Source organism: Streptomyces malachitofuscus, from assembly GCF_055571035.1.
Genome location: NZ_JBVIGA010000009.1, coordinates 55,019 through 165,280, shown reverse-complemented (window position 1 = coordinate 165,280; position 110,262 = coordinate 55,019). Strand labels below are relative to the sequence as shown.

Genomic DNA, 110,262 nt, shown 5'->3' with positions numbered 1-110,262 from the left:
GGACGGGCCTACGGCGATTCTCCCCCTGCTCCCGTCCGCCAAATCCCCGCCGCCGCCCGCCCGCGCACCCCACGGATCACGCCGGCCGGCGAGGACTCCGGTCCCACCGGCCGACAGGCTCGCGAAGTCGGCCCCGGCGGCGGTGCCGTGGGTGTGGCGGCCTGGACTTCTCCGCGAGGGCAAGGTGCTGGGCGCTGCGCGGATCGCGTGCGCCGCGCGGGCCTCGGTGTAGGGCTTCGGCGGGAGCGGGTTTCCCGGGTCGGGTCCTCCTGCCGGCCGACGGGATCTGGGTGCGTGGCTCCGGCGGCGGGGCTGGCGTGGAGCTCTCTCGGCGCGGGCAGGGTGCTGGGCGCTGCGCGGATCGCGTGCGCGGCGCGGGCGTTCGGGGGAGCGGGCTTTGCGCGCGGGGTCCTGCGGCGGTCCGCGGGCTTGTGGGAGCGTCGGCGGGGCCTCGGCCGGGGCACCTGCCGAGGCCCCGTGGACCGCGCGCCGCGCGGCCGGCGTGCGAGAGCCGGCCCGGGCCCCGCCGCCGTCAGGGTGTCTCGCGGGTCAGGAACACCTCCGTGTCCCAGGTCCCCTCGAGACGGGGCGCCAGCCAGTGCGGTGCCGACGTCCGGAACCGGGCGGGGGCGAGGGCGCCCGCACCGGCCGGCACGGCACCCAGCAGCGGGGCACCGGCCACGTCCGGCAGGTCCAGCAGATTGCAGCGCGCCGCCAGATCGGGCTCGTCGGGCCAGCTGCCGATCACCACGCCCGTCAGGTCGAGCCCGCGCCCGCGCAGCTCCCGTGCCGTCAGCTCGGTCGCGTTCAGGGTGCCGAGCCCCGCCGGCGCCACCACCAGCACCGGTGCCGACAGCAGCGCCGCCGCGTCCGCCAGCGTCCCGCCCGCCGCGTCGAACCGTACGAGCAGTCCGCCCGCGCCCTCCACCAGCACCAGATCGTGCTCGGTGGCCAGCTTGGCGGCCCGTTCCGCCACCTCGTGCGGATGCACGGGGGTCCGGCCGGCCCGGCGGGCGGCCGTGGCCGGGGCCAACGGATCCGGGAATCGCGCGAGTTCCGCCGTGGTCACCGCACCGGCGAGCCGTGCGACCTCCTCGGCGTCCCCCGGCTCGTCCGGCCGCACACCCGTCTGCGCCGCCTTCAGCACGGCCACCGACCGGCCGGCCGCCAGCGCCGTCGCGGCGACCGCCGCCGTCACCACCGTCTTGCCGACCTCGGTGCCCGTGCCCGTGATCACCATCACCGGCATGTCATCCCTCCTTCGCCGCCGCGCACACCGCGCGGGCGATGCGCGCCACGTCCGCGTCGCCCGTGACATAAGGCGGCATGGTGTAGATCAGGTCGCGGAACGGCCGCAGCCACACCCCTTCACGCACCGCCGCCCGGGTGGCCGCCTCCATGTCGACGGCGTGATCGAGCTGGACGACCCCGATGGCTCCGAGCACCCGTACGTCCCGCACCCCGGGCAGCCCGGCCGCCGGGGCCAGCCCTTCCCGCAGGCCCGTCTCGATCCGCTTGACCTCCGCGAGCCAGTCCTGCCCGAGCAGCAGCCCGATGGAGGCGCAGGCCACGGCGGAGGCCAGCGGATTGGCCATGAAGGTCGGGCCGTGCGCCAGCACGGGCACCTCCCCGCGCGAGATGCCCTCGGCCACCCGCGCGGTGCACAGGGTTGCCGCCATGGTCAGATAGCCGCCGGTCAGCGCCTTGCCCACGCACATCACATCCGGCGCGACCGCCGCGTGCTCCGCCGCGAACAGCGCCCCCGTGCGTCCGAACCCGGTCGCGATCTCGTCGAACACCAGAAGCACGTCGTGCGCGTCGCACGCCTCGCGCAGCACCCGCAGGTACGCGGGGGAGTGGAACCGCATTCCGCCCGCGCCCTGCACCACCGGCTCCACGATCACCGCGGCGAGTTCCCCCGCGTGCCGTTCGACCATCGCGCGCAGATGGTCGGCGTAGGACTCCTCGTACCCGTCCGGCGGGGCGTCGGCGAAGAGCTGGCGCGGCAGCACGCCGGACCACAGCTCGTGCATCCCGCCGTCGGGATCGCACACCGACATCGGCTGCCAGGTGTCACCGTGGTAGCCGCCCCGCCAGGTCAGCAGCCGCCGCTTCTCCGGCCGGCCCAGCGAGCGCCAGTACTGCAGGCACATCTTCACCGCGACCTCGACCGACACCGATCCGGAGTCGGCGAGGAAGACATGCTCCAGACCGTCCGGCGACATGTCGACAAGGAGCTTCGCCAGCCGCACGGCGGGCTCGTGCGTGAGCCCGCCGAACATCACATGGCTCATCCGCTCCAGCTGACCGTGCGCGGCCTCGTTGAGCACCGGGTGGTTGTAGCCGTGGATCGCCGACCACCAGGACGACATGCCGTCGACCAGTTCGCCCGAGCCGTCGGCGAGTCTCAGCCGGACCCCGCTCGCCGACTCCACGACGAGCGGTTCCCGGCGGCCCGGCATGGGCCCGTACGGATGCCAGACGTGCCGCCGGTCGAGCTCCAGCAGTTCGGCGACGGACGCGACGGACGGCTCAGGCATTGGGGGCGAGATCCGTTCCGGCACCCCGGCGGCGCACGGCGACCAGATCGGGACGCGGCTCCTCGGCCGCGCCCCCGCGCGCATCAGCGCCCGCGCCGGACGCACCACACGCCCCGCCGCCTTCGTGGGACCCGCAGCCGCGGCTCTCGTGCGACCCGCAGCCGCCGCCCGCCCGGTGCTCGGGCAGCGTCACCCGGTCGGTGCCCTCCACCTCGAACCCTGCGTCCGCGATCATCTCCAGGTCCGCCTTGCCGGCCTGGCCCTCGCTGGTGAGGTAGTCGCCGAGGAAGATCGAGTTGGCAAGGTGCAGCGCGAGCGGCTGCATCGTGCGCAGATGGACCTCGCGGCCGCCGGCGATCCGCACCTCGACGTCCGGGCAGACGAACCGCACCATCGCCAGGATCCTGAGGCACCGCTGCGGCGTCAGGTTCCACTCCTTGGCGAGCGGCGTGCCCTCGAACGGGATCAGGAAGTTGACCGGCACCGAGTCCGGGTCCAGCTCGCGCAGCGCGAAGACCACGTCGACCAGGTCCTCGTCGGACTCGCCCATGCCGGCGATCAGTCCGGAGCAGGCGGAGAGCCCGGCCGCGTGCGCCTTGTGGACCGTGTCCACCCGGTCGGCGTACGTGTGCGTGGTCGTGATGTCCCCGTACGTCGACTCCGACGTGTTGAGGTTGTGGTTGTAGGCGTCGGCGCCCGCCTCGCGCAGCCGCTCGGCCTGGCCGTCGGAGAGCAGCCCCAGGCAGGCGCACACCTCCACGCCCTCGTTCTGCTCCTTGATCGCCTTGATGGTGTCGGAGACCCGGTCCACGTCACGGTCGGTCGGACCCCGGCCGCTGGCCACCAGGCACACCCGCTTGGCACCGCCCGCGAGGCCGGCGGCGGCCGCCTCGGACGCCTGGTCCGGTTTGAGCCAGGTGTACTTCAGGATTTCGGCCTTGGAGCCGAGCCGCTGGGAACAGTACGAGCAGTCCTCCGGACACAAGCCGGACTTGAGGTTGACGAGATAGTTCAGTTTTACGCGCCGGCCGAACCAGTGCCGGCGCACCTTCCCGGCCGCGGCCACCACATCGAGCAGGTCGTCGTCGGACGTCGCGAGGACGGCCAGTGCTTCCGCGCGGGTCGGCGTCTCGCGCCGAAGCCCCTTGTCCACCAGCGTGTTCAGCAGGTCCATGAGAGCCGATCCTGTCCTACCCGACCCGCTCGGGCCAAGGAGAGTTCGTACAACAGAGGTGCTTGACGGTGTGGGTATTGCCACACAGTGGCCCGTCCGGCCTCCCGCTAGTGTCTGTTCACTGCCTACAAAATCCCCGGAGGAGCCATGGCGTTCGGCTGGATCGACGAGCAGGCGGAACTGCGCCGCCGGGCAGGACTCGTCCGCACCCTGCGTCCCCGTGCCGCCGACACGCCGCTGCTCGACCTGGCGAGCAACGACTACCTCGGACTGGCCCGGCACCCAGAGGTCACCGAGGGCGCAGCGCGCGCCGCGCGGACCTGGGGCGGCGGATCCACCGGCTCCCGGCTCGTCACCGGCACCACGGAACTCCACGCGGAACTGGAGGCGGAGCTGGCCGGTTTCTGCGGCTTCGAGGCCGCTCTCGTGTTCTCCTCCGGCTACGCGGCCAATCTCGCGGCCGTCACGGCGCTCGCCCCCCACGGCTCCCTCATCGTCTCCGACGCGGGCAACCACGCCTCCCTGATCGACGGCTGCCGGCTGGCCCGCGGTACGACACAGGTCGCGGGGCACTCCGACCCCGACGCCGTGCGCAAGGCGCTGGACGGGCACGACGGGCCCGCCGTGGCGGTGTCCGACACGGTCTTCTCGGTGGACGGCGACGCGGCCCCGCTGGCGGGACTGGCGGCGGCGTGCCGGGAGTACGGCGCGGGCCTGGTGCTGGACGACGCCCACGGCCTCGGCGTTCTCGGCGACGGCGGACGCGGTGCCCCGCACGCGGCGGGCCTCGCGGGAGCAGACGACGTCGTGGTGACGGTGACGCTCTCCAAGTCGCTCGGCAGCCAGGGCGGAGCGGTGCTCGGTCCGGCCCGGGTGATCGGGCATCTGGTCAACGCGGCACGGACGTTCATCTTCGACACGGGTCTCGCCCCGGCGGCGGCGGGTGCGGCCCTGGCGGCGCTCCGACTGCTGCGCCGCGAACCCGCTCGGGCCGCGCGGGCGGGCGCGGTCGCGCGCGAACTGCACGACCGGCTGACGGCCGCCGGACTGGAAGCGGTGCGTCCGGACGCCGCGGTCGTCTCCGTGCGCGCCCCTTCCCCGGAGCAGGCCGTGCGATGGGCGGCCGACTGCCGGGCGGCCGGCCTGTCCGTGGGCTGCTTCCGTCCTCCTTCCGTGCCCGACGGCATCTCACGGCTCAGACTGACCGCCCGCGCGGACCTGTCCGGGGCAGAGATCGAACGCGCTGTACGGGTGATCGGCGAAACGCGGCCATGAGTCGGCGTGGCACGGCCGTGCGTCGCGCGATGACGGTTGACGTATCGGATCGGTGGAAGTGAGCCCCGGTCAGCGGACCGCGGTCACGAACGCCGCCCAGCTCTCGGGGGAGAAGAGCAGCGCGGGCCCGTCCGGGGCCTTGGAGTCGCGCACGGCGAGCAGTCCGGCCAGGGGGTCGGGGGCCGGCCGGGCGGTCTCGACGCAGTTGTTGGCACCCGTGCTGTAGCTGCTGCGCAGCCACCGCACATCCTGCAGGGCGAGGCAGGACGGGATGGTCCGAGGCGGTGCGGGCATCGTGCCTCCTTACGCGCCGGCTGCTGCGCCGGCGATGAAATCCAACGAGTCCTCGGGTGAAAGGGCGTGGATCGAAAGGGCGTTGAAGGCCTCCACGTAGACCCGGAGGTCTTCTTTCCGCTCCAGATAGAGGCTACTCGTCAAGTGGTCGAGAACAACCACATCGAGATCAGAAGTGCGCGAAAACGAAAAGATGACGAAAGGGCCGGTGACGCCGATGTGCGCCCCGGCCGTGAACGGCAGGACCTGCAACCGCACTTGGGGCAGCCGGGCAGCCTCGACCAGCCGGTTCAGCTGCCGGCTCATCACTCCGGGGCCGCCGACCTCCCGGCGCAGCACCGCCTCGTCCAGCACCGCGCTCAGCTCCAGGGGCGGCTCCGCGCGGAGAACGTCCTGGCGGGCCAGCCGCACCTCCACCAGGGCGTCCAGCCGCTCCTCCGACGCCCCCTCCAGGGCGGCCTTCGTCACCGCCCGCGCGTACTCCGGGGTCTGCAACAGCCCCGGGATCACCGTGGTCTCGAGGGTGCGCATCGCGCTCGCCTGCGACTCCAGGCTGATGAAGTCCCGGTAGGTGGGCGGCAGTACGCCGCGGTAGGCGTGCCACCAGTGGTGCCGGCCGCCGCCGTCGCCACTGCCCGACAGCACCAGCAGCAACTCCCGCAACTGCGGATCGGCCACGCCGTAGACGTCGAGGAGTAACCGCACATCGGCCGGTTTCACTCCGCTCGTGCCGGTCTCGATCCGGCTCACCTTCGACTGGTGCCACCCCGCCAGCCGCGCCGCCTCGCCGCTGGTGAGTCCCGCCGAGGTGCGCAGCGCGCGCAATTCGGCGCCGAGTTTGCGGCGGCGCACCGCGGGACCGTGCTGCATGGGCTTCTCCTTACTCCTTCCGAGCCGCCCGGATACGGTCTCCCGTCGTAGAGTTCACCGCTTCGAGCGACAGATATATGCATATCTTGGTGGATCGCCGCCCTGTGCCGTGCGGTGATGGCACTCTGGCGACGAAGCACCAGTGCGGGACCGTACTCGAACCAACCGCTCCGTGTCGGACTGCGGTCCCGTGGGAAAGGGACGACGTCGCCATGGCAGACCATCTGGAAGCATCCGTCACTCTGCCGAGCGATCCCGCCTCGGTCTCCGCCGCCCGGGCCCATGTGCTGGGCACACTGGTGGAATGGGGCATGCCGGCGGACACGGAACTGTCCGACACCGTCCGGCTGATCGTCTCCGAACTCGCCACCAACGCGGTGCAGCACACGTTCGGGCAGTCACCCACGTTCACGGTGGACGTCGTTCTGGTCCGCGATGAACGGGTGCACATCGGCGTGACGGACAGTCACCCCCGATTCCCCAAACGGCTGCCCGCAGCGGTGCAGCAGGACAACGGGCGCGGGCTCGTCATCATCCGCTGGCTGACCGCGGAGTGCGGGGGGAGACTCAGAATCCGCCCCACGCGTGAGGGCGGCAAGACCGTCTCGGTCGAACTCCCCTGGACCTGGACCGTCCAGGCCGCCGAAGCGGTCACGGCGGCGGGACAGCAGGAGCCGTAGGACCGCACGGGCCCGGCCCGCGGGGGCGGCGGCACACCTCGGGCGCCGCCACCCCCGCGGGGTCAGCTCACCCGGCCGTACGACACGCTCCGGGTCCAGATCTTCTGCAGACGCACCACGTCCCCGGTCTTCGGGGCGTGCCAGATCTTGCCCTTGCCCGCGTAGATGCCGACGTGGTACACGTAACCGCCCGAGTGGAAGAAGACCAGGTCACCGGCCTTGCGGCTGCCGGCCGAGATGTGACGGGTCGTGTTGTACTGCTGGGCGGCGGTGCGGGGCAGCTTCTTGCCCGCCTTCTTGAACGAGTACAGCGTCAGTCCCGAGCAGTCGAACCGGTGGGGTCCCGCGGCGCCCCACTGGTACGGCGCGCCCTTCTTGGAAGCGGCGACACGCAGCGCCTTGGTGGCGGTGCTCGCGGCAGCCGCCTCCGAGGCGGCTCCGGGAACCACGAGGGACCCGCCCACGGCGGCCAGGGTGAGTGCCGAGGCCGTGCCGGCCCGGGCCATGAGAGACGGGACACGATTGAGCGCAGTCATGCGCAACCCTTCGTCAGCCGCCTGTGAAGGATGACCTGTCGGATTCGGGCTGGCGAAGTGGCCCGGCCGCACGAGTGCGGCTTCACCCCAAGGGCTGCTCGGAACGGACGCTCCGGCGACCCGTCGTGCTTGGGTCCTCCACTCCTGCCGATCCACTCCTGTCGACCGGTCATCCGGGCGGCGGCAGGACTCGGCGTCCGCCCGGATCGCCCCGCCGCGGCGGCGGGGTCTTGTCGTCAGTCAGGGATCTTGGCTCATGGCAGGATCGAAAACACAACGGAACGGGGGGTTTGTGTTGTTACTCACCACTCACCCGTTCGGGTGGACACTGTCGTGTTCGAGCTGCCGTCCAGGGCGCGGGGGAGCCCCGGACCAGCGGTGGAATGTCCCATTCCGGGCTCGGGCCGCTCCCGTTGCGCAACTTGAACCGCCCGAAAACAGGAGGTTCGTCTACGCCGGACGGGGGTACGCCATTTGGTCCGTTTCAACTCCTGGCCGAGCACGCCGCCCCGCGGAGCGCCGTCCGGGAGTCGTGGGCGTCAACTCCCGGACTGCGGCGGCAGCGTGACCCGGGCCGTGCGCCGCTCGCCGTCCAGCACCCGCAGCGCGCGGGCCAGGGTCTCGGAGTGCATCTCGCTCTCGCCGCGCCGGTGCATCAGGGTCAGCGCGTCGCGCAGCGCGACGGCCTTGCCGACCAGCGCCTGGGCGGCGCGCAGTCCGCCGTAGGTGTCACCTCCCAGGGCGGGGTTGACCCGGCCGAGCAGATCGACGACCTCCAGGTAACGGTCGATCAACTCGGCCTCCGCGCGGGTCAGCGCGGGCAGGGGAGGCAGTTCCGGAGGCAGCATCCGCGGCTCACCTCGCGCCGGTGGCCGGGTGGACGCCCCTGCGGTGGGGCACGATCCGGTCCGCCAGGCCGTGGTCGACGGCGCCCTGCGCGTCGAGGACCTTGTCCCGCTCGATGTCGGCCCGGACCTGTTCCTCGGTGCGGCCCGTGTGCCGCACGAGCATCTCTTCCATGCGCGCCCGGATCCGGGTCAACTCCTCGGCCTGGATCGCCAGATCGCTGGTCTGTCCCTCGACCGGCTCCACCAGGGCGGGCTGACGGAGCACCAGACGTGAGCCGGGCAGCACGAACCGTTTGCCCGGGGTGCCGGCCGCGAGCAGCAGCGCGGCGGCTCCCTCGGCCCGGCCCAGGCAGATCGTCTCCACGTCACAGGTGATGTAGCGCAGCGTGTCGTGGATCGCCGACATGGCGTGGAAGGAGCCGCCCGGGGAGTTGATGTACAGCGAGACGTCCCGGTCGGGGGCGTGGTGCTCCAGGTACATGAGCTGGGCCATCACGTCGTTCGCGGAGGTCTCGTCGATCTGTGTCCCGAGGAGGACGATCCGCTCCTCGAGCAGCTTCGCGTAGGGATCCGTCGTCCGTTGCCCGGATGCCGTGCGTTCGGTGAATTCGGGCAGGACGTAGCGGGCGGACGGTCGGGTCATGAGGGCCCCTCCTGTCTGGCGGTCTCTGTAAAAAATGTACAGGACGTACATGACGTTATGATGGACGCATGGCCTACGAGATTCCGGTGACCCAAGCCAGGGCTGAGCTGGCCGACCTGATCAACCGCGTGGTGTACGGCGGTGAACGTGTCGTCGTGACCCGGCACGGCAAGCCCCTGGTCGCCCTCGTATCCGCCGATGACCTGCGACGACTCGAAGAGCTCGAGGAGCACCGGGAGGCCGCGGAGGAGCGTGTGATCAGTACGGTGGCAGGCGTGCGCCAGGTGGCGTCCGCTTCCGGCGAACGGCAGCGGTTCGGCATCGCGGCCGAGCACCGGGGAACCGCCACCTCGTAGCTCTCGCGGGCCCGACGACAGGACCGCGCACCCCCGTCCGCCACAGCGGGGGTGCGCGGTCGCTTCGGTGACGGCCGGGGAGCGGCCGTCGTGGGGCGCGGTCTCAGCCGACGGGGGCCGGCGCCCGCTCGGCGGCGGGCTTCGCGCGCTCCTTCAGCCCGGCGTCGAGGAGTACGGCGCCCAGACCCAGCGCCGCCCACCAGACCAGCGTCAGTGCCGGGCCGGCGGCGGCCGCGCCCTCGAAGAAGGACACCGAGCGCAGCAGCGACACGCCCGCACCCGGCGGCAGCCACTGGCCGAGGGCCCCGGCCGGTTCAGGCAGCATCTCCGGCGCCGAGGCGGCGCCGGAGAACGGGTTGCCGAGCAGCATGATCACCACGGCACCGAGGGTGATGCCGGGCCGCCCGAGCAGCGCGGCCAGTGCGGCCACCGCCGCGCTCATCGCCAGCGCGGCGAGCGCGAACGTCCCGGCCACCGCCCACCAGTTCCCCGGCACGGCCTCCAGCCAGCTCTGGGACAGGCCCGCCGCCACCGCGCCGACCAGGACGGCCGAACCGGTCAGCGCGGCCGCCGCGCGGGGACCGCGCAGCCCCAGCAGCGTGACCGCGGCGCCCGCGCCGATCCCGGCCAGGGCCAGCGGCAGCACGCTGGTGTTGAGCACCGCGCCCCGCGGATCCGCTTCGGCGGCCGGCACCACGTCCTCGGTCGTGACCCGGGCGCCGGAGCCGTCAGCCCGGTGGGCCACGGCCTGCTCCAGCAGCTGGGCAACGGCGGGGCTCGCCGCGGACGCGGTCAGCAGCTTCGGGCCCTGCTCGGTCACGACGACCGCCCCGTACACCTCGCGCTCCTCGACGGCGGCGCGGGCGGCCGTCTCGTCGGTGTAGCGCCGGACGTCGAAGGCGCCCTCGCGCTGTTCCAGCTGCCGCTCCACCGGCGCGGCCGCGGCGGTGGGGCCGGCGACGCCGAGCGGGAGGTCGCGCGGTGCCGTGCGGGCCGCGGGCCAGGCGAAGGCCCAGAGCGCCAGGGCCACCAAGGCGGGGATCAGCAGCACCACGGCGGTGAGGCGGCGGTGCGGCGGCAGTGATGAGGGGGACATGAGGGCTCCCGCTAAAAAGAAGGATCGTTCGTTTTAGGTTCGCCACCACCGTCCCGCCGTCCCCTCTCCTTGTCAAGAAGGAATGTTCGTTTTAGATTGCGTCCATGGCCCGCGTATCCCAGGAACACCTCGACGCCCGCCGCCGGCAGATCCTCGACGGCGCCGCTTCCTGCTTCGCCCGCAACGGCTTCCACGCCACCTCGATGCAGGACGTGCTCAAGGAGGTGGACCTCTCGGCCGGTGCCGTCTACCGGTACTTCGGCGGGAAGGAGGAACTGATCGCCGCGATCGTGACCGAGGTGCTCGACACGGTGCGCGGCATCCTCGAGGAGGCCGCCCGGGAGAGCCCGCCGCCCACCCCCGACGTGCTCATCCCGCGCGCCCTGGCCCGGATGAGGGAGCAGCGGCCGGCGACCCTGGACGGCGGGGAGTGGATGTTCCCGCGACTGATGCTCCAGGTGTGGACGGAGACCACGCGCAACGCCGAGCTGGCGGCCGTGCTGGGCGACGGATACGGGAAGGTCCGCGCCGCCCTGGGGAAGGTGACCGAGAGCTACCAGGACGCCGGCCTGTTGCCCGCCGACGCGGACACCGACGCCGTGGCGCGCACCATGATCGCGGTCGTGCAGGGCTTCGCGGCCCAGATCGCCCTGTTCGGCGGGCTCCCTGAACGGACCATGGGTGACGGGCTGCGGGCCATGATGGCCATAAACTCTCCCGGCCCGCACTCCTGACGCCGGCTCACCGCACGGTTAACGTCCCCGAAACGCCGTCCGGCTAGCCTCCCGGACCACGCCACCGGGAGAGGAGCCCCCGGCGGCCGCGGTCACCGGGCCCCGCACGGCCCGGAACGAGGACTGAGGTGGGCGCCGTGCAACTGACCCCGCACGAGCAGGAGAGGCTGCTGATCCACGTCGCGGCCGATGTGGCGGACAAGCGGCGTGCCCGGGGGCTGCGGCTGAACCACCCCGAGGCGGTCGCCCTCATCACCTCGCACGTCCTGGAGGGTGCCCGGGACGGCCGCACGGTCGCCGAACTCATGGCCTCCGGGCGGCGACTGCTCACCCGGGACGACGTCATGGAGGGCATTCCGGAGATGATCCACGACGTCCAGGTGGAGGCCACCTTCCCGGACGGCACCAAGCTCGTCACCGTCCACGACCCGATCGTCTGAGCGGGGAGCGGCCGCCGTGATTCCCGGAGAGATCCTGTACGCCGAGGACCCGATCGTCTACAACGAGGGCCGGGAGGTCACCCGGCTGACCGTCCTCAACGCCGCCGACCGGCCCGTACAGGTCGGCTCCCACTACCACTTCGCCGAGACCAATCCCGGCCTGGAGTTCGACCGCCCGGCCGCTCACGGCAAGCGGCTGAACATCGCCGCCGGCACGGCGGTACGGTTCGAACCCGGCATCCCCGCCGAGGTGGAGCTGGTGCCGCTCGCCGGAGCCCGCGTCGTGCCCGGCCTGCGGGGACGGACCGGGGGCGCCCTCGATGCCTGAGCTCTCCCGCGCCGCCTACGCCGACCTGTACGGTCCCACCACCGGTGACCGTGTCCGGCTGGCCGACACCGACCTGCTGATCGAGATCGAGGAGGACCGCTCCGGCGGCCCCGGACTCGCCGGGAACGAGGCCGTGTTCGGCGGCGGGAAGGTCATCCGCGAGTCCATGGGGCAGGCCACCGCCACGCGTGCGGACGGCGCCCCGGACACGGTCGTCACCGGTGCCGTCGTCGTCGACCACTGGGGCGTGGTCAAGGCCGACATCGGCATCCGCGACGGCCGTATCACCGGCATCGGCAAGGCGGGCAACCCCGACACCATGGACGGCGTCCATCCGGCCCTGGTCATCGGTCCGGAGACCGAGATCATCGCCGGCAACGGGCGGATCCTGACCGCCGGCGCCGTCGACGCGCACGTCCACTTCATCTGCCCGCAGATCGCCGACGAGGCGCTGGCCTCCGGCGTCACCACCCTGGTCGGCGGCGGCACCGGACCGGCCGAGGGTTCCAAGGCGACCACCGTCACGCCCGGCCCCTGGCACCTGGCGCGGATGCTCGAGGCGATGGAGGCGTACCCGCTCAACATCGGACTGCTCGGCAAGGGCAACACCGTCTCCCGGGAGGCGATGCTCTCCCAGATCAGCGGCGGCGCCGTCGGACTCAAACTGCACGAGGACTGGGGGTCCACCCCGGCCGCCATCGACGCCGCGCTCACCGTCGCCGGGCAGACCGGCGTGCAGGTCGCCATCCACACGGACACCCTCAACGAAGCGGGATTCGTGGGCGACACACTCGCCGCGATCGCCGGGCGAGGCATCCACGCCTACCACACCGAGGGCGCCGGCGGCGGGCACGCCCCGGACATCATGACCGTGGTCTGCGAACCGCACGTCCTGCCCAGCTCCACCAACCCCACCCGGCCGTTCACCGTCAACACCGTCGAGGAGCACCTCGACATGCTGATGGTGTGCCACCACCTCAACCCGGCCGTGCCGGAGGACCTCGCGTTCGCCGAGTCCCGCATCCGGCCGTCGACCATCGGCGCCGAGGACGTGCTGCACGACCTGGGCGCCATCTCGATCATCTCCTCCGACTCCCAGGCGATGGGACGGGTCGGTGAGGTCGTCATGAGGACCTGGCAGACGGCCCACGTGATGAAGCGGCGGCGTGGCGCACTGCCGGGCGACGGCCGCGCCGACAACCACCGTGTGCGTCGCTATGTCGCCAAGTACACGATCAATCCGGCACTCGCCCAGGGCCTGGCCGGGGAGATCGGCTCCGTGGAGAGCGGCAAACTGGCCGACCTCGTGCTCTGGGAACCGGCGTTCTTCGGGGTGAAGCCGCACCTCGTCATCAAGGGCGGACAGATCGCCTACGCGCAGATGGGCGACGCCAACGCCTCCATCCCGACCCCGCAGCCGGTCCTGCCGCGCCCGATGTACGGGGCGGTCGGGCGCGCGCCCGCCGCCAACTCGGTCAACTTCGTGGCGGAGGCGGCAGTCGAGGCAGGCCTGCCCGGACGGCTGGGGCTGGGAAAACGCTTCGTGGCCATCGATTCCACCCGCAGGGTGACCAAGGCGCACATGAGGGAGAACGACGCCATGCCGCACGTGCGCATCGACCCGGACAGCTTCGCCGTGCACATCGACGGGGAGCTGGTCGAGGCGGCCCCGGCGGCCGAGCTGCCCATGGCTCAGCGTTACTTCCTCTTCTGATGTCCCGGGCAGCACTGCTCGTCCTGGCCGACGGCCGGTTCCCCGCCGGAGGACATGCGCACTCCGGCGGAGCGGAGGCGGCGGTCCACGCGGGACGGGTCACGGGGGCCGCGAGCCTGGAGGACTTCTGCCGGGGGCGGCTGCACACCACGGGGCTCGTGGCGGCGGCGGTCGCGGCGGCCGCGGCACTGGGCGCCGACCCGGGAGAACTGGACGCGGCGGCCGACGCCCGCACCCCCTCGCCCGCGCTGCGGAGAGCCGCGCGCAGGCTGGGACGGCAACTGCTGAGGGCGGCGCGGGTGGCCTGGCCGTCCGCCGAACTCGACGCGCTCGCCGGGCGGTTCCCCAAGGGCGCGCACCAACCGGTGGTCCTGGGGGTCGCCGCGCGGGCCGCGGGGCTGGGACCCGCGGACGCGGCGTACTGCGCGGCGTACGAGAGCGTCAGCGGGCCGGTTTCGGCGACGGTGCGGCTGCTGGGGCTCGATCCCTTCGAGGCGACGGCGGTGTCGGCGCGGCTGGCGCCGGAGGTGGACGCGGTGGTGCCGCGCGCGGTCGGGGCGGCGCGGAGGGTGGCCGGCGAGGGGCCCGACGCGTTGCCCGCGGCGTCCGCACCCCTGCTGGAGACCGGAGCGGAGGCACACGCGGGGTGGGCCGTGCGGTTGTTCGCCACGTGAATGCCGGGGGCGCCCCGCCGCCCGTCCCGACCGCCCCCTCTCGGGGGATTCGCATCAGGCCCGCCTCGTCCGCACGCGCCGGACGGGCCGACCACTGGAGGCTTCCATGCATCTCGGTCATTCCCTCTCCCACGGCGGGCCGGACGTCGTCGGTGCCGACGCCCGCCGGCCCGACGGGGTGCGGCGGGGCCTGCGCATCGGACTCGGTGGGCCCGTGGGGTCCGGGAAGACCGCCACCGTGGCCGCCCTCTGCCGGCTCCTGCGCGACGAGGTGTCCCTGGCCGTCGTCACCAACGACATCTACACCCGGGAGGACGCCGAGTTCCTGCTCCGCGAAGCGGTGCTGCCTCCCGAGCGGATCACCGCGGTGGAGACCGGGGCCTGCCCGCACACCGCGATCCGGGACGACATCTCCGCGAACCTGGAAGCGGTGGAGGACCTCGAGGACGAGGTCGGCCCGCTGGATGTGATCCTCGTCGAGTCCGGCGGTGACAATCTCACCGCCACCTTCTCCAAAGGGCTCGTCGACGCCCAGATCTTCGTGATCGACGTGGCCGGCGGGGACGACATCCCGCGCAAGGGCGGGCCCGGCGTGACCACCGCCGACCTCCTGGTCGTCAACAAGACCGACCTCGCTGTGCACGTCGGCTCCGACCTCGCCCGCATGGCCGCCGACGCCCGGGCCCAACGGGACGGCCTCCCCGTGGTGTTCCAGTCGCTGCGCAGCGAGGAGGGGGCGCGGGACGTCGCCGCCTGGGTGCGGGAGCGGCTCGCCGCGTGGACGGCATGAACACCGCCGGCGTACGGGCCGTCGCCCGCGTCCGGGCCTGCGCCGACGGCCGGGGCGGGACCTGCCTGCCGGAGCTCGAGGGCGACGGGCCGCTGGCCCTGCGGCGGACGCGGGGGACCGGCGGCGAGGCACACGTCCTGCTCGTCGGTGCCATGAGCGGCCCCCTCGGCGGTGACCGGCTCACGGTGCGGGCCGACGTCCGGCCGGGAGCCCGCCTCCGGGTCGGGTCGGCCGCGGCGACCCTGGCCCTGCCCGGCCAGCACGGGACCGAGGCGCGCTACGACGTACGACTGACCGTCGCCCGCGGAGGCGAACTCCGTTGGCTTCCGGAGCAGTTGATCTCCGTCAGGGGAAGCGGGCTGCTGGCCACCACGCACGCCGATCTCGACGACGGGGCCCGGCTCGTGCTGCGTGAGGAGCAGGTGCTGGGGCGGGCCGGGGAGGAACCCGGACGGCTCACCACCCGTCTGACCGTACGGATCGCGGGGCGCACCGTCCTCGATCAGGAACTGGCCTGCGGTCCGGGGGCGCCGGGCGGCTGGGACGGTCCGGCCGTACTGGGCGGACTGCGAGCGGTCGGGCAACTGCTCCTCGTGCAGCCCGAGTTCGAAGACAAGCCGGTTGCCGCGAGGGAACTGGACGAGGGCGCCGCCGTTCTGCCCCTTCCGGGGCCCGCCGCGCTGGTGACCGCAGTGGCACCGGATCCGCTGCGGCTGCGCCGCATCCTCGACGGGGCGGCGGCCCTCCTCGCCCCGGTGTCCGATTGATGGAACCTTCTTATCGGGTTATCGGATTGGCAAAGAAGGGTCGTCAACGACCGGGTGGACACCTATCTGCTCACCGGAGAGCTCGACCGGTCCGACGTGACCTGCGCGCCGCACGCCACGCCGAAGCCGTAGCATCGCCGCCGTACGGCACGAGGGGCGGCCGGAACTCTCCGGCCGCCCCTCGTCCGCTCCCTGCGGATCACCTCGACGGCATGCGCGGGAACCGGCGCTTCTCCTCCGCCGTGCGCTCGGCCTCCTCGGCCTTGGCGACGGCGGCGTACTGGTCGACGTACTCCTGCTCGGACAGCGTGAGGATGGCGTACATGATCTCGTCGGTGACGGCGCGCAGCACCGCCTTCTCGTTCTCCATCCCCGCGTAGCGCGAGAAGTCCAGCGGTTCGCCGAACCGGATCACCACCGGATGGATGCGGGGAATCACCTTGCCGGGCGGCTGCGCCTCGAACGTGCCGATCATCGCGCAGGGGATCACCGGTACGCCCGCCCTGAGCGCCATCACCGCGACGCCCACCTTGCCCTTGTACAGGCGGCCGTCGTGCGAGCGTGTGCCCTCCGGGTAGATGCCGAGCAGTTCCCCCTTGCTCAACACCCCCAGGCCCTCACGGATGGCGGCCTGTCCGGCCTCCTTGCCGGAGCGGTCGACGGGAATCTGGCCCGCGCTGTGGAAGAAGAACGCCGTCAGCCGGCCCTTGAGTCCGGGGCCGGTGAAGTACTCGGCCTTGGCGAGAAAGGTGATGCGTCGTTTGAGTACGGCCGGCATCAGGAAGTGGTCCGAGAAGGACAGATGGTTCCCCGCGACGATGGCGGCGCCGGACGCCGGAACGTGCTCCAGGCCCTGTATTCGCGGCCGGAAGACCAGTCTCAGCAGCGGGCCCAGTAGCACATACTTGAGCAGATAATAGAACAAAAGCACGCTCCTCGACTCCGGCGAACGGGCAGTGCCGCCGCGTTCCAGCAGGTCGTCCGGCACGTCGTGAGATGTCAGTCTAGGACCGGAGGGTGCGGCCCGGCACCACGTTCGACGCGCCCGGAACCACCCGGGCCGGACGGCTGCGCCCGCCGGGTCGCGCACCGCGGGGAGTAGGCTCCGCAGCATGCGGATCTCCGTCTCCTCCGACATGGACGAACCCGTGGCCCGCGCTCTCCTCGCCGAACTGCGCGACCGCGGCCACGAGGTACGCGCGCACGGGGCGCTGCGCCCCGGGGACGACCCGCAGTGGGCGGTCTGCTCCGAGGCGGCGGCCCGCGAGGTCTCCGACGGGTCGGCCGACCAGGCGGTGGTGTGCTGCTGGACCGGTACGGGCGCCTCGATCGCCGCGAACAAGGTGCCGGGCGTACGGGCCGCCCTGTGCACGGACGCCTACACGGCGGATGGCGCGCGCCGCTGGAACGACGCCAACGTCCTGGCGCTCAGCCTGCGGCTGACGTCCGCCCCGCTGCTCAGGGAGATCCTCGACGCCTGGTTCACGGCGTCGCCCAGCGACGACCCCGAGGACCGTCGCAACGTGGAACGGACGGAACGGCTCGACGGCACCCGCCCCGGTTCCCCGCCCGGCGACTGAGCGCGGGCCCCTCATCCCGGCGGTGCGGTCAGGGACTGCTCCGCCCAGATGATCTTCCCCTCGGGCACGAACCGGGTACCCCACCGCTGGGCCAGCTGGGAGACCAGCAGCAGTCCGCGCCCGCCCTCGTCCATCGCGCGGGGATGCCGTAGATGCGGCGCGGTGGCGCCGCCGTCGTGCACCTCGCACACCAGCGCGCGCTCACGGATCAGTCGCAGCCTGACCGGCCCGGCGGCGTGCCGGATGGCGTTGGTGACCAGTTCGCTGACGACCAGCTCCGTGGTGAAGACCAGCTCGTCCAGCCCCCAGCGGGCCAGTTGCCGGCTGGTGGTCCTGCGGGCCTCGGCCACCACGGCCGGATCCGCCGGCAGGTCCCAGACCGCGACCTGCTCCGGGTCGAGACGTCGGGTACGTGCCATCAGCAGGGCCACGTCGTCGTACGGGCGGGCCGGCACCAGCGCGTCGACGACGGCCCTGCAGCTCACCTCCAGTGAGGCCGGCGCCCTCGCCAGCGCCTGCCGCAGCGGCTCCCGGTCCGGTTCGGCGGCCGGGGGCCCTTCCCGGGCCAGCAGACCGTCCGTGTGCAGGGCGAGCGTGCTGCCCTCGGCCAGCGTCATCTCCACCGCCTCGAACGGCGGACCGCCGACACCGAGCGCCGGGCCCTGTGGCAGGTCCACGAAGGCGACCGTGCCGTCCGGCGCCACCACGGCGGGCGCGGGATGACCGGCGGCGGCCATCGTGCAGTGACCGTCCACCGGGTCGTAGACGACGTACAGGCAGCCGGAACCGAGGGACCTGCCGGGCGTTTCGCCGGGCTCCCCGTCGCCTTCGTCCCCCGCCGCCCGGGAGGCGAGGTCGTCCAGATGCGCCAGCACCTCCTCGGGCGGCAGATCGATCGCGGCCAGTGTCCGTACGGCGGTGCGCAGCCGCCCCATGGCCGCGGCGGCGTCGATGCCGTGCCCCGGTACCTCGCCCACGACCAGGGCGACGCGGGCACCCGACAGCAGGATGAGGTCGTACCAGTCGCCGCCCAGCCCCGTCAGCTCGTCGGCCGGGCGGTAGCAGGCGGCCACCTCGACGGCGTCCTGCTCGGGCAGCCGGCGAGGGAGCAGACTGCGCTGGAGGACGAGCGCGGCGTCCCGCTCCCTGGTGTAGCGCCGGGCGTTGTCCACGCAGACGGCGGCGCGGGAGACGAGGTCCTCGGCCAGACTGAGGTCATCGGCGTCGAACGCGTTCTGGCGGCGGCGACGGAAGAACGTGGTGACACCCAGAGTGACGCCCCGGGCCCGGATCGGGACGATCATCACGCTCTGCAGCCCCAGCTCCAGGAACGTGGACTCCCGGGCGCCCGGAGTGCCCTCGGCCCACTCCAGGGCGAGCGGGTCGAGCTGTTCCAACGCCAGGACCGGCCGGTGGTCAGACACCGCACGGGCGGGGAGTCGGCCAGGTAGGTCACGACCGCGCCGGCGTCCACGGCCGTCCGCGGCAGGTCCTCGTACAGCGAGAGGTGGCCCGCGCGGCGCAGGAGCACCCGGGCGGAGTCGCTGAGCGGCCCCGGCGGGAGTTCGGCGCCCCGCAGGACCGTCTCCAGCAGGTCCACGGTGACGAAGTCCGCGAGCCCCGGGACGGCGATCTCCGCCAGTTCCTGTGCGGTGGTCATGATGTCGAGGGTCCGGCCGATGTGCTCGCCGGCCCGGTCGAGCAGGGCGAGGCGCTGCCGGGCGCGGTGCCGTTCGGTGACGTCCACGACGGTGTAGTACACGCCCATCGGGTGGCCCCGCTCGTCGTCGAGGCGGGTGAACGACAGCATGTGCGCGGTCTCGCGCAGCGGTGCCGACCGTACGCGGCCGACGTGCTCGTAGCCGACCACCTGTTCGCCGGTTTCCAGCACATGCCGCATCTGCGCCTCGACGGCATCGGCGTTCAGGCCCGGCTGGATGTCGGCGAACCGCAGACCCAGCCGCCGCTCGGCCGGTCCGCCGCCGAACTGCTCCAGCGCGGCGTTGGACCACACGAAGCGCAGATCCGTGTCCACGATCGCGATGCCGATGGACGTCCCGGTGACCATCTGCTCCAGCACGCCGCGGCTCATGCTCCAGCCGGCGGCACCGGCCAGCTCGGACAGCAGGACCAGCAGCGACGTACGGCCATGCGGCTCCACGGTCGCCGTGACCCGCACCATCACGGCGACCGGGTGTCCTTCCCGGTGCAGGGCCGTCATCAGCCCCACCCAGCTCCCGTCGGAACGGCACCGCTCGACCAGGTCCGGAACCCGTTCGGCGTCGTCGGGGAGCAGCAGCTCGGCGAACTTCCGGCCCACCACCGCCTGCGCGCCGTATCCCAGCAGCCGCTCGGCGCGAGAGGTCCAGCCCGACACCATGCCGTGCGGATCGAGCAGCAGCGGAGCGGCGTCGGCCACGTCGAACCCCTGCCGGGCCACGTTCTGCTCCTGGTGTCCGCCCACGGCCGACCTCTCTGTCGCTGAGAGTGGTCTACCACCTCTTGTCCCCATCTTCACCCTCGACGGGGGGCGGGGCTCTCCGGACGTGGGGGAGGAGTGCACCCGCCCCCGGCGAACGGGGGCGGGTGTCTCCGGCCGTCTCTCAGGCGGCTCCGGTGAGTACCTTCTCCAGCGTGCGCAGGGCGCCCTGGAGTTCCTCCGCCGTGATGGTCAGCGGCGGGGCCAGCCGGATGGTGGAGCCGTGGGTGTCCTTGACCAGGATGCCCTCCCGCATCAGGCGCTCGCTGACCTCGCGCCCGGTGCCGATCGCGGGGTCGACGTCCACGCCGGCCCACAGGCCCCGGGAGCGGAAGCCGACGACGCCCTTGCCCTCCAGCGACTCCAGGCCCTCGCGCAGCACCTCGCCCAGCTCCGTCGCCCGCCGCTGGAACTCACCGGTCTCCAGCAGCTCCACGACCGCGGTGCCGACCGCCGCCGCCAGCGGATTGCCGCCGAAGGTCGACCCGTGCTCTCCGGGGTGCAGCACCTGGAGCACCTCCCGCCGGGCCACCACCGCCGACACCGGGACGATGCCGCCGCCCAGCGCCTTCCCGAGCAGGACCACGTCCGGGACCACCGACTCGTGCTCCACGGCGAGCGTACGACCGGTGCGGCCCAGGCCCGACTGGATCTCGTCGGCGACGAAAAGGCACCCCTTGCGGCGGGTCAGCTCGCGCACCCCGGCGAGGTAACCGTCGTCCGGGACGATCACGCCCGCCTCGCCCTGGACCGGCTCGATCAGCACCGCCGCCGTCGTCTCGTCGACCGCTTCCTCCAGCGCGGCGAGATCGTTGTACGGCACCACCCGGAAACCCGGGGTGAAGGGGCCGAACCCGGCGCGGGCCACCTCGTCCGTCGAGAAGCTCACGATCGTCGTCGTCCGGCCGTGGAAGTTGTCCGCGGCCACCACGATCGTCGCCCGGTCGGCCGGGACGCCCTTCACGTCGTAGGCCCACTTGCGGGCCACCTTCACACCGCTCTCGACGGCCTCGGCGCCGGTGTTCATCGGCAGCACCATGTCCAGCCCGGTCAGCGCGGCCAGCCGCTCGGCGAACTCCGCGAGGCGGTCGTTGTGGAACGCGCGCGAGGTGAGGGTGAGCCGGTCCAGCTGGCGGTGCGCCGCCTCGACGAGCGCGGGGTGCCGGTGGCCGAAGTTGAGCGCCGAGTAGCCGGCCAGCATGTCGAGATACCGCCGGCCCTCCACGTCCTCCACCCAGGCGCCCTCCGCGCGGGAGACGACCACGGGCAGCGGGTGGTAGTTGTGCGCGAGGACGGGCTCCTCCGCGCCGATCAGTTCGGCGGACGTACGCGCGGGGACGACAGAGGTCATGAGCGGATCTCCTGAGTGCAGCACTTGATGCCCCCGCCCGCCTTGCGGAACTCGGACAGGTCGACGGGGACGGGAACGTAACCGCGGTCGGCGAGCCGGTCGGCGAGGGCCGTCGCCTCCGGCGAGATGAACACATGGCGCCCGTCGGAGACGGAGTTCAGACCGAACGCCGTCGCGTCCTCACGGGTGGCGATCACCGCGTCCGGGTACAGCCGGGCGAGCACCTCGCGGCTGCCCGGCGAGAACGCCTCCGGGTAGTAGGCGACATTCTCGTCGTCGAGGACGAACAGCGCCGTGTCCAGGTGGTAGAAGTACGGGTCCACCAGCCTCAGCCCGATCACGGGCACACCGAAGAACTCCTGCACCTCGCGGTGCGCCTCCGGGGTGGTGCGGAACCCGGTGCCGGCGAGGATCCAGCGCCCGGCGGGCACCAGGTCGCCCTCGCCCTCGCACACCGACTCGGGGTGCTGGACGTCGAAGCCCTCCGACTTGAACCAGGCCTCGTAGGGCACGGACTCCGGACGCCGTTCGGGCGCGGAGAAGAGGGAGCCGAAGACACGGCCCTCCACGACGACCGCCGCGTTCGCGGCGAACACCATGTCGGGCAGTCCGGGCTCCGGCTTCACGGTCTCCACGGTATGTCCGTGGTCGCGGTAGGCGCCGATCAGCGTCCGCCACTGGCGCTGGGCGAGGGAGACGTCGACGGGACGGTCGGGGTGCATCCAGGGGTTGATCGCGTACCGGACGGCGAAGTGTCTGGGTTCGCAGACGAGGTATCGCCGTCGGCGCGCCACACGGGATCCGGGCACAGAGGGGTTCCTCCGCTTCCATGCGGTGCCGACAGGGGTGTCTCCACGGTAGGAACCGACCTCGACGGACGACAAGGAACAAGAGCTGCGTGTTCGCGCAGGATCACTGCGTGTTCCGTCCGCTCAGCGCACGTCTGGTGCGCTGTCCGGAGCGGGCTGGCTCACTCCCGCCTCAGGACTGTCCGGCAGCAGATGGGACAGCACCATCACGCTGATCGTCTTGCGGATGAACGGCTCCTGGCGGATCCGTTCCAGCACCTCCTCGAAGTGCTCCACGTCCCGCGCCCGTACGTGCAGCAGCGCGTCCGCGCCCCCGGTCACGGTCATCGCCGCGGCGATCTCCGGATGGTTGCGCACCACCTCCGCCAGCCGCCGGGGCGGCGCCGCCCCCTCGCAGTACACCTCGACATACGCCTCCGTGCGCCAGCCCAGCGCCGACGGCCGCACTGTGGCAGTGAACCCCGTGATCACCCCGGTCTCGCGCAGTCGGTCCACCCGGCGCTTGACCGCCGTCGACGACAGCCCGACGGCCGCGCCGATCTCCGCGAAGGACGTCCTCGCGTTCGCCATGAGAGCCGTGACGATCTTCCGGTCGAGCGCGTCGAACGGAGCGGGCCTGCTGTTCATGCGGGCACTGTATCCAGCGGCGCCGACGGGCCCCGCGTACCGGCGCCCACGACAGGGACGCCCACGTCCGGCACGTGTCCAGACGCGGAAATCACCCCTACACTCCACCTTCATGCTGCGCGCCCTCGCCGTCGACGACGAACGCCCCTCGCTGGAGGAACTGCTGTACCTGCTGCACGCGGACCCGCGCATCGGCAGCGCCGAGGGCGCGGGGGACGCCACCGAGGCGTTGCGCCGCATCAACCGCGCCCTGGAGTCGGGCCCCGACGGGCCCGAGGCGATCGACGTCGTCTTCCTCGACATCCAGATGCCCGGGCTCGACGGCCTCGACCTCGCCCGGCTGCTCAGCGGGTTCGCCCGGCCACCGCTGATCGTGTTCGTCACCGCCCACGAGGACTTCGCCGTCCAGGCCTTCGACCTCAAGGCCGTGGACTACGTGCTGAAACCCGTGCGCAAGGAACGCCTGGCCGAAGCCGTGCGCCGGGCCGCCGCCCAGCGCGGCACCACCCCGCGTGAGGCCGCCCCGCGCATCCCCGTGCACGAGCCCGACCCCGACCACATAGCCGTCGAGCTCGGCGGTGTCACCCGCTTCGTCGCCGTGGACGACATCACCCACGTCGAGGCCCAGGGCGACTACGCCCGGCTCCACACCGACCGGGGCAGCCACCTCGTACGGATCCCGCTGTCCACGCTGGAGGAGCGCTGGCGCTCCCGCGGTTTCGTCCGCATCCACCGCCGCCATCTGGTCGCCCTGCGCCACATCGGCGAGCTCCGGCTCGACGCGGGCACCGTGAGCGTCCTGATCGGCTCCGAGGAACTCCAGGTCAGCAGGCGCCACGCCCGCGAACTGCGGGACCTGCTGATGCGCCGGACCACGAGCTAGACAGGGGGAGCACCACATGCCCCAGGACCCGACCGAACGCCGCGTGGTCGTCACCGGTCCGCCCCGGCGCACCCGCCGGACCTCCGGCTACTACCGCCCGCGCACGGAGATCGACGAGCAGACCACCCTCGGCCACACCTACGTCCGTTCCCTGATGCGCATCCAGCTGCGCACCGGACTGGTGGTGTTCGCCGTCCTCGCCCTGCTCATCGGCCCGCTCCCACTGGTCTTCGCCGCCGCCCCGGACGCCCGCCGGCTGGAGTGGGCGGTGCTCGGCTTCGGCCTCTACCCTCCGCTGGTACTGCTCGCCCGCTGGTACGTACGCCGCGCCGAACGCAACGAACGCGACTTCGTGCGGCTCGTCGAGGACCGCTGAGACCGGAGAGCCCGCACCCGTGAACTCCGCCTACGCCGTCACCGCCGTCGCGCTCGTCGCCCTGGCGACCGTCCTCGTCGGCGCCTTCGGCCTGCGCATATCCCGCACCACCTCCGACTTCTACGTCGCCTCCCGCACCGTAGGCCCCCGCCTCAACGCCGCCGCCATCAGCGGGGAGTACCTCTCCGCGGCGTCCTTCCTGGGCATCGCGGGGCTCGTCCTCGTGCAGGGCCCGGACATGCTCTGGTACCCGGTCGGCTACACCGCCGGCTATCTGGTGCTGCTGCTGTTCGTCGCCGCCCCGCTGCGCCGCTCCGGCGCCTACACGCTGCCCGACTTCGCCGAGGCGCGGCTCGCCTCCCACCTGGTGCGGCGCCTCGCCGGTGCCCTGGTCGTCGGTGTCGGCTGGCTGTATCTGCTTCCCCAGCTCCAGGGCGCCGGGCTCACCCTGACCGTGCTCACCGGTTCACCCGACTGGCTCGGCGCGGTGATCGTCGCCGTCGTGGTGACCGTCATCGTCGCCGCGGGCGGCATGCGCAGCATCACCTTCGTCCAGGCCTTCCAGTACTGGCTGAAGCTCACCGCCCTGCTCGTCCCCGCCCTCTTCCTCGTGCTCGCCTGGCAGAGCGACGGCGCACCCAGCCACGCCTTCGACGAACCGGCCGCCTTCCGCGAACAACGGGTGGTCACCATCGACGACTCCCTGCACCTGCGGCTCGACCGGCCGCTCACCGTCACGGTGGACGGCACCGTCGACGGCCGCGCGCACGACGGCGCCGAGGTCGGCCTGTCCGCGGGCACCCACCGCATCGACGGCGGCACCCGGCTCACCTTCGCCGAGGGCGCGGAGGTCCCCGCCGCCGGGCGCGACGGCGACGACGCCCTGTCGCCCTCCCGGGCCGAGTCACGGGAGGAGCGCCCGCTGTACGCCACCTACGGGCTGATCCTCGCGACCTTCTTCGGCACCATGGGCCTGCCGCACGTGGTCGTCCGCTTCTACACCAGCCCGCACGGCGTGGCCGCCCGCCGCACCACCGTCGCCGTCCTCGGCCTGATCGGCGCCTTCTACCTCCTCCCGCCGGTCTACGGCGCCCTCGGCCGGCTGTACGCCCCCGAGCTGACCCTCACCGGCGACGCCGACGCCGCCGTCCTGCTGCTGCCCGGCCGGATGATCGGGGGAGTGGGCGGCGACCTCCTCGGCGCCCTGGTCGCAGGAGGCGCCTTCGCGGCGTTCCTGTCGACGGCCTCCGGACTCACCATGGCCGTCGCCGGGGTGCTCACCCAGGACGTGCTCCCCTCACGCGGCGTACGGCACTTCCGGCTCGGCACCGTGCTCGCGATGGCCGTCCCGCTCGCAGCGAGCGTCCTGGTCGGCGGGCTGCCCGTGGCCGACGCCGTGGGGCTGGCCTTCGCCGTGTCGGCGTCCTCGTTCTGCCCGCTGCTCGTCCTCGGCATCTGGTGGCGCCGGCTGACCCCGCCGGGCGCGGCGGCCGGGATGCTGGTGGGCGGCGGCTCCGCGTTCCTCGCGGTCGCCGCGACCATGGCCGGCTACCCGGGCGCGGGGCCCTGGCACGCCCTGCTCGCCTGGCCCGCGCTCTGGTCGGTGCCGCTGGGCTTCCTCACCATGATCCTGGTGTCCCTGGCCACCCCCGGCCGGGTGCCGCCCGGGACGGCGGCCGTACTGGCCCGCTTCCACCTCCCCGAGGAACTGCGTACGGAGGTGTCCGCATGAGCGGCTTCCTCGCCGGCCTGCTCGTCGCCGTACTGCCCCTGCTGGCGGCAGGGTTCTGGATCGGCCGGCGCACCGCACGGCCCGCCAGCCTCGCCGGACTCGGCACACCCGTCGAGCACGCCACCTTCGAGACCCTGCACACCGCCTCCCTGGCCACCCCGCCGCTGCGCGCGGGCCTGACCGAGGAGACCGCCGGGAAATCCGCCCGCAAGCTGCGCTCCCTGCTGGGCACGGACGCCCTGTGCCTCACCGACCGCGAACAGGTCCTCGTCTGGGACGGCGCCGGCGCCCACCACCGCACCGAGATCATGGAGCGGCTCACCGGCCCCCTCGACACCGGCCGGGGGGAGGCCTTCCCGCTCACCTGCGACACCCCCGACTGCGCGGTGCGCTGGGCCGTGGTGGCCCCGCTGACCGTCGACGACCGGGTGCACGGTGCCCTCGTCGCCTGCGCGCCCCGCGAGTCCGCCGTCCTGGTCCGGGCCGCCGGGGAGGTCGCCCGCTGGGTCTCCGTCCAGCTCGAACTGGCCGACCTCGACCGGTCCCGGACGCGTCTCATCGAGGCGGAGATCAGGGCGCTGCGGGCGCAGATCTCCCCGCACTTCATCTTCAACTCGCTCGCCGTGATCGCCTCGTTCGTACGCACCGACCCCGAGCGCGCCCGTGAACTGCTGCTGGAGTTCGCCGACTTCACCCGCTACTCGTTCCGCCGGCACGGCGACTTCACCACCCTCGCCGACGAACTGCACGCCATCGACCATTACCTGGCGCTGGTCCGGGCACGCTTCGGCGACCGCCTCGCCGTCACCCTGCAGATCGCCCCCGAGGTGCTGCCGGTCGCGCTGCCCTTCCTCTGCCTCCAACCGCTGGTGGAGAACGCCGTCAAGCACGGCCTCGAGGGCAAGGCCGACACCTGCCACATCCAGATCACCGCACAGGACGCCGGTGCCGAGGCCCTCGTCGTCATCGAGGACGACGGCGCAGGCATGGACCCCGGTCTGCTGCGCCGCATCCTCGCTCACGAGGCCAGCCCCACCGGCGGCATCGGACTGTCCAACGTCGACGACCGGCTCCGCCAGGTCTACGGCGACGACCACGGCCTCGTCATCGAGACGGCGGTGGGCGCGGGCATGAAGATCACCGTCCGGCTGCCGAAGTACCAGCCGGGCGTGCACCTGGCGGGGCGGCTCACCCCGAGGTGAGGTCCGCCCCGCACGCCCCTCAGGTGCTGCGGGTGGCGACCATCCCGAGAGTGATCAGACCCAGGACCACCCAGCCGAACCACAGCCAGCCGTTGCTGCCGAGCGCCACCGTGTAGGCCGTCACAGCGACCAGCGCGCCTACGGTGAGCACTCCCATGGTCTTCGTCGACGTCGAACCGTTCGTGGTACCGGGCATCGCAACACCCTCCTCATTCGGTTCCCTCCATGGTGCCCCCGTTCTGCCTCCTCACGGTGCACACAACCACATGTGTGCCCGATTTCCAGGACCTCTCGCCCACCCACGACCCGGCCTCGTGGACCGACGGGTCGAAGCCGTAGTCACGCGGCGGAACCTCGCGCGCACACACCGCATCCGACCCGGTGCGCGCCTCGGCGGGCGTGACGTCCCTGCCCAGCCGGGCGAACCCGAGCACCTGCTCGTCGTACGTCCCGTCGCACGACACCAGCCGCGCCTCCCGGCGGGCGAGCACGTCCAGACAGTCCCGCCGCTGCATCGTCGCCGTGTCGGCGAACACCGTCCCGGGACGGCGCCGGTCCCCGAGCGGCCCGTACACCGGACCGTGCGCCCCCAGCACCAGACACGCGGTACGCCGCCCGGCCGCCTCGAACCCGCCCGGCGCCGGTACGACGGCCAGCCCCCGGACGTCGGCCAGCCGGCCGCGCAGCTCCCGGGTCCGCTCCTCGCACAGGGCCGGGCCCCGCTCCCGAGCCTCGTCGTCCGACGCGGCCGTCACCGACGCCATCACCTGCCCGTCGGGAGCCGCGTCGGAGCAGGTCGGGTCGACGGTCAGCCGGGGGGTGCCGGTGAACCGGGTGCCGCCGGGCCAGTCGGCCCGCACACAGTCGCCCTCCCGCAACGGCTCCACCAGCCCGACCGCCTCGCCGTACGGCAGCACGCTCCCGTCGGCGCCGGCCTCCCGGTCGGCCAGCGCGTACCAGGCCCCGCCCAGGGCCAGCACCGTGCCCAGCACGCCCGCGAGCAGCGCGCGCACGGCGTGCGGGCGGGAGCTGCGGCGGTGACCGGCGCCGGACCGTCCGTGCCGGTCCGCCTCGGGCACGGGAGGCGGCGGGGCGTCCCACGGCGGCCGGGAGCCGAGGTCGGCCCGCGTCCGCGGGTACGCCTCCGACTGGGGCGTCACGATCCGGGCCAGCTCGGCCTCCACCTCCGGCGCGCTCGCCCGCAGCCCGGGATCCTTGGCGAGCAGCTTCCGCAGCACCGGCTCCAGCGCGCCCGCCCGTACCGGCGCACGCGGATCGTCCATGACGACGGCGGTCACCGACGCCAGCGGGGACTCCCGGTCGAAGGGCCCGCGGCCCTCCACCGCGTGGTAGAGCGTGCAGCCGAGCGAGAACAGATCCGCCGCGGGAGTCGGCGGACCGCCGGTCGCCCGCTCCGGTGCCAGATAGCCGGCGGTGCCGACCAGCGCGGAGGCCACGGTGTACCGCGTCTCCCCGGTGTCCGGCTGCACGGAGATGCCGTAGTCGGTGAGCAGCACCCGCCCGTGCGGCGAACCGGTGCGGTCGGGCGCGAGCAGGATGTTCGCCGGTTTCACGTCCCGGTGCATCACCCCCCGCTCGTGCCCGGCCGTCAGCGCGTCCAGCACGGCCAGCCCGATCCGGGCGCACTCGGCGGGGGCGAGGGGGCCGCCGCGGGTGAGCCGCCCGCGCAGGTCGACGGCGCCCGCGAGGTACTCCATGACGATCCAGGGCAGCCCTTCGTGCTCCAGGACGTCGTGCACGGTCACCACATGGGGGTGACCGCGCAGACCGGCCGCGTGCCGGGCCTCCGCGCGGGCCCGGGCGACCCGGGCCGCCCGCTCCTGGCCGGGCTCGGCCGGATCGCCGAACACGATCTCCTTCAGGGCGACCTCGCAGGCGAGCCGCTGGTCATGCGCGAGCCACACATGCCCCATACCACCGCCGCCCAGCCGCCGCAGCAGCAGATAGCGGCCGGCGATCACCCTGCCCACTCCCGGTGTCGGTGATCCTGACGGCATCCGGTCACTCCCACCGGAAAGGGAGCCTGGCCGCGGCGTAATTCCGCGCGCGATCGCCAATACGTTCTGGAGTGACGAAGAAAAGGGAACAGTCATTCCCTATGTGTGATCGAGTTTCTTTTCCCGCCCCATGCGTGTGCGTGCGACATCTCATGACCGCTCCCCCTCGGCGGTTCCCCCTGGCGCATCATGCTACTGGAGGAATTCGCCCGTTCAAGGGGACGGGGAAATCGGTGAATTCAGTTCCGCTGTGCGTGCAGTGAGGCCAGATAGGCGTTGTACGCCTCGAGTTCCTTGTCTCCGTCCCGGTCCGCCGCGCGGTCCTGGCGCTTCGCCTGCCGCTGGTCGGAGGCGTACCACTGGAACAGCAGCGCGATCAGCACCAGGACGGAGGGAACCTCGCTGAACGCCCAGGCGATGCCGCCGGCCGCGTTCTGGTCGGACAGCGCGTCGACGGCGAGTGAGGCGGGCGGGTTCTCGAACGTCGTGACCATCGGCGTCGACGCCATCATCAGCGCGATACCGAAGAACGCGTGGAACGGCATGCCCGCGAAGAGTTCCAGCATGCGCATCAGATAGCCCGGCCGGTGGGGGCCCGGGTCCACGCCCATGATCGGCCAGAAGAAGACCAGCCCGACGGCGAGGAAATGCACCATCATCGCGACGTGCCCCACCCTGGAGCCCATCAGGAAGTCGAACAGCGGGGTGAAGTACAGGCCGTACAGGCTTGCGATGAACAGCGGAATGGTGAACACCGGGTGGGTGATGAGCCGCATGTAACGGCTGTGCAGGAGCATCAGCAGCAGCTCGCGCGGCCCCTTGCGGCCGCGCGCGGCCGGCGGCAGGGCGCGCAGCGCCAGCGTGATCGGGGCACCGAGCAGGATCAGGATCGGCGACACCATGCTGATCACCATGTGCTGCACCATGTGCACGCTGAACATGACCATGCCGTAGTCGTTCAGCTTGGTGCACATCATGAGCCCGATGCTCAGCACACCGGCGACGAACGCCACGGTGCGCCCCACCGGCCACTTGTCACCGCGCCGCGCCAGCCGGACCACGCCCCAGCCGTACAGCGCCAGCCCGAGCAGACAGGCGAGGAGGAAGAAGGGATCCGCCGACCAGGCGAGCGCTCGCCCCAGCGTGAACGGCGGCAGATCCATGGTCATGCCGTGCCCGCTGTGATCCATCCGCCGGCTCCAGTTCGTGGGGGTTGTACGCGGTCTGTCCGCACACAGGGTACGGCCGACCCCGGCCACACCTGTGACCGGGGTCGGCGGGACACCCTCAGGGGCGCGGGGAACTGCGCGACAAGCCCCCTACGGCCCGCAGACCGCAGTGAACCCGTCTCGGAGAGTTCTCACCGGCGCCGCACGCTCACAGCACGCACTCCGCCTCCGCGTACCGCGCTTCCGGCACCGTCTTCAGCGTCTCCACCGCCTCCGCGAGGGACACCATCACGATGTCGGTGCCCCGCAGCGCGGTCATCCGTCCGAACTCGCCCCGGTGTACCGCCTCCACCGCGTGCCACCCGAACCGGGTGGCGAGCACGCGGTCGTACGCCGTGGGCGTCCCGCCGCGCTGCACATGACCGAGGATCACCGGCCGTGCCTCCTTGCCGAGCCGCGACTCCAGCTCCAGCGAGAGCTGCCGGGCGATACCGGCGAACCGTTCGTGGCCGTACATGTCCTTGCCGCCCTCGTCGAAGTCCATGGTGCCGGCCTTCGGCTTGGCTCCCTCCGCCGCGACGACGATCGCGAACCGCTTCCCGGCCGAGAACCGCTCGCCGACCTTCGCGGTCAGCTCGTCGATGTCGAAGGGCCGTTCGGGCACGACGATGGCGTGCGCGCCGGCCGCCATCCCGGAGTGCAGCGCGATCCAGCCGGTGTGACGGCCCATGACCTCGACGATCAGCACCCGCTGATGGGACTCGGCGGTGGTCTTCAGCCGGTCCAGGGCCTCGGTCGCCACCCCGACGGCGGTGTCGAAACCGAAGGTGACGTCGGTGACGGCGATGTCGTTGTCGATGGTCTTCGGCACACCGACTATCGGCAGGCCGTTGTCGGAGAGCAGCCGGGCCGCCTTGAGCGTGCCCTCGCCGCCGATCGGGATGATGGCGTCGAGGCCGAGCTCCTGGACGTGCCCCTTGGCCCGCTCCACACCGTCCCGCAGATGCTCGGGGCGCACCCGGGAGGAGCCGAGGATGGTGCCGCCGCGGGCGAGGATGCCGCTCACCGCGTCGAGGTCGAGCTTGAGGTAGTCGCACTCCAGGAGGCCCTTCCACCCGTCCCGGAAGCCGATGACCTCGTCGCCGTGGTCGACGACGGCGCGGTGCACGACGGACCGGATGACGGCGTTCAGGCCGGGGCAGTCGCCGCCGGACGTGAGGACACCAATGCGCATAGCCCGAAACAACCTTCTCGATGTGGGCCGGGACCGGACCGCGCTGTCCGGCTCGATCCCCGCCACCCTAGCGGCTTCGGGGGGCGGGACCGCACCTGGCGTCCGCCTGCTGGACGACCCCGCTCACCTGTGCGGAGCAGCCGTCAGACGGGCCCGTCCGGGCCCGCCCGGCGGCCGGGGTGTCCCGTGCTCCGGACGCCTCAGGCGGGCTGCTGCGCTGCCGCGATGCGCTCGTTGCGCAGCGCCTCGTACCAGCGGTCGTCGGTCGGCGGCAGCGCGTTGACATCGAGCGCCAGCTTCAGCAGCAGGTCCGCGATCTGGGGGTTGCGGGCCAGCACGGGACCGTGCATGTACGTGCCGAACACGGTGTCGTTGAACGCGCCCTCCGTGCCGTCCCCCGTGCCGTTGCCGTTGCCGAAGCGGACCTGGGCGAACGGGCGGGCCGTGGGACCCAGGTGGGTGACGCCCTGGTGGTTCTCGAACCCGGTCAGCGGGGGCAGGCCGAGTTGCGGGCTGATGTCCGCCAGCACGTCGCCCACGCACCGGGCGCCCTCACCGCGCACCGAGACCACGTCGAGCAGTCCGAGACCCGGCTCGCGCTGGCCGAGGTCGTTGATGAACTCATGGCCGAGGATCTGGTAGCCGGCGCACACCGAGAACACGATCGCGCCGTTCTCCACCGCGCGGTGCAGACCGCCGTCCCGGCGCAGCCGCTCGGCGGCCAGCCGCTGCGGGCGGTCCTCGCCGCCGCCGATCAGGTAGATGTCGCCGGAGGTCGGGATCGGCTGGTCGCTGCGTACGTCGAGCCGTGCCACGTCCAGGCCGCGCTGCCGCGCCCGGCGCTCCACGACGAGCACGTTGCCCTGGTCGCCGTACGTGCTGAGCAGGTCCGGGTAGATCCAGACGACCCGCAGCTGGTTGTCGCTCACTTCAAGTCCCCTGAGGTGTGGTGGTCAGTTGCCGACGCGGCGGCGCAGGTCCTGGAACGCGGTGTAGTTGGCGATGACCTCGATCCGTCCCGGCGGGCACAGCTGGACCGCCTGGTCGAGGTTCTCGCAGACCTGGAACTGCTGGTTGGCGACCTCCAGCCGCACCGCCAGGTCCAGCTTCCGGTCGCCGACGACGCAGATCGGGTGGCCGGTGAGCCGCGTGTAGTCCACGTCCCACAGCCAGGAGGTGTCGGTGCCGTCGGCGGAGCGGGCGTTCACCGAAAGGATCACCGGGGTCGGCGGCGGATCGATCAGTGAGAACGTCTCGAGCCAGCCCGCGGGGTTCTTGGCGAGCAGCAGACGCAGATCACGGCCCTCGAACTGGACCACGTCGTAGCGGCCGGCCACGGCCTGCACCTGGTACATGCGCTCCAGCGCGACCTGCGGCGGCACCCCGAAGACGGCGGCGACGGCGGCGGAGCTCGCGGCGTTGGCCTTGTTGGCGCGGCCCGGCAGCTGGAGGTGGATCGGCCAGGCGGAGCCGTGCGGATCGAGCACGTGGTCGCCGGAGAGCGCCCAGCTCGGGGTCGGCCGGCGGAAGCCGCACTCGCCGCAGAACCAGTCGTCGCCCGGACGCTGCATCACACCGCCGCACGACGGGCAGGACCAGGCGTCGTCCTTCCACATCTGGCCGGCGGCGACCCAGATCACGTTGGGGGAGGAGGAGGCGGCCCACACCACCAGCGGGTCGTCGGCGTTGGCGACGATGACGGCCTTGGAGCCGGTCAGGCCCTCGCGCCAGTTCTCCGCGAGCATCCGGGTCTCGGCGGCGCGGTCGAGCTGGTCGCGGGAGAGGTTGAGCAGGGCGATGCACTTCGGGTCGGTGTCCCGGGCGACACCGGCCAGGTACTTCTCGTCGACCTCGATGACGCCGAACTTCGCGTCCGAGCCGCCGGCGAGCGCCGAGGTGATGCCGGCCGGCATGTTGGCGCCGAGCGCGTTGGAGACGACCGGTCCCGCGGCCCGGAGCGCCTCCGCGATGAGCCGGGTCGTGGTGGTCTTGCCGTTGGTCGCCGAGACCAGGACGCAGTCCAGGTTCTGCGCGAGCCGGGCGAGGAGATCGGGGTCGAGCTTGAGTGCCACCCGGCCGCCGATCACCGACCCGCTGCCGCGCCCGGCGGCGCGGGATGCCGCTGCGACCGCCTTGCCCGCGGTCACGGCCAGCTTGGCCCGTGGCGAGAGCGGGTCCGAGTTGCCTGCCATCAGTTCTCGATCCTCCTTGCGTACGCGCCGCGTCCGTGCCTGACGGCCACGTGGTGAGACCTCAGCCTATCGAGATCCATTCGCACTCCAGAACCGCGGCACCATCGTGAGACGGGCGCTGCTGGAAGGACCGTACTCTTGCCGCCATGCGACACGGCTCCATCCCCGGCGTCCACGGACGCGTGCGCCCCCTCACCCTGCTCGGCGATCCGGTGCTGCACGCGCCCTGTCGGGAGGTCACCGAGTTCGGCCCGCAACTCGGCCGTCTGGTGGAGGACTTGTTCGCGACGATGTACGCGGCGCAGGGCGTGGGCCTGGCCGCCAACCAGATCGGCGAGCCGCTGCGGGTCTTCGTCTACGACTGCCCGGACGACGAGGACGTCAGGCACCGGGGCCATGTGGTGAACCCGCGGCTGGTCGAGACGGACGGGGTGGTGCTGCGCGGCCCGGAGGGCTGTCTGTCGCTGCCCGGCCTGGAGGCGGGTACGGAACGGTACGACCACGCGGTCGTCGAGGGCGTCACGGTGACCGGGGAACCGGTCACCGTCCACGGCACCGGGTTCTTCGCCCGGTGCCTGCAGCACGAGTGCGACCACCTGGAGGGCGGCATCTACGCCGACCGTCTGACGGGGTGGCGGCGCCGCAGGCTGATGCGCCGGGCGAGCCGGGCCCCCTGGAACCGGCACGCCCGGTGACCGGGGGATTCAGAACCCCGGGCCGCCCACCTTGTCGCCCGCGGCCGCGAGCCGCCCCCACAGCAGATCCGCCAGGCTGCGCACCAGCTCCGCCCGGGAGCAGGGGCGTTCGCCGAGCCACCAGTCACCGGCCGCGTGCATCATGCCGACGATGCCGTGCCCCCACACCCGGGCCAGCTGCTGGCTGTCCGGCCCGAGGTCCAGCCGCTCCTCGATCACCTGCGCCAGTTCCTCGCCCATGCGTCGCAGCAGCGGCGCCGAGTGCTTGCCGACATCGAAGCCCTGGTCGCTCGGCGATCCCTCCGCGGGATGCATCAGGAACCGGTACACCTGGGGGCGCGCCTCGATCGCCGACAGATACGTGTCCAGCGTGGCCTCGACCCGCTCCCGGCGGTCGGCCGGGGCGTCCAGCGCGGCCCGCAGCGAATCCAGCAGCGCGTCGGTGTGCCGCTTGGCCAGGGCCGCGTAGAGTCCTCCCTTGTCACCGAAGTGCCGGTAGAGGATCGGCTTGGTGATGCCGGCCTCGGCGGCGATCGCGTTCATCGAGGCCCCCGGGCCGTCGCGCAGCACCACTCGGTCGGCGGCCTCGAGCAGCTCGCGCCGGCGTCGGTCGGCCGAACGCTGCTGATCGGTCCGCTGTGTGGTGTCCATGAGCTCTCCCCACCCGTGCTGATTCGGTGACGCCTGCGCAAACTAACACTGACGGATCCACGTTCATCGAACGGGATACGGACCGCCCTGAGGAGTTGACTTTTCCTACCCGCCAGTAACAGACTCGGGTTACCGCAAGTAACATGCACGTGCGCCGCTGGAGGAGTCATGGCCGAGTTCACCATGGAGCTCAACGACGAACAGAAGGAGGTCCGCGACTGGCTGCACGGCTTCGCCGCCGATGTCATCCGGCCCGCGGCCGCCGAATGGGACGAGCGTGAGGAGACTCCCTGGCCGGTCATCCAGGAGGCCGCCAAGGTCGGCATCTACTCCCTGGACTTCTACGCCCAGCAGTACTTCGACGCAAGCGGCCTCGGTATTCCGATGGCCATGGAGGAGCTGTTCTGGGGCGACGCGGGCATCGCCCTGTCGATCGTCGGCACCGGCCTCGCCGCCGTGGGCGTCCTCGCCAACGGCACCGAGGAGCAGATCGGCACCTGGATCCCTCAGATGTACGGCGACGCCAACGATGTCAAGGTGGCCGCCTTCTGCTCCTCCGAACCCGACGCCGGCTCGGACGTGGCCTCGATGCGCACCCGCGCGGTGTACGACGAGGCCAAGGACGAGTGGGTCATCAACGGCACCAAGACCTGGGCGACCAACGGGGGCATCGCCAACGTCCACGTGGTGGTGGCGGTGGTCGACCCGGAGCTCGGCTCCAAGGGCCACGCCTCCTTCATCATCCCGCCGGGCACCCCCGGCTGTTCCCAGGGCCAGAAGTTCAAGAAGCACGGCATCCGCGCCTCGCACACCGCCGAGGTCATCCTGGACAACGTGCGCGTCCCCGGCTCCTGCCTGCTCGGCGGCAAGGAGAAGCTGGACGAGCGCCTCGCCCGCGCACGCGAGAAGGCGAAGCAGGGTGGTGAGCGCGTGAAGAACGCCGCCATGGCCACCTTCGAGGCGTCCCGCCCCGCTGTCGGCGCCATGGCCGTGGGCACCGCCCGCGCGGCGTACGAGGTCGCCCTGGAGTACGCCACCACCCGCGAGCAGTTCGGCCGCCCGATCATCGACAACCAGGGCGTCGCCTTCCAGCTCGCGGACATGCGCACCCAGATCGACGCAGCCCGTCTCCTCGTGTGGCGTGCCTCCTGGATGGCGATCAACGGCAAGCCCTTCACGGCGGCCGAGGGCTCGATGTCCAAGCTGTTCGCCAGCGAGACGGCCAAGAAGGTCACCGCGCAGGCGATACAGATCCTCGGCGGCAACGGCTACACGCGCGAGTACCCGGTCGAGCGGATGCACCGCGACGCCGCCATCTACACGATCTTCGAGGGAACGAGCGAGATCCAGCGCCTGGTGATCGCCCGCACCCTGTCGGGCATGCCGATCCGCTGACACGGCCCCTGGACGACCCGGCGGTGCGCGGCGCCGCCGGGTTACCCGCGCCCCGGTTCCGGGAAACGCTCGGGTGTGACCGAGCGACGGAGGACGCGATGACGGACACGGCCAGGGAACTGCTGGAGACGACCACCAGGGAATGCGCGCCGGTTCCCGGGTCCAACCCGCTGGTCCCGCTGATCGCCCGGGGCGAGGCGGACCGCGCCGTCCTGGCCGCCCTGGCGCTGGAACAGCGCTGGGTGATCCCGGCGGACCGCCGCGCCTTCCAGCACCTGGCGCAGCGGTCCGGCCCGCATGCGGCCGCGTACTTCACCGCCCTGGCCGAGGGCGAGTGCCTGGCGGCGGAACACCTGGAGACGTTCACGGCCGCGTGCGGCGTGGACGAGGCCGGGGCGGAGGCGTACGAACCCCTGCCGGGCTGCCAGTCGTACCCGGCGTACGTCGCCTGGCTGGCCCTGAACGCCGAACCGCCGGACGTGGTCCTGGCCCTGACGGCGAACTTCTCCGCCTGGGGCGGCTACTGCGCCACCATCGCCAAGGCCCTTCGCACCCACTACGGCTTCACGGAAGAAGCCTGCGCCTTCTTCGACTTCTTCGCGCGACCGGCTCCCGACCTGGACGACGCGGGTGTCAACGCGGTCCGGGCTGCGTCGGCCGAGGGCCGCCTCGACGAGAACCGCGCCCGCGTGTACGCCCGTCTGCTCCAGGCGTACGAGGCGAAGTTCTGGGCAACGCTCGGACAGCACACCTAGGGGCGCGGGGAACTGCGCGAAAAACCACGACGGACCCGCACCCGACTACGGCGCACCCCCACTGCTGTGGGCGATGCACGCGACGTCGATCCGGTCGGCAAGCTTCGCCAGCTCGATCGTCAGCGCAGCGACCGTGTCCTCGTCGAGCCCGTCCTCCCCCGCCTCGACAAGCCGAACCCACCGCCCGCCCACCGTACGCAGCAGCTTGCTGACGTCCGCGGCGGCAACCTGCAGGGTCCCGCGGTCGTCGACGATCAGCGGAAGAGTCACTTCGCGGTTCACAGTCGGGATCGTAGTCGGGCGGGCATCACGCACCCTGCCAAACCGTGGTGATGTTGCAGAACTCGCGGATTCCGTGCCCGGACAGCTCACGCCCGTACCCCGACCGCTTGATCCCTCCGAAGGGGAACGCAGGGTGGGACGCCGTCATCCCGTTCACGAACACACTGCCCGCCTCCAGGTCCCGGACGAACCGGTCGACCTCGGCCTCGTCGCGCGTCCAGACGTTGGAACTCAGTCCGAAGGAGGTGTCATTGGCGATCAGGACCGCCTCGTCGATGTCCGCCGCGCGATACAGCGTGGCGACCGGGCCGAAGGCCTCCTCCCGGTGGATGCGCATCTCCCGGCCGATGCCGGCCAGCACGGTCGGCGGATAGAACCAGCCCGGCCCTTCGGGGCGCTCGCCGCCGCACAGCACGGTGGCGCCGGCCCGTACGGCGTCGTCGACGAGTTCCTCCAGATCGTTGCGGCCCTGCTCGCTGGAGAGCGGGCCGACGTCCGTCTCCTCGTCCATGGGGTCGCCGACCTTCAGCGCCTTCATGCCGGCCGTGAAGCGCTCGGCAAAGGCGTCGTACACGTCCGTGTGCACGATGAACCGCTTCGCGGCGATGCAGGACTGCCCGGTGTTCTGCGTCCGCGCGGTCACCGCCACCTCGGCGGCCCGGTCCAGATCCGCGGAGGGCATGACCACGTACGGATCGCTGCCGCCCAGCTCCAGCACCGTCTTCTTGATCATCTCCCCGGCGGTGGAGGCGACCGCGCGGCCCGCGGGCTCGCTCCCGGTCAGGGTGGCCGCCTTCACCCGCTCGTCCCGCAGGATGTCGTCGACCGCGGCGGAGCCGATGAGTAGCGTCTGGAAGCAGCCCTCGGTGAAGCCCGCGCGGTGGAACAGATCCTCCAGATACAGGGCGGTCTGCGGCACGTTCGAAGCGTGCTTGAGCAGGCCCACGTTGCCCGCCATCAGCGCGGGCGCCGCGAACCGCACCACCTGCCACAGCGGGAAGTTCCACGGCATCACGGCGAGCACCGGACCCAGCGGCCGGTAGCGCACCAGGACCCGGGAGGCGCCGGAGTCCTTCACGTCGGAGGCGTCGGGTTCCTCGTCGGCGAGGAGTTCCGCCGCGTGATCGGCGTACCAGTGCATCGCCTTGGCGCACTTCGCGGCCTCCGCGCGCGCCTGCCTGACCGGCTTGCCCATCTCCGTGGTGATCACCCGGCCGATGGACTCCTGGTCCTCGTCGAGGATCTCGGCGGCCCGGTGCATCAGACGGGCACGCTCCTCGAAGGCCGTCGTCCGGTACGTCCGGAAGGTGGCCTCCGCGAGCTGGATCCGGTGCCCGATCTCCTCCTCGTCCATGGGGTGGTACGTCTTGACGGTCTCGCCGTTCGCCGGATTCACCGTGGCGATGTGCATCGCTGACCTCCCTGGGGACGGGCTGTGCCTTCTGACCTTCCCGCGCGGCGGTGGGCGGCGCAACGCGGGATGCCTCCTCAGGGCGAGTGCTCCGCCAGGCGGTCGAGAAACGCGGTCTGCGCGGAGACGATCACTTTCCGGGCCCGGTCCAGGGTGAACCACGCGACCCGGTCCAGCTCCGGGAACTCCTGGATCCGCCCCGACTTCGGCGGCCACTCCATCTCGAACGTGCCGGGCACCACCGTCGCCGGGTCGAGGTCGGCCCCGACCGCCCAAACCGTCACGGTCTTCCCGCCGGCCTGCCGGACCTCCCCGAGCGGGACGGCCTCACCGTCCGGCGGCGGCAACCCCAGCTCCTCCTCGAACTCGCGGCGCGCCGCCTCCCAGGCCGGCTCCCCGGGGTCGTACTCGCCCTTAGGTACGGTCCACGCCCCGGTCTCCCGCCGCCCGAAGAACGGGCCGCCCATATGACCGAGCAATACCTCGAGGCCCTGAGGGGTGTGCCGGAACAACAGCAGACCGGCGCTGCGCCGGGAGCGCTTCACGGCCGTACCCCGGGGTGCGCGGCGAGCAGGGCCTCCACGGTGTCCGCGTCCTCGGGGCGCTTGTCCTCGCGATAGCGGATCACACGGGCGAAGCGGAGGGTGACTCCGGCCGGGTAGCGGGTGGAACGCTGGAGGCCGTCGTAGGCGATCTCCACGACGAGCTCGGGGCGCACGGTCACGACGTGACCGCTCTCGTCGACCGCCAGCTCCCGCAGCCGCTCGGTCTGCCACGCCAGCATCGCGTCGGTCATGCCCTTGAAGGTCTTGCCGAGCATGGCGAAGCCGCCGTCGGCGGTACGCGCGCCCAGGTGCAGATTGGAGAGCTTGCCGGTGCGGCGGCCGTGGCCCCACTCGGCGGCCAGCACCACCAGGTCGAGCGTGTGCACGGGCTTGACCTTCAGCCAGGACGCGCCCCGTCGGCCCGCGCTGTAGGGAGCGTCCAGGCCCTTGGTCACGACGCCCTCGTGGCCGCGTTCGAGCGTCTCGGCCAGGAACTCCTCGGCCGCTTCCAGGTCCCCGGGGCCGGACACCACGGTGCGCCGCACCCGCATCGGTTCCGGGACGAGCCGGGCCAGTTCCGCGTGCCGCTCGGAGAACGGCAGGTCCAGCAGGTCGCGGCCGCCGATGGACAGCGCGTCGAAGAAGACGGGGGAGACGGGCACCTCCCGGGCGGCCGTGGCGACGTCCACCCGGGAGCCGACCCGTCCGGCGGTCTCCTGGAACGAGCGGGGGCGGCCGTCGTCGCCGAAGGAGATGACCTCCCCGTCCAGGATGAACCGCTCGCCCTCCAACTCCAGGACCGCCGCCGTCACTTCCGGCAGCCGGCCGGTGATGTCGTCCAGGGTGCGGGTGTGCACACGCACGGTGTCCCCGTCACGGTGGACCTGGACGCGGATGCCGTCGAGCTTCTCCTCGACGGCGCAGGCCCCCAGCTTCCCGACCGCCTCGGCCACCGAGGAGGCACTGTGCGCCAGCATCGGCAGCACCGGGCGCCCGACGGTGAGCCGGAACCGCTCCAACGCCCCGGGGCCGTCCGCGAGCAGCGCCTCGGCCACCGACTGGAGGGACCCGGCCAGCATCACCGCCCGCCGTACCTCGGCCGCCCCGGCCCCCGTCGCCCGCGCCAGCCCTTCCACCGCGACCGCGTCCAGGGCCCCCTGGCGGACCTCGCCGGTGAGCAGCCCGAACAGGAACCGCTGCTCGTCCTCGGTGGACGCGCCCAGCAGCTCACCCACCAGCCGGGCCCGCTCGGCCTGGGAGCCCGGCCCTGACACCTTGCCCAGCGCGGTGAGCAGGGCGTCGACCTCGCGCACGGTCAGGGACGGCTCGGCGGCGGGGGCGACCGGACGGCTCAGCACCTTCCAGCCGACGCCGATGCGCCCCTGCGGCAGCCGGCCCGCCAGATACGGGATGACGACCGGCACGTCGTCCGCCTCCGCCTCCCGGAACAGCTCGGCGAGCAGAGCGATCTTCCGGGACCGCGCCGAGGTGGCGGCGACCTCCTGGGACACACGGGCCAGCCGGGAGAGCAGCATGCAGCCATGGTGCTACGGAGGCGGACGCCCCACACCCCGGCCGTCCGGTGCCTATCCGTCGACCGCTGCGTCCAGACGGCTCATCAGCAGGTCCCCGACGATCGCGGCCGCCGCGCGGTAGCCGCCGCTCGCCGCGTGCACGACCTGCTCGGCGAAACCGATCGCGTTGCCCGCTGCCCAGACCCCGGGCACCGTGGTCAGGCCGGTCGGGTCGACGACCGGGTACGCGCCGAACGGTGTCTCGTTCATCTCGGCGCCCAGCCTCTCCAGCAGGCTGGTCTGCGGCAGCGGGCGGGGGCCGACGAAGAGCACCGAGCGTGCGTGCGTGGTGCCGTCGGCCAGCCGCACCCCGGCGAACCGGCCGTCCTCGACCACCAGCTCCGCCACCTCACCGGGCACCACGTCGACTCCGGCGGCGGCCAGCCGGCGCAGGTCCTGGTCGGTCAGGTCCTCCTCGGCGACCCGGTGCAGGAAGAAGGTGACGTCCTTCGACCACTGGGACACCATCAGCGCCTGGTGCACGCTCATCGCGCTCGACGCGAGCACCCCGAAGGGCTCGTCGCGCACCTCCCAGCCATGGCAGAACGGGCAGTGCAGCACGTCCTGCCCGAAGCGCTCGGCGACGCCGGGGACGTCCGGCAGTTCGTCCTTCAGCCCGGTGGCGACGATCAGCCGCCGGGCACGGACGACCCCTCCCGCCTCGAGCACGACGGTGAAGTCCTCGCCCCTGGTGACGTCCGTGACCCGGTCCCGGACCAGCTCGACGCCGTAGCGTGCGATCTCCTCCCGGCCCAGCGCGAGGAACTCGGCCGGGGACATTCCGTCCCGGGACAGGTATCCCTGCATGTGCGCCGAGGGCGCGTTGCGCGGCTCGCCCGCGTCGACCACCAGGGTGCGCTGCCGGGCCCGGCCCAGCACCAGCGCGGCGGACAGTCCCGCCGCCCCGCCGCCGACGACCACCACGTCGTGGATCTCGTTGCGGTCCGTCTTGTTCATCGTGACCACCTCCTGGGACGACGGTCGCTCAGCACTGCCGCATTGACAAACAACTTTGCCGATCCTGCAATAGCGGTATGACGACCGAAGACGTTCTCGCGGATGTGGGACCCCGGCTGCGGCGGATCAGGAAGGAGCGCGAGGTCACCCTCGCGGCGCTGTCGGAGGCGACCGGCATATCCGTCAGCACCCTCTCGCGGCTGGAGTCCGGGCTGCGCAAACCCAGTCTCGAACTGCTCCTGCCGATCGCGCAGGCCCACCAGGTGCCGCTGGACGAACTGGTCGGTGCCCCGCCGGTCGGGGATCCGCGCATCCGCGCGTCCGAGCCGATCCAGCGCTACGGCCGCACCCACTGGCCGCTCACCCGCCAGCCCGGCGGGCTCCAGGCGTACAAGGTGCTCGAACCGAAGCGGAGGCTCGAACCCGAACCGCGCACCCACGAGGGCTACGAGTGGCTGTACGTGATGTCCGGCAAACTGCGGCTGGTGCTCGGCGAGCACGACGTGGTGCTGGTCGCGGGGGAGGCGGCCGAGTTCGACACGCGCGTGCCGCACTGGTTCGGGTCGACGGGCGAAGGGCCCGTGGAGTTCCTCAGTCTGTTCGGTCCCCAGGGGGAGCGGATGCACGTGCGGGCACGTCCACGACGGGGCTGACACCGGCGATCGGCGGATGTGAGGGACGAGACTGTTCCCCGATGGGCAAGCGACCGCTTAGTATGCGGTGCATCCGGTCCGGCGAACATGTCGTTCACAGTCCCGTGGAGGCCCCGCATGCAGGCATGGCAAGTGCACGAGCTCGGCGAGCCGGGCGAGGTGATGCGCCTCGTGGAGGCGGAGCGGCCGGCTCCCGGTGCGGGACAGGTCCTGCTGAAGGTGCGCGCCGCCAACATCAATTTCCCGGACGCCCTGATGTGCCGGGGTCAGTACCAGGTCAGGCCGCCCCTGCCGTTCACCCCGGGTGTGGAGATCTGCGGCGAGACCGAGGACGGGCGCCGGGTGATCGCCAACCCCGCCCTGCCCCACGGCGGCTTCGCCGAGTACGCCGTCGCGGACGCCGCCGCCCTGCTGCCCGCCCCGGACGCGCTGGACGACGCCCAGGCCGCGGCTCTGCACATCGGGTACCAGACGGGCTGGTTCGCCCTGCACCGGCGGGCCCGCCTGGAGGCCGGCGAGACCCTGCTCGTCCACGCCGCCGCGGGTGGCGTCGGCAGCGCCGCCGTGCAGCTCGGCAAGGCGGCCGGCGCCACCGTCATCGGTGTGGTCGGCGGCGCCGCGAAGGCGGCCGTCGCCCGCGAACTGGGCTGCGACACGGTGATCGACCGGCGCGAACAGGACGTCGTCGCCGCGGTCAAGGAGGCCACCGGCGGACGGGGCGCGGACGTGGTGTTCGACCCGGTGGGCGGCGAGGCCTACACCCAGTCCGCCAAGACCGTCGCCTTCGAGGGTCGGATCGTCGTCGTCGGCTTCGCGAGCGGGTCCATCCCCAGCCCGGCCCTGAACCACGCCCTGGTCAAGAACTACGCGATCCTGGGCCTGCACTGGGGCCTGTACAACACCAGGAACCCCAAGCTGGTCCAGCACTGCCACGAGCAGCTCACCGGCCTCGCCGCCCAGGGCGCGATCAAGCCGCTGGTGAGCGAGCGCGTCCCGCTCGCGGGGGCCGCCGACGCCGTGCAGCGGGTCGCCGACGGTCTCACCACCGGGCGGGTCGCCGTACTGCCCTCGCTGGAGAACGGAGCCGCCGCATGACCGACGCCGCCGAACTGCGCCGCCGCGCCCAGGAGTTGCTGGCCGCCCACCCGCCCGCGGACACCGGCCGCCTCGACTTCCTGCGCGCCCGCTTCGACGCCGGCCTCGCCTGGGTGCACTTCCCCGAAGGGCTCGGCGGACTCGGCCTCCCGCGTTCCCTCCAGCCCGTCGTCGACGCCGAACTCCAGGCCGCCGGAGCCCCCGACAACGACCCGCGCCGCATCGGCATCGGCCTGGGCATGGCCGCGCCGACCATCCTCCAGTACGGCACCGAGGAGCAGAAGGCGCGCTTCCTGAAGCCCCTGTGGACCGGCGAGGAGGTCTGGTGCCAGCTCTTCAGTGAGCCCGGCGCCGGCTCCGACCTGGCCGCGCTCGGCACCCGCGCCGTCCGTGAAGGCGACGAGTGGGTGGTCAACGGGCAGAAGGTGTGGACGTCCAGCGCCCATCTCGCCCGCTGGGCCATCCTCATCGCCCGCACCGACCCCGACGTGCCCAAGCACCGCGGCATCACCTACTTCGTCTGCGACATGACCGACCCCGGTGTCGACGTGCGGCCCCTGCGCCAGATCACCGGCGAGGCCGAGTTCAACGAGGTCTTCCTCACCGGCGTGCGGATCCCCGACGCCCACCGTCTGGGCGGGACCGGTGAGGGCTGGCGGGTCGCGCAGACCACCCTCAACAACGAGCGCGTGGCCATCGGCGGCATGCGGCTGCCCCGCGAGGGCGGCATGATCGGCCCGGTCTCGAAGACCTGGCGCGAACGCCCCGAACTGCGCACCCACGATCTGCACCAGCGGCTGCTGAAGCTCTGGGTCGACGCCGAGGTCGCCCGGCTCACCGGCGAACGCCTGCGCCAGCAGCTCGTCGCCGGCCAGCCCGGCCCCGAGGGCGCCGGCATGAAACTCGCCTTCGCCCGCCTCAACCAGGAGATCAGCGGCCTGGAGGTGGAACTGCGCGGAGAGGAGGGCCTGCTGTACGACGACTGGACCATGCGCCGTCCCGAACTGGTCGACTTCACCGGGCGCGACGCCGGCTACCGCTACCTCCGCTCCAAGGGCAACAGCATCGAGGGCGGGACCAGTGAGGTCCTGCTCAACATCGTCGCCGAGCGCGTCCTGGGCCTCCCGGCCGAGCCGCGCACCGACAAGGACGTCGCATGGAAGGACCTGGCCCGATGAGCACACAGCCGGACCTGCTGTACTCCGAGGAGGAAGAGGCGCTGCGCGCCGCCGTCCGGGACCTGCTCACCGACCACTGCGACGCGGCTGACGTGATCGCCCGCTGCGAGTCGGACGCCCCGCACGACCTGTCCCTGTGGAAGGCGCTCGCCGAGGGCATGGGCCTCGCCGGCCTGCTGGTCCCCGAGGACAGGGACGGTCAGGGCGCCACCCACCGGGAAGCCGCGGTGGTGCTGGAGGAGCTGGGGCGCGCGGTCGCTCCGGTGCCGTATCTGACCAGCGCCGTGGTGGCCACCGAGGCGCTGCTGGCCTGCGAGGCGGCGGGCGAACTGCTCGCCGGCCTGGCGGCCGGGCGCCGGATCGGTGCCCTCGCCGTGGGGCTGCACCTGGCTCCCGGCGCCGCGTTCGCCACCGTACGGCTGGACAACGGCGCCCTGCACGGGGAGCTGACCGGCATCGCGGACGCCGCCGTCGCCGACGTACTGCTCGTGCCGGCGGACGACGGCGGGCTGTACGCCGTGGAGGCCGACAGCGTCATCGTCACCCCGCAGACGTCCCTGGACCTCACCCGGCCCCTCGCCCGGATCTCCCTCCACGGCGTCCCGGGACGCCGCCTCGGTGAAGCGGAACCCGCCGTACGCCGCGCCCTGCGGGCCGGCGCCGGACTGCTCGCCTCGGAGCAACTCGGCCTCGCGGACCGGTCGCTGACCGAGACCGTCCGCTACCTGAAGGACCGCAAGCAGTTCAACCGCCCCGTCGGCGGATTCCAGGCCCTCAAGCACCGGCTCGCCCAGCTGTGGCTGGATGTGGCCGGCCTCCGCGCGGCCGCGCGCAACGCCGCCGACGCCCTGGCCACCGGTGAGGACGCCGACATGGCCGTCGCCGTCGCCCAGGCCTACGCCGCGCCCGTCGCGGTCCGCGCCGCCGAGGAGGCACTGCAACTGCACGGCGGCATCGGTATGACGTGGGAACACCCCGTGCACCTGTGCCTCAAGCGGGCCAAGGCCGACTCGATCGCGCACGGCACGGCGGGCGCCCACCGCGAGACGCTCGCCGAACTGGTCGACCTGCGCGCACCCTGACCGGCTGGACCCGCCCCGCGCCGGAAGCCCGTCCCCCAGGGGGCGGGCTTCCTCGCGCGCCCCACCGGGGCGAGGTGAACACACGGCGGCGCGTCGGCCAACTCCCCGCACGGCACTGCTCCTTGACCGCAGCCGGACCTCATACTCACTGAGGTCACCTACGGCACTTCCAGGGAGGCAGAGCATGGCCCTCACCACCCGTCGCAGAGCCCTCACCACCCTCGGCGCCGCCCTCGCCGGTTCGGTCGCACTGCCCGCGACCCAGGCGCTGGCAGGCGAACAGAAGCACCGTCCGCGCCCGTTGTGGCGCGCCCACGCCCACAACGACTACGAACACCCCCGTCCCCTGCTCGACGCCCTGGACCACCGCTTCGGGAGCGTCGAGGCGGACATCTTCCTGGTGGGCGGCCAACTCCTGGTCGCCCACGACCCCGAGGACCTCGACCCCTCCCGCACCCTCGAATCCCTCTACCTCGATCCGCTCGCCGCGCGGGTCCGCGCGAACCGCGGTTCGGTGTACCTCGGGCACCGCAGAGCGCTCCAACTGCTGGTCGACATCAAGACCGAGGGCGCGTCCACCTATCTGGAACTCGACCGCCGTCTGCGCCGCTACCGGCACCTGTTCACCACCTGTGTGCACGGCAGGGTGATTCCCGGGCCGGTCACCGCCGTCATCTCCGGCGACCGCGCGGCTCGCGCGCCCATGGAGGCCCAACGGGTGCGCCGCGCCTTCTACGACGGCCGGCTCACCGACCTCGGCAGCCCCGCCCGGGCCTCGTTCGTCCCGCTGATCAGCGACAACTGGACGCTCAACTTCACCTGGCAGGGCGTCGGGCCCTTCCCCGACGCCGAACGCCGGAAACTGCGCGGCATCGTGCGCACCGCACACGCGCGCGGGCAGCGGGTGCGCTTCTGGGCCACACCGGACCTGCCGGGCCCCGCCCGTGACGCGCTGTGGGGCGAACTGGTCGCGGCGGACGTCGACCACCTCAACACCGACGACCTCGCGGGGCTCGAATCCTTCCTCGACGCCCACCGGAGGGCATGACACCACACGTTCGGAGGACAGCCGAGCAGCCCGGACGAACCCTCCGCTACGCCACACTTGCGGCCGAACGCCGCGAATCGGATGTGGCGGAGGAGGTTGACGATGGCCGTTTCCATCTCTGTGGTGCTGCTGCTCTCGGTACTGGCGGTGATCTTCCTGCGCAACAGCGGACTGAAGGTCTCCCACGCGCTGGTCTGTCTGCTGCTCGGCTTCTATCTGGCCAGCACGAGCATCGCGCCCACGATCCACAGCGGCCTCACGGCGACCGCCGACATCGTCGGCAGTCTCCGGCCGTGAGGCCACGCCGGTGACTCGGCGGTAGTCGCACCCACGAGGGCCGGCTCGGCGTGCCTGGAGGGTGTGCCGGACCGTGCGTCAGACCCGCTCGGCCACGGCCGCCGGATCGTCCAGCACCCCACGGACCACGGAGTGCGCCGCGCCCAGCAGCGGGCCCTCGGGGCCCAGCGCGGACACCGAGACGGGGCAGGCCGGTCCCGCGGTACGCCGGGCCAGTTCCGAGCGCAGGGAGGGCAGGAGCCAGGGAGCGAGCCCGGAGAGGGCACCGCCCAGCACCACGTTCTCCGGGTCCAGCAGGTTCACGGCGCCGGTCAGGGCGATTCCGAGCGCCGTTCCCGCGTCGTGCAGGGCGCGCCGTACCTCCGCGTCGCCCTGCTCGGCGCGGCCCGCGAGGAGACCGACGCGGTCCTCGCCCGGCTCCAGCCCGGCCGCGCGCAGCACCGCCTCCTCACCGGCGTACTGCTCCAGACAGCCGCGCCCGCCGCAGGCGCACGCCGGCCCGTCGGGCCACACCGGCACATGGCCCAGCTCGCCCGCGAAGCCGCGGTTGCCGTGCAGCAGCCGCCCGTCCACGACGACCGCGGCACCGATACCGATCTCGGCGGACACATGGAGGAAGTCGCGCGGGGTGCCCTCGCCGAGCCACAGCTCGGCCAGGGCGCCGAAGTTGGCTTCGTTGGCCACGGTGAGCGGCAGCTTCGCGGGCAGCAGGTCCGAGAGGTCCGTGTCGAGCCAGCCGAGGTTCGGGGCGCGTACGACGGTCCGGGCGTCGCGGGCCACCAGACCCGGTACGGCCACGGCGAGCCCCGCCGGCCACAGGCCCTCGCCCTCGGTCTCGGCGACGACCCGGTGTATCAGCTCGGTGAGGTCGCCGAGCACCGGCTCGGGGGAGCGGTCCCGGTTCGGGATGTGCCGTACCGCCCGCGCGCGGACCCGGCCGCGCAGGTCGACCGCGCAGACCGCGAGGTGGTCGACGCCCACCTCGGCGCCGATGCCCGCGGGACCGTGTCCGCTCACGGCCAGCGCCGAACCGGGACGGCCCACGCGTCCCGGCCGCTCGGGCCCCAGTTCCTCCAGCAGGCCCGAGCGGATCAGCTCGTCGACCAGCGTGGACACCGCCGCACGGGTCAGGCCGATGCGTGAGGCGACGGCGGCGCGGGACAGCGGCCCCTCGGCGCCGACGGTGTGCATCACCCGCGAGAGGTTGCGGCGACGCATGCCCTGCTGGGTGTCGGGCAGCGCGCGCCCCGGGCCGGCCGGGCGAGTCCTGTGCGGTGGTGCGCTCATTGCCTCCGTCATTCCTCGGTTCTCCGCCGTCGTCGGTTGCTGCCGGTCACCCCGGCGGCGGTCCGCGCCCACAGGGCGGCACCGCCGGTGCGCGCGGGCGGGACGGCCCGGCGCGGGCGTGCACACGGGCCGGCACGGACCGGCGGTACCGTGCCGGCCTGCCGCCGTCAGTCGGTGTCCGTGCCGCGTTCCAGCAGCGGGGCCGCGTCGGAGAGTACCCCGGCCAGCCGGGAGAGGGTCTCTTCGTCGCGTTCCACCGCGTCCAGCACCGGGCCCGCCGCCGTGTTCCAGCGCCGGGCGACCGCCGCCGGGTCCTCCCCGGTGAGGAGCCCGGCCGCCTGCGCCGCGGCACCGAGCGCGACGAGTTCCTTGGCCTCGGGCACCTGCACGGGCCGCCCCGACAGCCGCCGTACGGTCTGCTGCCAGGCCGTGCCCCGGGCGCCGCCGCCGATCAGGAGCAGGGGCTCCGACGCGTCGGCGTCCCCGTCGAGGACGAGGTCGAGGGCGGCGAGCAGGGAGCACACGGCGCCGTCGTAGGCGGCCTGAAGGAGTTGACCGCCGGTGGTGTCGTGGCGCAGCCCGTGCAGCAGGCCGGAGGAGTGGGGGAGGTTCGGGGTGCGCTCGCCGTCCAGGAACGGCAGCAGTGTGACACCGCGTCCGGGTTCGACGGCCTCGCGGTCCAGACCCAGCAGGGTCGCGACCCGGTCCACGGCGAGCGTGCAGTTGAGGGTGCAGGCCAGCGGCAGCCAGTCGCCGCGGGCGTCGGCGAAGCCCGCGACCGTGCCGGTCGGATCGGCCGGCCGGTGCCGCGACACGGCGTACACGGTGCCCGACGTGCCGAGGCTCATCACCGGCGTGCCGGGACGCACCCCGAGGCCCAGAGCGGCGGCGGCGTTGTCACCGGTGCCGCAGGCCACCAGGGTGCCCTTGGAGAACGGCAGGTCGTGGCTGTCGCGCACGGTTCCGGCCACCTCACCGGGCCGCACCACGCGGGGCAGCAGCGCCGGGTCGAGGCCCACGTGCGCCAGGATCTCCTCGTCGTACGCCTCCGTCCCGGAGGCCCACCATCCGGTGCCCGATGCGTCGCCGCGGTCGGTGGTGCCTTCGCCGGTGAGCCGCTCGGTGAGGTAGTCGTGGGGCAGCCGCACGGCCCGGGTGGCCCGCACCGCGTCCGGCTCGTGCTCCGCAAGCCAGGCCCACTTGGTCACCGTGAAGGAGGCGGCGGGCACGCTTCCGGTGCGTTCGGCCCAGAACTTCGCGCCGCCCAGCTCCTCGATCAGCCGACGGCTCTGCGGCGCGGAACGCACGTCGTTCCACAGCAGCGCCGGACGGACCGGCACACCGTCTCCGTCCAGCGTGACCAGGCCGTGCTGCTGTCCGCCGATCGACACCGCGGCGGCCTCGTGCGCCGCCTCGCCGCACTGGCGCAGGGCCTCGGTCAGGGCGTCCCACCACTGGCGCGGGTCGCTCTCGCGCCCGGCGCCCGAGGTCACCGTGTGCGGGGCCTGGCCGCTCGCGACGACCCTGCCGGTCGCCACGTCGACCACCAGTGCCTTGGTGGACTGGGTGGATGTGTCCACGCCGACGACGAGCGGACCCTCGGCTGCTGACATCGGTCTCTCCCTCTTCCGCACCCGGCGGGGTGTGTCTCTTCCCAGAAATGTTCCTGCATACTAATTTGTAAACCGCCATGACGAAATAGTCTCAGCGAGCGAGGAGCCGCGGCATGAACTACCAGCCCACCCCCGAGGACAAGTTCACGTTCGGACTGTGGACCGTCGGCTGGCAGGGACGGGACCCCTTCGGTGACGCCACGCGGCGCGCCCTCGACCCGGTCGAGTCCGTTCGGCGCCTCGCCGAGCTGGGCGCCCACGGCGTGACCTTCCACGACGACGACCTCATCCCCTTCGGCTCGAGCGACAGCGAGCGCGAGGAGCACATCAAGCGGTTCCGGCAGGCGCTGGACGACACCGGCATGAAGGTGCCGATGGCCACCACCAACCTGTTCACCCACCCGGTGTTCAAGGACGGCGGCTTCACCGCCAACGACCGCGACGTGCGCCGCTACGCGCTGCGCAAGACCATGCGCAACATCGACCTCGCGGCCGAGCTCGGCGCACAGACCTACGTCGCCTGGGGCGGCCGTGAGGGCGCCGAGTCCGGCGCCGCCAAGGACGTCCGCGTGGCCCTGGACCGGATGAAGGAGGCCTTCGACCTGCTCGGCGAGTACGTCACCGCGCAGGGCTACGACATCCGCTTCGCCATCGAGCCCAAGCCGAACGAGCCGCGCGGCGACATCCTGCTGCCCACCATCGGCCACGCCCTGGCGTTCATCGAGCGCCTGGAGCGCCCGGAGCTGTACGGCGTCAACCCGGAGGTCGGGCACGAGCAGATGGCCGGGCTCAACTTCCCGCACGGCATCGCCCAGGCGCTGTGGGCGGGCAAGCTGTTCCACATCGACCTCAACGGCCAGTCCGGCATCAAGTACGACCAGGACCTCCGCTTCGGCGCCGGCGACCTGCGCGCGGCGTTCTGGCTGGTGGACCTGCTGGAGTCGGCCGGGTACGAGGGCCCGCGGCACTTCGACTTCAAGCCGCCGCGGACCGAGGACTTCGACGGCGTATGGGCCTCGGCGGCCGGCTGCATGCGCAACTACCTGATCCTCAAGGAGCGCGCGGCGGCCTTCCGCGCGGACCCGGAGGTGCAGGAGGCGCTGCGCGCGGCCCGGCTGGACCAGCTGGCCCAGCCCACGGCGGCCGACGGCCTCCAGGCTCTGCTCGACGACCGGTCCGCCTTCGAGGACTTCGACCCCGACGCCGCCGCCGCGCGGGGCATGGCCTTCGAGCGCCTCGACCAGCTGGCGATGGACCACCTGCTGGGCGCCCGGGGCTGACACCCCTCACCGCGCGGGGCGCGGCCGTTCCGACGGTGTCGGGAGGCGGTCGCGCCCCGTGCGTGTGCGCGAGGCGATGGCCTCGTGTGCGGGCGGGGCTGCCACTTCGTCCGCACGGGGAAGCGGGCGACCGAGACCGGGGTGAAGGGCGCGAGTGCCGAGGGCGGCGCGGGTCCTGCGGGTGCACGTCTCGTGCAGGCGAACGTGCCGGTGTACGCGTCGCGCACGGCGAACGTACGGCGCACGCTCGTGCATGGCGAACGTGCCGACATACGCCCGTGCACGGCGAACGTGCGGGCGCACGGCTACGGAGAGTGGGTCCGGACGCTCCCGCCCGGACGCTCCCGCCCCCCGGACGCTCCCGCCCGCCCGGACGCTCCCGGCGTGTCTGCCCGAGTCCTCGCACGCCCGCTCTGTACGCCGTGTGCCCCCGCGCGCAGTGCGCGTCGGCCGGTGCGCGCGTGCCCTGACCGCCCGCCGACTTCCGCGCGTCGACCTCGCGCGGGTGCCGTCTCCGAGGCGACGATGGTGCCCATGGCCACGCCACCCGTACCGCCTCAGCAGCCGCCCGGCCCGCCGGACGACACGCCGCCCCCGGGCGGCGGCTTCGGACCGCCCTCCTACGGGAGCGCGTCGCCCCCGCCCGGAGACCACGGTGGCGGTCCGGTCCGGGGCCCCGCCGGCCGCAGACTGCTGCTGGTGGTGCTCGCCGTGGTCGTGGCCGTGGTGGCCGTCGCCCTCATCGTGTTCATGGCCTCGGGGGACGACGACCCGCCGGACGGTGAGCCCGCCGAAACCGGAACGGAGACCGGGGGTTTCCCCACCGAGCTGCCTTCCGGCATCCCCAGCGGGCTGCTGCCCTCCGGCTTCCCGACCGAGCTGCCTTCCGACTTCCCCACCGAGCTGCCCTCGGGCTTCCCCACCGAGCTGCCGAGCGGACTGCCCACCAGCCTTCCCAGCGGCCTCGAATCGCTTCTTCCGTCACTGGGGGAGGTCGAGCTCCAGCAGTCCTGACGCCGGACGGCGGGCGCTCACTCCTGCGAGGCACGCTCCGCCGAGGCCAGCGCGGTCGCCGGGTCCTGGGCGGGGCCGCCCGCCGGGACCCAGCGGCCGCGTTCCTTGCGGTACGGCCACCAGCGGCCGTCGCGGCTCAGCCGAACCTGCACGGGCGCGTCGACGACCGTCCAGCGGTTGGCCCGGGACCGCAGTGCCGGTCGTTCGTCCGCGTCCCAGGCCGTTTCCAGGGCCGCACGCGCGCGGGCGAGGTTCTCGCCCCGTACCGTCCACTCCTCGTCGAGCACGGCCAGTGCCGCAGATCCGCCGTGCCGCCAGGCCCGTACGGCCAGGGCCAGCCCTTCCCGGCCGCGTCCCGACCCCTCGGCGAGCCGGTCGGCCACCGCGCGGCCGGGCTCACCCACGGCCAGCCGCACCGCGTCCCGCGCCACCGAGGGCTCCTCGACGGCCGGCCCTTCCTGCCCTCCCCGGAGCGCCTCCGCCAGCATGCGGTGGGCGCGCGCGGCGGTACGCGAGGCCAGGAACTCCAGCGCGCGCGTGTCGACACCGGCCGCCGGCGCGGTCTCCGTGTCAAGGGAGGGCGGAACGCCCGGCTCCGCGGGGAGGGCGGGAGTGCCGGGAAGCGACGGAAGGATGTCCCCGGCCGCGTACGCCTCGGCCGCGTCCACGCCCTCCGCGCTCCGCGCGGGCGGCCGTCCCGCCGACGCCTCGCCGCGCCTCCGGAGCGCGTCCAGCAGGGCGCGCTCACCCCGTCCCCGCATCAGCAGCAGGACGAACGGGTCCTGGTCCAGCAGCCGGGCCAGCTGGTAGCACAACGCCGTCGTGTGACCGCAGTGGTCCCAGGCGCCGCAGGCGCACTCCGGCTCCAGATCACCCAGCCCCGGCAGCAGTTCGACACCGGCCAGCTCCGCGTCCTCGACGAGGTGGGTGGGCATCTCGCGGTCGAGCAGCGCCGCGACATGACCGGCCCGCTCGACGGTCATCGCGAGGAACCGGTCCCACTGTTCCCCGGACAGCTCCTGCAGCAGGACGTCCGCGCGGTGCGCCGTGCGGTCCCGGTCCTGCACGACCGCCGTGATGCGACCGGGCCGTACCGTCACCGCGCCGACTGCTCCCGCGCGGGCGAGCCTGCGGCCCGCCTTGAGCTGCCCGGTGTCCAGCGCCGTGCCCTCGAGCGCCGTCAGCCAGGCCTGGCCCCACCAGGTCTGCGCGAAACCCCGGCCCCGCGCGGGCGGCAGCGCGGCGAAGGTCCGCTCCGTTCCGGCGTCGTCACCGTCGTACGCGTTCATGCCAGTCCCCCTCGCAGTTCGACCAGATCGGCCAGCTCGGCATCCGTCAGTTCGGTGAGCGCCGCCTCACCGGAGCCGAGCACCGCGTCGGCCAGCTCCCGTTTGCGCAGCAGCAGTTCGGCGATACGGTCCTCGATCGTCCCCTCGGCGATGATCCGGTGCACCTGCACGGGCCGGGTCTGGCCTATGCGGTACGCACGGTCCGTTGCCTGGGCCTCGACGGCGGGGTTCCACCAGCGGTCGTAGTGCACGACATGCTCCGCGCGGGTGAGATTCAGCCCGGTGCCCGCCGCCTTCAGCGACAGCAGGAACACCGGGACCTCGCCGTCCTGGAACCGGCGCACCATCGCCTCGCGCTCGGCGACCGGTGTGCCGCCGTGCAGGAACTGCGTCGCCACGCCCCGCGCGGCCAGATGCCGTTCCAGCAGCCGCGCCATCCGCACGTACTGCGTGAACACAAGGACACCGGCCCGTTCGGTGAGGACCGTGTCGAGGAGTTCGTCCAGCAGCTCCAGCTTCCCGGACCGTCCGGCGACCACCGGCCGCTCCTCCTTGAGGAACTGCGCCGGGTGGTTGCAGATCTGCTTCAGGCCGGTCAGCAGCTTCACGATCATCCCCCGCCGCGCCATGCTGCCGGCGCCGGAGATCTCGGCCAGCGCCTCGCGCACCACGGCCTCGTACAGCGCTGTCTGCTCCTGGGTGAGCGACACGGCGTGATCCGTCTCCGTCTTGGGCGGCAGCTCCGGCGCGATCCCCGGGTCCGACTTGCGGCGGCGCAGCAGGAACGGCCGTACCAGCCGGGCCAGCCGGTCCGCGGCGGCGGGATCCCGGCCGCCCTCGACGGCGTCCGCGTACCGCGTGCGGAAGGTACCCAGCCGGCCCAGCAGACCAGGGGTCGTCCAGTCGAGGATCGCCCACAGTTCGGACAGGTTGTTCTCCACCGGCGTGCCGGTGAGTGCCACGCGCGCGCGTGCCCCGATGGAACGCAGCCGGCGGGCCGTCGACGAGTAGGGGTTCTTCACGTGCTGGGCCTCGTCGGCGACGACCATGCCCCACGCCACATCGGCCAGCCGCGCGGCGTCCAGCCGCATGGTGCCGTAGGTGGTGAGCACCACCTCGCCGTCGGCGAGGCCGTCCAGAGCCCGCCGCGCACCGTGGAAGCGGCGCACCGGAGTGCCGGGCGCGAACCGCTCGATCTCCCGCTGCCAGTTGCCCATCAGCGAGGTCGGGCAGACCACGAGGGTGGGTCCCGCCGACGCGGCGTCCGCCTGGCGGTGCAGATGCAGCGCGATCAGGGTGATGGTCTTGCCCAGGCCCATGTCGTCGGCGAGACAGCAGCCCAGGCCCAGCGAGGTCATGCGGGCCAGCCAGTTCAGTCCGCGCCGCTGGTAGTCCCGCAGGGTGGCGTCGAGGGCGGCGGGCTGTTCCACGGGTTCCTGGGTCTCGGGGGCCGCGAGCCGGTCCCGCAGCGCCGCCAGCCACCCGGTGGGCCGTACCTCGATCCGGCCGCCGTCGATCTCCACGGAGCCCGTCAGCGCCGCGCCGAGCGCGTCGACCGGCGTGATCTTGTGGTCCTGACGCGCGCGGGCGCGGGCCAGCTCCCGGGGATCGACCAGGACCCACTGGTCGCGCAGCCGCACCAGAGGCCGGTTCTGCTCGGCCAGCCGGTCCAGCTCCTCGCGCGTGAGGCGGCGGTCGCCCAGGGCGAACCACCAGTCGAAGGCGAGCAGTGCGTCGGCGGACAGGAACGACGGGCCTTCGCCGAGGCCGGCCCGTCCGTGCCCCGTTCCGTCGTCGCCGGGACCCACCTCCGCGCGGGTGGTGAGTCCGCGGACCAGCCCCTTGGGCCAGTGCACGTCGACCCCCGCGGCCGCCAGCGCCCGGCCGCCCTCGCCGAGGAGGTCGGTGATCTCCTCCTCCGCGAGGTCGACCGCGTCCGGCACGGTCGCCGACAGCAGAGGCGTGAGCGGTGCCCAGGCCCGCGCCGCGCGGCGCAGCGCGAGCAGGGCGTCCATCGGCGCGCGCGGGCCGAAGGCGGCGTCCGAGGAGCCCGCCCACACCGCGGCGGCGTCCGCGACCAGGGCCGGATCGTTCACACCGTGCATCTGCAGAACGGCCCGGAACGACACGTCCGCGCCGTCGGACACGTCGTCCGCCGCGTCCGTCATCCCGCGCACCTCGATCCGCAGCGACAGCCGTACGCCCGCGTCGTGCCCCGCCGCGATGTCGGCGGCCCAGGTCCGCAGCTCGGGCAGCCGCTGCGGCTCCGGCACCGCGAAGGCCGCGGTGCCGGTCACGAGGCGGGCGGCCGGGGAGCGGGGGAGGGTGTCGGCGACCGCGTCGAAGAACGCGCGCAGCAGTTGTCCGGGCTCGGCCAGACGAGGCACGCCCGAAGCGTCCAGCGGCACGGCGTGCGCCTCGGGCGGCATCGCTGCGGCGAGCCGGCGGATCGCCTCGATGTCCTCCGCGTCCAGCGGGCCGACGCGCCAGGCGTCGTGATCGGCGGGGGACAGGCCGGGCAGCAGCAGCCCGCGCGCCACCAGGTTCAGGGCGTGCAGGGCCGCGGCGCCCCAGAACACGGTGGCCCGGTGCCCTTCGCCCACGGCACGGGCACGCGTGAGCACCGGAAGCGCCGCCTCGACCGGCAGCAGCGCGGCGGGGACGCGTACCGCCTCCACGCCGTGGCCGCCGGGCACGACGACGGTCAGCTGCCCGGCCGACGCGCCGGCCATGGACGGAGGAGCCGAACCGTCGGGCCGCCAGAAGGCGAGGCGTCCGGCGCGGGCTGGTTCGCCGGGTACGAACACGGCGGGGCAGAGGGGCGGCTCGGAGGGCGCGGAGGCGGAGGCCGGGGGAGTCGTCAGCACAGCGATGACAGAAGTCCTCAAACTTGACTAGTGAAGCCGGAGCGGCCGAGGGTACAGCTTGAACAGTGGCGACCGGGTATGCCTGTGCTGTGAGCCGGGTCACCATGAAGGGGTGAGCGGGGAGCCCTCTCGTCGAGAGGGCTCCCGGCGGGCACCTCGGGACCTTAGGGGGCGCACCTCAGGGAGGTCTCAGGGTCGCGGTCCGGAACCGCCGAAGGCGCGGGCCCGTTTTCATGACAGAGAGCGGCAGTGGCCGCGAAGGAGGCGACACTCATGTCGAAGAACGCCAAGATCGCTGCGGGGGGTGTGGCGGTCGGACTCATCCTGCTCATCTGGCTGCCCTGGTGGGCCGCCCTTCTGATAGTCCTGGGAGTCCCGGCCGCCGCGTACCTCGCCCTCGACCCCGCGCAGCGGCGCAGGTTGCGCCGCGTCTCGCGCAAGGAACTGGGCCGCTGAGGCGGCGCCGGCGCGTCACCGGTCCTCGGCGCCGAGCGCGCAGGAGTTGACCACGTCACCGCTCGCGGGCCTGTCGATCGTCCGGTCCGCGGGCGGCCTGACGCCGCGCTCCACCCACGCGACCAGGGCGTCGAACGCCGAGCGGTAACAGGGCAGGATCGGGCGCAGCCGTTCGGGATGGGAGTCGTACAGGCCGTCGACGTGCGTGCCGTCCTGCACCGTGTAGTAGTGGTGCAGATGCGCGCGCCCGCTCGCCTCGACCATGTCGTCGTACACATCCGAGTCGACTGCCTTGGGCAGCAGCGCGTCCAGGTCGCCGTGCAGGGTGATCATGGGCCTGCCGATCCGCCCGGTGAGTGCCACCCGGTTGACGGCACGGTGCACGGACGCGGGACGGGAGGCGTAGTCGTAGGCGGCGTCGGACGGGCACGGCGCCAGGATCTGCTCCGCCGTCGACCCCGCGGAGGGGCCGGGGCAGCCCGGGTCGTAGTCCGGGTCGAACTCCGCGCGGTAGATCTTCTGGGTGACTCCCCAGTAGGCCTTCTCGTGGTACGGCCACAAGAACTCCGACCCGCGTGCGAAACCGGCCGCGTACATGTCCTCGTCGGTTGCCGCGCCGTACATCCTGGCCACCGCCACGGGCAGGGAGAGCAACGGATGGCGTCCCTTGTCGGCCCACAGGGTGCCCTCCCAGTCCACCCCGCCGTCGTACAGCTCCGGGTGGTTCTCCAACTGCCAGCGCGTGAGGTAGCCGCCGTTGGAGACCCCGGTGATGTACGTGCGGCGCGGGGCGTGCCCATAGCGCTGGGCCACCGCGCGCCGGGCGGCCCGGGCGAGCTGCGTGGTCCGCGCGTTCCACTCGGCGACGGCGTCACCGGGCCGCTTCCCGTCGCGGTAGAAGTCCACCCCGCTGTTGCCCTTGTCCGTCGCCGCATAGGCGTAGCCCCGTGCCAGCACCTGGTCGGAGATCGCCTTGTCGGTCGCGTACTGCTTGCGGTTGCCGGGCGCGCCGGTGACGACCAGCCCGCCGTTCCAGCGGTCGGGCAGCCGGAGCACGAACTGCGCGTCGTGCGCCCAGCCATGGGTGTTGTTGAAGCGGGAGGTGTCCGGGAAGTAGCCGTCCACCTGCACCCCGGGCACGCCGGACGGCGACCGGGTGGCCGCGGCGGTCAGTCCGGCCTGGTCGGCCATGTCGGTGTACGGGGTGCCGGCCAGCCCCGTGGTCGTCAGGTCGGTCAGACAGGCACTGCGCTGGTGGGCCGCGCCGGGCACCCGCACCCGCTCCTGGCGTGCGCAGTGGCCGTCCCCGGCCGCACCGGCCGGAGCCGGAGCGGAGAGGGCGGCGGCGACAAGGACGGCGGCGAGCAGCGGAACGCCACGGGACGGGCGCATGACGGCCTCCGGAAGGACGGGCTACGGAAGAGGGCAAGGGCTGATCAAGGAACTGCCCCATGGTGAGGGCCCGACCTCGCCGTCATCGATGGGTTGGCGCCATACGGAACGACGCCCACACGTGGGGCCGCAGCACACGCTAATGCCCTTCACTCGCGCCACCGCCGAAGGCCGCGCCTGCTCAGAGGGGTCGTACCGCCATCTGGTCGAGTGCCTCGAGCAGGCCGGGCAGCTCCGGCCCCCGGCCCACCGGAAGCACTTCGCCGGGTTCGTCGTCGAGCAGGACGAACGCGATGTCGTCCGTCCGGGCCACCAGCGACCAGCCGGGTCCGTCGGCGCGCAGCGTACGGGCGCCGCCCGGCGCGAAGGACGAGCGCACCCGGCCGAGCGGCGGCGGTGAGTCGACATAGGCGCGCGCCTCCGCCAGGACCCGCCGGATCCCGCTGTGTCCGCCCTGGGGAGCCTCCCCGCCGCCGTCCCCGTTCGCGCGGTCGTCCGGCGCGTCCTTCGCGCCGTCCTCGGGGCCGTCCGCCTCCTCCGCCGGACCGCCGGGCACCGGGAACGCCGCGTCGTCGACCTGCTCCCGCCAGATGGCCCACTGGAGCGCGATCTCGTCGGCCCCCAGTCGACGTTGGGCCGGCCCCCACACCTCTGCGTCCGGTGGCGTCAGCGTGGGCCCGTCCGCGACATCGGGGCCGGGGTCGTGCGGCGCGGGCACGTTGGGCGCCGCGACGGCGACCGCCAGCGGCCAGCCGGGCAGCGCGGTGACGACCGTGCGTTCGTCCGGCGACAGATCGTGCTCCATGCCGCAGTCCCAGGACGCGATCGCGACGGCGACCAGCGAGACGTCGTCGACGACGACGGTCCACCGGGCGCCCTCGCCGTCCTGGCCGAGCACCAGCCCGTACCCGTCGGCGACGGGCGGAAGGCCGAGCGCGGCGCACGCCTCCGGATAGTCGTCGCCCAGCACGCTCGGGAACTTCGCCGGCGTCAGCAGCGCCGCCGTCAGCACATAGAGCGCGTCGTCCGCGGCGGCGACGGCTTCCTCGTCCGTCCCGGCCATCCCAGCCTCCCCATCGGTTCGTCCATCGGCGCGCACCTTATGCCGACCCCGACCCCCTTGTCACGGCCCCGCAGCCAGGCCCGGAGCTGCAGGTTTCCACCCGGACGGGGCGAATCGGCCGCGCTCGGACCGCGGGTCAGGCAGCGGGCAGCCCCAGCAGCGCCCGCGCGACCGTCCCCGGGGACTCGTCCCGTTCCCGCGCGAGCGCGACGACCGCACGGCACGCCAGCTCGTTCACCCCGAACGACAGCGCTTCCGGCGACACCCAGCCGGCCGCCTCGTCCATCCGGTCCTGGTCGTCCTCCGCGCAGGCCGAGACGTAGGCCGCGGCGGCTTCGAACAGGTTGTGCGGACGCTCCTCCCGTCCTGACCGTCCCTCCGCGCGCGGGCCGCCGAACATCCTGCTCCCCACGCCACGAACCGTCCGCCACATGCGGCCCACCTTCCCTCTGCGCGAAATCGCCCTCACCGACCGTGCATCTCCTGCTGCTCAACGTAGAGTTGCGGCGTCGGCGAAAGAAGGGGGCGGCACGGTGCGGCGCTACGAACGGCTGGAACGCATCCGACGGATGGACCCGTACCGGCAGGCCACGGAGATCTACCGGCTCAGCTCCGCCTACGAGTTCCCCTGGGACTTCACCCGGTCCCTGGAACTGGCCCTCTACCGCACCTACGCCGTACCCCGGATCGGCCGGCTGCTCGCCGAGACGGCGGAGCTCACCGACCGGTCCCAGAAGCGCTACGACGACACCTCGCTGCTCCTCGACGCCGTCGTCGAGCACGGGTTCGGCAGTCCGCAGGGCCGGACGGCGCTCCGCCGCATCAACCGGATGCACCACGCGTACGACATCCCCGACGACGACATGCGCTACGTGCTGTGCACGTTCGTGGTGATGCCCCGGCGGTGGATCGACGCCTACGGATGGCGCAGGCTGTCGCAGCACGAGATCGTCGCCAGCACCGTCCATTACCGGACTCTCGGCAGGCACATGGGCATCAAGGACATCCCCGGGTCCTACGAGGAGTTCGCGAGCTGTCTGGACGCCTACGAGGAGGCCCACTTCGGCTGGGACGAGGGCGCGCGACGGGTCTCGGACGCCACCCTCGACCTCATGGCCTCCTGGTATCCGCGCCCGCTCGCACCGGCGCTGCGCACCGCCACGCTCGCCCTGCTCGACGAGCCCCTGCTGCGTGCCTTCCGTTACACCCCGCCGAGCGCGGCCACGCGCGCGTGGGTGCGCCGCGCGGTCCGGCTGCGGGGGCGCGCCGTCCGGCTGCTGCCGCCCCGCCGGGCCCCGCACTTCGCCCGGCAGAACTGGGAGATCAAGAGCTACCCGTACGGCTACCGGCTCGCCGACCTGGGCACCACCCCCGTACCGGGCCTGAGAGGGTGTCCGGTGCGGCACCCGGACTGACCCCGGCGTCCGGTCCGGTACTCAGTCCGGTCGCACGGCCAGCGTCAGGAAGCGGTCGTCCTCGTCGGCGTACGACGTCATGCGCCAGCCCGAACCGGCCAGCAGCGTGCGGAGGTTCGGCTCCGCGCGGAGGTCGTCCGGTGTGATCGTGCGGCCCTGACGTGCGGCGAGCGCCGCCCGGCCGATCGGGTGGAACAGCGCCAGCACACCGCCGGGCCGCACCACCCGCGCGATCTCCCGGAGGTTCCCGGCCGGGTCCGGCAGGTGCGCGATCAGTCCCGCCGCGAACACCGCGTCCAGCGACGAGGACCGCAGCGGCAGCGCGGCGACGTCGGTGAGCAGCAGCGCCCCGTCGCGGTCCCGTCCGGCCCGTGCCGCCTCCCGCAGCATGGCCGGGGTCAGATCCGCGCCGAGCACCACCCCCGAAGGGCCCACGGCCGCGCGCAGCGGGGGCAGGGCCCGCCCGGTGCCGCAACCCGCGTCGAGCACCCGGCCGCCCTCCCGCAGACCGAGCTCGGCGACCGCCGCAGCGTAGGCGGGACCGTCGTCGGGGAAGCGGCGGTCCCAGTCCGCGGCCCGCGCGGTGAAGAACTCCTGGACGTGTGTGTGGTCGTCGCTCATGCTCCGCATGATCCCTCACCGGGACGAGCGACACCGCAGTGCGCACGTTCGAGCGTGACGCGGTCGTTCCGGTGCACCGCTGCGTCAGATTCCAACCGCTTTCGAAAGGCGCCCCCTTCGCGCGCTCGCGCCCCCTAGCGTCCCGGGGCCATGGGACACCTGGACCACGCCACCCTGGGATGGCTCACCCCCCTGCTGTCGTACGCGATGGCCTGCACGGGCGCGGCCCTCGGACTGCGCTGCACCGTCCGCGCGCTCGCCACCACCGGCCGCGCACGCCGCAACTGGCTGCTCACCGCCGCCTCCGCGATCGGCACCGGCATCTGGACCATGCACTTCGTGGCCATGCTCGGCTTCGGCGTCAGCGGCACCGGCATCCGCTACGACGCACCGCTCACCCTGGCCAGCCTGCTCGTCGCCATGGCCGTCGTCTGTGCCGGCGTGTTCGCCGTCGGCCGCAGCCGTGACCGTGTCCGGGCATTGCTGCTCGGCGGGCTCACCACCGGTCTCGGCGTCGCGAGCATGCACTACCTGGGCATGGCGGCGGTGCGGCTGCACGGCGAGGTCGGCTACGACCCGGTGCTCGTCGGCATGTCCGTCCTCATCGCCGTCGTCGCGGCCACCGCGGCCCTGTGGGCGGCACTCAACATCCACTCGCCCCTCGCGGTCACCGTGGCCTCGCTGATCATGGGCGCGGCGGTCAGCAGCATGCACTACACGGGGATGTTCGCGGTGAGCGTGCGCGTCACGCCGTCCGGCGCACCACTGGACGGGGCCACGGCGATGCAGTTCATCTTCCCGCTCGCCGTCGGACTCGGGTCCTACCTCTTCATCACCTCGGCCTTCGTGGCGCTGTCGCCCTCGGCCCGGGAGCACGAGGCCCCGGCCTCGGCCCGGCGGCCGGTCGAGCACACCGCCCATTGACCCGGCCCCCGCGGTGCCGGTGTCCGGCCGGCCCGCCCCATGCAACCCTCCCGAGCGAGGAGTCCATGCGCACTTCCCGGAGGACCCCGACAGCCCCCACCGGGGCACCGTCCCCGCCTCCCGCCCGCGGCCGGCGCGCCCACGCAGGACCACCGGCCGACGAAGGCCCCGGCCTCCCGGACGGTCCGGCACCGGCGGCCGGGCGTACGCCACGAGGGCTCAACGGACCCCGCACCGTACGCGCCAAGATCATCTGCCTGCTCATGGTGCCGGTCGTCTCCCTGCTCGCCCTGTGGGCGTACGCCACCGTGACCACCGCCCAGGACATCTCCCGACTGCGCCAGGCCCAGCGCGTGGACGCCGCGGTCCGTGCCCCGGTCTCCGCCGCCGTCACCGCCCTGCAGGCGGAACGCGCCGCCGCGGTACGCCGCGCGACCGACGCGTCGGCGGTGCCGTCCGACGAGCTGACGCGACTCGCCCGCGGCACCGACCGGGCCGTCGCGGCACTGCGGCTCGGCGAGCACGGCACCGTCGCCGACGGCGAGGAACTGCCCCGCGCGGTGGCGGACCGGCTGGACGCCTTCCTCGCCGCGGCCGAACGTCTGCGCCCGCTGCGGACGGCGGTCCGCGCGGGCAGCGTCGACTGGGAGGACACGTACGGCCAGTACACCGGCACCATTGCCGCGGGCTTCGGCGTCGGCGGCGCCCTCACCGGCATTCAGGACGCCGAACTCGGCGCCGACGCGCGCGTGCTGCTCGAGTTCGCCCGCGCGGCGGAGGCACTGGCCCAGGAGGACGCGCTCCTGACCAGTGCCCGGCTCGACGGCGGCGGTCTCGGCGGCGAGCGGCTGCGCCTGTTCACCGGAGCCGTCGAACTGCGCCGCACGCTCACCGGTTCCGCCGTCCCCGACCTGCGCGACCCCGCACGCGCCGCGTGGAACACCCTCGCCGACAGCCCCGAGTACGCGAGCCTGCACACCGCCGAGGACGACGTGCTCGCCGCCGGCCCCGGCACCCGCGCCGTCCAAGCGGCCCCGCAGGACTCGTGGAACGCGGCGCACGCCCGCGTACGGGACGGAATGCGGACCCTCGGCGCCGAAGCGGCGACCCGCGTCGCCCTTCGGGCCGACCCGGTCACCCGAGGGCTGTTCGGCCCGGCCGGCGCCGCGGTACTCCTCGGCCTCGCCGCCGTCGCCGCCTCGCTCGTCATCTCGGTGCGCATCGGCCGGGGTCTCGTCGTCGAACTGATCGGCCTGCGCGACAACGCCCTGGAGATCGCCCACCGCAAACTCCCCGAGGCCATGAGGAAGCTGCGCGCGGGCGGAGAGATCGACGTCGAGGCTCAGGCGCCGCCCGGGCCCCGGACGCAGGACGAGACCGGTCAGGTCGCCGAGGCGCTCGGCACGGTGCACCGCGCCGCACTGCGCGCCGCCGTGGAGCGCGCCGAACTGGCCGGCGGGATCTCCGGCGTCTTCGTCAACCTGGCCCGCCGCAGCCAGATCCTCGTCCACCGGCAACTCAGCCTGCTGGACAGCATGGAACGCCGCTCCGACGACCCCGGGGAGCTGAGCGACCTCTTCCGCCTCGACCACCTCACCACACGGATGCGGCGCCACGCGGAGAGCCTGATCATCCTGTCCGGAGCGGCACCCGGCCGCGCCTGGCGCATGCCCGTCCCGCTGACCGACGTCGTGCGCGCCGCCGTCTCCGAGGTCGAGGACTACGCGCGCGTGGAGGTGCGGCAGCTCTCCGAGGCGTCCGTCGTGGGCACGGCGGTCGCCGACCTCACCCACCTCCTCGCCGAGATCATCGAGAACGCGGCCCAGTTCTCGCCGCCCCACACACGCGTCCGCGTCACCGGCGAACCCGTCGGGAACGGCTACGCCGTGGAGGTCGAGGACCGGGGTCTGGGCATGGGCAAGGAGACCCTCGCCGAGGCGAACCGGCGCATCACCGAGTCCGAGGCGCTCGACCTGTTCGACAGCGACCGTCTCGGCCTCTTCGTGGTGAGCAGGCTCGCCGCGCGGCACGCCATCAAGGTGCACCTGCGGACCTCCCCGTACGGCGGCACCACCGCGGTCGTCCTGCTGCCCACCGCGCTGCTCGACGACACCGGCCCGGCGGACCGCTCAGCCGGCGTCACGGCCCGGCGGGAGCCCCTCCGGGAACACGCCTCCGCACGCGCGCCCGGCGCCTTCCCGCCCCACGAGGCCGTCCCCGCCCCCGACGACCGCCGGGCCCTGGTCGCTCCGGCCACGGCCCCGGCGGACGTCACCCCGGCGAGGGCAGGCACCGGCGCGGCGGACCCCGGCAGCTCCGCCGGGGCGGGCACGGGCATCGGTGCGGCGGACGTCACCCCGGCCGGGGCAAAGGGGCGCAGTGGCGCGGCCGACGGCAGCACCCGCCCCCCGGGGAACACCCCCGCGGACCGGCGCCCGGGAGCCGCCCCTTTGCGACTGCACCGCCCGGAGATCGAAACGGCCGGCTCCGACGACCTCCCACGCCGGGTGCGCCAGGCCAGCCTCGCTCCGCAACTGCGCGAGGGCCGCCAGGACGGAGCGCCCGAGTCCGTGCGGCACGACGGCATGGACGACCGCACCCCCGAACTCGTACGGGACCGCATGGCCGCCTATCGCGACGGCTGGGTGCGCGGGGGCGGCAGACTCCCCGGCGCCGTTCCCGGCCCGGCCGGCCACAGCACCGAAGGAGACCCCGCATGATCCAGCAACCGCGCACCAGGGCCGGCCGGCGATCCGGTGAACTCGACTGGCTGCTCGACGACATGGTGCTCCGTGTCGCCGGCCTGCGGCACGCCGTGGTGCTGTCCAACGACGGACTCGCCGTGGGCGCCTCCGAGGGCCTCGGACGCGAGGACGCCGAGCACCTGGCGGCGGTCGCCTCCGGGTTCCACAGCCTCGCCAAGGGCGCGGGCCGGCACTTCGGGGCCGGCGGGGTACGCCAGACGATGGTCGAGATGGACGACGGCTTCCTGTTCGTGGCCGCCGCCGGAGACGGCTCCTGCCTCGCCCTGCTGACCGCGGTGACCGCGGACATCGGCCTGGTGGCCTACGAGATGGCACGGCTGGTCAAGCGCGTCGGCGAGCACCTGCGCACCGCGCCGCGCGTCGGCGCGCGGCCACCGGCCGCCGGATGAGACGAGGAAGCGGTCCGAGCAGATGACCGAGGACACGACGGGCGTCCCGCGCGAGCGGGGCAGCCAGTGGTACGACCACGAGGCAGGGCCCCTGGTCCGGCCGTACGCGATGACCGGAGGACGCACCAGGTCCGGCCCCGGCGGGGTGCGTCTCGACCTGATCGCCCTCGTGACCCTGGCCCCGGCCGCACCCGAGGCGCACGACGCGGCCCTCGGACCGGAGCATCGCGCGCTGATCGAACTGTGCCGTCCGGAGACACAGTCGGTCGCCGAACTCGCCGCCGGGACCGACCTGCCCGTCGGTGTGGTCCGGGTCCTCCTCGGGGACCTGCTGGAACGCGGCTGGGTCACCGTCAGCCGACCCGTACCCCCCGCACGCCTGCCCGACGAGCGCATCCTCCGCGAGGTGATCGCGGGACTGCGGGCGCTGTAGGCGACACCGCACCCGTGCCGCGCGCGGGTCGCTCCCGGACCCGTGCGGCACATCCTGCCCCTGCCGACCGCGGCCGGCACTCCAGAGAGAAGTGAGCGATGGTCCCTGAACACTCCGACGCACCCGGCGGCGAGACGTCCGCGCTGGCGCTGAAGATACTGGTCGCCGGCGGATTCGGCGTGGGGAAGACCACCCTGGTGGGAGCGGTCAGCGAGATCCGTCCGCTGCGCACCGAGGAACTGCTGAGCGAAGCCGGCCAGTCGGTGGACGACACCGACGGGGTGGACCAGAAGGTCACGACGACCGTCGCCATGGACTTCGGCCGCATCACCATCCGCTCCGGGCTGTCCCTGTACCTGTTCGGAACACCGGGCCAGGACCGCTTCTGGTTCCTGTGGGACGAACTGGCACAGGGCGCTCTGGGCGCGGTGGTCCTCGCGGACACCCGGCGACTGGAGGACTGCTTCCCCGCTGTGGACTACTTCGAGCACCGGCACATCCCGTTCGTGGTCGCCGTCAACTGCTTCGCGGGAGCCCGGCGCCACGACACGCAGAACGTCTGCCGCGCTCTCGACCTCGACGCCGGAACGCCCGTCGTGCTGTGCGACGCGCGTGAGCGCGACTCGGGGAAGGAAGTGCTGATCCGGCTCGTCGAGTACGCCGGGCGGATGCACACCGCCCGGCTGCTCGACTCGGTGGGATGACGCGCGAGCCGGCACCCCGCGGGCGGGGTGTCAGTCCGCGACGCCCGCCTCCGCCACGGCCTTCTCGATCGTGACGCGGACGAGGAGTTCGCCCGGCACGGCATTGCGCGCCCCGAACTCCTCGGCACGGTCCTCGCCCATGTACCGCGCCCCGATCCGGGTGGCCCAGTACCGGAGCTCCTCGGGGTCCTCCGAGAGCCGCGCACGGCCCTGCAGCACCACGAAGGCGAACGGCGGCCGGTCGTCGTCCACGCACAGGGCGACCCGTCCGTCACGGGCCAGGTTGCGCCCCTTCACGGTCCGCGCCCCGGTGTTGAAGACCACGTCGTCCCCGTCGAGCAGGAACCAGATCGGCGCCACATGCGGGCCGCCGTCGGCCCGGACGGTGGCGAGCTTGGCCGTGCGGGAGCCGGACGAGACGAACTCCCGCCACTCTTCCTCGGTCATCTTGTGTCCCATGGCCTCCATCCTCCTTGCCCGCCGCCCGGTCGTGGGGAAGGCTGGCGCGGGGACCCTCCCGCCAGGAGGGGACGCACACGGGGCAGACCACGGGGAAAGAGCAGGGGGAGATCCACGACATGGGGCAGAACCAGGGACTCGACTGGCTGCTGGACGACCTGACCCAACGCGTCGAACACGTGCGGCACGCGCTCGTCCTGTCCAACGACGGGCTGGTGACGGGCGCGAGCACGGGGCTGCGCCGAGAGGACGCGGAGCATCTGGCCGCCGTGTCGTCCGGCCTGCACAGCCTGGCCAAGGGGTCCGGGCGGCACTTCGGCGCGGGCGGGGTGCGCCAGACCATGATCGAGTTCGATGACGCGGTGCTCTTCGTCACCGCGGCCGGCACCGGCAGCTGCCTCTGCGTGCTGAGCGGCGCCGAGGCCGACATCGGCCAGATCGCCTACGAGATGACACTGCTGGTCAACCGGGTCGGCGAGCACCTGGACGTGGACACCCGCCGGCCGGACCCCGGCGCAGATCTTTGACCTGCGCTTTTGTCCCTGCCCCTCGACGTTGTCCACAGGCTCGCCACGCAGTGTGACGGAGCGGCTACGGTTTTTCCGAGCGGCGCACCCGGCGCCACCGCCCACACTCCACGGGGGAGACCAGCATGCCCGGACACCACATCCTCACGCGCGACGCAACCGCCGACCTCACCGCCGAGCGGCCCACGGAAGACCGTCGCGCCTGGGTCACGACGGGGCGCGCCGCGCGTGAACTCTGTCTCAAACGAACCGAGTTCGACCTCGCCGTGCACCTCGGCCGGATCCGCACGGCCCGTGACGACGACGGTGGCCGACGGGTCGCCCGGTCCGAGATCGAGCGGCTCCGCGCCGGGCCGGGCTTTCCCGAGACCCTCCGCCGAAGCGTGCAGGCCGTCGGAACCACCGAAGGCGCGGCCCTCATGGAGGTGCCCAAGGCCCGGTTCACCCGCCTGGCGCGGCTGGGCCTCCTGGTGCCGGTGAGGTTCTATCCGAACCGCTACCGCGCCGTGGTCTGGCTCTACCTGGCCGAAGAACTGCGGCTGTTCGCGGCCGACGACAAGAACGCACCGCTGCTGACGGGACGCACGCCGGAGAACCTCAGGAGCCTGCTCGACGCCGGCCTCGACCTGCGCCCCCGCAACTGGCGCGCCCGCCACCTGGGTCACCTGCTCCGTCAGGCCGGCCACCCCTGGGCGCGGGCCGGGGCCGTGGCCTCGCTGCTCGATCCGCTCCATGTGGCCGAGGTCGTCAAGGACCCCTACGAGCGGTCCCTGCTGAGCGGCTTCCGCGAACCGCCGCCCTCCCACGGAGCCCCCGGCTCACCGGCGGCCCACATCACGGAGGACCTCATGACGGCACAGGAGCCCGACGAGATCGCCTGGCTGCAGGCCGATCTGACCCGGCTGACCCGGGAGGCGAGGGAACACGGGCCGGCACCCCGCGCTTCCCCTCGCCGCCGCCACCCGGCCCCGCGGTCGCCCCGGGCCGCCGAACCGGCGCGCGGGACAGCCCGTGGCCTGCTCGGCCGATGGCGCCGCAGGATCAGGTGACCTACAGCGCCCGGAACAGCCCCTCCTGGACGACGGACACCAGCATCCGGCCCTCCAGGTCGTAGATCCGCCCGCGGGCCAGTCCCCGCCCGCCCGTGGCGATCGGTGACTCCTGGTCGTACAGGAACCACTCGTCCGCGCGGAACGGGCGGTGGAACCACATGGCGTGGTCCAGTGACGCCATGTCGAAGCCGCGCGGACCCCACAGCGGCTCCACCGGGATCCGCACGGCGTCCAGGAGGGTCATGTCACTGGCGTAGGTCAGCGCGCAGGTGTGCACCAGCGGATCGTCGCCGAGCGGGCCGACCGCCCGCATCCACACCGCGCTGCGCGGCTCGGCGCCCTCGACGTCCTCGGGATTCCAGCGCAGCCGGTCCACATAGCGGATGTCGAAGGGCTGGCGGCGCGCCATCCGCTCCAACTGTTCCGGGAGCGCGCCCAGATGCTCACGGATCTCGTCGGTGACCGTCGGCAGCGACTCGGGGTCCGGAACCTTGCGGGCCGGCGGCAACTGGTGCTCGAAACTGCCCTGCTCGGGCTTGTGGAAGGAGGCGGTGAGATTGAAGATCGTGCGGCCCTGCTGTACCGCGGTGACCCGGCGGGTGGTGAACGACCGGCCGTCCCGGACCCGTTCGACCTGGTACACGATCGGCACCCCGGGCCTGCCCGGGCGCAGGAAATACGCGTGCAGCGAGTGCACGGGACGGTCGCCCTCCGTGGTGCGGCCGGCGGCGACCAGCGCCTGGCCGGCCACCTGGCCGCCGAACACCCGCTGCAACGATTCCTGCGGGCTGCGGCCACGGAAGATGTCGACCTCGATCTGCTCCAGGTCGAGCAGGGCGACGAGGCTCTCGGCCGGGTTGGTCATGAGTGGCGTCCTCCTGTGGTCACAACTGGCCGACATCGGTGACGCGGACGACCGCGCGTCCCTCCGCGTCGGAGGCGGTGAGGTCGACCTCGGCACTGATGCCCCAGTCGTGGTCGCCGTTCGGGTCGTCGAAGATCTGCCGGACCCGCCACAGTCCGTGCTCCGGCTCCTCCTCGATCAGCAGCAGTTTCGGACCGCGGGCGTCGGGGCCCGTGCCCAGCTCCTCGTACTCGTCCCAGTACTTGTCCATCGCGTCGCCCCAGGCGCCGGCGTCCCAGCCCGACTCGGCGTCCAGTTCGCCCAGCTCCTCCACCTGGTCCAGGGCGGCGAGTTCGACCCGGCGGAACATGGCGTTGCGCACCAGGACGCGGAAGGCCCGCGCGTTGGCGGTGACCGGCTTGACCTGGTCCGCCTTCTCCTGGGCCTCCTCGGCGGTCATCTCCTCCGGATTCGCCAGCTGCTCCCACTCGTCCAGCAGGCTCGAGTCGACCTGGCGCACCATCTCACCCAGCCAGGCGATCAGATCCTCCAGGTCCTCGGACTTCAGGTCGTCCGGCACGGTGTGCTCCAGCGCCTTGTAGGCGCCGGCGAGGTAGCGCAGCACGATGCCCTCCGTGCGCGCCAGCTCGTAGTGGGACACCAGCTCCGTGAAGGACAGCGCCCGCTCGTACATGTCGCGGACCACGGACTTCGGCGACAGCGGATGGTCGCCCACCCAGGGATGGCTCCTGCGGTAGGTGTTGTACGCCTGGAAGAGCAGCTCCTCCAGCGGCTTCGGGTAGGTGACGTCCTGGAGGCGCTCCATGCGCTCCTCGTACTCCACCCCGTCGGCCTTCATCGCGGCGACCGCCTCGCCGCGCGCCTTGTTCTGCTGGGCGGCGAGGATCTGGCGCGGATCGTCCAAAGTGGACTCCACGACGGACACCATGTCCAGCGCGTACGACGGCGACTCGGGATCCAGCAGCTCGAACGCGGCCAGGGCGAACGTGGACAGCGGCTGGTTCAGCGCGAAGTCGTGCTGAAGGTCCACGGTGAGGCGGACGATGCGGCCCTCGGCGTCCGGCCGGTCGAGCTTCTCGACGATGCCGCCGTCCAGCAGCGAGCGGTAGATGGCGATCGCCCGCCGGATGTGCCGAAGCTGCTGCCTGCGCGGCTCGTGGTTGTCCTCCAGCAGCCGGCGCATCGCCTCGAAGGCGTTGCCGGGCCGGGCGATCACCGACAGCAGCATCGTGTGGGTGACCCGGAAGCGGGAGGTCAGCGGCTCCGGCTCGGAAGCGATCAGCTTGTCGAAGGTCTGCTCGCTCCAGGCGACGAAGCCCTCGGGCGCCTTCTTGCGTACGACCTTGCGCCGCTTCTTCGGATCGTCACCGGCCTTCGCCAGCGCCTTCTCGTTCTCGATCACGTGCTCCGGGGCCTGGGCCACCACGAAGCCCTCGGTGTCGAAGCCGGCCCGCCCGGCGCGACCCGCGATCTGGTGGAACTCACGGGCTCGCAGGGTCCGGACGCGACTGCCGTCGTACTTGGTCAGGGCCGTGAACAACACCGTGCGGATGGGGACGTTGACGCCCACGCCGAGGGTGTCCGTGCCGCAGATGACCTTCAGCAGACCCGCCTGCGCGAGCTTCTCCACCAGCCGCCGGTACTTGGGAAGCATGCCGGCGTGGTGCACACCGATGCCGTGCCGCACGTAACGGGACAGGTTACGGCCGAACTTGGTGGTGAAGCGGAAGTTGCCGATGAGCTCGGCGATCCGGTCCTTCTCCTCGCGGGTGCACATGTTGATGCTCATCAGCGCCTGCGCCCGCTCCACCGCCTGCGCCTGCGTGAAGTGCACGATGTACACCGGCGCCTGGCGGGCCGCCAGCAGATCGGTGAGCGTCTCGGTGAGCGGTGTGTACCGGTACTCGTAGGACAGGGGCACGGGCCGGGTCGCCGAGCGGACCACGGCGGTGGGGCGGCCGGTGCGACGGGTGAGGTCCTTCTCGAAGAAGGAGACGTCGCCGAGCGTCGCCGACATCAGCACGAACTGCGCCTGCGGCAGCTCCAGCAGAGGAATCTGCCAGGCCCAGCCGCGGTCCCCTTCCGCGTAGAAGTGGAACTCGTCCATCACGACCTGTCCCACGTCGGCGTTCCTGCCGTCGCGCAGCGCGATCGACGCCAGCACCTCCGCGGTGCAGCAGATGACCGGGGCGTCCGCGTTCACGGACGCGTCCCCGGTGAGCATGCCGACGTTCTCCGTGCCGAAGATCTTGCACAGCTCGAAGAACTTCTCCGACACCAGCGCCTTGATCGGCGCGGTGTAGAAGGTGACCTCGTCGCGCGCCAGGGCGGCGAAATGGGCGCCCGCGGCGATCATGCTCTTGCCGGAACCGGTGGGCGTCGACACGATCACGTTCGCGCCGGAGACCACCTCGATCAGCGCCTCCTCCTGGTGGGGGTAGAGCGTGAGACCGCGCTCCTGGGCCCACGACTCGAAGGCTTCGTACAGGGCGTCGGGATCGGCGGTCGGCGGGAGCTGATCGATGAGGGTCACGCCCCCATCTTGCCTGCCCGCCCGCCCGATGCGGGAATCGGCTACGGGCCCGAAGATCGCGACCGCTACGCTGAGTCGCCGGCGGGGCTGCAACGCACCCGGTCAACCGGCGGGCGGCGAACGAGGAATGGGGCGGGCAACGGCGATGATGGGACCAGCACACTCACTGTCGGGCGCCGCGGCCTGGCTCGGAGTCGGTGCGGCGATGGTTGCCGCCGGCCACCCGATGCCCTGGCCGGTGCTCCTGGCCGGCGCCCTGATCTGCGCCGGCGCCGCACTCGCCCCCGACCTGGACCACAAGGCGGCCACCATCTCCCGGGCCTTCGGTCCGCTGTCCCGCTGGCTCTGCGAGATCGTCGACAAGCTCTCCTACGCCGTCTACAAGGCCACCAAGAAGCAGGGCGACCCGCGCCGCTCCGGCGGGCACCGCACGCTCACGCACACCTGGCTGTGGGCCGTCCTGATCGGCGGCGGCACCGCGGCCCTGGCGGTCACGGGCGGCCGCTGGGCGGTGCTGGCCATCCTCTTCGTGCACATGGTGCTGGCCATCGAGGGCCTGCTGTGGCGGGCGACCCGCGGCTCCAGCAGCGACGTCCTGGTGTGGCTGCTGGCGGCGACCAGCGCCTGGATCATCGCGGGCATCCTCGACCAGCCGGGCAACGGCTCCGACTGGCTGTTCACCGCGCCGGGCCAGGAGTACCTGTGGCTGGGGCTGCCGATCGTGCTGGGCGCGCTGGTGCACGACATCGGGGACGCGCTGACCGTCTCCGGATGCCCGATCCTGTGGCCCATACCGGTGGGGCGCAAGCGCTGGTACCCGATCGGCCCGCCGAAGGTCATGCGGTTCCGGGCGGGCAGCTGGGTGGAGCTGAAGGTGCTGATGCCCGCGTTCATGCTGCTGGGCGGGGTGGGCTGCGCGGCGGCGCTCAACGTGATCTGACGGCCAGGACCCCGCTGGACTCAGCCGGAGCCCTCACCGCCGTACCGGCGCTCGAAGCGGGCCACCCTGCCCTCCGTGTCCACGGTCCGGGCCTTGCCCGTGTAGAACGGGTGACTCTCCGAGGAGATCTCCACGTCCACCACCGGGTAGGTCTCGCCGTCGTCCCACTCGATGGTCTGCCCGCTGGTCGCGGTCGACCGGGTGAGGAAGGCGTACCCGGCGGCACGGTCGCGGAAGACCACGGGGTGGTAGTCGGGGTGCTTGTCCTGCTGCATGAATGCTCCTCGGGCGACTCGGGCCCGCGCTGCGGCGGGGGAGTGGCGGGCTCAGCCGGGCAGGCCGTCCTCGTCCACGACGTGCATCGCGGCCTCCTCGGCGGAGGCGGCCGCGCCGTCGATGCCGACGTCCACGGCGACCAGGGCTTCCTCCTCGTCCTCGTGCGCCCCTTCGTCGGGGGCCACGAGCCGGCCGGAGCGTGCGGCGCCGACCTCGTTGTCCAGGAGTTCCCCGTCGGTGCCCGAGGAATCCCCGAGCCCGTCGCCGTCGGACGAGACGGGATCGGGGACCTCCTCGGCCAGCCGCTGGTCCAGCGTCTCGCCCTCATGGCGCTCGGCCGCCGTCACGCCGTAGTGCTCCACGGCCCAGGGCCGCTCCGGAGGGGACCAGCCCCGGTCGAGGGGGTCGGAGACACCGTCGTTCTCCAGGGTGTCCTCGGCGTCGAGCAGTCCGGCGTCGTCCTGGATTTCGGACGCGTCGGGCTGGTAGACGTCGTCTCCCCAACCGTCGGCGCTGTTCACGGCTACCTCCAGAGGGTGGGGACGGGCCCGTTCCCGCCGCAGCCCACGCCGGGCCGTCTGCACGGGGCGCCGGCGCCACCCGTTCCCCGGTCCGGCAGGATCCGGGCGCTCCCCGAGCCGGTGCCTGACTCCAGCCTTCCACCGGAGCTCCCCACCGCGCAACGCCACGCCCCGAGCCGGCCGCGCGCACCGGTTCCCGCCGCCCGGACGGACGGTGGGAACCGGTGCCGGCCCCTCAGCGGTGCGGGTTCACCCGTGCCAGGACCGCCACAGTGCCGCGTAGGCGCCGTCCGCGGCGACCAGTTCGTCGTGACTGCCCAGCTCGCTGATGCGCCCGTTCTCCACCACGGCGATGACGTCCGCGTCGTGGGCGGTGTGCAGGCGGTGGGCGATCGCGACGACCGTCCGGCCGTCCAGTACCCGGGCCAGGGAGCGCTCCAGATGACGTGCCGCACGCGGGTCGAGCAGCGAGGTCGCCTCGTCCAGCACCAGCGTGTGCGGATCGGCCAGCACCAGCCGGGCCAGCGCGACCTGCTGGGCCTGCGCCGGGGTGAGCGCGAACCCGCCCGAGCCGACCTCGGTGTTGAGGCCCTCGTCGAGCGCCCGCGCCCAGCCGTCCGCGTCCACCGAGCCGAGCGCCGCCCACAGCTCGGCGTCCTCGGCGTTCGTCCGGGCGAGCCGCAGATTGTCACGCAGGGAGCCCACGAAGACGTGGTGCTCCTGATTGACCAGGGCCACGTGCGCCCGGACCCGCTCGGCGGTCATCCGCGACAGCTCGGCGTCACCGAGGGTGACCCGCCCGTCCCGGGGCGCGTAGATCCCGGCGAGCAGCCGGCCCAGCGTGGACTTGCCCGCACCCGAGGGGCCGACCAGCGCCAGCCGGGTCCCGGGGGCGACCTCGAGGGACACCTCGCGCAGGACGTCCACCCCCTCCCGGTAGCCGAAGTGCACCCGGTCCGCGTGCACCCGGCGCCCCTCGGGCGTGAGGCCGGCGTCCCCGGCGTCGGGCTCGATGTCCCGGACCCCGACCAGCCGGGCCAGCGACACCTGTGCCACCTGGAGCTCGTCATACCAGCGCAGGATCAGCCCCACCGGGTCGACGAGCATCTGCGCGATCAGCGCGGCGGTGGTCAGCTGGCCGACACCGATCCAGCCCTGCAGGACGAACACCCCGCCGATCATCAGCACCGAGCCGAGCACGGTCACATGGGTGATCTGGACGACGGGGAAGAGCACCGACCGCAGCCAGAGGGTGTAGCGCTCCCAGGCCGTCCACTCCCTGACCCGCTGGTCGGTCAGCGCCACGCGACGCTCCCCGAGGCGGTGCGCCTCCACGGTCCGCCCCGCGTCCACGGTCTCCGCGAGAGCGGCGGCCACGGCGGCGTACCCGGCCGCCTCCGACCGGTAGGCCGCCGGCGCCCGGCGGAAGTACCAGCGGCACCCGGCCACCAGCAGCGGCACGGCGATCAGCACCGCCGGTGCCAGCTCCGGCGCGGTGACGACCAGGCCGCCCAGCAGCAGCACCGCCCACACCACGCCGATGACCAGCTGGGGCACGGCCTCGCGCATCGCGTTGCCGAGCCGGTCGATGTCGGTCGTGATCCGCGACAGCAGATCACCGGTGCCCGCCCGCTCCAGCACGCCCGGCGGCAATCCCACCGACCGCACCAGGAAGTCCTCCCGCAGGTCGGCCAGCATCCGCTCACCGAGCATCGCCCCGCGCAGCCGGACCTGACGGGCGAACACCGCCTGGACGGCCAGCGCGGCCAGGAACAGCCCCGCCGTGAGCCCCAGGTGCAGCTCCCGCTCCCGGTCCGAGACCCGCTCCACCAGTCCGCCCAGCAGATAGGGGCCCACCATGGAGGCGATCACGGCGACCGTGTTCACCGCGATCAGCAGCAGGAAGGCGGTGCGGTGCCGGCGCAGCAGCTCCGTCACATAGGCACGCACGGTCGCGGGCGCCCCCACGGGCAGGGTGCCGGCCGCGGACGGGGCCGCCGGGTCGTAGGCCGGTGGCGCCACGCCGATCATGCTGTCTCCTCGATCTCTTCCAGCTCTTCCATCTCTTCCAGCCGGTGGACGACGCCGCTTTCGCCGGGGCGCTCGCCCCCGGGCAGCCGGCCGTCCCCCGCCGGGCCGCCCGCCGGCGCGGTCTCGTCCTCGGTCTCGCGGGTCACCACGGCCCGGTACCGCGGCTCGGTGCGCACCAGTTCACGGTGGGCGCCGACCGCGGCGACGGTGTCGCCGTGCAGGAACACCACCTGGTCCGCCCGGTCCAGCAGCAGCGGGGACGAGGTGAACACCACGGTGGTGCGGCCCGCCCGCAGCGCGCGCACGCCCTGGGCGATCCGGGCCTCGGTGTGCGAGTCGACGGCCGAGGTCGGCTCGTCGAGGACGAGTACCTCCGGGTCCGTGACCAGCGACCGGGCCAGCGCGAGCCGCTGGCGCTGCCCGCCCGACAGCGACCGTCCGCGTTCGGTGATCCGGACGTCCATCGGGTCCCCGGCGTCCAGCGAGCCCTGCACGAGCGCCGCCAGCACGTCCGCGCACTGCGCGGCCTCGAGCGCGTCGCGCGGCTCGACCGCTCCGGAGGCGGGCACCTCGAACAGCTCGCGCAGGGTGCCGGAGAGGAGCACCGGATCCTTGTCCTGCACCAGAACGGCCGCCCGGGCCGAGTCCAGCGGCAGTTCGTCCAGCGGGACACCGCCGAGCAGCACGGAGGCGCCCTGTTCCGAGGCGTGCCCGCCGAGCCGCTCGGCCAGCCGCCCCGCCGCGTCCGGGTCCCCGCAGACCACGGCGGTGAGCCGGCCCGCGGGAGCGAGCAGACGGGTCGCGGGGTCGTACAGGTCACCGGACGGGGCCTCGGCGGCACGTGAGCCCGCGGTGTCGGTGACGCGTTCCAGTGACAGCACGCGCGCGGCCCGCTTGGCCGAGGGGCGTGAGAAGGAGTACGCCATCGCGATCTCCTCGAAGTGCCGGATCGGGTAGGTGAGCAGCATGACCGAGCTGTAGACGGTGACCAGTTCGCCCACGGCGATCCGTCCGTCGCGGGCCAGGTGCACGCCGTACCAGACCACCGTGATCAGCAGCAGTCCCGGCAGCAGCACCTGGATCGCGGCGATCAGCGACCACATCCGCGCACTGCGCACGGCCGCGTGGCGGACCTCCTGGGAGGCGTCGCGGTACCGGTCGAGGAACAGGTCCTCGCCGCCGATGCCGCGCAGCACGCGCAGCCCGGCGACGGTGTCGGAGGCGAGCTCGGTGGCCCGTCCGGCCTTCTCACGCTGCACGTCCGCCCGCCGGGTGGCCCGGGGCAGCAGCGGCAGCACCGCGATCGCCAGTACCGGCAGTCCCACGGCGACGACGACTCCGAGCGCCGGCTGGTAGACCATCAGACCGACGCAGACCAGCACCATGGTGACCACGGCCGCGGTGAACCGCGACAGGGCCTCCACGAACCAGCCGATCTTCTCCACGTCGCCCGTGGAGACGGCCACGACCTCTCCGGCGGCGACCCGACGGGTCAGCGCCGAGCCCAGCGTCGCGGCCTTGCGCCCCAGCAGTTGCTGCACGCGGGCGGCGGCGGTGATCCAGTTGGTGACGGCGGCACGGTGCAGGAAGGTGTCACCCACCGCGTTGCCCGCGCAGGCCAGCGCCATCAGTCCCCCGGCCAGGGCGAGCCGGCCGCCGGAGCGGTCGACCGCGGCCTGCACGGCGACACCGACGCTGAACGGCAGCGACGCGACGGAGACGAAGTGCAGCAGGCCCCAGGCCAACGACGTGAGCTGCCCGGAGAGCTGGTTCCGGAAGAGCCACCACAGGAATCGGGGCCCCGAGCGTGCGTCGGGCACCCCGGGGTCGGGATACGGAAGGTCTTGAATCTGCATGACGTCCCAGGGGCTCGGTCTGAGGGCGGCGGAAAGGGAGGCGGAGGGGCGGCACGGGAAGAGAGGCGCCTGAGGGGACTGCGGGCATGTCTGCGCCCCGCCCGGGGGGCGGGATCAGCAAACCGTGACAGGTTGACGCCGCCACGCACGGCGGGGCAACCGTTTTTCCAGGACACCGCACAGAACTGGCGCCCTGTGGGGGGCCGTCACCTCACGCGCCTCAGGAGGACACGTCACGGCACGGCGGGGCGACCGTCCCGTCGATCAGGGCGTCCAGCAACTCGCCCAGCGCTGCGCGCTGTTCGTTCCCCAGCGGCGCCAGGATCTCCTCGGCCGCGAGCCTGCGCGCCGCGCGCAGCTCCCGCAGCGCCGCGCGTCCGTCGTCGGTGAGCTCGATCCGGATCACCCGCCGGTTGGCCGAATCCGGCACCCGCCGCACCTTGCCGTTCGCCTCCAGCCCGTCGACCAGTGTGGTCACCGCCCGGGGAACCACCTCCAGCCGCTCGGCCAGATCGGCCATACGAGGCGGCGAGCCGTAGTGCGCGAGCGTGCGCAGCAACCGCGACTGGGCAGGAGTGATCCCGAGCTCGCGCCGCTCCAGATGACGCTTCTGGATGCGGTGCACCCGGCGGGTGAGCCGGAGCAGTTGCTCGGCCAGCAGGCCGTCGGGATCGGAAGCGGTCATGCGGGAACAATATCAGGATGCCGCTCATTGTGAGTCTAGGTAACAATAGGGGCGGCTCTGCCGTCCCGGGTACCGGCCCGGGGCACCCGACCCGTAAGGAGACCATGCATCCCGACCACGGACCCGACTGGGTCCCGCCCGCCGGCGCCGAGGAGCAACCCCGGCAGGTGCGGCGCATTCTCAGGCTCTTCCGCCCCTACCGGGGCCGCCTGGCGATCGTCGGCCTGCTCGTCGCCGCCGCGTCGCTGGTCTCGGTCGCCACCCCCTTCCTGCTGAAGGCGATCCTGGACGTGGCGATCCCCGAGGGGCGCACCGGGCTGCTCAGCCTGCTCGCACTCGGCATGATCCTCAGCGCGGTCCTCACCAGCGTCTTCGGCGTCCTGCAGACCCTGATCTCGACGACCGTCGGCCAGCGCGTGATGCACGATCTGCGCACCGCCGTGTACGGGCGGCTCCAGCGCATGTCGCTCGCCTTCTTCACCCGCACCCGTACCGGTGAGGTCCAGTCCCGCATCGCCAACGACATCGGCGGCATGCAGGCGACCGTGACCTCCACGGCGACCTCCCTGGTCTCCAACCTCACCAGCGTGGTCGCCACCGTCGTCGCGATGCTCGCCCTCGACTGGCGGCTGACCGTGGTGACGCTGGTCCTGCTGCCGGTCTTCGTCTGGATCAGCCGCCGCGTCGGCGACGAGCGGAAGAGAATCACCACCCGGCGCCAGAAGCAGATGGCCGCGATGGCCGCCACGGTCACCGAGTCGCTCTCGGTCAGCGGCATCCTGCTGGGCCGCACCATGGGCCGATCCGATTCCCTGACCGGCGCGTTCTCGGACGAGTCCGAGCGTCTGGTCGACCTGGAGGTGCGGTCGAACATGGCCGGCCGCTGGCGGATGGCCGTCATCACGATCGTCATGGCCGCCATGCCGGCCGTCATCTACTGGACCGCCGGGATCGCCCTGCAGACGGGTGGCCCCGAGGTCTCCATCGGCACGATCGTCGCGTTCGTCTCGCTCCAGCAGGGCCTGTTCCGTCCGGCCGTGAGCCTGCTGTCCACCGGCGTCCAGATCCAGACCTCGCTCGCGCTCTTCCAGCGCATCTTCGAGTACCTGGACCTCCCGATCGACATCACCGAACGCGCGGACCCGGTGCACCTCGACCGCATCAAGGGCGAGGTCCGCCTCGAGAACGTCAGGTTCGCCTACGACGACAAGAGCGGCCCCGTTCTCGACGGCATCGACATCACCGTCCCCCCGGGCGGCAGTCTCGCCGTCGTCGGGCCGACCGGCGCCGGCAAGTCCACCCTGGGCCATCTCGTGCCGCGGCTGTACGACGTCACGGGCGGCCGGGTCACCCTCGACGGGGTCGACGTACGCGACCTCGACTTCGACACACTGGCCCGCGCGGTCGGCGTCGTCTCCCAGGAGACCTACCTCTTCCACGCCACGGTCGCGGACAACCTGCGCTTCGCCAAGCCCGGGGCCACCGACGAGGAACTGCACGCCGCGGCGCGGGCGGCGCAGATCCACGACCACATCGCGGCGCTGCCCGACGGGTACGACACCGTGGTCGGCGAACGCGGCCACCGGTTCTCGGGCGGTGAGAAACAGCGCCTGGCGATCGCCCGGACCATCCTCCGCGACCCGCCGGTCCTCGTGCTCGACGAGGCCACCAGCGCGCTGGACACCCGTACGGAGGCCGCCGTCCAGCAGGCCATCGATGCGCTGTCGGCCAACCGGACCACCCTCACCATCGCCCATCGGCTGTCCACCGTCCGGAGTGCCGACCGGATCGTGGTCCTCGACTCCGGCCGCGTGGCGGAAAGCGGCACGCACGAGGAACTGCTGCAGCGGGACGGGCGCTATGCGGCCCTTGTGCGCCGGGACGCCCGACTGGAGCCGACAAGATGAAGATATGCCGGGTTTGCGGCGATATGCGGGTTACCGTGCCCGCATGCAGACGAACACTCCGTCACGGAGCACGATCCGACTGACGCGCCGGGGCCGATTCGCCCTGGCGACGCTCGGGGCCGTCGTGGCCGGCACCGCCGTGGCGGTGCCGCTGCTGATCATGAACGGCGACGACGAGAACCGTCCCACGACCCTGGTGGTCCCGGAGGGCTGGCGGGCGAGCCAGGTGTACGCCGCCATCGACAAGACCCTCGACCTCCCGGCGGGCACAACGAAGAAGTCCCTCGCCAAGGCGGACCTGAAGCTGCCGAACCAGGCCGAGGGCAATCCCGAGGGCTACCTCTTCCCGGCCACCTATCCCCTGCAGGAGAAGCCGACCCCGCAACGGCTCCTGTCACGGATGGTCGAGGCGGCCGACAAGAAGTTCAACGGAGCCCCGATCGCCGCCGGTGCGCAGCGCAACGCGATGAACGTCTACCAGGCGGTCACGGTCGCGAGCATCGTCCAGGCGGAGGCCGCCACCAAGGCCGACATGGGCAAGATCGCCCGGGTGATCTTCAACCGCCTGGAGCGCGGGATGCCGCTCCAGATGGACTCGACCGTCAACTACGCCCTGGGCCGCTCGAAGCCGGGTACCACGGAGGCCGACACCCAGGTCGACAGCCCCTACAACTCGTACCGGCGCATGGGCCTGCCGCCGACCCCGATCGGCAACCCCGGCGAGGACGCCGTGCGCGCCGCGATCAATCCCACCCCGGGCGACTGGCTGTACTTCGTCACGGTCAAGCCCGGCGACACCCGCTTCACCGCCGACTTCGCGGAACATCAGCGCAACGTCACCGAGGTCGACGCCCAGCGCATGAAGTCCGGCGCACCGGCGAAGACATGACCTCCCGGCCGGCCCGGGACGTCACGCCGCGGTCGGCTGCTCCTGCGCGAGCAGTCGCCTGATCTCCCGCACCGCCGCGCGTCCCGCCCGGTTGGCCCCGATGGTGCTGGCCGAGGGGCCGTACCCGACCAGGTGGATCCGCGGGTCGGCGACCGCCTGGGTGCCCTCGACCCGGATCCCGCCGCCGGGCTCCCGCAGCCGCAGCGGCGCGAGATGGCCGACCGCGGGACGGAAACCGGTCGCCCAGAGGATGACATCGGCGTCCACCCGCCGGCCGTCCGCCCACTCCACACCGTCCGGTGTGATCCGGTCGAACATGGGACGGCGGTCGAGCACGCCGTCCGCGAGGCCCCGCCGGATCGCGTCGTTGAGCGGCAGCCCGGTCACCGAGACGACACTGCGCGGCGGCAGCCCCCGCCGCACCCGCTCCTCGACGAGCCCCACGGCCGCCCGCCCCGCCTCCTCGTCGAACGGGCCCTCACGGAAGACCGGGCGCCGCCGGGTCACCCACGTCGTGTCCGCCGCATAAGGGGCGATCTCCAGCAGATGCTGGGTGCCCGAGGCCCCGCCCCCCACCACGACCACCCGCTGCCCGGCGAACGCCTCGGGCCCGGGGTACTGCGCGGTGTGCAACTGCCGTCCCCGGAACGTCTCCTGCCCCGGATAGCGAGGCCAGAACGGCCGGTCCCAGGTGCCGGTGGCATTGATCAGCGCCCGCGTCGCCCAGGTTCCGTCCGAGCTCTCCACCAGCAGCCGCCCGCCGGGCCCCTCGCGTACGGCCCGCACGTCCACCGGGCGCCGTACCCGCAGGTCGAACGTCCGCTCGTAACGGGCGAAGTACTCACCGATCACCTCGGAGGAGGCCCGGGCGGGATCGGCGTCCGTGAGCTCCATGCCGGGCAGCGCGTGCATCCCGTGCACCTTGCCGTACGTCAGTGACGGCCACCGGAACTGCCAGGCACCGCCGGGGCCGGGGGAGTGGTCCAGCACCACGAAGTCGCGATCCGGCGCGAACCCGGTCCGCCGCAGGTGATAGGCGCCGGCAAGTCCTGCCTGCCCGGCGCCTATGACGACCACCTCGACCTCGCGCATGTTGTTCACGCTTCTACCAACAGTGCGGCTCCCATGGATCTTCCCGGCACGCTCCCGCGCGAAGGCCGCCGCGTCGGCCAGGATGGAGGGCATGTCCGATGCCTTCACCACCCGAGTCCTGAACATCGCCACCGGCTCCGGCGAGAGGGTCGTCGATCTCACCGGCGACTGCGAGTCCTTCCTGCGGGAGGCGGCGGCCGGCCGCGACGGCCTGCTGAACGTCTTCGTGCCGCACGCCACCGCCGGGATCGCCGTCATCGAGACCGGCGCCGGAAGCGACGACGACCTGCTGTCGGCCCTGCACACCCTCCTCCCCGCCGACGACCGCTGGCAGCACCGCCACGGCAGCCCGGGGCACGGCCGCGACCACGTCCTGCCCGCCTTCGTGCCGCCGCACGCGACGCTCCCGGTGGTCAACGGTCGGCTGGAACTGGGCACCTGGCAGTCGGTCTGCCTGGTCGACACGAACAAGGACAATCCTCGTCGGCAGGTGCGGTTGTCGTTCCTTGCGTGACGAGGGTGCCGACTGTGGGTCCGAAGTCCGGCCGTGCCGAACGACTCTGGCTCGCCCTGCCCAGTCCACCCGCAGCTGACATCGAGTGACGCGGCGACGATGAAGCCATAGGCAGGGGCGCTGCCGTGTTGTCGTGCCCGGCCTCTTCGCCCGGACGGGGTGTGGCTGGTGGACCTGGCGCTGGTGCGTGCCCCGTCCGTGGTGGTGTCCGTCGCCGCAGGCTCGTTCGCGTGGCGGATCCCGGTGCCGGGCCTGCCATCGATCAGCTGACCGACTGTCCGGCCCCACAACGTGCCCGGTTGATCGTCATCGTCGCCGGTCGGGCCGGGAGTACCGGATGAGGTGCCGCAGGCGCGGCGAGAGGGGCTGAGACTGTGCGTCGTTGCCGCTGGGGGCGAGGCGGAAGGCGGCGTCTGCAGGAGCACCGGTGCAGCGGCCGGCGCTGAGACCGATCTTGCCGGCTGCGTCCTCCGAGTGCTGGAGGAGCCTGCGCCTGAAGGTGTGCGCGACTCGATCCTCGGCCCGGATCGCCTCCACACCATGTGACCGACCCCGTGAACCGAGTGACAGATGGGGGCCGTCGTGACCTACGAGCCCCATTTGCCATGGTATGGACGCGGTGATCTACTCGAAGAGGAGGTGCGAGTTGCAGCGCCGGCCCGGTGGATCCATGCAGCAGGACGCGGAACGCCGCCGCGTGGCGCACCGGGAGGAGGCGGGACGCGGCGTCGACGGTCGCCGGTTTCCCCCAGGTCTCGTGGTGGCCGCAAGCGGTGCTGTTCAGCCTCAGGAGAGGAACGCGGTGATGGCATTTCCATCCGACGGCAACCATCCCAGGCGACGTCTGCGCCACGATCTCGCCGCGGCGGCAGCCGGCATCGGCCAAGCGGCGGCCGCCACCGGAAAGGCCACCGCTGCGGCCGTACGTCACCCCGGGGACACCATCGACCGCGCCAGGAAGGTGACGCGGGCCCTGCCCGGGGCATGGCACTCGGTGAAGCCGACGCTGACCGGCCGGGTGGACGACTGGCGCCGCGAGTACGCGTACACGCTGGGGGAGCAGGCCTTCATCTATGGCTTCCCCTACATCTACAACGCAGAGCTCCGCCACCGTTGGGTGACCCAGAAGCCCGAGACGGAGACGACGCCCTACATGGCCGTCAACCACTTCTGGCATGCGAGCAGACTCTGGGACGTCTCGGATCGGGACGGCGTGTCCCCCAACACCGACACGCTGTATTCCTGGGCGTGGGTGGACCTGCGCGAGGAGCCCATCATTCTCTCGCATCCGGACATGGGCGACCGCTACTTCACCTTCGAACTGGTCGCCTTCACCTCCGACAACTACGACTACGTGGGCATGCGGGCGACCGGATCGCAGGCCGGTGACTTCGCCCTCATCGGCCCGGGCTGGAACAGGGACCTCCCGGAGGGCGTGCGCCGCACGGCGACCGCCCCCACCCCGTGGGTCCTGATCGTCGGGCGGACCCTCGTCGAGGGCGAGGCGGACCTCCCGGCCGTCCACGCGCTGCAGCGGCAGTACCGGCTGACGCCGCTCCACCTGTTGCTATCTGACGGCCTTCACCGACGACGCCGACGAGACGCTGACCACCGGCCGCTACGAGCTGCGCTTCGATGCGGGGACGCTGCCCCCGGTCGACGCGTTCTGGTCGCTCACCGCCTACGACGAGGACCGGAACCTGATCCCGAATCCCATCGACCGGTACTCCGTCGGAGACCGCACCCAAGGGTTGGTCACTGACGATGACGGGGGTTTGACCCTCTATCTGCAGCCGGACTCGCCGGGGCCGGAGCGGGAGTCCAACTGGCTGCCCACGCCGCAGCAGGGCATCTGGTACGTCGCGCTGCGCATGTACCTCCCGCGCCCCGAGGTCATCGACGCGCGATGGCACTGCCCGCCCATCAACCGCGTCGGTTGACGGAAGGCGTGCCACATGGCCGGAAGGCCGCTGAGGATCTCAGGGGCGAGAAGCCCGAGGAGTCCTCCGCGAGCCTCCACCGCAAGGCCGTCGGGCTCGATGTACGGCTCCGGAAGCGTCTCGCACTGCTCGACCAGCAACAGTCGATGTCGACGAAGCCGCCGCAGATACTCGCCGCGGCGCTGGTGCTGAGCCTCCCCGGTCCACCCTCTCGCACGTGATCATCGTTCGTGTGTGATCACGGGACGGCCCCAAGCGCGGCGGGAATGCCATGCGGGCTGGTCCGCAACAGGTCGAGCACCCGCCGGTGCCCACCGGTTCCCGCGAGCTGAGCCGCCCACCGGGACTGGGCCTGGTGACCCCTGTCGAGGCTGCGGGTTGTCTCTGCGGAGCTTGTTGGACACGAAACAAGGACAACCCCGACCGCCGGGTTCGGCTGAGCTTCCTGGGCTGACCCGCACCGCGCGGTCGCCGGACCGTCACGAGGAAGAGGGTTCCGCCCGGACGACGGTGACGGGGCAGTCGGCGTGGTACAGCAGGGCCTGGCTGACCGAACCGAGCAGCATCCCGGTGAAGCCGCCGTGCCCGCGGGCACCGGTCACCACCAGCTGGGCCTCCCGCGCCGCGTCCAGCAGCGCGTGACGTACCCGGGCCCGCTCCAGACGCAGTTCCACGGCGACCTCGGGACGAGCGGCCCGCTCCGGCGCCACCGCCTCCTCGAGCAGCCGGCGGTGCCGCTCCTCGAGCCGGTCGAGGTCCACCACCACGCTCAGCGGGTCGGCCGGACCCTCGTACCGCGTCTGCTCGCTCCAGGTGTTCCACACATGCAGCGCGACCAGCGGGGCCCCGCGCAGCGCGGCCTCGGCGAAAGCGAAGGAAGCGGCCGCGTTCCCGGCCGGCGAGCCGTCCACGGCGAGCAGGAGGGGACCCCGTGGATCCTCCCGGCCGCGCACCACCATCAGCGGACCGTGCCCGTGCGCCGCCAGCTGCACCACCGTCGAGCCGAGCAGCAGACCTCCGAACCCGGTGCGGCCCCGCTCGCCGACCACCGTCAGCACGGCGTGGCGCGACTCGCTCCGCAGCACCGTCAGCGTCTCACCGGACGCCACGGTCCGGGCGACCTCCAGCCCCGGCGCGAGGTCGTGCGCCCGCTGCTCCGCCTGCGCCAGCACCCCGTGGATCATCGGATCCAGGTCGGCGGGTCGGCTGAAGGCGTGCACGATCCGCAGCCGCGCGCCGCGCAGACGTGCCTCATGGGCCGCGACATCGACCGCGGCGAGACTGGACGGCGAACCGTCCACTCCAACGATGACCGTGTCGTCCACAGCACACTCCCGTCCCGGCAGCGCACACGAGTACCCACCGCGGACGCCAGGTACGCGTCGTCCCCCCGGATCGTGCACGGCACGCGTCCGTGGGCGGACGGACTCCCCGGGCATCCTTTCCCCCGCTCGCGGCCGTGTCCATCCGTGACGACACCCATGTTCCGGCCGATTGGCGGGATGGCACCATTGCCCCCTGGGGGTGAACCACCATCGTCGTGCGACGACCGGACGGGCACCCCCGACCGACGACACAGAAGAATCTGGAAGGGGACGGGCTGTGCCTGCTCCACGGATGAGCGCGACGCCGCTGCCGGGCATCGGCGTGAAATACGACCTCACCACGCGTGAGCACGAGCACTTGTCCGTGATCGCGCACCGCGACGGTGCCCGCACGGTCAACGTCTACCGCTCCGACGACCCGGACGCCTGCGCACGGTCGCTGCGTCTGACGGTCGCCGAGTCGGCCGCGCTGATCGACGCCCTGATGCCCGCCCACCACAGCCCCAACCTGCTGCACACCACCGACCTGGGGCTGGTCGCTGAGCGCATCGAACTGTCCTCCGTCTCCCACTGGAACGGCCGGCTGCTGGGCGAGACCCGCATGCGCACCGACACCGGGGCGTCGATCGTGGCCGTGCTGCGGCGCGCCGAGGCGATCCCGTCGCCCGCGCCGGACTTCCGGCTGGCCGGCGGGGACACCCTGATCGTGATCGGCACCCGCGAGGGCATCGAGGCCGCCGCCGAGATTCTCGGGCGGGAGTGAGCGCGTGCATTCTTCCGCGATCTTCCTGATCGAGTTCGGCGCGATCATCCTCGGGCTCGGCCTGCTGGGACGTCTCGCCGGACGCCTGCAGTTCTCCCCGATCCCCCTCTACCTGCTGGCCGGCCTCGCATTCGGCGAGGGAGGACTGCTGCCGCTCGGCGCGAGCGAGGAGTTCGTCGCGATCGGCGCCGAGATCGGCGTGATCCTCCTGCTGCTGATGCTCGGCCTGGAGTACACGGCCAGCGACCTCGTCTCCAACCTCAAGACGCAGTACCCGGCCGGTCTCGTGGACATGGCGCTGAACGCCCTGCCCGGCGCCGCCCTGGCCCTGCTCCTCGGCTGGGGCCCGGTCGCCGCCGTGGTCCTGGCCGGCGTCACCTGGATCTCCTCCTCCGGCGTCATCGCGAAAGTGCTCGGGGACCTCGGACGGCTCGGCAACCGGGAGACCCCGGTCATCCTCAGCATCCTGGTGCTCGAGGACCTGGCGATGGCCGTCTACCTGCCGATCATCACCGCCCTGCTGGCCGGTGTGAGCCTCGCCACGGGCAGCGTCACGCTGGCCATCGCGCTGGGTGTCGCCGGTCTTGTGCTGTTCGCCGCCGTCCGCTACGGCCGGGTGATCTCCCGCTTCGTCTCCAGCGACGACCCGGAGAAGCTGCTGCTGGTCGTGCTGGGCCTCACCCTGCTGGTCGCGGGACTCGCCCAGCAACTGCAGGTGTCGGCGGCGGTGGGCGCGTTCCTGGTGGGCATCGCCCTGTCCGGGGAGGTCGCCGAGGGCGCGCACAACCTGCTGGCGCCGCTGCGGGACCTGTTCGCCGCGGTGTTCTTCGTCTTCTTCGGCCTGCACACCGACCCCCAGTCGATCCCGCCGGTGATCCTGCCCGCTCTCGGGCTCGCCGTCGTCACCGCGCTGACGAAGATCGCCACCGGCTACTGGGCGGCCCGCCGGGCCGGGATCTCCCCCAAGGGCCGCTGGCGCGCCGGCGGCACTCTGGTCGCCCGCGGCGAGTTCTCCATCGTCATCGCCGGACTCGCGGTCACCGCCGGTGTCGAGCCGGACCTCGGCCCGCTGGCCACGGCGTACGTCCTGGTCCTGGTCGTCCTCGGTCCCCTCACGGCCCGTTTCACCGAGCCCATCGCGCTGCGCCTGGCGCGCAGCCGCACGGCGGCGGCCGACGCCGTGCCCGCACAGAACACGACGCCGGCCGCGGAGACGCTGGAACCGGTGGAGGACAGCGGCCTCGAACGCTGACGCCCCGCCGCCCGCCTCGACGGGCCCTCAGTTCTCCAGCCGTACCGGCATCAGCAGCGAGAACGTGTGCTCGTCGTCCGGGCGGCGGATGGCCAGGGGCGCCGTTGGGGCGCCGAACTCCAGGACCAGCCGGTCACCGGCCCCCGCGGCGAGGGCGTCCAGCAGGAACGCGCGGTTGACGGCGACGATACCGGCACCCTCGGCGCCGTCACCGGCCACCGTGACCGACCCGTCCTCCGACACGTCCAGCACGGTGAGTTCGCGGCACTCGGCGTCCTGGCCGTCGTGGGCGCGGACGGGGCCCGTGCGCACCGCCGTCTCGAAGGCCGTCACCTCCACGACGGCGCGCCGCCCCTCCGGGAGCCGGACCAGGCGCCGGTAGTCGGGGAAGTCGTGGCCGAGACACTGGCCGGCCGTCTGCCGGTTCCCGGTCTCCAGGGTCACGCGGTCACCGTCCACGGTGAGCCGCATGTCGTTCTCGCCGTCCAGCAGCGCCCGCATCGCGTCGGCGAGGGGGAGGGGCACGGTCGCCTGCACCCGGGGCCCGTCGTGGCCGCGGGCGCCGGCGCGCGCCACGGCCATCCGGTACCGGTCGGTGGCCACGACGTGCAGGGCATCGTGCTCGATGTCGACGTGGATGCCGGCGAGCATCGGCAGCTCCGGGTCGGTGCCGGCCGCGAACCGGACCGCGTCCAGTGCGGCGGCCAGACCGGGGCCGGAGACGGACAGCCGGGCGGGTGTGTCGGTGCGGAGCGGGGTCATGGGGTTCTCCCTGTGGTCCAGTAGGGCTCGGAGTGCGGAGAACGCGTCGCGGGCGTCGGTCAGCCCCTGTTCCAGACGGCGCAGATGGGCCTCGAGCAGCCGCCGTACGAGACCGGTGTCGGCGCCCGTCCAGCCGGCCAGCACCAGCCGGACGTCCGCCAGCGGCATGCCGGCCCGGCGCAACCGGGCCAGCAGCCGTGCCTCGTCCAGCTGTCCGGGGCCGTACCAGCGGTAGCCGCTGACCGGGTCCACGCGGTCGGGGACCAGCACACCGGCGCGGTCGTAGAACCGCAGGGCGCTCACGCCCAGCCCACTGTCCCGGGCCATCTCACCAATGCTGCGCATCTCGCTCTCCACACCCGCAACCCTGATCCCTCGACAAGGTCGAGGGTCAAGCCAGGCCCCTGGGGCCGCTCACCTCGCGCGGTTCCGGCTGCGGGTCCTGATCCAGAACACGGCCAGTCCCACCGCACTGAACGCGGCCGCCCACAGCAGCCCCAGCGCGAGATGCCCCCAGAGGGCGGTGCCCCCGAAGGCGCCGCCCGCGGCGAACTGCATGGGGCCGAAGGAGGGGAACCACTGCAGCGCGGGCTCGTTGGCCAGGGGATTGCCCAGCGGGTTCTGCAGGAACGTGTCCATCAGCCCGCCCATGATGATGAGGAAGAAGCCTTCCAGATCGCGCTTGACCACCACCCCGAGCAGCAGGCCGAGCGCGCCGTAGGTGAGCGCGATGACCGTGTAACCGGCGAGTACGGCGCACCAGCCGCCCGCCGAGGGGCGCCAGAAGAACAGCACCGCCAGCGCGGTGTAGAGGGCGATCGCGGTGGCCACGACGACCACGGCCAGCGTCTTGGCACCGATGAGCGTGGCCTGTCCGTAGCCCGCGAACACCAGCCGCCGGTCGAAGGCCAGCGCCTTGCGCACGGCGTCGAAGACCACGAAGCCGGCGATCATCGTGACGCAGTTGAGCCCGGCGGTGATCAGTGTCAGCCGGCCGCCGTCGACGCGCAGCACGTCCCCGGTCGCGAACAGCTTGAACTCCAGCACCTCGCCCCCGGCCAGCGCGTCCATCAGCAGGTACCAGGCGGGCACGAACAGCACGAGCAGCAGTCCGGCGAGCCGGTTGCGGGTCTGATCGCGCACCGAGAAGCGCAGGGCGGTGGGAAACTGCCGGTACGCCACTGGCGGTTGGCGGGTGTCAGACGTCCGCACGGTGCGCCTCCTCCGTGCTCGTCGCCGTGGACGTACGGGTGACGAGCCGTCCGTCGACGAGGTCGGCCAGGAGGTCGAAGCGCTCCTGCTCGAAGACGAGATGGGTGATGACGACGATCGCCTTGCCGCGCGAGCGCAGCTCCTCGGCCAGTTCCCAGAAGCGCAGATACGTCTCCCAGTCGAACCCCTGGTAGGGCTCGTCCAGCAGCAGGACGTCCGGGTCGTGCAGCAGGGCCAGGGTGAGATTGAGCTTCTGCCGGGTGCCGCCGGACAGCTCCCCGGTCACGGTTCGCAGGTAGCGCTCGAAGCCCAGCCGCCGGACCAGCTCGAGACCGCGCTCCGGTCCCGGCAGTCGCTGGGCCGCGGCGAAGTACCGCAGATGCTGTTCCACGGTCAGGCTGCCGTTCAGGATCGGCTCCTGGGGGCAGTGTCCGAGCGTGCCGTGCAGGATCACCTCGCCCCGGTCCGCGGCGAGAACTCCCGCCAGCGACTTGAGCAGGGTCGACTTCCCGGCGCCGTTCTCGCCCACCACGGCGACGAGCCGGCCGGGCGTCACGGTGAGGTCGACACCGCGCAGTACCTGATGGGTGCCGTAGGACTTGTGCAGATCACGCGCCTCGAGCGCGGGTGGTGCCAGTACGGTTCCGGGCGGCATGCACACTCTCCCTAGATCGTTGGGGGCGCCTCTCCTTGCGGCGTCGCGTTCAGCCCGCCCGCGTAGATGCTCAGCATCTCCGGGGCCCAGCGGGCCATGCCGTCGGCGGACAGCGGGTCGGTGCCCAGGGCGTCGGCGAGATGGTCGCGCAGCAGGAAGACCGCCAGGTCGTTGGCGAGCAGCACGGCCGTGCGGACGGCCGGGTCCCGGCCCGGGGCGGCCAGTCCGGCCGCCGTCAGCTCGTCGAGCGTCCGGCGGCTCAGCTCGAACAGCCGCCGGAACAGCACCCGGCCGGTCTCGGATCCGCTGAGCAGCAGCCGCCGCAGGTAGCCGGGCAGGGGCGAGTCGGCCGGCAGATGCCGGGCGAACACCTCGCTGAGGGAGGTGGCGCCGGCACCCGGATCGAGCAGCTTCTCGCCGCCCTCTTCGGTCAGTTCGCCGAGCATCGCCGCGAACACGGCCAGGACGTGCCGGTCGACCTCCTCCCGCAGTCCGTCCTTCGATCCGAAGTGGTGCACCACGAGGCTGGCCGACACACCGGCCGCCCCCGCGATCTGCCGCACGGTCACCGACTCCGGCCCCCGCTCGGCGAACAGTCGCAGTGCCTCGTCGCGGATGACGGCCCGGGTGGTCCGGTCGTCCTGGATTGAACGCATGTACAGCATGTTAAACGCTTGTTCAGTCACCTGTCCAGGGTGAGCCGCTCCGGGGCGTGCGGCCGTGCGGGTGACGGCCTCACCCGACCGGGCGGATCTCGGAGACCACCGCGTACCACCGGCGCACGACGGCGCGTTGCTCCGGCATGGACAGCACTGGGACGGCGCGGCGCCTTCTCGGACATGACGCCGCACGCCGGACGTACGCCGAACTCACCAGCGGGTACGCGGGGCACACGCCGATCTACGCGACGCTCGTCGCGGAGTGGCGGGCCAGAGGTCACACGGTTCCGGGGCACCGCGACGGCCTGTGGGCCTCCTTCGCCGCCGCGACGGCGAGCGGGCGCGCGACGGTGCTGCCCGTGCCCTTTCCCGTCCCCGTGCTGCGGCCGCCCGCCGAGTACAGCCGCGAGGACGTCACCAGCAGTCCGGCACCGCGGGCTCCGCGCTGACCGGCGCCAGCACGGCGAGCGTGCCGGTTGCCCGGCGCAGGGCCAGCTCGAGCGGAACGGGTGCGTGCAGCGTGCCGGTGCCGTCCGGAGGGACGAGCCATTCGAGCCGGCCGGCGGGCCGGTACGGCGGCGGGACGGCGACCCAGGACCCCCGGCCGACGTGCCGCACCCCGAACCCCACCCACTCACTGACCGGATCGGGCGGCAGGAAGAACCCCACCCTGCGTGCCGTGACGTCCACCAGCGTCGGTCCGGGTGCCTTCAGTGGATCACGCCACAGGATGTCGAGGGCGAGGAGGCCGAGCCGGTCGGGCACGCTGAGCACGTCCCAGTACCGGCCCGCCGCGAGCAGCACCGTCCCCTTGCCGTGGTCCCACTGCCGTTTGCACTCCTGGGGATCGGTGGCCGCCGCGGCCAGCCATTCGACGGCTTGCTTCCACATGACGCTGTGCATGTCCCACCCCGGGCGCGGTCGGCTGCGCCGCTGCGGGCGCGTGCGGTACGGGCCATGTTGATAGATATTTCTATCCATCGGAAGGGGTGGCGCGGGCTGGCGTTTTCGGCCGCCCGGGACGCGGACACCGAAGAGCCGGGGGAGACGAGAACACCCCCGGCCGGGAGATCCGGCCGGGGGTGGGTGCACGCCCGCGCACTCGGGTTTCAGAGGCGTGCCCGAGTCAGTTGCCGCGTTCCGCGCGCTCCTGGTCGCGCTTCTTGAGGCGCGCAGCCTCCTTGCGGACCTCTGCCTGGGTGGCGCGCTCCCGCTCCAGCCACTCGGGGCGCTCCTGCTTCAGCGCCTCGATCTGCTCGGTGGTGAGGGGCTCGGTGACTCCGCCGCGCGCGAGACCGGCGATGGACACGCCCAGCTTCGCCGCGACCACCGGGCGGGGGTGCGGTCCGTCACGCCGCAGATCCCGCAGCCACTGCGGCGGGTCCGCCTGGAGCGCGTTGAGCTCGGCGCGCGAGACGGCACCCTCCCGGAACTCGGCGGGGGTGGCCTCGAGGTACACACCCAGCTTCTTCGCCGCGGTCGCGGGCTTCATCGTCTGGGTGCTCTGGTGCTGCGTCATGGCGTCCAGGGTATCGAGCGTGTGCACCGCCGCCGACCACGGCCGGTAACCTGGCCAGGTGACAGGCTCGGAAGTGTCCCCCTCGTTCCGGCTCGTGTACGTGCCCGGCGTGATGCCCGACAAATGGGTGCGCGTCTGGAACGAGCGGCTGCCCGACATCTCGCTGACCCTCACCCAGGTCCCCGCCGACGCGGCGCAGGGGCTGCTGCTGGGCGGTCAGGCCGACGCGGGCCTCGTCCGGCTGCCCGTCGACCGTACGGTGTTCAGCGCCATTCCCCTCTACACCGAGCAGACGGTCGTCGTGGTGCCGAGGGACCACCTCGTCACGGCGGCCGACACGGTGTCCCCCGAGGACCTCGCCGACGACATCGTGCTGCACCCCCTCGACGACGTCCTCTCCTGGGAGAGCCTGCCGGGACGACCCGCCCTGGAACGTCCGGCCACCACGGCCGACGCGATCGAGCTCGTCGCGGCCGGGATCGGCGTACTCGTCGTACCGCTGTCGCTCGCCCGGCTGCATCACCGCAAGGACCTCACCCACCGGCCGCTCACAGCGGCCCCCGAGTCGAGTGTGGCCCTGTCCTGGCCCGAGGCGGCGACCACGGACCGGGTGGAGGACTTCATCGGGATCGTCCGCGGCCGCACCGTCAACAGCACCCGCGGCCGGGCGCAGCAGCCGGCGCGGGAGAAGAAGGGCGGGCGGAGCGACGGCGACGCCCGGCGCCGGCAGCCGGCCGGCGGGTCCGCCGGCCGCGGCCGCCGGTCGGGCGCCGGAGGCACGACGAAGAACCCGCGGCGGGGCAGGCCCCGCCGCGGGTCGTGACCGGACCGGTCCGCCGCCCTACTTGACCGTCGGGGACGGTGACGGGGCCGGCGAGGCCGTGTTGAGGTCCTCCAGCTCCTCGGGGATCTCCAGCGCGAGGACCTGCGCACCCGGCTGCGGCGCAGGCGGCGTCACCGCCTCCCGCGGCATCTTGGGCGGGCTGGTCTGCTGGAAGTTGACCTGCTCGTGATTGACCAGGCCCGTCTTCTCCAGCACCGTGATGTGGTCGAGCACCGTGTCGTTGGCCTGGTCGGCCAGCTGCCGCACCAGGGTGTTCCTGGTGTTGGCCCGGATGTTGGCGATGGCCGGGAAGATCTGCCCGTGCGTCACGCGCATGATGTTCACCGCCGTGGAGTCGAACTCCTTGCCGCTGGTGGCCTTCACCGTCTCCACGAACCCCTGCTGCTGCGGCGACGCCACGTTCGGCAAGGTGATGCCGAGCTCCACGGAGATCTTGCGGCAGGACGCGTCGAGGCGGCCGTGGCCGACGACCAGATGCTCGCCGGCCTCCTTCATCTCGGGCGTCGTCCCCCGCTCCATCGCCAGCAGCCCCAGCGGGTGCTCCCACAGTCCGGCCGCGCGCACCTTGACCACGAAGTCGCGGTCGGCCTCGGTGAGCGGGCCGTAGTTCGTGTTGGCCACCACCCGGTCCGGCTTGGACGATGTGTTCTGTACGCCCAGCATGGTGGGATAGGCGAGCGCGGTGAGGGTGAGGATCATGGCTCCGCCCACGAACGCGGTTCCTGCCGTGCTGCGCGAGATGCGCATCGTGCCTCCTGGGATATGAACGGCCCAACAGCAGGAAGTACGGACGTCAGGCGCGAGACAATCACCGTCCGGGAAAGAATTTTCGGTCGCCGTGGAACGCGTGGGCGGCCTTCCGCGTCACCGCCGTCCCCGTCGGCGCGGCCCACCGGACCGGCGTTCACCGGGGACCGCGGGCGTGTGACCAGCGCGCTTCCGCCTCACAAGGGCCTCGCCGTGCGGACCTGGGCGAACGGGGCCGTGCCGGAGCCACCCGGTGGCCCCGGACGGCACGCGAGCGAACGTGCCCAAGATCACATGCCGGCGGGTCTCCGTCAGGAGCGCGGGCGGGTGTCCGCGAGCCAGGCGTGCGCGGCCCGCGCCGTGAACTCCGCCTGCCCGCCCGGCAGCAGCAGACCGGCGGTGGCGAACTCCGGGGCGTCGGCCTGCGCGGCGACGTACGGGACGGCGATGCAGCGCATCCCGGCCGCGTGCGCGGCGGCGGCGCCCGGCGCGGCGTCCTCGAGGACGACACAGTCGGCCGGGTCCGCGCCGAGCCTGCGGGCCGCCTCCAGGAAGACGTCGGGGGCCGGCTTTCCGTGCGCGACCTCGTCGGCAGGGACGACGGTGCGCAGATACGCGTCCAGGCCCGTCCCGGCAAGGATTGCCCCGATCGCCTCGGGCGAGGAACCGGAGGCCACGGCCATCGGGACGCCCTCGGCCGCCAGCAGCTCCACGAACGCCCGCATCTCCGGGTACACCCGTGTCGAGGCGCCGGCCAGCCTCAGATAGTGGCCGTTCTTGACGGCGAGGAGTTCCTCGACCGGGGCCGACAGGCCGTACCGCCGCCTCCAGTCGGTGATCGTCTCCCGCGTGCTGATCCCGACGTAACGCTCGTGCTCCGACCAGGAGAAGTCCGGGACCCCGTACTCGGCGAGCGTCTGACGCCCGGCCACGTAGTAGTTCGGCTCGCTGTCCACGAGCGTTCCGTCGAGATCGAAGATGACCGAGAGAGTGCCGAGCGTGCTCATGGGACCAGGATGGCAGGGCTCACTTCCGCACCGTCCGGCCGATCGACTCCACCAGTGGCAGCAGCCGGTGCGGGACGCGCTCGCGCAACGCCACCTCACTGCGCGTGCGGACCACGCCGGGCAGACTGATCAGCTTCTGGACCACGTCCTCCAGATGGGCGTTGTCGCGCGCCACGACCCGGGTCAGCAGATCACCGCCGCCGGTGATGGAGAACGCCTCGACGATCTCCGGTACGGCGGCGAGCGCCTCACCCACCTCGTCCAGGTGCCCCTGGGTGACCTCGATGTGCACGAACGCGAGCACGGGGTGCCCGAGTGCGGCGGGGGAGAGGGCGGGCCCGGTGCCGGTGATGACGCCCTCCCGCTCCATCCGGTCGAGACGGGCCTGCAGGGTGCCGCGGGCCACCCCGAGAATCCGGGCGTACTCGCGCACGCTGGTGCGCGGCCGCGTCAGAAGCAGCCGCAGGATGCGGGTGTCGAGCTCGTCCACCGCCATGAGGTTCCTGGTTCCCGCGTCGGCCATTGGCACGTCGATGGCCGTGGAAGTGCCGTCAGTACTGTACCAATGGCCCACTTTCACATGAGCCAGTTGAGCCACTGGTGGTGGAGATGCTGATATGGATGCGTCGATGGCGCTGCGGACCCCGCGGCGCCTTTTTCATGCCACGGTGCACACCATCACATCCCAGGGGGCGGTACGTGCTGAAGAGGGTGTTCATGGCTCCGGACCCCGGCCGCACGCGGCTGCGCTTCGCGGCGCGGGCCGTGCTCGGTATCGGGCTGGCCGTCGTCGTCTGCGGCCTGGCCGGACACTCGCTCACCGGTGCCGTCACCGGCGGGCTCGCCGCGCTGCTCGCCCTGTTCACCGTCACCGATGCCACGGTCCGCCAACAGGCCGTCACCACGGCGCTGCTGCCCGCCGCCGGCCTGCCGGTGCTCGCCGCCGCGGCCGTGCTGCACGACCACCCCGTGGCACGTGACCTCACCTTCCTCGCCGTCGTGGGGCTGGGCGTGTACGCCCGGCGCTGGGGTCCCCGCGGACACAGCCTCGGCGTGTTCGCGTTCATGACGTACTTCGTCGCGCAGTTCCTGCACGCGCGGACGGCCCAGCTTCCCGAGCTGTACGCCTCGGTCCTGCTGTCCGTGCTCGCCGCGGCCGGGGTGCGCTTCGGACTGTGGTGCTACGAACGCCGGCTCCCCCCGGCCGTCGTACCGGCGCCGCCCGCAGGCACCGGGCTGGCCCGGGTGACCACCCGCCAAGCGGTCCAGGCGACCGCCGGGGCGGGATTCGCCCTGGTCGTGGGCCAGCTGGTGTCCGGACAGCGCTGGTACTGGGCCGTCGGCGCCACCTGGTGGGTCTTCGTCAACACCACGTCGCGCGGCGAGACCCTGGTACGCGGTTTCCGGCGGGTGCTGGGCACCGTCCTCGGCATCGGCCTCGCGCTGTTCGTCGCCGTTCCCGTCCACGGGGAGGGGGCGCTCACGGCCCTGGTCGTCGCCGTCTCCGTGTTCGGGATCTTCTACACCGCCGCCGTGTCCTACACCTGGATGATGCTCTGGGTGACGGTGCTCGCCGCCATGCTCTACGGCCTGCTGGGCGTGCTGTCCCCCGGGCTGCTGGCGCTGCGGCTCGTGGAGACCGGCGTCGGCGCGCTCGGCGCCGTGCTGGCGGTGGCGTTCGTCCTGCCCGTGACCACGCACAGCATCACCGACACCTGGATCCAGCGGGCCCTGCGCTGCGTCCACGCGTGCACGGCCGAGGCCGCCGCGCGGCTGGCCGGAACTCCCGGCGCCGATCCGGCACCGCTGGTGACGGAGCTGGAGCAGCTGCTCGCCCGGGTGCGCCTCTCGGTCGCCCCGCTGGTGCACCCGCTGAACCCCATGCTCGGCCGCAAGCGGCGAGCCCGCCGGGTGCTCGCCCTGCTGGACGACTGTGCCCGGGAGATCCGCGGGCTCGTCGCCGTCGCCGCCGACCCGGAGGCCTCGCACGACGTCCGGCTGACCGCCGCCTGCTGGCGGGTGGAGGCCGCGGTGGAGGCGCTCACCGGCGGCCGGGACTTCGCGGCACGCACGGCACCTGCGGCCTCGGAACCCGCCCTGGCCCATCTGCACGGCCTGGAGCGGGCCCTCGCCGAACTCGCCGCGCCGCTGCGGGCACCCTCCGGGTCTCCGCAGGTCGGTGCCTGATCCCGCTCGGGACGCGCGGAACGACCCACGGCTTCCTCTTGGTCTAGACCTTCCGTGATCGACTGCTACCGTCACCCCGGGTCTGCATCCAACGAGAGGGGACAGTCGTGGCGGACGGCAGACGGCGGGCGTTCATCGGATCGTTCACGGCCGCGGGCGGCCCGGGCATCGTCACCGCGACCGTCGACCCGGGCAGCGGTGCGCTGACCCTCCTGGGCAGCGTGGACGCCGTGTCCGATCCGTCCTGGCTGGCCCTGTCGCCGGACGGGCGCATGCTGTACGCGGTCAGCGAGACCGCGGAGGGTGCCGTGGCCGCGTTCCGGGTGACCGGGAGCGGACCGGAACCGGCCGGGCGCGCGGTTCCGGTGGACGGCAGCGGTCCGGCCCATCTCAGCCTCTTCGCCGGTCACGTCCTCACCGCGAACTACGGATCCGGCAGCGTGAGCGCCGTACCGGTGCGTCCGGACGGCTCTCTCTCGCGCGCCGTCTCCGGGGTGCTCCGGCACAGCGGCTCCGGCCCTCATCCGCAGCGCCAGCAGGGCCCGCACGTCCACCAGGTGCAGCCCGACCCCAGCGGCCGCTGGGCGGTGGGCGTCGACCTCGGCACGGACTCGGTGCGGGTGTGCACCCTGACCGGCGGCGCTCTCGTGCCGCACCGGGAGATCGCCCTGCGTCCGGGCTCGGGACCGCGCCACCTGGCCTTCCACCCGGACGGTGCCTGCGCGTACGTCCTCAACGAACTCAGCCCCTCGCTCGTCGTCTGCCGCTGGGAAGCCGCCGACGGCCTGCTGAAGCCGCTCGCCGAGATCCCGGTCCTGCCCGGCACCCCCGCCGGCGACGCGTATCCCTCCGGTGTGGCCGTCTCGCCCGACGGCCGCTTCGTGTGGACCGCGACCCGCGGCGAGGACGTCCTCTCCGTGTTCGCGGTCGAGGCGGGCGGCAGGGCGCTGACCCCACTCGCCACCGTGTCCTGCGGCGGTCGCTGGCCTCGCGCGATCACCGCCTGGGACGGGGTGCTGTACGTCGCGAACGAGCGCTCCGGCGACGTGACCTGGTTCTCGCTCGACCCGGACACGGGAATGCCGCGGCGCGGCGGCTCCGTGCCGGTGCCCGCCGCTTCCTGCGTGGTCCTGGGCTGACCGGCGCCCCGGTCACGACGAAGGGCCCGCCCCGGACATTCCGGAGCGGGCCCTTTCGGCGTCCTGCGTGACCCCGTCGCCTCAGTGGGCCGGGGTGCTCTGCGCCTGCTGCGGGGCGATGCCCAGCGCGGTCGTGTACTTGGCCAGCGCCAGCTTGCCGATCGCCGGGTACGGGCCGAGCGCCTCGGCGGCGGAGCATCCCGCCTCCTTCGCGGCCTCCTCGATCAGGCTCGCGTCGATCTCCGGGCCGATCAGGTACGGCGCCAGCGCCAGCTGCTGCGAACCGGAGCCGCGCAGCTGCTCGGCCACGGAGGCGATGGAACCCTCCTGGTCCAGGGCGGCCGCCATCACCGGCACGGCGAGGCGCGCGGCGAGCAGCATCCCGGTGATCCCGGCCGCCTGCACGGCCTCGTCACCGCCCACGGAGGCGAGGATGATGCCGTCCGCGGCGGTCGCCACGGTGAACAGCCGGGCGCGGTCGGCGCGGGCCAGGCCCGCCTCCGACAGACGGACGTGCAGAGCCTCGGCGAGCAGCGGGTGCGGGCCCAGCACATCGGTCAGCTCGGCGGCGACGCGGCTGTCCATCACGGCCTGGCGGACCTGGCGCAGCAGCGCGCTGTCCGGGCCGGCGAGCAGGGGCACGACGACGGCGACGGGGCCGTCGGGCTCCTTGACGTCCAGGCCGACGGCACGGGCCTGCTCGAAGCGGGCCGTGCGCTCCTCGGCCGCGTGCGCGAGGACGGACGTCAGCGACGGGAACTCGTCATCGCCTTCCAGATGGCCGATCCGGGCGTCCAGACCGGGCAGCTCGGAACGGGCGATGCTGACGACCTCGTCGGCGAGCGAACGGGTGGCACTACTGGGCGTACCCGGCACGGCGAGGACGAGCGCGGGCGCGTCCTCGGGAGCCACCAGGGGTTCGGGACGGCGGTGCCGTCCGGGCTGGCGGGGGCGCGGCATTCGTACTGGCAGGCCGGACGCGGGCCCAGTGGGGGTGCTCATGTTGCGGCATGTTAGTGGCTTCCTGGGCTCCCCTGTTCGGGGAGGGGGCAGGTGAGCGGTATCCGTCCGGTTTTGTCTGGAGAGTTACGTACGGGCGCCGGTTGCGCGAGTGACGTTCTCACCGGTCGTACGTCACGCTCAGCAGCTTCTCGTCACCCGGAAGAGCGAAGGAATCGCTGGTGAGGTCCTCCGCGATACGTACCGCCCCGTGCAGCGGATCACCCTCGGCCCTGATCCGCCGCGCCGACGGCAGCCGCTTCACCAGTTCCTCGTCCACGGGATCGAGCAGCACGGCCCCCATGCCGAACAGTCCGCCGGTGAGGCCGACCGCCGGCTCGCCTCCCGCCGGACACACCGCCGCCGCCGAGTCGGCCATGTGCCGGGCCGCCGCGCGCAGGATGCCCGCGGCGACGGGGTCGCCGCCGGCCGCGCACTCGCCGACCCGCGGGGCGAACGACGCGAGCACGGCCGGCCGGTCGCTGCGGGGATACACCAGGCCCGGCAGTCCGGTCACCGGCCCGAACACCTCCTCCGCGCTCTCCAGCAGCCGGACGGAGCCGCCCCCGCGCCCGTCATGGGCGCGCAGCGCCGCCTCCAGACCCGCCCGTCCGATCCAGGCGCCTCCGCCGCAGTCGCCGAGCAGATGACCCCAGCCGTCCGCCCGGCGCCAGCCCGTCAGATCGGTGCCGATCGCGATGAGGCCGGTGCCCCCGGCGATCACCGCACCGGGCCGCGGCCCGAGGGCACCCACATAGGCGGTGACGGCGTCGGCGGCCAGCACCAGCCTCCGCACGCCCAGTTCCCGGGAGAGCGCGCCCGGCAGTTCCGCGCGCAGGGCGTCCCCCAGACTGGCCAGCCCGGCCGCGCCGACGGCGGCCGAGTCCAACCGCCCGACACCCGCCTCGGAGCACAACGCCCGTGCCATCGGGACCAGTTGTTCCAGGAAGTGTTCCGGGTCGATGCCATGGGTCCCGGTCCGCACCGGCTCCTTCGACGCGGTCCGGGCCAGCGGACCGCGTCCGCCGGCCCCGACGACGACCCGCAGACCGGAGCCCCCCGAGTCCACGGCGAGGAAGCCGGTCCCGGTCACGGCAGGCGCCAGTCCACCGGCTGGCCGCCCTGACGGATCAGCAGGTCGTTGGCCCGGCTGAACGGGCGCGAGCCGAAGAACCCGCGGTCGGCGGACATGGGGGACGGATGGGCGGACTCCACCGCGGGCAGATTCCCCAGCAGCGGACGGCAGTTGCGGGCATCGCGCCCCCACAGGATGGACACCAGCGGCTTGCCCCGTCCGGCCAGCGCCCGTATCGCCTGCTCGGTGACCTCCTCCCAGCCCTTGCCGCGGTGGGCGCCGGGCTTGCGCGGAGCCGTCGTCAGCGCCCTGTTGAGCAGCAGCACCCCCTGCTCGGTCCACGGCGTGAGATCGCCGTTCGACGGCTGCGGCAGGCCGAGGTCGGTGTTCAGCTCCCGGAAGATGTTGACGAGGCTGCCGGGCAGCGGCCGCACCTCGGGCGCGACCGAGAACGACAGCCCCACCGCGTGGCCCGGGGTCGGGTACGGGTCCTGCCCGACGATCAGGACGCGTACCTCGTCGAAGGGCTGCTGGAAGGCCCGTAGGACGTTCGCTCCGGCCGGGAGGTAGGTGCGTCCCGCGGCGATCTCCGCGCGCAGGAAGTCCCCCATCGCGGAGACCCGTTGGGCCACCGGTTCCAGGGCCTTCGCCCAGCCTGCTTCGACGATTTCGTTCAAGGGTCGTGGTGCCACGGGCGTCACCCTACTGCGGCGACGGCGGTGGAGATCAACCAGTGGCCGACACCCGGCGCGATCGCCCTCCGGCTCATCCCACGACCGCGGCCCGCACGCACAGCACGTCCGGCAGGTGTGCCGCCAGCTGACGCCAGCTGTCGCCGTCGTCGTCCGACGCGTACACCTCGCCGTTGCGGTTGCCGAAGTAGATTCCGGCCGGGTCCGCGCCGTCATGACACATCGCGTCACGCAGCACCGTGCCGTAGTGATCGCCCTGCGGCAGCCCCGCCGCGAGCGGCTCCCAGCTCCGGCCCGCGTCCGCCGTACGGAAGACCCGGCAGCGGCGGTCGGCCGGCACCCGGTCGGAGTCGGCGTTGATGGGGAACACGTAGGCGGTGCCACCGCGGTGGGGATGGGCCACCACCGCGAAGCCGAATGTCGACGGCAGCCCCTCGCCGATGTCCGTCCAGTGCCCGCCCGCGTCGTCGCTGCGGTACACCCCCCAGTGATTCTGCAGATACAGCCGGTCCGGGTCCGCCGCGTCCCGGGCGACCTTGTGCACGCACTGCCCGAACTCCGGGTTCGGGTCCGGCAGGAACACCGCGGACACCCCGGAGTTGGCCGGGGCCCAGCTCGCGCCGCCGTCCAGGGTGCGGAACACGCCCGCCGTGGAGACGGCCACCGTCACGGCCCGCGCGTCGCGCTCGTCCGTGAGCACGGTGTGCAGGCCCTCACCGCCGCCGCCCGGCATCCACTTCGCACGCGTGGGGTGCTCCCACAGCGGCCGCACCAGCTCGAAGGACTCCCCGCGGTCCTCCGACCGGTAGAGCGCGGCCGGCTCGGTGCCCGCGTACACCACGTCGGGTTCGGCCGCGGCCGGGTGCAGCTGCCAGACCCGCTCCAGCGAAGCCCCCGTGTCCTGGGGGAACTTGACGGCGGGCCGAGCCGGTTCGGTCCAGCTGCGGCCGAGGTCGTCGGAGTGGAACACCGAGGGACCCCAGTGCGCACTGTCGCCGCCGGCGAGCAGTCGGGGGCTCGCCCCACGGGTGTCGATCGCGACCGAGTACACGGCCTGCGCGTTGAAGTAGGGACTTTCGTCGAACTCCCAGGCGCCACCCCGCCGGCGCCCGATGAACAGACCCTTGCGGGTGCCCACGGCGAGCAGTACCTCGGTCATGCCGATCACCTCCGCGACGTCGTCCTCGACGTCCTGATTCCGGACACGGGTCAGTGTGCACCCCACCACTGACAGTCACCCCAGCAACGGTCTCCGCCGCAGGTCGGCGCGGTGCGGCGGCCCGTACGCCTACGCGAGCGCCAGCGCCTGCCGGCACGTCCGCAGCAGCTCCTCGTCGCCGTGGATGTCGTGGCTGCCGTAGCCGCCGGAACCGGCGGTGTGCCGTCGCGGCGAGGCCGCCTCCGCCCGCAGGAGGCCGTGCAGGGGCGTCCCCGCAGGGCCCAGCCGCACCGCCAGTGCGGCGGTCGGACGGCGGGTGTGCGGGTTCTCGGCCCAGGCCGCGCACAGCACGTCCACCGCCGTCTCCGGCTCCCCGGCGACCTGCCACAGGGCCTGCGCGGCGGACGTCCGCTCCCACAGGTCGGCGGACCGGGTGAGCCGCCGCAGCCCGGGCAGGCCGGGGCGGCCCGCGGGACCCAGCCGCCCGAGCGCCTCGGCAGCCGCCCTGCGGGCACGGCCCGCGGGGTCCTCCAGCGCGGCGAGCAGGACGGGCAGGACCGCTTCCGGGTCGCCCTCCACCGCCCACAGGGCCTCCGCCGCCGCCACACCGCTCTCACCGGGCAGCAGGGAACGCAGGGCCGGTATCGCCTCCCGTGCGGCGGCACCGGACGCGGCGACAAGGCGCAGCGCGGACGCCACCAGCACGTCCCGCAGCCGGAGTTCCCCCGGCATGCCGTTCAGCATCCGTACGGCCACCGGCACCGCCTCGGCGTCGCCGAGCGCCGTCAGTGCGGGCAGCAGGGAGCCGGCGCGTGCGTGCAGGTCGTCCGCGTCGAGCGGGAGTGCCGCCAGCCGCCGCCGCAGTGCCGGCGCGAGAGGGGCCGCGGCAGGCCCCAGAGGGACGAGGGCGTGTCCCACGTCGTCGGGCACGACGGGGCCCGCGAGCACGTCGGCCAGGAACGGGACGGCCCGTGGGTCCCCGGTCCTCGCGAGCGTCTTCAGCGGGCGGCCCAGGGTCGGCGCCCCGCGCTCCCATGTGTGCACGCTCAGTTCGGGGTGGTCCGTCAGGAGAGCGTGGAGGTGGTCGGCCGCCGGCGCGGCCAGTTCGAAGAGTTCCTCGAGGGCGGCGACCGCGGCGTCGCGCAACCGGTCGTCGTCCGCGGCGAGCTGGGCGCCGATCAGGGCGACCGGCTCCGCGTAGTCGGCGCGCCAGGCGCGGAACAGTCCCGGGGACATCCACACCGCGTTGCACCGGTCGACCGGATCGGGGCACGCCAGCTGTCCGGACAGCAGGGCGATCCGGTCGGCGACCCGGCCGTCGAGGGCGTTGTGCAGGGTGCGCAGCAGCTGGGACCCCTCCTCGTCGGAGGGGCGCAGCCGGCGCAGCCGGCCGATGAGGGTGTCCGTGGCCGGGCCGTCCGGCTCGCCGGGGACGGCGGGCCGCTGCCTCGCCCGCTCCCTGAGCAGCCGCAGTACCGTCGGCACCGGTTCGGCGGGCAGCCGCTCGGGAGCGCACCCGGCGAGCTGGCCCAGCGCGGCGAGCCGCAGCCCGGGACCGTAGGGCGGCGCGCTCTGTGCCGCCAGCAGTTCCACCGCCCCGTCGGCCCACCGGGGGTGCCGCCGGGCGAACCGGCCCAGGCTCCCGGTCAGCGCCAGCAGCACGCGGTCGTCCCGCTCCACGGTGACGCGCTCCCGCAACAGGCCCAGGACACGCTCCGGTTCGTCGAGAAACCGCACGACCGCGCCGGCCGCCGTCCGCCGCACCGCGGCGTCGGGGTCCCCCAGCAGCCCGGCGAAGACGCCGGCCCCCGCCCGGACCGCGGACCGGGCCCGTGCGTACGGCCCCTCGACGTCCTCCTCGCCCTCCCCGCCGATGCTGACGAGCAGCTCCACGATGCCCGCCCGGTCCCGGACCTCTGCGCGGACGGCGAGCGCGAAGAGGAACGGGATGCTGGCGAGCGTCGAGTCGTACACATCTCCCTGGTGGTGCACGGCGCCGTACATCCCGTCGAGCGCGGTCTCCCGCTCGGCGGCGTCCGCGGAGGCCAGCCCCCGCAGCAGCCGGGGGACGTCCTCCGCGCTGCCGTACGCATGCCGCATCGCGGCCCAGTCGACCTCGTCGATCCCCGTGAACACGGTGTCCTCCTCCTGCGAAGGTGACAACTGCCCGTGAGTCTGCACCACGGCACCGACAACGAAGCGCAGCCGAGAGGTGACGGTGCGCGAACTGTGCGCACGGTGGCTTGATGACGTGTCAGACCCCGCCCGGCAGCGCGCGCTCGACGATCGCGTCCAGTCCGGCCGTCGCGGGCAGCGTGCCGAAGGCGTGCCCCCAGTCGCCGCCCAGCCGGGTCGCGCAGAAGGCGTCGGCGACCGCGGACGGGGCGTGCCGGACGAGGAGGGAACCCTGCAGCGTCAGCGCCATCCGCTCCACCATCCGCCGGGCGTTCGCCTGCGAGCCCTGCGCCAGCTGGTCCTTCAGCCCGGCCACCGCCGCGTCCAGCCGGGCGTCCGCCCCGCGCGTCAGGGCGAGTTCGTCGAAGAGCGCCTGCGCGGTGGCCGGGTCCCGGCCGAGTGCCCGCAGCACGTCGAGGGCGTTGACGTTGCCCGAGCCCTCCCAGATCGACAGCAGCGGGGCCTCGCGGTAGTGCCGGGGCATCCCGGACTCCTCGACGTAGCCGTTGCCGCCCAGGCACTCCAGGGCCTCGGCGGTGAAGGCCGGGCCGCGCTTGGTGACCCAGTACTTCCCCGCCGCGGTCGCGATCCGGCGGAAGGCGGCCTCACCGGCGTCCCCGCGCACCGCGCGGTCCGCCGCTCCCGCCAGCCGCAGGGTGAGGGCCGTGGCGGCCTCGGACTCCAGCGCCAGATCGGCCAGAACATTGCGCATCAGCGGCTGGTCCACCAGCCGCGCCCCGAACGCGCTGCGGTGGCGCGCGTGGTGGCCCGCCTCCACGAGGGTCTTGCGCATCAGCGCCGCCGACATCATCACGCAGTCCAGACGGGTGCAGTTGACCATCTCGAGGATGGTCTTCACACCCTGTCCCTCCGGGCCGACCAGCCAGGCGACCGTGCCGTCGAACTCGGGCTCGGACGAGGCGTTGGAGCGGTTGCCCAGCTTCTCCTTCAGCCGCTGGATGCGGAACGTGTTGCGGGTGCCGTCGGGCAGGACGCGCGGCACCAGGAAGCACGACAGCCCCTCCGGGGCCTGCGCCAGCACCAGGAACACGTCGCACATCGGCGCCGAGGTGAACCACTTGTGTCCGCGCAGGGTATGGACGCCGGGCTCGGCGGTCGGTGCCGCCGTGGTGGTGTTGGTCCGGACGTCGGAACCGCCCTGCTTCTCGGTCATCCCCATGCCGGCCAGCAGCCCGCGCTTGCCGGCCGGCACGCTCAGCCCGGGCTCGTACTCACGGCTGGTCAGCCCCGGCTCGTACACCGTCGCCAGGTCCGGCTGCCGGCGCAGGGCGGGCACCGCCGCGTACGTCATGGACGTCGGGCAGCCGTGGCCCGCGTCCGTGTGCCCCCACACCAGTCCTTTCGCGGTGCGGGCGACGTGCGCGCCGGGCCGGTCGTCCGCCCAGGGCGCGCCGGCCAGCCCCTCGGCGACGGCCGTACGCATCAGGTGGTGCCAGCTGGGGTGGAATTCCACCTCGTCGATCCGGTGCCCGTACCGGTCGTGGGTGTGCAGCTCGGGCTCGTGACGGTTGGCCTGATCGCTCCATTCCTGCGCCTGCGCGCTGCCGGCCAGTCGGCCGAGCCGCCGCAGATCCTCCTCGGCCCAGCCGGCGCCCTCCCGCCGCAGGCCCTCCAGCAGGGCGGCGTCGTCGGAGGCGTCGTAGGGGGTCAGGGGCGAGGGCTGATTGGTGACGTCGTGCGTGACGTCGTGGCCGGCGCCGGGTGCGCCGCCGTTCTGCTGCAGCTGGTCCGCGAGTGTGGTGGCCATGGCACCGAGTGTTGCACTATTCCTACGGCCGCAGCAATCGTGCAACACGATGGGCGACGTAGAGTACGGCCCCATGCGGAGGAACGAACCGGCGGCATCGAACGAATTCCCGCTGCGTCCGCTCTCCGCGCGGTCGGTCGTCCTGAGCCTGCTGCTCGGCATCCACCCGCCGGAGCTCACGGCGAAGGACCTCGCGCGGCTGGTGGAGGGCTTCGACGTAGGGGGGTCCACGCTCCGCGCGGCGCTGAGCCGGATGGTCGCCGCCGGTGATCTGCGGCGCACGGACGCCGGGTACCGCCTCAGCGACCGGCTGCTGGACCGTCAGCGCCGCCAGGACGAGTCCCTGCGGCCACGCACGCGCGCGTGGGACGGCGACTGGGAGCTGCTGGTGATCACCGCGACGGGCCGCGGCCCCGCGGAACGGGCCGACCTGCGGGCCCGGCTCGCCGCACTCCGGCTGGCCGAGCTCCGCGAGGGCGTGTGGCTGCGCCCCGACAACCTGGAGCGCCGTCTGCCCGCCGGTCTCGACGGGGTGGCCGAGCGCTGCACGGCCCGCCCCGCCCGGCCCGCCGGCGAACTCGCCGCGAGCCTGTGGCCGCTGGACGCCTGGACCGCCACGGCGCGGGCGCTCCTCGGCCACATCGACCGCGCCGGCCGGCCCGCCGACCGGCTGACCGCGTTCGCGGCCGTGGTGCGCCATCTGCTCGCCGATCCGGTGCTGCCTGCCGCCCTGCTGCCCGCCGACTGGCCGGGCGAGGCGCTGCGCGCCGCGTATGCGGGCTACCGGCGGGAGCTGACGGGGGAGGTGCGCTCGCGTGTGGGCGGTGCCTGACCGCGCGGGCACGCCCCTGGAGCGGCCAGGCCGTACGAAACGCCGCGCGGGACGCCTCGTACGGCCGCTGCCCGGAGGGGTTACCGGTAGGTGATGTCGGACGACGCGTACTTGCAGTACGTGCCGTCGGGGCCGGAGCCGTTGGAGTCCGGCTCGTCGCCGTCGTCGTTGCCGATGTACTTCTGGCAGGGAACGATCTTCTTGCTGCTGTCCCCGACGATGGTGATGTTCCGCAGGGTCGCGCTGTCGCCGTAGTTGGTGTTGATGCCGGCGATCCTGCCGCCCTTCCAGGTGACCTCGATCGTGTTGAGGTTGATCGTCCGCTTGTACTGCGTGGAGCAGTTGCCGCAGGAGCGGATGAAGGTGCCGAAGTTCTTGACCGCGAAGTTCGACACGTTCAGTGTCCCGGCGCCGTTGAACTGGAAGACCTTGTCACTGGCCTCCCTGGCGCCGCCGCCGGTGACGGTGTAGACCGACCCCGACGACTTGCCCTTGAACGTCGCCGCGTCCTCGCCGACGTCCTCCCACCAGACGTTCTGCAGCGTGCACGAGCCCTTGCAGTGGATGCCGTCGGCGGCGGGGGCGCCGAGGACGACGTTCTTCAGGACCGCCCCGTCCGCCAGTTCGAGGATGGGGCCCTGGTCCTCGTCCTGGCCGCCCGAACCCAGGTCGCCCGTGCCGTAAAGGCGTTTCATCCCGTAGTCCTTGGTGCCGGACACGGCGATCGTGGAGGAGACGCCTTGGCTGCCGTTGGGGGTCGGCCAGGTGGCGGCGTCCGCCGGCGCTTCGGAAATCATGAGCATGCCAACCGAGAGCCCCAAGGCGGCGAGGGACCCTGTGAGTGCGCGCCCGCGGGCGCGTGGTCGTGTCGCGGATGTCATGTCGTTCCTTCTGTCGTGGTGTGGGGGTGTAAGCCATGTACATGAACGACGTTCGTCAGCATGGCTCATGTGCGGTTGGTTCGGGCGGACGGGCCACGCTGCTGAACGGAAGGTAGAGGGTAAGCGCTTTCTGGTCAACGCCCGCACGGATCACTTTCGGCCAGGAAACGCGCGCGCCGATGCCCCGGAATGCGACGGGCATCCCGGGGCACCGGTGACGACGTGGGGCGGGCCTCTCAGACGGACCGGTGGTACTGGTCCGGCACCCGCACCGTGCCGCCCAGCTCACGCGCGGCGTGCCGGGCCCACGAAGGGTTGCGGAGCAGCTCACGGCCGAGGAGCACCGCGTCCGCCTCGCCGTTGGCCAGGATCTTCTCCGCCTGCCCTGCCTCGGTGATCAGTCCGACGGCGGCCACGGGCATCGGCGTCTCGTTGCGCACCCGCGCGGCGAAGGGGACCTGGTAACCGGGGCCGGTCGGGATGCGGGCGCCGGAGGCGTTGCCGCCCGTGGAGACGTCGAGCAGGTCGATGCCGTGGGCGTGCAGTTCGGAGGCGAAGCGGACGGTGTCGTCGGCGGTCCAGCCGGACTCCTCCACCCAGTCCGTGGCCGAGATGCGGAAGAACAGCGGCTTGTCGTCCGGCCACACCTCGCGCACGGCGTCGACCACCTCGAGCGCGAAACGCGTCCGGTTCTCGTACGAGCCGCCGTAGGCGTCGGTGCGGTGGTTGGAGTACGGGGAGAGGAACTCGTTGATCAGGTAGCCGTGGGCGCCGTGGATCTCGGCGATCTGGAACCCGGCGGCGAGCGCGCGGCGGGCGGCGGCGCGGAACCGGTCGACGATCTCCCGGATCTGCTCCACGGTCAGCTCGTCGGGCACGGGGTGCCCCTCGGCGAAGGCGCGCGGACTCGGGGCGACCGGCTGCCAGCCGTGGTCCTGCGGCCCGACCGGTGCGCCGCCCTTCCAGGGGCGGCCGGTCGACGCCTTGCGTCCGGCGTGCGCGAGCTGGATGGCGGGGACGGTGCCCTGCGCGGCGAGGAACCCGGTGATGCGGCGGAATGCCTCGGCCTGGGTGTCGTTCCAGATGCCGAGGTCGTACGGCGAGATGCGGCCCTCCGGTGACACGGCGGTGGCCTCGACGACGATCAGGCCCGTGCCGCCGGCCGCCCGTGCCGCGTAGTGCGCGAAGTGCCAGTCGCCGGGCGCGCCGGCCTCGGGCCCCTCGGGTGCGGCCGAGTACTGGCACATGGGCGGCATCCACACGCGGTTGGGGATCGTCACGGCGCGCAGGGTGTAGGGCTCGAACAGCGTGCTCACGTCGGGGCTCCATTCGGCGGGTCCGGGGAGGGGTGCGCTCGTACGATAGGCATCGTAGTACGTCGGATGTCAAACTACGATGCCTCTCGTACAATGGAGGTTCCTCCCCGAACGCATGTGGAGCCGCCGCCGTGCCGACCGCCGCCCCCGTCCCCAGCAGCCGTGAACTGCCGCACCCCACGTGTGACGAAATCCGGCTGGAGGGCTTGCTGCACGCGCTCTCCGACCCCGTACGTCTGGGGGTCGTCCGCGAGCTCGCCGCCGAGGGCGTCGCGCTGGCCTGTTCGCACTTCGACGTGCCGGTCTCCAAGTCCACCAGCACGCACCACTTCCGGGTGCTGCGCGAGAGCGGCGTGATCAGGCAGATCTACGAGGGCACGGCCAAGATGAACGCGTTGCGCCGCGACGACCTGGAAGCCCTGTTCCCCGGCCTGCTCGACACCCTGCTCACGGCTGCCACCCGCCAGGCCGACCGCCGAAGCGAGGTCTGACCGCCGCGCCGCGGTCACCGGGCCGTGCGGCGTCCGCGGGGCCGACGGATCTACGCGCCGGCTCCCCGTGCCGCCGCGAGCAGGCTGTCCCAGTCGGGGAGTTTCACGGTGCCCCGGCCGAGCGAGGCACCCAGGTGTGCCTCGGCCCGCTCGATGGCCTGCCAGCCCTTCCACC

Annotated in this window: 110 protein-coding genes, 2 pseudogenes and 1 riboswitch (1 of these 113 running past the window's edge); of the genes and pseudogenes, 50 read left to right on the top strand and 62 right to left on the bottom strand. The window is 72.8% G+C overall.

Annotation, left to right across the window (positions count from 1 at the left end; translation table 11 throughout):
* Positions 1-532: 532 nt before the first annotated feature.
* Genes bioD through bioB form a run of 3 tightly spaced genes read right to left on the bottom strand, consistent with a single transcriptional unit; the run spans position 533 to position 3,714 of the window.
* Entirely contained in the window at positions 533-1,249 is a 717-nt protein-coding gene (gene bioD / locus ACZ44S_RS15565; RefSeq protein ID WP_466928904.1) for a dethiobiotin synthase, read from the bottom strand.
* 1 nt (position 1,250) lies between these two features.
* On the bottom strand, positions 1,251-2,540 hold the full coding sequence (locus tag ACZ44S_RS15560; RefSeq protein ID WP_466928901.1) for an adenosylmethionine--8-amino-7-oxononanoate transaminase: 1,290 nt from the start codon (positions 2,538-2,540) through the stop codon (positions 1,251-1,253).
* A complete protein-coding gene (gene bioB, locus ACZ44S_RS15555) occupies positions 2,533-3,714 on the bottom strand; it encodes a biotin synthase BioB (RefSeq protein ID WP_466928898.1) in 1,182 nt (393 codons plus the stop codon). Before bioB ends, ACZ44S_RS15560 begins: the two co-directional genes overlap by 8 nt.
* A gap of 147 nt (positions 3,715-3,861) precedes the next feature.
* Here bioB and ACZ44S_RS15550 point away from each other — a divergent pair, with 147 nt between their 5' ends.
* Positions 3,862-4,989: an 8-amino-7-oxononanoate synthase gene (locus tag ACZ44S_RS15550; protein ID WP_466928895.1), complete on the top strand. Its 1,128-nt coding sequence runs from the start codon at positions 3,862-3,864 to the stop codon at positions 4,987-4,989.
* A 69-nt stretch (positions 4,990-5,058) separates the two neighbouring features.
* Here ACZ44S_RS15550 and ACZ44S_RS15545 read toward each other — a convergent pair whose 3' ends face one another.
* Together ACZ44S_RS15545 and ACZ44S_RS15540 are read right to left on the bottom strand one after the other, a co-directional pair.
* A complete protein-coding gene (locus ACZ44S_RS15545) occupies positions 5,059-5,283 on the bottom strand; it encodes a DUF397 domain-containing protein (protein ID WP_466928892.1) in 225 nt (74 codons plus the stop codon).
* Between the two features lie 9 nt (positions 5,284-5,292).
* The gene (locus ACZ44S_RS15540; protein ID WP_466928890.1) at positions 5,293-6,153 is read right to left on the bottom strand and encodes a helix-turn-helix domain-containing protein; all 861 of its coding nucleotides are present in this window, start codon (positions 6,151-6,153) and stop codon (positions 5,293-5,295) included.
* A 212-nt stretch (positions 6,154-6,365) separates the two neighbouring features.
* On the opposite strand from ACZ44S_RS15540, the gene ACZ44S_RS15535 reads away from it, so the two are divergent.
* Positions 6,366-6,833, top strand: a complete 468-nt coding sequence (locus tag ACZ44S_RS15535) for an ATP-binding protein (RefSeq protein WP_466928888.1) — start codon at positions 6,366-6,368, stop codon at positions 6,831-6,833.
* Between the two features lie 62 nt (positions 6,834-6,895).
* Here the strand turns inward: ACZ44S_RS15535 and ACZ44S_RS15530 are convergent, their stop codons facing one another.
* From ACZ44S_RS15530 to ACZ44S_RS15520, 3 genes are all read right to left on the bottom strand, one after another.
* On the bottom strand, positions 6,896-7,369 hold the full coding sequence (locus ACZ44S_RS15530; RefSeq protein WP_190163625.1) for a C40 family peptidase: 474 nt from the start codon (positions 7,367-7,369) through the stop codon (positions 6,896-6,898).
* Between the two features lie 3 nt (positions 7,370-7,372).
* A riboswitch (cyclic di-AMP (ydaO/yuaA leader) is annotated at positions 7,373-7,562 on the bottom strand.
* Positions 7,563-7,908: 346 nt separating this feature from the next.
* Entirely contained in the window at positions 7,909-8,217 is a 309-nt protein-coding gene (locus ACZ44S_RS15525; RefSeq protein ID WP_466928886.1) for a hypothetical protein, read from the bottom strand.
* Between the two features lie 7 nt (positions 8,218-8,224).
* Positions 8,225-8,860, bottom strand: a complete 636-nt coding sequence (locus ACZ44S_RS15520; protein ID WP_466928883.1) for an ATP-dependent Clp protease proteolytic subunit — start codon at positions 8,858-8,860, stop codon at positions 8,225-8,227.
* 68 nt (positions 8,861-8,928) lie between these two features.
* On the opposite strand from ACZ44S_RS15520, the gene ACZ44S_RS15515 reads away from it, so the two are divergent.
* Complete coding sequence (locus tag ACZ44S_RS15515) at positions 8,929-9,216, top strand: type II toxin-antitoxin system Phd/YefM family antitoxin (RefSeq protein ID WP_466928881.1); 288 nt, start codon at positions 8,929-8,931, stop codon at positions 9,214-9,216.
* Positions 9,217-9,319: 103 nt separating this feature from the next.
* On the opposite strand, the gene ACZ44S_RS15510 is transcribed toward ACZ44S_RS15515, so the two are convergent.
* Entirely contained in the window at positions 9,320-10,312 is a 993-nt protein-coding gene (locus ACZ44S_RS15510) for an ABC transporter permease (protein WP_466928878.1), read from the bottom strand.
* 104 nt (positions 10,313-10,416) lie between these two features.
* Here ACZ44S_RS15510 and ACZ44S_RS15505 point away from each other — a divergent pair, with 104 nt between their 5' ends.
* The 7 genes from ACZ44S_RS15505 to ACZ44S_RS15475 all read left to right on the top strand — a co-directional run bounded on the left by ACZ44S_RS15505 (position 10,417) and on the right by ACZ44S_RS15475 (position 15,759).
* A complete protein-coding gene (locus ACZ44S_RS15505) occupies positions 10,417-11,046 on the top strand; it encodes a TetR/AcrR family transcriptional regulator (protein ID WP_466928876.1) in 630 nt (209 codons plus the stop codon).
* A 137-nt stretch (positions 11,047-11,183) separates the two neighbouring features.
* On the top strand, positions 11,184-11,486 hold the full coding sequence (locus tag ACZ44S_RS15500) for an urease subunit gamma (RefSeq protein WP_466928874.1): 303 nt from the start codon (positions 11,184-11,186) through the stop codon (positions 11,484-11,486).
* 16 nt (positions 11,487-11,502) lie between these two features.
* Positions 11,503-11,814, top strand: coding sequence for an urease subunit beta (locus ACZ44S_RS15495; RefSeq protein WP_466928873.1), 312 nt, complete (start codon positions 11,503-11,505; stop codon positions 11,812-11,814).
* A complete protein-coding gene (locus ACZ44S_RS15490) occupies positions 11,807-13,528 on the top strand; it encodes an urease subunit alpha (protein ID WP_466928871.1) in 1,722 nt (573 codons plus the stop codon). Before ACZ44S_RS15495 ends, ACZ44S_RS15490 begins: the two co-directional genes overlap by 8 nt.
* Complete coding sequence (locus ACZ44S_RS15485; protein ID WP_466928869.1) at positions 13,528-14,202, top strand: urease accessory protein UreF; 675 nt, start codon at positions 13,528-13,530, stop codon at positions 14,200-14,202. Before ACZ44S_RS15490 ends, ACZ44S_RS15485 begins: the two co-directional genes overlap by 1 nt.
* A gap of 106 nt (positions 14,203-14,308) precedes the next feature.
* On the top strand, positions 14,309-14,992 hold the full coding sequence (ureG, locus tag ACZ44S_RS15480) for an urease accessory protein UreG (RefSeq protein ID WP_466928867.1): 684 nt from the start codon (positions 14,309-14,311) through the stop codon (positions 14,990-14,992).
* Positions 14,989-15,759 (top strand): urease accessory protein UreD, encoded by a 771-nt coding sequence (locus ACZ44S_RS15475; RefSeq protein WP_466929185.1) that lies wholly within the window; start codon positions 14,989-14,991, stop codon positions 15,757-15,759. Before ureG ends, ACZ44S_RS15475 begins: the two co-directional genes overlap by 4 nt.
* Before the next feature lie 199 nt (positions 15,760-15,958).
* Here the strand turns inward: ACZ44S_RS15475 and ACZ44S_RS15470 are convergent, their stop codons facing one another.
* Entirely contained in the window at positions 15,959-16,684 is a 726-nt protein-coding gene (locus ACZ44S_RS15470) for a lysophospholipid acyltransferase family protein (RefSeq protein WP_466929182.1), read from the bottom strand.
* A gap of 187 nt (positions 16,685-16,871) precedes the next feature.
* On the opposite strand from ACZ44S_RS15470, the gene ACZ44S_RS15465 reads away from it, so the two are divergent.
* Complete coding sequence (locus tag ACZ44S_RS15465) at positions 16,872-17,339, top strand: RpiB/LacA/LacB family sugar-phosphate isomerase (protein ID WP_466928864.1); 468 nt, start codon at positions 16,872-16,874, stop codon at positions 17,337-17,339.
* Positions 17,340-17,350: 11 nt separating this feature from the next.
* Here ACZ44S_RS15465 and ACZ44S_RS15460 read toward each other — a convergent pair.
* The 4 genes and pseudogenes from ACZ44S_RS15460 to ACZ44S_RS15445 form a co-directional block, all read right to left on the bottom strand.
* A pseudogene (locus tag ACZ44S_RS15460) lies at positions 17,351-19,803 on the bottom strand (SpoIIE family protein phosphatase).
* A gap of 139 nt (positions 19,804-19,942) precedes the next feature.
* Entirely contained in the window at positions 19,943-21,169 is a 1,227-nt protein-coding gene (rocD, locus tag ACZ44S_RS15455) for an ornithine--oxo-acid transaminase (protein ID WP_466928861.1), read from the bottom strand.
* Positions 21,166-21,978, bottom strand: a complete 813-nt coding sequence (gene ddaH, locus ACZ44S_RS15450) for a dimethylargininase (RefSeq protein ID WP_466928857.1) — start codon at positions 21,976-21,978, stop codon at positions 21,166-21,168. The genes rocD and ddaH overlap by 4 nt, the downstream gene beginning before the upstream one ends.
* A 123-nt stretch (positions 21,979-22,101) precedes the next feature.
* Positions 22,102-22,605 carry an Lrp/AsnC family transcriptional regulator gene (locus ACZ44S_RS15445; RefSeq protein WP_466928854.1) on the bottom strand — a complete coding sequence of 168 codons (504 nt, stop codon included), beginning with the start codon at positions 22,603-22,605 and terminating at the stop codon, positions 22,102-22,104.
* Positions 22,606-22,717: 112 nt separating this feature from the next.
* Between ACZ44S_RS15445 and ACZ44S_RS15440 the strand changes: the two genes are divergently transcribed.
* Genes ACZ44S_RS15440 through ACZ44S_RS15425 form a run of 4 tightly spaced genes read left to right on the top strand, consistent with a single transcriptional unit; the run spans position 22,718 to position 26,798 of the window.
* On the top strand, positions 22,718-23,488 hold the full coding sequence (locus ACZ44S_RS15440; RefSeq protein ID WP_466928852.1) for a LytR/AlgR family response regulator transcription factor: 771 nt from the start codon (positions 22,718-22,720) through the stop codon (positions 23,486-23,488).
* Between the two features lie 16 nt (positions 23,489-23,504).
* Entirely contained in the window at positions 23,505-23,864 is a 360-nt protein-coding gene (locus tag ACZ44S_RS15435) for a hypothetical protein (protein WP_190163606.1), read from the top strand.
* Positions 23,865-23,883: 19 nt separating this feature from the next.
* A complete protein-coding gene (locus tag ACZ44S_RS15430; protein ID WP_466928850.1) occupies positions 23,884-25,596 on the top strand; it encodes a sodium/solute symporter in 1,713 nt (570 codons plus the stop codon).
* Positions 25,593-26,798, top strand: a complete 1,206-nt coding sequence (locus tag ACZ44S_RS15425) for a sensor histidine kinase (RefSeq protein WP_466928847.1) — start codon at positions 25,593-25,595, stop codon at positions 26,796-26,798. Before ACZ44S_RS15430 ends, ACZ44S_RS15425 begins: the two co-directional genes overlap by 4 nt.
* Positions 26,799-26,817: 19 nt before the next feature.
* Here ACZ44S_RS15425 and ACZ44S_RS15420 read toward each other — a convergent pair whose 3' ends face one another.
* From ACZ44S_RS15420 to ACZ44S_RS15395, 6 genes are all read right to left on the bottom strand, one after another.
* Positions 26,818-26,994, bottom strand: a complete 177-nt coding sequence (locus ACZ44S_RS15420; protein ID WP_037934856.1) for a membrane protein — start codon at positions 26,992-26,994, stop codon at positions 26,818-26,820.
* Between the two features lie 13 nt (positions 26,995-27,007).
* A complete protein-coding gene (locus tag ACZ44S_RS15415; RefSeq protein ID WP_466928844.1) occupies positions 27,008-28,816 on the bottom strand; it encodes a serine/threonine-protein kinase in 1,809 nt (602 codons plus the stop codon).
* Positions 28,817-29,055: 239 nt separating this feature from the next.
* Positions 29,056-30,006, bottom strand: coding sequence for a cytochrome c oxidase assembly protein (locus ACZ44S_RS15410; protein WP_466928841.1), 951 nt, complete (start codon positions 30,004-30,006; stop codon positions 29,056-29,058).
* 187 nt (positions 30,007-30,193) lie between these two features.
* Positions 30,194-31,219 (bottom strand): 6-phosphofructokinase, encoded by a 1,026-nt coding sequence (locus ACZ44S_RS15405; RefSeq protein ID WP_466928840.1) that lies wholly within the window; start codon positions 31,217-31,219, stop codon positions 30,194-30,196.
* A gap of 200 nt (positions 31,220-31,419) precedes the next feature.
* A complete protein-coding gene (locus ACZ44S_RS15400) occupies positions 31,420-32,148 on the bottom strand; it encodes a type 1 glutamine amidotransferase (RefSeq protein ID WP_125508665.1) in 729 nt (242 codons plus the stop codon).
* A 24-nt stretch (positions 32,149-32,172) separates the two neighbouring features.
* Entirely contained in the window at positions 32,173-33,411 is a 1,239-nt protein-coding gene (locus ACZ44S_RS15395) for a MurT ligase domain-containing protein (RefSeq protein ID WP_466928837.1), read from the bottom strand.
* A gap of 146 nt (positions 33,412-33,557) precedes the next feature.
* Here ACZ44S_RS15395 and def point away from each other — a divergent pair, with 146 nt between their 5' ends.
* Positions 33,558-34,106, top strand: a complete 549-nt coding sequence (gene def, locus ACZ44S_RS15390) for a peptide deformylase (protein ID WP_466928835.1) — start codon at positions 33,558-33,560, stop codon at positions 34,104-34,106.
* Between the two features lie 9 nt (positions 34,107-34,115).
* On the opposite strand, the gene ACZ44S_RS15385 is transcribed toward def, so the two are convergent.
* On the bottom strand, positions 34,116-34,757 hold the full coding sequence (locus ACZ44S_RS15385) for a TetR/AcrR family transcriptional regulator (protein ID WP_466928833.1): 642 nt from the start codon (positions 34,755-34,757) through the stop codon (positions 34,116-34,118).
* Between the two features lie 168 nt (positions 34,758-34,925).
* Between ACZ44S_RS15385 and ACZ44S_RS15380 the strand changes: the two genes are divergently transcribed.
* Entirely contained in the window at positions 34,926-36,152 is a 1,227-nt protein-coding gene (locus ACZ44S_RS15380; RefSeq protein WP_466928831.1) for an acyl-CoA dehydrogenase family protein, read from the top strand.
* 98 nt (positions 36,153-36,250) lie between these two features.
* Positions 36,251-36,907 carry a thiaminase II/PqqC family protein gene (locus ACZ44S_RS15375; RefSeq protein ID WP_466928829.1) on the top strand — a complete coding sequence of 219 codons (657 nt, stop codon included), beginning with the start codon at positions 36,251-36,253 and terminating at the stop codon, positions 36,905-36,907.
* A 45-nt stretch (positions 36,908-36,952) separates the two neighbouring features.
* Here ACZ44S_RS15375 and ACZ44S_RS15370 read toward each other — a convergent pair whose 3' ends face one another.
* The 5 genes from ACZ44S_RS15370 to ACZ44S_RS15350 all read right to left on the bottom strand — a co-directional run bounded on the left by ACZ44S_RS15370 (position 36,953) and on the right by ACZ44S_RS15350 (position 41,676).
* Positions 36,953-37,189, bottom strand: a complete 237-nt coding sequence (locus ACZ44S_RS15370) for a DUF6213 family protein (protein WP_004991175.1) — start codon at positions 37,187-37,189, stop codon at positions 36,953-36,955.
* A 25-nt stretch (positions 37,190-37,214) separates the two neighbouring features.
* Entirely contained in the window at positions 37,215-38,600 is a 1,386-nt protein-coding gene (locus tag ACZ44S_RS15365) for an NADP-dependent succinic semialdehyde dehydrogenase (RefSeq protein ID WP_466928826.1), read from the bottom strand.
* 77 nt (positions 38,601-38,677) lie between these two features.
* Positions 38,678-39,145: an NUDIX hydrolase gene (locus tag ACZ44S_RS15360; RefSeq protein ID WP_466928824.1), complete on the bottom strand. Its 468-nt coding sequence runs from the start codon at positions 39,143-39,145 to the stop codon at positions 38,678-38,680.
* Positions 39,142-40,680, bottom strand: coding sequence for an ATP-dependent DNA ligase (locus ACZ44S_RS15355; RefSeq protein ID WP_466928821.1), 1,539 nt, complete (start codon positions 40,678-40,680; stop codon positions 39,142-39,144). Before ACZ44S_RS15355 ends, ACZ44S_RS15360 begins: the two co-directional genes overlap by 4 nt.
* A gap of 51 nt (positions 40,681-40,731) precedes the next feature.
* Positions 40,732-41,676 (bottom strand): NAD(P)/FAD-dependent oxidoreductase, encoded by a 945-nt coding sequence (locus tag ACZ44S_RS15350; RefSeq protein ID WP_466928818.1) that lies wholly within the window; start codon positions 41,674-41,676, stop codon positions 40,732-40,734.
* 77 nt (positions 41,677-41,753) lie between these two features.
* On the opposite strand from ACZ44S_RS15350, the gene ACZ44S_RS15345 reads away from it, so the two are divergent.
* The 6 genes from ACZ44S_RS15345 (at position 41,754) to ACZ44S_RS15320 (ending at position 47,029) form a co-directional block, all read left to right on the top strand.
* Positions 41,754-42,329 (top strand): helix-turn-helix domain-containing protein, encoded by a 576-nt coding sequence (locus ACZ44S_RS15345; RefSeq protein ID WP_466928816.1) that lies wholly within the window; start codon positions 41,754-41,756, stop codon positions 42,327-42,329.
* A gap of 117 nt (positions 42,330-42,446) precedes the next feature.
* Positions 42,447-43,424: an NADPH:quinone oxidoreductase family protein gene (locus ACZ44S_RS15340; RefSeq protein WP_466928813.1), complete on the top strand. Its 978-nt coding sequence runs from the start codon at positions 42,447-42,449 to the stop codon at positions 43,422-43,424.
* A complete protein-coding gene (locus ACZ44S_RS15335; RefSeq protein WP_466928810.1) occupies positions 43,421-44,602 on the top strand; it encodes an acyl-CoA dehydrogenase family protein in 1,182 nt (393 codons plus the stop codon). Before ACZ44S_RS15340 ends, ACZ44S_RS15335 begins: the two co-directional genes overlap by 4 nt.
* Positions 44,599-45,684, top strand: a complete 1,086-nt coding sequence (locus tag ACZ44S_RS15330; protein WP_466928808.1) for an acyl-CoA dehydrogenase family protein — start codon at positions 44,599-44,601, stop codon at positions 45,682-45,684. The genes ACZ44S_RS15335 and ACZ44S_RS15330 overlap by 4 nt, the downstream gene beginning before the upstream one ends.
* 184 nt (positions 45,685-45,868) lie before the next feature.
* Positions 45,869-46,732, top strand: coding sequence for a phosphatidylinositol-specific phospholipase C/glycerophosphodiester phosphodiesterase family protein (locus ACZ44S_RS15325; RefSeq protein WP_466928805.1), 864 nt, complete (start codon positions 45,869-45,871; stop codon positions 46,730-46,732).
* Between the two features lie 102 nt (positions 46,733-46,834).
* Positions 46,835-47,029, top strand: a complete 195-nt coding sequence (locus tag ACZ44S_RS15320) for a hypothetical protein (protein ID WP_125508696.1) — start codon at positions 46,835-46,837, stop codon at positions 47,027-47,029.
* A gap of 78 nt (positions 47,030-47,107) precedes the next feature.
* On the opposite strand, the gene ACZ44S_RS15315 is transcribed toward ACZ44S_RS15320, so the two are convergent.
* Entirely contained in the window at positions 47,108-48,316 is a 1,209-nt protein-coding gene (locus ACZ44S_RS15315) for an ROK family protein (RefSeq protein ID WP_466928803.1), read from the bottom strand.
* A 167-nt stretch (positions 48,317-48,483) separates the two neighbouring features.
* The gene (gene xylB / locus ACZ44S_RS15310) at positions 48,484-49,929 is read right to left on the bottom strand and encodes a xylulokinase (RefSeq protein ID WP_466928801.1); all 1,446 of its coding nucleotides are present in this window, start codon (positions 49,927-49,929) and stop codon (positions 48,484-48,486) included.
* 113 nt (positions 49,930-50,042) lie between these two features.
* On the opposite strand from xylB, the gene xylA reads away from it, so the two are divergent.
* The gene (gene xylA, locus ACZ44S_RS15305) at positions 50,043-51,209 is read left to right on the top strand and encodes a xylose isomerase (protein WP_190163583.1); all 1,167 of its coding nucleotides are present in this window, start codon (positions 50,043-50,045) and stop codon (positions 51,207-51,209) included.
* Positions 51,210-51,743: 534 nt separating this feature from the next.
* Positions 51,744-52,223, top strand: coding sequence for a hypothetical protein (locus tag ACZ44S_RS15300; protein WP_466928799.1), 480 nt, complete (start codon positions 51,744-51,746; stop codon positions 52,221-52,223).
* Between the two features lie 17 nt (positions 52,224-52,240).
* On the opposite strand, the gene ACZ44S_RS15295 is transcribed toward ACZ44S_RS15300, so the two are convergent.
* Positions 52,241-53,512 (bottom strand): SWF or SNF family helicase, encoded by a 1,272-nt coding sequence (locus tag ACZ44S_RS15295; protein WP_466928797.1) that lies wholly within the window; start codon positions 53,510-53,512, stop codon positions 52,241-52,243.
* A complete protein-coding gene (locus tag ACZ44S_RS15290; protein WP_466928794.1) occupies positions 53,509-56,379 on the bottom strand; it encodes a DEAD/DEAH box helicase in 2,871 nt (956 codons plus the stop codon). The genes ACZ44S_RS15295 and ACZ44S_RS15290 overlap by 4 nt, the downstream gene beginning before the upstream one ends.
* Before the next feature lie 273 nt (positions 56,380-56,652).
* Here ACZ44S_RS15290 and ACZ44S_RS15285 point away from each other — a divergent pair, with 273 nt between their 5' ends.
* Positions 56,653-56,835, top strand: a complete 183-nt coding sequence (locus ACZ44S_RS15285; RefSeq protein WP_390820548.1) for a hypothetical protein — start codon at positions 56,653-56,655, stop codon at positions 56,833-56,835.
* Positions 56,836-56,850: 15 nt separating this feature from the next.
* On the opposite strand, the gene ACZ44S_RS15280 is transcribed toward ACZ44S_RS15285, so the two are convergent.
* The 3 genes from ACZ44S_RS15280 to ACZ44S_RS15270 all read right to left on the bottom strand — a co-directional run bounded on the left by ACZ44S_RS15280 (position 56,851) and on the right by ACZ44S_RS15270 (position 59,723).
* Entirely contained in the window at positions 56,851-58,227 is a 1,377-nt protein-coding gene (locus ACZ44S_RS15280) for a tannase/feruloyl esterase family alpha/beta hydrolase (protein ID WP_466928792.1), read from the bottom strand.
* 181 nt (positions 58,228-58,408) lie between these two features.
* Entirely contained in the window at positions 58,409-59,290 is an 882-nt protein-coding gene (locus tag ACZ44S_RS15275) for a hypothetical protein (RefSeq protein ID WP_466928790.1), read from the bottom strand.
* Positions 59,291-59,426: 136 nt separating this feature from the next.
* A complete protein-coding gene (locus tag ACZ44S_RS15270) occupies positions 59,427-59,723 on the bottom strand; it encodes a hypothetical protein (protein ID WP_466928787.1) in 297 nt (98 codons plus the stop codon).
* A 100-nt stretch (positions 59,724-59,823) separates the two neighbouring features.
* On the opposite strand from ACZ44S_RS15270, the gene ACZ44S_RS15265 reads away from it, so the two are divergent.
* Positions 59,824-60,705, top strand: coding sequence for an oxygenase MpaB family protein (locus ACZ44S_RS15265; protein ID WP_466928785.1), 882 nt, complete (start codon positions 59,824-59,826; stop codon positions 60,703-60,705).
* A 21-nt stretch (positions 60,706-60,726) separates the two neighbouring features.
* On the opposite strand, the gene ACZ44S_RS15260 is transcribed toward ACZ44S_RS15265, so the two are convergent.
* Complete coding sequence (locus ACZ44S_RS15260; RefSeq protein ID WP_466928782.1) at positions 60,727-61,326, bottom strand: class I SAM-dependent methyltransferase; 600 nt, start codon at positions 61,324-61,326, stop codon at positions 60,727-60,729.
* Between the two features lie 150 nt (positions 61,327-61,476).
* On the opposite strand from ACZ44S_RS15260, the gene ACZ44S_RS15255 reads away from it, so the two are divergent.
* The 5 genes from ACZ44S_RS15255 (at position 61,477) to ACZ44S_RS15235 (ending at position 66,541) form a co-directional block, all read left to right on the top strand.
* Positions 61,477-62,250, top strand: a complete 774-nt coding sequence (locus tag ACZ44S_RS15255; RefSeq protein WP_466928779.1) for an MHYT domain-containing protein — start codon at positions 61,477-61,479, stop codon at positions 62,248-62,250.
* A gap of 65 nt (positions 62,251-62,315) precedes the next feature.
* Entirely contained in the window at positions 62,316-64,970 is a 2,655-nt protein-coding gene (locus tag ACZ44S_RS15250) for a sensor histidine kinase (RefSeq protein WP_466928776.1), read from the top strand.
* The gene (locus tag ACZ44S_RS15245; protein ID WP_190163572.1) at positions 64,967-65,404 is read left to right on the top strand and encodes a roadblock/LC7 domain-containing protein; all 438 of its coding nucleotides are present in this window, start codon (positions 64,967-64,969) and stop codon (positions 65,402-65,404) included. Before ACZ44S_RS15250 ends, ACZ44S_RS15245 begins: the two co-directional genes overlap by 4 nt.
* Positions 65,405-65,426: 22 nt before the next feature.
* A complete protein-coding gene (locus ACZ44S_RS15240; RefSeq protein ID WP_466928773.1) occupies positions 65,427-65,837 on the top strand; it encodes a DUF742 domain-containing protein in 411 nt (136 codons plus the stop codon).
* 98 nt (positions 65,838-65,935) lie between these two features.
* A complete protein-coding gene (locus ACZ44S_RS15235; protein ID WP_466928771.1) occupies positions 65,936-66,541 on the top strand; it encodes a GTP-binding protein in 606 nt (201 codons plus the stop codon).
* A gap of 30 nt (positions 66,542-66,571) precedes the next feature.
* Here ACZ44S_RS15235 and ACZ44S_RS15230 read toward each other — a convergent pair whose 3' ends face one another.
* On the bottom strand, positions 66,572-67,000 hold the full coding sequence (locus tag ACZ44S_RS15230; RefSeq protein ID WP_466928768.1) for a PPOX class F420-dependent oxidoreductase: 429 nt from the start codon (positions 66,998-67,000) through the stop codon (positions 66,572-66,574).
* Positions 67,001-67,119: 119 nt separating this feature from the next.
* On the opposite strand from ACZ44S_RS15230, the gene ACZ44S_RS15225 reads away from it, so the two are divergent.
* Positions 67,120-67,527 carry a roadblock/LC7 domain-containing protein gene (locus tag ACZ44S_RS15225; RefSeq protein ID WP_466928766.1) on the top strand — a complete coding sequence of 136 codons (408 nt, stop codon included), beginning with the start codon at positions 67,120-67,122 and terminating at the stop codon, positions 67,525-67,527.
* A 125-nt stretch (positions 67,528-67,652) separates the two neighbouring features.
* Positions 67,653-68,576: a DUF6397 family protein gene (locus ACZ44S_RS15220; protein WP_466928763.1), complete on the top strand. Its 924-nt coding sequence runs from the start codon at positions 67,653-67,655 to the stop codon at positions 68,574-68,576.
* A gap of 1 nt (position 68,577) precedes the next feature.
* On the opposite strand, the gene ACZ44S_RS15215 is transcribed toward ACZ44S_RS15220, so the two are convergent.
* The gene (locus tag ACZ44S_RS15215) at positions 68,578-69,444 is read right to left on the bottom strand and encodes an acyl-CoA thioesterase (protein WP_466928761.1); all 867 of its coding nucleotides are present in this window, start codon (positions 69,442-69,444) and stop codon (positions 68,578-68,580) included.
* A 19-nt stretch (positions 69,445-69,463) separates the two neighbouring features.
* Positions 69,464-72,007 carry a DEAD/DEAH box helicase gene (locus ACZ44S_RS15210; RefSeq protein ID WP_466929179.1) on the bottom strand — a complete coding sequence of 848 codons (2,544 nt, stop codon included), beginning with the start codon at positions 72,005-72,007 and terminating at the stop codon, positions 69,464-69,466.
* Between the two features lie 115 nt (positions 72,008-72,122).
* Between ACZ44S_RS15210 and ACZ44S_RS15205 the strand changes: the two genes are divergently transcribed.
* Positions 72,123-72,917 (top strand): metal-dependent hydrolase, encoded by a 795-nt coding sequence (locus tag ACZ44S_RS15205; RefSeq protein ID WP_466928758.1) that lies wholly within the window; start codon positions 72,123-72,125, stop codon positions 72,915-72,917.
* Between the two features lie 20 nt (positions 72,918-72,937).
* Here ACZ44S_RS15205 and ACZ44S_RS15200 read toward each other — a convergent pair whose 3' ends face one another.
* From ACZ44S_RS15200 to ACZ44S_RS15180, 5 genes are all read right to left on the bottom strand, one after another.
* Positions 72,938-73,192, bottom strand: coding sequence for a type B 50S ribosomal protein L31 (locus ACZ44S_RS15200; RefSeq protein WP_190163564.1), 255 nt, complete (start codon positions 73,190-73,192; stop codon positions 72,938-72,940).
* A gap of 51 nt (positions 73,193-73,243) precedes the next feature.
* Positions 73,244-73,714 (bottom strand): DUF5709 domain-containing protein, encoded by a 471-nt coding sequence (locus ACZ44S_RS15195; protein WP_466928755.1) that lies wholly within the window; start codon positions 73,712-73,714, stop codon positions 73,244-73,246.
* A gap of 249 nt (positions 73,715-73,963) precedes the next feature.
* On the bottom strand, positions 73,964-75,745 hold the full coding sequence (locus tag ACZ44S_RS15190; protein WP_466928752.1) for an ABC transporter ATP-binding protein: 1,782 nt from the start codon (positions 75,743-75,745) through the stop codon (positions 73,964-73,966).
* Positions 75,742-77,601: an ABC transporter ATP-binding protein gene (locus ACZ44S_RS15185; protein ID WP_466928750.1), complete on the bottom strand. Its 1,860-nt coding sequence runs from the start codon at positions 77,599-77,601 to the stop codon at positions 75,742-75,744. The genes ACZ44S_RS15190 and ACZ44S_RS15185 overlap by 4 nt, the downstream gene beginning before the upstream one ends.
* A gap of 220 nt (positions 77,602-77,821) precedes the next feature.
* A complete protein-coding gene (locus ACZ44S_RS15180) occupies positions 77,822-78,286 on the bottom strand; it encodes a MarR family winged helix-turn-helix transcriptional regulator (protein ID WP_466928747.1) in 465 nt (154 codons plus the stop codon).
* A 104-nt stretch (positions 78,287-78,390) separates the two neighbouring features.
* Between ACZ44S_RS15180 and ACZ44S_RS15175 the strand changes: the two genes are divergently transcribed.
* Both ACZ44S_RS15175 and mltG read left to right on the top strand, forming a co-directional pair.
* Positions 78,391-80,193, top strand: coding sequence for an ABC transporter ATP-binding protein (locus tag ACZ44S_RS15175; protein WP_466928744.1), 1,803 nt, complete (start codon positions 78,391-78,393; stop codon positions 80,191-80,193).
* A gap of 43 nt (positions 80,194-80,236) precedes the next feature.
* Positions 80,237-81,082 carry an endolytic transglycosylase MltG gene (gene mltG, locus ACZ44S_RS15170; RefSeq protein ID WP_466928741.1) on the top strand — a complete coding sequence of 282 codons (846 nt, stop codon included), beginning with the start codon at positions 80,237-80,239 and terminating at the stop codon, positions 81,080-81,082.
* Positions 81,083-81,103: 21 nt separating this feature from the next.
* Here mltG and ACZ44S_RS15165 read toward each other — a convergent pair whose 3' ends face one another.
* A complete protein-coding gene (locus tag ACZ44S_RS15165) occupies positions 81,104-82,183 on the bottom strand; it encodes an NAD(P)-binding domain-containing protein (protein ID WP_466929177.1) in 1,080 nt (359 codons plus the stop codon).
* Positions 82,184-82,265: 82 nt separating this feature from the next.
* Here ACZ44S_RS15165 and ACZ44S_RS15160 point away from each other — a divergent pair, with 82 nt between their 5' ends.
* The 4 genes and pseudogenes from ACZ44S_RS15160 to ACZ44S_RS15145 all read left to right on the top strand — a co-directional run bounded on the left by ACZ44S_RS15160 (position 82,266) and on the right by ACZ44S_RS15145 (position 84,849).
* On the top strand, positions 82,266-82,688 hold the full coding sequence (locus ACZ44S_RS15160; protein ID WP_466928738.1) for a secondary thiamine-phosphate synthase enzyme YjbQ: 423 nt from the start codon (positions 82,266-82,268) through the stop codon (positions 82,686-82,688).
* A 610-nt stretch (positions 82,689-83,298) separates the two neighbouring features.
* Positions 83,299-84,231 (top strand): annotated as a pseudogene (locus ACZ44S_RS15155) (DUF1254 domain-containing protein); the annotation flags it as partial.
* A gap of 28 nt (positions 84,232-84,259) precedes the next feature.
* Positions 84,260-84,628 (top strand): DUF1214 domain-containing protein, encoded by a 369-nt coding sequence (locus ACZ44S_RS15150; protein ID WP_466929175.1) that lies wholly within the window; start codon positions 84,260-84,262, stop codon positions 84,626-84,628.
* Between the two features lie 8 nt (positions 84,629-84,636).
* The gene (locus tag ACZ44S_RS15145; protein ID WP_466928736.1) at positions 84,637-84,849 is read left to right on the top strand and encodes a hypothetical protein; all 213 of its coding nucleotides are present in this window, start codon (positions 84,637-84,639) and stop codon (positions 84,847-84,849) included.
* A 258-nt stretch (positions 84,850-85,107) separates the two neighbouring features.
* Here the strand turns inward: ACZ44S_RS15145 and ACZ44S_RS15140 are convergent, their stop codons facing one another.
* Positions 85,108-85,953 (bottom strand): universal stress protein, encoded by an 846-nt coding sequence (locus ACZ44S_RS15140; RefSeq protein WP_466928734.1) that lies wholly within the window; start codon positions 85,951-85,953, stop codon positions 85,108-85,110.
* Between the two features lie 292 nt (positions 85,954-86,245).
* On the opposite strand from ACZ44S_RS15140, the gene ACZ44S_RS15135 reads away from it, so the two are divergent.
* Positions 86,246-86,716 carry a cation:proton antiporter regulatory subunit gene (locus ACZ44S_RS15135; RefSeq protein WP_037941000.1) on the top strand — a complete coding sequence of 157 codons (471 nt, stop codon included), beginning with the start codon at positions 86,246-86,248 and terminating at the stop codon, positions 86,714-86,716.
* A gap of 4 nt (positions 86,717-86,720) precedes the next feature.
* Positions 86,721-87,968 carry a cation:proton antiporter gene (locus ACZ44S_RS15130; RefSeq protein WP_466928731.1) on the top strand — a complete coding sequence of 416 codons (1,248 nt, stop codon included), beginning with the start codon at positions 86,721-86,723 and terminating at the stop codon, positions 87,966-87,968.
* A gap of 27 nt (positions 87,969-87,995) precedes the next feature.
* Here the strand turns inward: ACZ44S_RS15130 and ACZ44S_RS15125 are convergent, their stop codons facing one another.
* The 4 genes from ACZ44S_RS15125 to ACZ44S_RS15110 form a co-directional block, all read right to left on the bottom strand.
* Positions 87,996-89,075, bottom strand: a complete 1,080-nt coding sequence (locus ACZ44S_RS15125; RefSeq protein WP_466928729.1) for a DNA polymerase III subunit beta family protein — start codon at positions 89,073-89,075, stop codon at positions 87,996-87,998.
* Between the two features lie 69 nt (positions 89,076-89,144).
* Positions 89,145-89,942 carry a hypothetical protein gene (locus ACZ44S_RS15120; protein WP_466928727.1) on the bottom strand — a complete coding sequence of 266 codons (798 nt, stop codon included), beginning with the start codon at positions 89,940-89,942 and terminating at the stop codon, positions 89,145-89,147.
* Entirely contained in the window at positions 89,929-90,597 is a 669-nt protein-coding gene (locus ACZ44S_RS15115; RefSeq protein ID WP_466928724.1) for an ABC transporter ATP-binding protein, read from the bottom strand. The genes ACZ44S_RS15120 and ACZ44S_RS15115 overlap by 14 nt, the downstream gene beginning before the upstream one ends.
* Positions 90,598-90,608: 11 nt before the next feature.
* The gene (locus ACZ44S_RS15110) at positions 90,609-91,253 is read right to left on the bottom strand and encodes a TetR/AcrR family transcriptional regulator (protein ID WP_466928721.1); all 645 of its coding nucleotides are present in this window, start codon (positions 91,251-91,253) and stop codon (positions 90,609-90,611) included.
* 146 nt (positions 91,254-91,399) lie between these two features.
* Here ACZ44S_RS15110 and ACZ44S_RS15105 point away from each other — a divergent pair, with 146 nt between their 5' ends.
* Entirely contained in the window at positions 91,400-91,705 is a 306-nt protein-coding gene (locus tag ACZ44S_RS15105) for a hypothetical protein (RefSeq protein WP_466928719.1), read from the top strand.
* Here the strand turns inward: ACZ44S_RS15105 and ACZ44S_RS15100 are convergent.
* Positions 91,671-92,159 carry a hypothetical protein gene (locus ACZ44S_RS15100; protein WP_466928716.1) on the bottom strand — a complete coding sequence of 163 codons (489 nt, stop codon included), beginning with the start codon at positions 92,157-92,159 and terminating at the stop codon, positions 91,671-91,673. The two genes, ACZ44S_RS15105 and ACZ44S_RS15100, sit on opposite strands and share 35 nt — an antisense overlap.
* Before the next feature lie 223 nt (positions 92,160-92,382).
* Positions 92,383-92,775, bottom strand: coding sequence for a DUF5997 family protein (locus ACZ44S_RS15095; protein ID WP_190163548.1), 393 nt, complete (start codon positions 92,773-92,775; stop codon positions 92,383-92,385).
* Positions 92,776-92,833: 58 nt separating this feature from the next.
* On the opposite strand from ACZ44S_RS15095, the gene ACZ44S_RS15090 reads away from it, so the two are divergent.
* On the top strand, positions 92,834-93,598 hold the full coding sequence (locus ACZ44S_RS15090) for a LysR family transcriptional regulator substrate-binding protein (protein ID WP_466928713.1): 765 nt from the start codon (positions 92,834-92,836) through the stop codon (positions 93,596-93,598).
* Positions 93,599-93,616: 18 nt separating this feature from the next.
* On the opposite strand, the gene ACZ44S_RS15085 is transcribed toward ACZ44S_RS15090, so the two are convergent.
* From ACZ44S_RS15085 to ACZ44S_RS15075, 3 genes are all read right to left on the bottom strand, one after another.
* Positions 93,617-94,366 (bottom strand): DUF4142 domain-containing protein, encoded by a 750-nt coding sequence (locus tag ACZ44S_RS15085; protein ID WP_466928711.1) that lies wholly within the window; start codon positions 94,364-94,366, stop codon positions 93,617-93,619.
* Between the two features lie 311 nt (positions 94,367-94,677).
* On the bottom strand, positions 94,678-95,373 hold the full coding sequence (locus tag ACZ44S_RS15080) for an HAD family hydrolase (protein ID WP_466928709.1): 696 nt from the start codon (positions 95,371-95,373) through the stop codon (positions 94,678-94,680).
* A 19-nt stretch (positions 95,374-95,392) separates the two neighbouring features.
* Positions 95,393-95,869, bottom strand: a complete 477-nt coding sequence (locus tag ACZ44S_RS15075) for an Lrp/AsnC family transcriptional regulator (RefSeq protein WP_190163749.1) — start codon at positions 95,867-95,869, stop codon at positions 95,393-95,395.
* Between the two features lie 203 nt (positions 95,870-96,072).
* On the opposite strand from ACZ44S_RS15075, the gene ACZ44S_RS15070 reads away from it, so the two are divergent.
* Positions 96,073-97,560 carry an FUSC family protein gene (locus ACZ44S_RS15070; protein WP_466928707.1) on the top strand — a complete coding sequence of 496 codons (1,488 nt, stop codon included), beginning with the start codon at positions 96,073-96,075 and terminating at the stop codon, positions 97,558-97,560.
* A gap of 107 nt (positions 97,561-97,667) precedes the next feature.
* The gene (locus ACZ44S_RS15065) at positions 97,668-98,699 is read left to right on the top strand and encodes a lactonase family protein (protein ID WP_466928704.1); all 1,032 of its coding nucleotides are present in this window, start codon (positions 97,668-97,670) and stop codon (positions 98,697-98,699) included.
* A gap of 81 nt (positions 98,700-98,780) precedes the next feature.
* Here ACZ44S_RS15065 and ACZ44S_RS15060 read toward each other — a convergent pair whose 3' ends face one another.
* From ACZ44S_RS15060 to ACZ44S_RS15035, 6 genes are all read right to left on the bottom strand, one after another.
* On the bottom strand, positions 98,781-99,701 hold the full coding sequence (locus ACZ44S_RS15060) for a sirohydrochlorin chelatase (RefSeq protein WP_466928701.1): 921 nt from the start codon (positions 99,699-99,701) through the stop codon (positions 98,781-98,783).
* A gap of 118 nt (positions 99,702-99,819) precedes the next feature.
* A complete protein-coding gene (locus tag ACZ44S_RS15055) occupies positions 99,820-100,791 on the bottom strand; it encodes an N-acetylglucosamine kinase (protein ID WP_466928699.1) in 972 nt (323 codons plus the stop codon).
* Complete coding sequence (locus ACZ44S_RS15050) at positions 100,788-101,465, bottom strand: uracil-DNA glycosylase (RefSeq protein WP_190163540.1); 678 nt, start codon at positions 101,463-101,465, stop codon at positions 100,788-100,790. The genes ACZ44S_RS15055 and ACZ44S_RS15050 overlap by 4 nt, the downstream gene beginning before the upstream one ends.
* Before the next feature lie 73 nt (positions 101,466-101,538).
* Positions 101,539-102,693 carry a WD40/YVTN/BNR-like repeat-containing protein gene (locus ACZ44S_RS15045; RefSeq protein ID WP_466928697.1) on the bottom strand — a complete coding sequence of 385 codons (1,155 nt, stop codon included), beginning with the start codon at positions 102,691-102,693 and terminating at the stop codon, positions 101,539-101,541.
* Positions 102,694-102,753: 60 nt separating this feature from the next.
* Positions 102,754-104,760: a HEAT repeat domain-containing protein gene (locus tag ACZ44S_RS15040; protein WP_466928695.1), complete on the bottom strand. Its 2,007-nt coding sequence runs from the start codon at positions 104,758-104,760 to the stop codon at positions 102,754-102,756.
* A 118-nt stretch (positions 104,761-104,878) separates the two neighbouring features.
* Positions 104,879-106,567: an acyl-CoA dehydrogenase family protein gene (locus ACZ44S_RS15035; protein WP_466928693.1), complete on the bottom strand. Its 1,689-nt coding sequence runs from the start codon at positions 106,565-106,567 to the stop codon at positions 104,879-104,881.
* Between the two features lie 73 nt (positions 106,568-106,640).
* Here ACZ44S_RS15035 and ACZ44S_RS15030 point away from each other — a divergent pair, with 73 nt between their 5' ends.
* Positions 106,641-107,399, top strand: coding sequence for a PaaX family transcriptional regulator C-terminal domain-containing protein (locus tag ACZ44S_RS15030; protein ID WP_466928691.1), 759 nt, complete (start codon positions 106,641-106,643; stop codon positions 107,397-107,399).
* Positions 107,400-107,479: 80 nt separating this feature from the next.
* Here ACZ44S_RS15030 and ACZ44S_RS15025 read toward each other — a convergent pair whose 3' ends face one another.
* Together ACZ44S_RS15025 and ACZ44S_RS15020 are read right to left on the bottom strand one after the other, a co-directional pair.
* Complete coding sequence (locus ACZ44S_RS15025) at positions 107,480-108,280, bottom strand: pectate lyase (RefSeq protein WP_466928688.1); 801 nt, start codon at positions 108,278-108,280, stop codon at positions 107,480-107,482.
* Positions 108,281-108,516: 236 nt separating this feature from the next.
* Entirely contained in the window at positions 108,517-109,596 is a 1,080-nt protein-coding gene (locus ACZ44S_RS15020; protein ID WP_466928686.1) for an NADH:flavin oxidoreductase/NADH oxidase, read from the bottom strand.
* A gap of 131 nt (positions 109,597-109,727) precedes the next feature.
* On the opposite strand from ACZ44S_RS15020, the gene ACZ44S_RS15015 reads away from it, so the two are divergent.
* Positions 109,728-110,087, top strand: coding sequence for an ArsR/SmtB family transcription factor (locus ACZ44S_RS15015; protein ID WP_466928683.1), 360 nt, complete (start codon positions 109,728-109,730; stop codon positions 110,085-110,087).
* A gap of 50 nt (positions 110,088-110,137) precedes the next feature.
* Here the strand turns inward: ACZ44S_RS15015 and ACZ44S_RS15010 are convergent, their stop codons facing one another.
* Positions 110,138-110,262, bottom strand: partial view of an FAD-dependent oxidoreductase gene (locus tag ACZ44S_RS15010; protein WP_466928680.1) — the end only. 1,222 nt of this gene lie beyond the right edge of the window; 125 of the gene's 1,347 nt are visible here — the last part of the coding sequence; the start codon falls outside the window, past its right edge; the stop codon is at positions 110,138-110,140.

Excerpts from the sequence above, each read along its gene's own strand:
- bioD (WP_466928904.1), bottom strand. The coding sequence starts at position 1,249 with ATGCCGGTGATGGTGATCACGGGCACGGGCACCGAGGTCGGCAAGACG.
- ACZ44S_RS15560 (WP_466928901.1), bottom strand. The coding sequence starts at position 2,540 with ATGCCTGAGCCGTCCGTCGCGTCCGTCGCCGAACTGCTGGAGCTCGAC.
- bioB (WP_466928898.1), bottom strand. The coding sequence starts at position 3,714 with ATGGACCTGCTGAACACGCTGGTGGACAAGGGGCTTCGGCGCGAGACG.
- ACZ44S_RS15550 (WP_466928895.1), top strand. The coding sequence starts at position 3,862 with ATGGCGTTCGGCTGGATCGACGAGCAGGCGGAACTGCGCCGCCGGGCA.
- ACZ44S_RS15545 (WP_466928892.1), bottom strand. The coding sequence starts at position 5,283 with ATGCCCGCACCGCCTCGGACCATCCCGTCCTGCCTCGCCCTGCAGGAT.
- ACZ44S_RS15540 (WP_466928890.1), bottom strand. The coding sequence starts at position 6,153 with ATGCAGCACGGTCCCGCGGTGCGCCGCCGCAAACTCGGCGCCGAATTG.
- ACZ44S_RS15535 (WP_466928888.1), top strand. The coding sequence starts at position 6,366 with ATGGCAGACCATCTGGAAGCATCCGTCACTCTGCCGAGCGATCCCGCC.
- ACZ44S_RS15530 (WP_190163625.1), bottom strand. The coding sequence starts at position 7,369 with ATGACTGCGCTCAATCGTGTCCCGTCTCTCATGGCCCGGGCCGGCACG.
- ACZ44S_RS15525 (WP_466928886.1), bottom strand. The coding sequence starts at position 8,217 with ATGCTGCCTCCGGAACTGCCTCCCCTGCCCGCGCTGACCCGCGCGGAG.
- ACZ44S_RS15520 (WP_466928883.1), bottom strand. The coding sequence starts at position 8,860 with ATGACCCGACCGTCCGCCCGCTACGTCCTGCCCGAATTCACCGAACGC.
- ACZ44S_RS15515 (WP_466928881.1), top strand. The coding sequence starts at position 8,929 with ATGGCCTACGAGATTCCGGTGACCCAAGCCAGGGCTGAGCTGGCCGAC.
- ACZ44S_RS15510 (WP_466928878.1), bottom strand. The coding sequence starts at position 10,312 with ATGTCCCCCTCATCACTGCCGCCGCACCGCCGCCTCACCGCCGTGGTG.
- ACZ44S_RS15505 (WP_466928876.1), top strand. The coding sequence starts at position 10,417 with ATGGCCCGCGTATCCCAGGAACACCTCGACGCCCGCCGCCGGCAGATC.
- ACZ44S_RS15490 (WP_466928871.1), top strand. The coding sequence starts at position 11,807 with ATGCCTGAGCTCTCCCGCGCCGCCTACGCCGACCTGTACGGTCCCACC.
- ACZ44S_RS15485 (WP_466928869.1), top strand. The coding sequence starts at position 13,528 with ATGTCCCGGGCAGCACTGCTCGTCCTGGCCGACGGCCGGTTCCCCGCC.
- ureG (WP_466928867.1), top strand. The coding sequence starts at position 14,309 with ATGCATCTCGGTCATTCCCTCTCCCACGGCGGGCCGGACGTCGTCGGT.
- ACZ44S_RS15475 (WP_466929185.1), top strand. The coding sequence starts at position 14,989 with ATGAACACCGCCGGCGTACGGGCCGTCGCCCGCGTCCGGGCCTGCGCC.
- ACZ44S_RS15465 (WP_466928864.1), top strand. The coding sequence starts at position 16,872 with ATGCGGATCTCCGTCTCCTCCGACATGGACGAACCCGTGGCCCGCGCT.
- rocD (WP_466928861.1), bottom strand. The coding sequence starts at position 21,169 with ATGACCTCTGTCGTCCCCGCGCGTACGTCCGCCGAACTGATCGGCGCG.
- ACZ44S_RS15445 (WP_466928854.1), bottom strand. The coding sequence starts at position 22,605 with ATGAACAGCAGGCCCGCTCCGTTCGACGCGCTCGACCGGAAGATCGTC.
- ACZ44S_RS15440 (WP_466928852.1), top strand. The coding sequence starts at position 22,718 with ATGCTGCGCGCCCTCGCCGTCGACGACGAACGCCCCTCGCTGGAGGAA.
- ACZ44S_RS15435 (WP_190163606.1), top strand. The coding sequence starts at position 23,505 with ATGCCCCAGGACCCGACCGAACGCCGCGTGGTCGTCACCGGTCCGCCC.
- ACZ44S_RS15425 (WP_466928847.1), top strand. The coding sequence starts at position 25,593 with ATGAGCGGCTTCCTCGCCGGCCTGCTCGTCGCCGTACTGCCCCTGCTG.
- ACZ44S_RS15420 (WP_037934856.1), bottom strand. The coding sequence starts at position 26,994 with ATGCCCGGTACCACGAACGGTTCGACGTCGACGAAGACCATGGGAGTG.
- ACZ44S_RS15415 (WP_466928844.1), bottom strand. The coding sequence starts at position 28,816 with ATGCCGTCAGGATCACCGACACCGGGAGTGGGCAGGGTGATCGCCGGC.
- ACZ44S_RS15410 (WP_466928841.1), bottom strand. The coding sequence starts at position 30,006 with ATGGATCACAGCGGGCACGGCATGACCATGGATCTGCCGCCGTTCACG.
- ACZ44S_RS15405 (WP_466928840.1), bottom strand. The coding sequence starts at position 31,219 with ATGCGCATTGGTGTCCTCACGTCCGGCGGCGACTGCCCCGGCCTGAAC.
- ACZ44S_RS15395 (WP_466928837.1), bottom strand. The coding sequence starts at position 33,411 with ATGGCAGGCAACTCGGACCCGCTCTCGCCACGGGCCAAGCTGGCCGTG.
- def (WP_466928835.1), top strand. The coding sequence starts at position 33,558 with ATGCGACACGGCTCCATCCCCGGCGTCCACGGACGCGTGCGCCCCCTC.
- ACZ44S_RS15385 (WP_466928833.1), bottom strand. The coding sequence starts at position 34,757 with ATGGACACCACACAGCGGACCGATCAGCAGCGTTCGGCCGACCGACGC.
- ACZ44S_RS15380 (WP_466928831.1), top strand. The coding sequence starts at position 34,926 with ATGGCCGAGTTCACCATGGAGCTCAACGACGAACAGAAGGAGGTCCGC.
- ACZ44S_RS15375 (WP_466928829.1), top strand. The coding sequence starts at position 36,251 with ATGACGGACACGGCCAGGGAACTGCTGGAGACGACCACCAGGGAATGC.
- ACZ44S_RS15365 (WP_466928826.1), bottom strand. The coding sequence starts at position 38,600 with ATGCACATCGCCACGGTGAATCCGGCGAACGGCGAGACCGTCAAGACG.
- ACZ44S_RS15355 (WP_466928821.1), bottom strand. The coding sequence starts at position 40,680 with ATGCTGCTCTCCCGGCTGGCCCGTGTGTCCCAGGAGGTCGCCGCCACC.
- ACZ44S_RS15350 (WP_466928818.1), bottom strand. The coding sequence starts at position 41,676 with ATGAACAAGACGGACCGCAACGAGATCCACGACGTGGTGGTCGTCGGC.
- ACZ44S_RS15345 (WP_466928816.1), top strand. The coding sequence starts at position 41,754 with ATGACGACCGAAGACGTTCTCGCGGATGTGGGACCCCGGCTGCGGCGG.
- ACZ44S_RS15340 (WP_466928813.1), top strand. The coding sequence starts at position 42,447 with ATGCAGGCATGGCAAGTGCACGAGCTCGGCGAGCCGGGCGAGGTGATG.
- ACZ44S_RS15335 (WP_466928810.1), top strand. The coding sequence starts at position 43,421 with ATGACCGACGCCGCCGAACTGCGCCGCCGCGCCCAGGAGTTGCTGGCC.
- ACZ44S_RS15330 (WP_466928808.1), top strand. The coding sequence starts at position 44,599 with ATGAGCACACAGCCGGACCTGCTGTACTCCGAGGAGGAAGAGGCGCTG.
- ACZ44S_RS15325 (WP_466928805.1), top strand. The coding sequence starts at position 45,869 with ATGGCCCTCACCACCCGTCGCAGAGCCCTCACCACCCTCGGCGCCGCC.
- ACZ44S_RS15320 (WP_125508696.1), top strand. The coding sequence starts at position 46,835 with ATGGCCGTTTCCATCTCTGTGGTGCTGCTGCTCTCGGTACTGGCGGTG.
- ACZ44S_RS15315 (WP_466928803.1), bottom strand. The coding sequence starts at position 48,316 with ATGAGCGCACCACCGCACAGGACTCGCCCGGCCGGCCCGGGGCGCGCG.
- xylB (WP_466928801.1), bottom strand. The coding sequence starts at position 49,929 with ATGTCAGCAGCCGAGGGTCCGCTCGTCGTCGGCGTGGACACATCCACC.
- xylA (WP_190163583.1), top strand. The coding sequence starts at position 50,043 with ATGAACTACCAGCCCACCCCCGAGGACAAGTTCACGTTCGGACTGTGG.
- ACZ44S_RS15300 (WP_466928799.1), top strand. The coding sequence starts at position 51,744 with ATGGCCACGCCACCCGTACCGCCTCAGCAGCCGCCCGGCCCGCCGGAC.
- ACZ44S_RS15295 (WP_466928797.1), bottom strand. The coding sequence starts at position 53,512 with ATGAACGCGTACGACGGTGACGACGCCGGAACGGAGCGGACCTTCGCC.
- ACZ44S_RS15285 (WP_390820548.1), top strand. The coding sequence starts at position 56,653 with ATGTCGAAGAACGCCAAGATCGCTGCGGGGGGTGTGGCGGTCGGACTC.
- ACZ44S_RS15280 (WP_466928792.1), bottom strand. The coding sequence starts at position 58,227 with ATGCGCCCGTCCCGTGGCGTTCCGCTGCTCGCCGCCGTCCTTGTCGCC.
- ACZ44S_RS15275 (WP_466928790.1), bottom strand. The coding sequence starts at position 59,290 with ATGGCCGGGACGGACGAGGAAGCCGTCGCCGCCGCGGACGACGCGCTC.
- ACZ44S_RS15270 (WP_466928787.1), bottom strand. The coding sequence starts at position 59,723 with ATGTGGCGGACGGTTCGTGGCGTGGGGAGCAGGATGTTCGGCGGCCCG.
- ACZ44S_RS15260 (WP_466928782.1), bottom strand. The coding sequence starts at position 61,326 with ATGAGCGACGACCACACACACGTCCAGGAGTTCTTCACCGCGCGGGCC.
- ACZ44S_RS15255 (WP_466928779.1), top strand. The coding sequence starts at position 61,477 with ATGGGACACCTGGACCACGCCACCCTGGGATGGCTCACCCCCCTGCTG.
- ACZ44S_RS15250 (WP_466928776.1), top strand. The coding sequence starts at position 62,316 with ATGCGCACTTCCCGGAGGACCCCGACAGCCCCCACCGGGGCACCGTCC.
- ACZ44S_RS15245 (WP_190163572.1), top strand. The coding sequence starts at position 64,967 with ATGATCCAGCAACCGCGCACCAGGGCCGGCCGGCGATCCGGTGAACTC.
- ACZ44S_RS15240 (WP_466928773.1), top strand. The coding sequence starts at position 65,427 with ATGACCGAGGACACGACGGGCGTCCCGCGCGAGCGGGGCAGCCAGTGG.
- ACZ44S_RS15235 (WP_466928771.1), top strand. The coding sequence starts at position 65,936 with ATGGTCCCTGAACACTCCGACGCACCCGGCGGCGAGACGTCCGCGCTG.
- ACZ44S_RS15230 (WP_466928768.1), bottom strand. The coding sequence starts at position 67,000 with ATGGGACACAAGATGACCGAGGAAGAGTGGCGGGAGTTCGTCTCGTCC.
- ACZ44S_RS15225 (WP_466928766.1), top strand. The coding sequence starts at position 67,120 with ATGGGGCAGAACCAGGGACTCGACTGGCTGCTGGACGACCTGACCCAA.
- ACZ44S_RS15220 (WP_466928763.1), top strand. The coding sequence starts at position 67,653 with ATGCCCGGACACCACATCCTCACGCGCGACGCAACCGCCGACCTCACC.
- ACZ44S_RS15215 (WP_466928761.1), bottom strand. The coding sequence starts at position 69,444 with ATGACCAACCCGGCCGAGAGCCTCGTCGCCCTGCTCGACCTGGAGCAG.
- ACZ44S_RS15205 (WP_466928758.1), top strand. The coding sequence starts at position 72,123 with ATGATGGGACCAGCACACTCACTGTCGGGCGCCGCGGCCTGGCTCGGA.
- ACZ44S_RS15200 (WP_190163564.1), bottom strand. The coding sequence starts at position 73,192 with ATGCAGCAGGACAAGCACCCCGACTACCACCCCGTGGTCTTCCGCGAC.
- ACZ44S_RS15190 (WP_466928752.1), bottom strand. The coding sequence starts at position 75,745 with ATGATCGGCGTGGCGCCACCGGCCTACGACCCGGCGGCCCCGTCCGCG.
- ACZ44S_RS15185 (WP_466928750.1), bottom strand. The coding sequence starts at position 77,601 with ATGCAGATTCAAGACCTTCCGTATCCCGACCCCGGGGTGCCCGACGCA.
- ACZ44S_RS15180 (WP_466928747.1), bottom strand. The coding sequence starts at position 78,286 with ATGACCGCTTCCGATCCCGACGGCCTGCTGGCCGAGCAACTGCTCCGG.
- ACZ44S_RS15175 (WP_466928744.1), top strand. The coding sequence starts at position 78,391 with ATGCATCCCGACCACGGACCCGACTGGGTCCCGCCCGCCGGCGCCGAG.
- mltG (WP_466928741.1), top strand. The coding sequence starts at position 80,237 with ATGCAGACGAACACTCCGTCACGGAGCACGATCCGACTGACGCGCCGG.
- ACZ44S_RS15160 (WP_466928738.1), top strand. The coding sequence starts at position 82,266 with ATGTCCGATGCCTTCACCACCCGAGTCCTGAACATCGCCACCGGCTCC.
- ACZ44S_RS15135 (WP_037941000.1), top strand. The coding sequence starts at position 86,246 with ATGAGCGCGACGCCGCTGCCGGGCATCGGCGTGAAATACGACCTCACC.
- ACZ44S_RS15125 (WP_466928729.1), bottom strand. The coding sequence starts at position 89,075 with ATGCGCAGCATTGGTGAGATGGCCCGGGACAGTGGGCTGGGCGTGAGC.
- ACZ44S_RS15115 (WP_466928724.1), bottom strand. The coding sequence starts at position 90,597 with ATGCCGCCCGGAACCGTACTGGCACCACCCGCGCTCGAGGCGCGTGAT.
- ACZ44S_RS15110 (WP_466928721.1), bottom strand. The coding sequence starts at position 91,253 with ATGCGTTCAATCCAGGACGACCGGACCACCCGGGCCGTCATCCGCGAC.
- ACZ44S_RS15105 (WP_466928719.1), top strand. The coding sequence starts at position 91,400 with ATGGACAGCACTGGGACGGCGCGGCGCCTTCTCGGACATGACGCCGCA.
- ACZ44S_RS15100 (WP_466928716.1), bottom strand. The coding sequence starts at position 92,159 with ATGCACAGCGTCATGTGGAAGCAAGCCGTCGAATGGCTGGCCGCGGCG.
- ACZ44S_RS15095 (WP_190163548.1), bottom strand. The coding sequence starts at position 92,775 with ATGACGCAGCACCAGAGCACCCAGACGATGAAGCCCGCGACCGCGGCG.
- ACZ44S_RS15085 (WP_466928711.1), bottom strand. The coding sequence starts at position 94,366 with ATGCGCATCTCGCGCAGCACGGCAGGAACCGCGTTCGTGGGCGGAGCC.
- ACZ44S_RS15080 (WP_466928709.1), bottom strand. The coding sequence starts at position 95,373 with ATGAGCACGCTCGGCACTCTCTCGGTCATCTTCGATCTCGACGGAACG.
- ACZ44S_RS15075 (WP_190163749.1), bottom strand. The coding sequence starts at position 95,869 with ATGGCGGTGGACGAGCTCGACACCCGCATCCTGCGGCTGCTTCTGACG.
- ACZ44S_RS15060 (WP_466928701.1), bottom strand. The coding sequence starts at position 99,701 with ATGAGCACCCCCACTGGGCCCGCGTCCGGCCTGCCAGTACGAATGCCG.
- ACZ44S_RS15035 (WP_466928693.1), bottom strand. The coding sequence starts at position 106,567 with ATGGCCACCACACTCGCGGACCAGCTGCAGCAGAACGGCGGCGCACCC.
- ACZ44S_RS15030 (WP_466928691.1), top strand. The coding sequence starts at position 106,641 with ATGCGGAGGAACGAACCGGCGGCATCGAACGAATTCCCGCTGCGTCCG.
- ACZ44S_RS15025 (WP_466928688.1), bottom strand. The coding sequence starts at position 108,280 with ATGACATCCGCGACACGACCACGCGCCCGCGGGCGCGCACTCACAGGG.